Here is a 115343-nt window from a genome sequence, read left to right as displayed (position 1 = left end):
TGAACCGCTTCGTCAATCCGACTTGAACAAGCAATTAGCCCGAGCAATGCATAGACCCTTATTTTTACCGGCTGTTCCTGCTTTTGTTTTACGATTAGTGTTGGGAGAAATGGCGCTTTTAGTAACAGGCGGAAATTTAGTTTCTTCGAATCGCATACAGAAAGAAGCCGGTTTTTCGTTTAGATTTGTACGATTTTCAGAAGCCCTAAAGGATTTAATACCTTAATATGTCAAAAAAAATATTGATTTACTGTGGTTCATCAAAGGGGAATAACCCGGTATATGAACAAGAAGTTAAACGTTTAGCTCAAGAATTGAAGAAGCATGATTGCTCCATCATTTTCGGTGCAGGAAGTGTTGGTTTAATGGGTGTCATGGCCGACGAATACCTGCGCTTAGGAGGAGAAGTCATCGGCGTTATTCCTTCATTTATGGAGCCTTGGGAAGTGAAACACTTGGGTATTCAGACCTGCCATGTGACCGAATCCATGCACGAAAGAAAGCAGTTGATGGCCGAGCTGGCTGACGGGGTTATTGCCATGCCAGGAGGTTTTGGGACTTTTGACGAATTATTTGAAATGTTGACTTGGAAGCAGTTGGACTTGCACCAAATGCCTATAGCTATTTTTAATACAGCCGGTTATTATGATTTATTGTTGCAGCAATTACAACATATGATTCAGGAAGGCTTTTTGAAAGAGCGTAATTTGACGGCTTTGCATGTGGAATCTGATGCAACTAAATTGGCAGATTGGATGATGGATTATGTGCCAGAGAAGATGGAAAAGAAATGGATTTACCGCGCTTAATGTCCATATAAGAATGATGAAATATGTGATTTTTTTCTTGTTGTTCCTTGGTCTGCTAGACATCCAAGCCCAAAAATTACCTGAAAATTTGGGTTCTGCGATTAATTCCGATTATTCGGAATTGAATCCAGTGATGGCACCAGATGGCAAGACCTTGTACTTTGGAAGAAAAAATCACCCATCTAATAAATATGGAACTTCAGGGTCAGAAACAATAGCAGGTTCACAGGATATTTGGTATAGTGAACGCATTGGAGATGTGTGGAGTACCGCTAAAAGAATGCCTGATGTATTAAATCGGGATCAATACAATACGATTTTATCGATCTCTCCAGATGGGCAAACCATCTTATTGAAGGGAGCTTATGTGCAAGGAGTCTATGAAACTAGGGGTTTTTCCATATCGAAAAAGACGTTGAATTCCTGGTCCATTCCTGAAAAATTGGATATTCCCGATTACGAAAAATTGAGCCGAGGAAAGAATGAATATGCCTATTTAACCATGGATGGAAAGGCTCTATTGTTGGCTTTCTCAGAGAAAAAGAATTCGGATCGAGATGATTTATATGTCAGTTTTTTGAATGATGGGAAATGGACTGAGCCCAAGAATTTGGGAAGAAGCATTAATACGGATCACTCGGAAACAACCCCATTTTTAGCGGCTGATGGTAAGACACTTTACTTTTCTTCGGATAGACCAGGAGGTCAAGGAAGTCAAGATATTTATATGTCGAAGCGCTTGGATAATAGTTGGACCAATTGGCGAACACCCATCAATTTAGGTGGGCCAATCAATACGGAAGAATACGATGCCTATTATAGCTTATCTGCTAAAGGAGATTTTGCCTATTTTTTGTCTTCCAAAAGTTCTTTAGGGAAAAAAGACATCTTTCGGATTGCCATAGAAGCGGAATCAGAAGTACCTACACCTGTTAAGTCAGTAGAACCTAAAACGGAGGAAAAACCAGTATTAGCCCAGCAGGATGTCAAAGGAAGCCCTAGATCCGTTTCCAGCGAACAGTCGGAAGCCGTTGTTTTGGTTTCTGGCCGAGTGTTAGACCCACAAACAGGCAAGGTTCCCGATGAGACAAATATCAGTTACGAGGATTTAAAAACGGGTAAAACCATTGGTATAGCCAAGCCTGATCCTAAAACGGGTTTGTATAAGTTAGTATTACCTTACGGTGTTAACTATGGAATAACCGCCAAAGCCAAAGGATTTTTGCCAAGTTCAATCAACATTGACTTAAGTAAATTGAGAGGCCGTTATTTGGAATTGGATGAGCGTGATTTAGTGATGGCTCCTATAGCTAAAGGGTCAAGTATGACCATCAATAACTTATTTTTTGAAACGGGAAAAGCGACTTTGACAGCTGAATCAGATCCGGAATTGAAACGTATTGTTCAAGTGATGCAAGAAAATGCCACGCTGCAAATTGAAATATCTGGACATACAGACAATACAGGCTCAGATGAATTGAATAATAAGTTATCTCAAGATCGCGCTGACGCGGTTAAAAATTACTTAATCAACCTAGGAGTCAAGTCAGACCGAATAAGAACCAAGGGCTATGGTAAAACGAAGCCTAAGGCTGATAATTCAACCGAAGAAGGCCGACAAATGAATCGCCGAGTGGAATTTGCCATCTTGTAATTAAGGTTGCTGGCTTATTTCCGGGCTTTGCTCTTTCAAGAAAACGTTCAATTCATGTTGAAGTGCTTTCACAGATTGGATGTTTGTAGTATATCCAATAGCTGAAAATCTAATTTGGCAATTTTCTGTTGCGGATTTGATGGTAAAATCTCCATTGTTATCACTGAAGGTCTTGCAGTGATTCATATCAATCCTAACTCCAGCAAGTGGGTTTCCGCTCTGATCCTTGATATGCCCATGAATAGTTTGGGGCTCTGAGAAGGTAATGAAAAACAGGTAGAGAAAAACTAACATGTATGATTCTTTTAGCCTATTGCAGCACAAAGAACACACAGAAATATTACCTAATTGTTAGGGAATTGCTATCAAATGATTAAGGCAATAGCTTTTTAAATCTGAACCTTATCAATGAAGTTAATGACCTTTTGGAAAGGGAGGCTTAGGTACTTTCTAACGCGTAAAAATCGTTTCCTAGGTTTTGGAGCAGGAGCTTTGATGTAAAAACAAGGAAATTTCTTGTACATCTCATGTCCATTTTTAATCAAAATCTGCGCGTATTGGTCGAAAATTGTTGCCACATCGGGCTTTTCCTGAAAGGTATAGCGATTTTGGTATTTGGATATTTCCGTAGGGTTTTCTGGATGATAACCAGAGAAATGGAAAAAGATGAGGGGTACTGCATCATTGACAGAATATGGAATATTTTCTCCTGTCAAGGTTCTTTCGTGTAGATTCCAATAGGCCATGTTTAGACCCAGATGCCGACTAATGTACACATCATCAAAATAAACGGGAGCAAAATTCACCCACAATTGATCGACAAACATACCATTGGCTAAATCGATGTAGCATTGATCGCGGAGGCGTTCTTTCCACCAATGTAAAAAGGCTAGCGTATTAGGACTACGTTTCGTACCCAGGAATCCTAAGTTAAAAATACCGGTATTCAACAAATCCGTTTCTTGTGGACGAGAGGTGTCTGGATACGGACTTACAATGTGGGGAGTAAGAACAAGACTATGGTTTTTAAGGGGCGTTTCAATCTCTGTAAGCGCTTGAAAAACCAAAATATCTGGATCAAAATAATGTAAAATCTCTGCTTCAGGATAGGTATTGTACACATATTCCATGAAAAAAGGTTTCACAGCGGTGTTTAACTCCGTGATATTGTACTTCTCACAAAGCTCGTCTAGATCCTCGATTCCAATGCTATGTAATTCAATCAAAGGATAGGCAGGCAATTGGGATTTATCAATGCTGGATTGGTCCAAACGATCCACTAAACCAATTAAAAAGGTATAGTCCGGATTATGCTGTAGAAGAGAATCGCCCAATGATTTAGCTTGTGCTAAATAATTAATAGAGCAAATGGTAAGGACAATTTTTTGCATGATATAAATACAAGATTTGTCAAATTTTAAAATTTGACAAATCTAAGTTGACAAATCAAATCTACGGCGACAATTCGAGCTTGACAAATCTTAGCGCAGCAAACTGCTATAAATGATATTTTCAACCTTTCTGCTATAATCTCCATGCGAGTTAGGAGTATGCTGGGTCATGATGAGGCAAATCATGTTTTCTTTTGGATCAGCCCAATAGGTGGTCCCATAATAGCCTCCCCAGTTAAAAGAGCCTTTATTTCTACCATGTAAATGGCTGGATTTTTCGGAAGTAATGGAAAAGCCAAGTCCAAAATTATCAGCCCCATCTTTGATGAAATCCAACTGCGGACTGGTCATAAGCTCTACTGTTCTTCTTCCTAAAATCTGTTTTCCATTGTATTTACCCCCATTAAGCAGCATTTGTAAGAAAATGGCATAGTCAAAAGCCGTGGAGGAAAGTCCGGCCCCACCAGAGAAATACGATTTTTTATCCAAAGGATAGTTGGGGTTGATATTCCGAAATGTTGGCGCCCAAGCAATGACATTTTTCTGCGCGTCTTCGGTATATACGCTGGGAAGTCTACTCGCCTTTTCAGCTGGAACATTGAAATAGGTATCCTTCATTCCCAGAGGATCAAAGATGTTTTTCTGAAGGTATTCATCCAAACTTTGGCCACTGATGACCTCAATGAGGCATCCCAATAAATCGGTATTGAGGCCATAGGTAAATTTCTCCCCGGGTTGATGTTCCAAAGGTAGTTTGCCTAGAATTTTCATTTTTTCTAACAAATTGGCACGGAAAGTTCCAAGTCCCGAAGGAACCCCAGCTTTGGCATAAATTGCCTTCATGCGCTCAGAACCAATGTCAGCATATCCAATTCCAGAGCTATGTGTTAATAAGTCTCGAAAAGTAATTTCTCTTTTGGCGTTAATGAAGGTGAAACTGGTATCGGCAGGATTATAATCTTGGATGACTTTAGGCTTCTTGAATTCTGGGATAAAATCGCCAATGGATTGATCCAGATTAAATTTCCCTTTTTCATAGAGTTGCATGATGCCTACGCTGGTAATGCCTTTGGTTTGACTCATGATGCGGAAAATGGCATCGGCAGGCATGGGCTTTTTGGAGGCTAAGTCGGCATAGCCGTGCCCTTTATAGTGGACTACTTGATTGTCTTTTATCACGATGGTCACTGCGCCAGTCAACCAATTTTTATCTACATAGTGTTTCAAAACAGTATCTACATAGGCCAATCGTTGATTGTCTATACTTGGATGTGGCTTAATGATCGGAGAAAGAACTTGCCCGTAATGGGTCAAGCTGATGCTGATTAAGATGAGGGTAAATAAACTTTTTTTCATGGGTCAAATGGTTAATGAATTTAACCCAAGATAATGGGAATTCTGGAAGAAAAATAATGAGGTCTACTAAAGGGACTTTATTACCCTCTATACCAACAAAAAACCCCTCCAATTGCTTGGAAGGGTTATTGTCGATTATCGTACCTGGGATGGGAATCGAACCCATACGAGCGTTTCGGCTCACAGGATTTTAAGTCCTGCGTGTCTACCAGTTCCACCACCCAGGCGGCCCTGTAAAACTCAAAAGCACCGAGGGGTGCTTCCAAGTGGAGCGAAAGACGGGGTTCGAACCCGCGACCTCGACCTTGGCAAGGTCGCGCTCTACCAGCTGAGCTACTTTCGCATTTTCGTGGGGCAAAATTAAGAACCTTTGCTTATTTATGCAAGAGGAAACGTAAATTTCCCTTAAATATTCTATAATTTTGTTTTTTCTAACATTCCATGAACATCACAAAACTCGATCAAACCGATCACAAACTGCTGGAAATTTTGCAACAAAATGCCAAAATTACCAACGCCCAATTGTCGAAGGAAATAGGCCTTTCTCCAGCCCCTACTTTGGAACGTGTCAAGAAATTAGAGAGTCTTGGAATCATCCAAAGCTACCATGCCCAAGTGGACCGCGATAAAGTAGGTTTAGGTGTAACTACTTTTGTTACAGTGACTTTAACAGGCCACAAGAAGCAAGTGACGGAGTCATTTGTTCGACAAATCAACCAAATACCTGAGGTGATTGAATGCCATCACGTGACGGGTGCAGGGGATTTTATGTTGAAGATTATCTCCAAAGATATCTCCACTTATCAGAAATTAATGTTGGAAAAAATCAATGAAATCGAAGAGGTATCAGCTACTTCGACCATGGTGATTTTATCGACTTTTAAAGAATCAAAAGTTTTACCAATTCCTTGATTATAGACGTTGCATGAGCTGCGGAATCATGCGATTCTTCCAAGAAGTGAAACTTCCTTGAACAATTTCTTTGCGTGCTTCACCTACTAACCATAGGTAAAAGCGCAAATTGCATACGCTGGCAATCATGGCACCCAGCATTTCTTCACAACGAATCAAATGCCGAACATAGGCTTTGCTGTATTGGCCATGCAGGGTATCCGCAAAAGCTGGGTCTATGACAGAAAAGTCAGATTTCCACTTTTCGTTTTTGATGTTGATGATACCTTGTGTCGTGAAAATCATACCGTTTCTTGCATTGCGTGTAGGCATTACGCAGTCAAACATATCAATTCCCAAGGCGATTCCTTCTAAAATATTGGCCGGTGTTCCCACTCCCATTAAATAGCGAGGCTTGTCTTTTGGCAAGATATCTGTTACCTCATCTGCCATTTCATACATATCCTCGACGGGTTCTCCTACCGATAGGCCACCAATGGCATTGCCAAATGCGCCTTTCTCGGCAATGTATTCAGCAGAAATTTTACGAAGATCTTTGTATACGCTACCTTGAACGATAGGGAACAAAGCTTGGTTATGCCCATATTTGGGCTCTGTGGCTTCGAATCTATTGATGCAGCGATCTAACCAGCGGTGGGTCATTTCCATGGATTTACGGGCATATTCGTAGGTGCACGGATATGGCGTGCATTCATCAAAGGCCATCATGATGTCCGCACCAATGGTTCTTTGGATATCCATCACGGATTCGGGACTAAAAAAATGCGTACTACCGTCGATATGCGACTTAAATTTGACTCCTTCCTCTACGATTTTTCTACCTGTGTCTGCCAAAGAATATACTTGATATCCACCTGAATCGGTTAAGATAGGGCCATTCCAAGAATTGAATTTGTGTAGTCCACCAGCAGCTTCTATTACCTCTAAACCAGGTCTTAGGTACAGGTGGTAGGTATTGCCTAAAATAATTTGGGCTTTAATGGGATCCGTTAATTCGGAAATATGAACTCCTTTTACGGTACCCGCCGTGCCAACAGGCATAAAAATGGGGGTTTGAATAGTACCGTGGTCGGTGCTTAAGCTACCGGCTCTTGCCTTGGAATGGGCATCTGTGGATTGAATCTCAAATTTCATGCCACAAAGGTAGGGAAAAAATAAAGCGGTACATGAGTTCACATGTACCGCTTCTTAATAATTGATTTTGGATTATTCTACTTTCATTACTCCATTCATGATTCTCCAGTGACCCGGGAATGTACATAAATAAGGGTAATTGCCTTTGGTAGCAGGAGCTTTAAATACCAATTTAGCTCTTCCATCTGGATCCACTAAAGCAGTATAAGCAATCACCTCAGGTATATTGGGTATATAATTCTTTTGAGCTCCATCTGCTGCGGTAATCATCTTATCAGCCGCTAAACCAATTTTCTCTTGGCTTCCCATTTGACCTATCACCAAATTGTGCTGCATAGCGTCAATGTTTTCAAAGATGATTTCCACATTGGCTCCGGCTGGAACACTGAATTCACGAATGTCAAATTGCATCGCTTCTTTCACTGTTTTGATGACCTTTCTAACCACATTCGCTGAGCCAGCATTATTGGCAATTTCGATTTTCCAAGTTGCCGCTAAACGCTCATAATAATCAAAATCACTAGGACGAATAGACGAACCAATTTTTTTGAAATAGGCCAAATTGTCGGCAGATAATTTTGGATCTTTTCTTGCATTCCAAGTTGCGGAAGCACCTTTCAAAGCAGCTCCAAAAGCAGGAGACTCGATGATTTCAATACTTTTTAAGGCATTCACTAATTCATCTCCAGACCAAACAGATGCACCACCACGGAAGATTTTTTCCATCATGTAAACATTCAATGAGCTTGGTCCACTAACTTCCAGCGCTTTGCGGTATGTGTTGTTATTACGTACTGCTTCTGGCAATGCCCCTGTTTTGTCAATTTGAATCTCCATGTTGTAAGAACCCGCTACATCGGCACTCCAACCAAAATTACCCGTCCAAGGACCATTCGTATTTTTCGTTACAGAAACCGTTTCTCCTGGAGCTACACCATCCATAAAAGTGAATGACTCCATGTCGATCCGACGACCCATACCTTCAATCTTCAAGAATACAGGTAAAACTTTTCCTTTTTCTAAAGCCTGATCTCCTTTGTTTTTGATACGAATAACAAAGGAACTATTCTCTCTCAATTTGAATTGTCCCCCTTTGATTTGGACCTCAGTCACTACTAAATCTAGTCCTTTGCTGTTTCCATCCACACTTGGGTTATTCAATTCTTTTCCTACTTTTTCAGCGGTGGCAACAGGTTTTCTCTTTCCTTCAGTTACGATGAAATCCTTCATTCTTTGGCCACCTTTAGCCATGGTCCATGCTGAATAAGCTTCTGGTAACCAGCGATCACGGTTATTTTGCTCTTTCGCAATTTTCGCGTCCATAGCTTTGTTCAATTCGGCACTTTCGGGCATTTCAATGCTTGCTAAAACAGCATGTAAAGCTACCAAGGTATCTTTGTCGTTTAATACGTTTTTCTGTACCAAAACCTTAGCCCAGGCTTGTGTTCTAGGTAAAATTTGAACCGCATTTTTACGTACTGCAGCACTTGGATGGTTTAATGCAAGACTTAATGCTGCTTTTACACTTGGTAATTCCAATGCTTGTAATCCTTCTAATGTTCTTAAGGCATGAATAGCTCCTACATTTAATCCCAATTCATCTACTTTTTTGTTTGCAATTAATGTGAGTAAAGCGGGAACAATGTCTTTTTTGCCACGCTCCACCAACAATCTTTGCGCATGTAAACGCCAGAATAAATTGGAATTAGATAAGGCTTTAATGCAGGCAGCAGGATCATTGGCTGACAAGCTAATAGGCTGGTAAGCAGGAGCTTGATTCCATCCTACACGGTAGATTCGTCCATGAGTATAATCACGTAAGTCTGTTTCGTAAGCATTACCGGTTCCATTAGCAAATCCTCTTGGAACTGGATTATGTTGAATGATGAAACTATACCAATCTGCGATCCAAACGGCTCCGTCTGGGCCAACTTGAGCAAATACGGGTGAAACCCATTCATCGGCACCTGCCAATAAATTGAATGCTTCTACATCATTAAAATCACTTCCTGATTGTACTAGGTTATTTTGGTGCACTACGTGCCCTGTTGGCTCTGAAACGAAAGCGATTTTATTCCAATACTTTTTAGGGAAGGATCTTGCTGAATAGAAATTATGACCAGCTGCAGCCGTAAATCCACCAAATACGTCCACTTGACGTACTTTTTTGGTGATGGACTTCATGTCTTTGTGCGTATCTGTACTCTTGCTACCATTGAAAGAATACGGAGCTTGCCAGATATTTTTGTGAGGTATAGGAATATACCAACCATGTGAGTTATTGGCGGTAGATCCAAAAGCATCTCCAGCTTCGTTGAAATCAAATCCCCAGGTATTGTTAGAAGTATTGGTTACATGTTCCATTTTAGAACCATCTGGTTTAAAGCGGAAAAACGCATTTCCAAAATTCAGAGAATCGCTTCCTACTTTTCCTTTAAAGCCAGAGTATCCTACGGATCCCCAAATCCAGTTGTCGAAACCATAATGTAAGTTAGATGGCCCTGCATGGGTATCACCCGTTCCAAAACCTGTGATTAATTCTTGTTTCACATCAGCTTTATCATCTCCGTTGGTATCCTTTAAAAATAGGATATGTGGTGCTTGAGAAACAATTAATCCTCCATTAGCAAATACCATACCTGTTGGAATACTTAAACCTTCCGCAAATCGGGAAAATTTATCTGCTTTACCGTCGTTGTTGGTATCCTCACACATTAAAATATAGTCGCTACCCCCAGAGTTTTTACGTTCGTTGGGATAGTCTTTGGTGATCAAAACAAATAAGCGACCTTTCTCATCCCAAGCCATAGCAATCGGGTGCATGACATCAGGTTCTGCGGCAAAAACGGTTAGGTTAAAATCAACGGGGATTTGAATGTATTTAACGGATTCCTCTGGGCTCAAAGGCAATTGCTGCAACTGTGGTCCTTGTCTTTTTTCATAATTAGGCAAATTAGCTTCGCGATAAGACAAAGGAGCTAATTTTAAGTTTTCTAATAAAGTGGCTTTTTCTTTACCAACAGCATACAAAATTCCTTGTTCTACTAAGGTTTGGAAACCAGTCGTTTCCCAAGTTCTCTCGTCGTGTCCATAGGCAGTGTAGAAGACATTTCCTTTGCCATAAGTACGAACCCAAGTATAAGGCTCAGTGGCTTGACCCGGCTTGTCTTTGGCTTGTTCAGGCCCGATGATACGTGACTGAATCACGTTATTGTCGGCTTGTAATTGGCTGTGCAAATAGGTTTCATCCACGGTTTTGATACCAGGGAAACCTTTTAAAACAGGGTGTTGAGGCTGAACATTTTGAATTTGAATAGAATCCATTTTGTGACGCCAAAATTGACCGCCTACCATTTTCACATATTCTGGAGAGTTTCTAAAACAGAAAGAAGCGCAGTGAAGGGCTACGAGACCATGACCCGAACCGATGTAATCCAACAATGCTTTTTCTTGGGGTTTTGGAATGGAATCATGATTGGCAAAAATGATTAAACCATCAAACTTGTTTAGATAGTTTGGATTTAGGTCTTTCAAAGACTCGGTATAGGTTAAATTAATGCCTTTAACACCAAGTGCCGATTGCAATGATGGAAAGCGGTCAAGCGGTTTATGATGACCACGATCTCCTAAAAAAAGCATTTCTAGTCTTCTTGGCTTTTGGTTTTGTGCCAAAAGCTGAAAGGAAGCAGCCAATAATAAAAGGAAACAAGTAAATTTTTTCATGTGTTTTGCCTATTCGAAAGGATTAAAATTCAGGGATTTCAATGATTTTGCCACCTTGAAGAGCAGATTCATGTGCTAAAATGCCGACAGAAGTCCAGTTGGCCGACTGAGGTGCATTTGGGAATGGATCACGGTCTTGAGCTAGTGCTTGTAAAAATTCATTGACTAAATGCGGGTGAGATCCGCCATGGCCTCCTCCTTGGGTAAAGGAAAGGTGGGTATTTTCATTTTCGTCGTAAACCCCTTTGGTGGTAAATCGTTGAATTTCTTCTGGCAAATAATGCGCAAAATCAGGGGTTGCTACTTTTTCTGGAATTTCTGGTTCTGGTTTTTTGGCTGTATGTACGACTAATTCTTCTCCTTCAATCAAAGGCCATTCCACGCTTTTTTTAGAACCATAAACTTCAAAACTTTCTCGGTATTGTCGTGCCACATCAAAAAGTGAGCGGTAAACCACGGCACTCAGGTCTGAATTACGGAATTTGATATGGGCAGACTCTACTGCAAATGGCGAGTTATAATGTTGAATTAACTCTTCACGGATGGTCCCAGAACCAAAACAAGAGACATATTCTGCTTCTAAACGAAGTAAACCTGCTACAGGTCCTACGCAGTGAGTTGCATAATGCATAGGAGGTAAGCCAGGCCAATAATCTGGCCATCCATCCATGTCTTGTTGGTGGGAACCTTTCAAGAATTGAATCTTTCCTAGTTCTCCTTTTTCATATAATTCTTTGATGTAAAGAAACTCACGGGAGTAAACCACCGTTTCCATCATCATGTATTTTTTGCCCATTTTACGACTAGCCTCTACGATCGCTTTGCACTCTTCTACTGTGGTAGCCATAGGAACGGTACAAGCTACGTGCTTACCTGCTAATAAAGCTTGGAGAGTTTGTTGGGCATGTAAATGGATAGGAGAGTTGATATGTACTACATCGACATTGGGATCTTGAAGTAGTTTTTCAAAGTCGGTATACCGAGTTTCAATTCCATACGCGTCGCCAATTGAATTTAGTTTTTCCTCGTTTCTTTGGCAGATGGCATACATATTAGCCAAAGGGTGCTTTAAATAAATGGGGATAAATTCGGCTCCAAAACCTAGGCCGACAATGGCAACGTTAAATTTTTTCATAGTAGATAGTATAATGAATAATGTGAGTGATGCATTCAGCTTCACACGTTTTATTAAAAGGCAATATGCGAATTTTTTTACTCTTTTTTACCTGATTTTATCAAGAAGGGATGAATCATAACAGTCATGACCAAAAGTGCTGTTCCCCAATAAAATCCGGAATGCATAATTTCTTTGCTTCCAAAGATAAAAACAGCTAATAAGATACCATATACGGGCTCCAGAGTAATCACTAGGTTAATAGAGAAAACGGAGAATACGCGGTATAAGCGGATGGTTTCTGTGTAAGCATAAACTGTACAAACAATAGCCAATATACTGATCCAAAGCCAATCTAGGCCCAAAGGCATAAAGTGATTCATTTGGCTAGAAAATCCATATAGCCATACAATTCCTGTGATTATGCCAGCGGTAATCATTTCGTAAACTGTTATGAGACGAGGGTCATATTGGTGGGTATATTTTCCATTGATAACGGAAAAAAGTGCGCCAAAAAAACCAGAGGCGATGCCCATGAGGAGTCCCAATGCTTGAGCCTGTTCTACGGAAAAAATGATGATTAGAGCTATGATAACTAAGACCCCTAAAAAGACTTCTACCCGCTTGATTTTTTCTTTTTTGGTCCATGGTTCCAACAAGCTGGTCCAAAAAGTTTGGGTTGATAACCCAGCTAAACACATGGCTACGGTGGATACTTTGGCAGCGCCAAAAAATAAGAGCCAATGTAGCGCAATGAAAAGGCCGTTTAAAATCCATTGATACAGGATTTTCTTAGGTACTTGAAAACTGACTTGTTGAATACGCAGGATGGCCAGCAAAAAGATAGAACTAATAACACATCGAAAAAATACGATGCTGAGGGCATTTGCTTGGGTAGCATTACCAAGAATGGCGGTAAAGGCATATAAGACTACAATGAAGTGAATCTTCAGATAGTCAATAAATCGTGGGGCCTGTCTCATTATCTAGGAAGGGTATAATAGAGACCAATACCAATGCCACCAAAAATAATGTTGGGTAACCAAACGGCTAAAAGTGGAGGCATGCCCCCGCCTTCGGCAATACCTTTACTCATCATGAAGAAAAGGATATAGACGAAGGCCAATGAGAAACCTAAAGCAATTTGAAAACCGACGCCACCACGAGATTTTCGTGCAGAAACTAAAAAGCCAATGATGGTGAGGATGATGACTGAAAAGGGATTCGCAAAGCGTAAGTATTTTTCAATTAAGAAAATTTCGATACCATCGGCTCCTCGTGAACGAACAAGTTGAATATGTCTTTCCAATTCAGGAAGCGTAAAAGTCTCGTGCAAAAGGTGCTTATTCTGAAAGTCTTTGGGATATAGGTTGAGTGTAGTATCGATTTTTGAACCAAAAACAATACCTGGTTTTTTGCCTACCAAAGTTCGGATTCGATAATCGTGAATCGTCCATTTCTTGCGAACAGAATCCCAAGTAATGTGGTCAGACATTAATTTTTCTTTGATCTCATTATTGGAAATACGTTCTAAACTGAAACGATAGCCGGTATTGGTACTATTGTCGTAACTTTCAATGTAGGCATAAATCTCTGGAGCAATTTTGATGTGAACATCCCGCTTATCAAAGAAATAGGTATTGTTGATGTATCTATGCTCAAAAGGTACTCGAATTTTATTGGCATTGGGAACAATCCAACCAATCATGATGAAGGTTCCAATAGCCACAATACTTGACCCAATTAAATAGGGTCTCATAAGACGCGTGAAACTAACACCAGAACTTAGTATGGCAATGATTTCGGTTTTGGCCGCTAGGTTAGCGGTAAAGAAAACCGTAGCAATAAATACCATTAAGGGACTAATGTAGTTAGCCCAATAGGGGATAAAATTCAAGTAATAATCAAAAAGGATCTCATTCAAGGGAGCTTGCTTACGGATAAAATCATCGATTTTTTCTGTGTAGTCAATCACCATGACAATCAATACAATTAAAAAAACAGCGAAAACATACGTTTTCAGAAATTTTTTCAGAATGTAGAGATCCAGTATTTTCATTATTTAGTAGATGCTGTACCAGCAGCGTCACTTTTATATTTTACCATAGAAAACAGGTGTATGAAAAGGACACGCGCCATTCGGAAGTTGAATGGGACCATGAGTAAAGAAACTAAGGTAATTGGAATGATATAACCCTCAGCGGAAGGATCACCAAAGAAATTGTAGATGATGATGCCTCCAACGATCATGATGCCTACGGTAAAGGCATAAGAAATGTACATAGCACCAAAGAAGAATCCGGGTTCAACCTCATAGCGTAATCCACAAGATGGACAATGCTCGTGCATTTCGCTAAACTTCAGTAAATTCCACCACTTATGAGTAAAAATTCTGCCTTCATGGCATTGAGGGCAGCGCGCCTTAACAACGGCGGCTAATTTGGATGGATCTGACATATATTCTGTTTTAAAGGGACAAAGGTAAAGAAAATTCAAGGATTAATTTGAAAGCGGTCGGGCATCTTAAGGGAATTTGTATCTTTGTAAATAACTAAAACTACCACATTATGTATGCTATTTTATTGAATGTACACTCGTATTTACGTTGGCTTGTTCTGATACTTGGAATTTTAGCCATTTACCGAGGTTTTAAAGGGGCACAATCAGGATCTCCATTTACAGAATCCGACAGAAAATCAGGCTTATTTTTCTTGATTTCTGTGCATACTCAGCTATTGATTGGCTTGTTATTGTATTTTGTTTTTAGTCCAGTGACACAAGCTGCTTTTGCTGATTTTGGTGCTGCGATGAAAGATCCAGCGGTTAGATTGATTGCTGTGGAGCATATCACCGTGAATATCATAGCTGCTATTTTGGTAACAGTGGCTTATTCAAAAAACAAGAAAGCGATTGCTGATGCACAAAAGCACAAGAATGCTTGGTTGTTATTTGGTATTGCTTTGCTTTTGATTTTAAGTCGTATTCCTTGGAGTCGTTTAGCGTAATATGAGTCATAAATGTGTTTTTTTGGATCGGGATGGCGTGCTGAATGTAGACCGTGTTGATTACGTATACCATCTTGGTCATTTTATTATTCCGGAGGGGGTTGTGGAGGCTTTGAGAGCATTGAAAGAAGCGGGCTATTTGTTGATCGTTATTACGAATCAAAGTGGTATTGCCAAAGGTATTTACGAGAGGAAAGATGTGCAGATTATTCATGATGCGATACAGGAGGCATGTGGAGGCGCATTGGATGATTTGTATTATTGTCCTTACCATGAATTGCATGATAGTGCTTCCTTGACAAGGAAGCCTGGTTCTTTATTAATTGAGAAAGCTGCGGCTAAGTATGAGGTGGACATATCCCAATCATTTATGGTAGGAGATCATGAACGGGATATATTAGCAGGCACTAGGGCAGGACTTCGGACTATTCGAATTGCGGAAGAAGGAACGCCAACGCAAGCAACATTTTTAGTGAAAGATTTATTAGCAGCATCTAACATTATATTATCGTAGAAATATGGAAAAGATTTATTTGAGTGACGCCGGCCCAAAAGTATCTCCAGCTATTTATGGTTTTTGGAGATGGGAAAAGGAAAGTGCCAACAGTTTAAAAGACATGGACCAAATTGTTCATTTGTGTTTGGAGCTTGGCATTAACACTTTTGACCATGCAGATCGTTATGGAAACTATAGCTGCGAAAGTCTTTTTGGAAAGGTGCTTGCCAATAAATCGTTTAAACGCAGTGATGTGGTGTTGTTTTCCAAATGCGGAGTTAATATACCAGATCCATCTAAGCCAGAGATTCGAGTGAGACATGTGGATAGTTCGGCTCAGCACATCACGACGAGCGTAGAAAACTCGTTGAGAAATTTGCAGACGGATTATTTGGATGTTTTTTTATTAGATCAATTAGACCCACTTTCGGATTTAGAAAGTACGGTTTTAGCTTTGGAGAAGTTAAAAAGCTCAGGCAAGGTGAAGAATATCGGTGTTTCAAATTTCTCGGTGTATCAGCACCAATTATTGGAGTCGTTTTTATCTATTCCTGTGGTTTCAAACCACATTGATTTAAACTTATTGAATACTTCTGCGCTGGACAATGGTGCATTGGATTATGTGAAGCAAAAATACATGCGTCCATTGGCGGTGTCTCCATTAGCTGGGGGGCGCATAGAACATGGAACAGACGAGTTAGCCTTGAAGGTGCGTAAGAAGTTGGTAGAAATGGCAGAGAAGTATGAAAGCAATATTGAATCCATTGCGGTAGCCTGGATTGTCAAATTGGGGGCTTTGCCTTTGATTGGTACTTTGGAAGAGAAGCGTATTCGCAATATTGTGAATTCCTTTAGCGTCAAATTGGATCACCAAGATTGGTATGAATTATACCATACTACGCGTCCTTCGCCAGTGGTACATGATTAAATTATCAATTTGTTGGAAGCTTTTTCATTCATTTTCTGCTTAGCTTAGTAAGCAGCTTGTTGAAAGATGTATTCAATTAGAGTCAATTAGATTTGTCAATTAGATTTGTCAACTTTTTAAAAGTTGACAAATCTTACCTACCCACCTACCTACTTACTTACCTACCTTCTTTTTCGACCAATATTATTTCTGCGATCTTTGCCTCTTGGAATCACGTTGGCGGGTCTACCTTCTCTGCGTCGAATACGGTTATTCCCAAAACGGTCACCGCCCGATTTCATGCCAATTAACTCTAGGTCAATCGTTCTTTTAGCCAAATTCGTATCCCGAACTTTCACTTTTACTGCATCTCCAAAAGAGAAAACGCGACCATTGGATTTACCTATAATGCGGTAATTCTCTTTGTCTAAATCGTAATAGTCGTCGTTTAAGTCGACCATTCTCACTAAACCTTCGCAAGAGGTTTCACCAATTTCCACAAAGATTCCGAATTCAGTGACACCTGTAATGATTCCGTCAAAAATTTGCGGTTCATGCAAGGACATGTACTCTACTTGCTTGTACTTCACAGAAGCTCTTTCAGCATCGGCAGCTAATTTTTCTCTATCCGAACAATGCTTACATTGAATTTCCAAAGGAGCCCTTTCAGGGGAAGCGCCTTTGTCCAAGTAAAGTTGCAATAATCGATGTGTCATGACATCAGGATAGCGACGAATCGGACTAGTAAAGTGTGAGTAAAAAGGGAATGCTAAGCCAAAGTGTCCGACTGCATCTGTACTGTAACGAGCTTTTGACATGGTTCTTACCGCTAAACTTTGTAATACATGTTCTTCTGCTTTGCCCTCTACATTTTCCATTAGGGCATTGAATGACTGAGAAACTTGCTTAGGCTCGGTTGATACTTGATACCCAAATTTCTTAGCAAAAGCTGAAAAAACACGTAATTTTTCTGGGTCTGGAGCTTCGTGAACTCGGTAAACCATCGTATTGCGTGGTTCCGTTTTTTTCAATTCATGCACGTATTCAGCCACTTTTTTATTGGCCATCAACATGAATTCCTCGATTAACTTATGGGCATCCTTTCGCTCTCTTGGAAATACTGCCAGAGGAGTGCCATTTTCATCTAGTTCAAATTTTACTTCAACTGTTTCAAAATTGACCGAACCATGCTTGAATCTGAAATCACGCAGTTTTTTGGCGATACGATTCAAATCTTTGATGACAGGTTCATAAGCATCGATTTCCTCCCCATCATTTTCAATTAATACTTGTGCTTCTTCGTAAGCAAATCTACGATCAGAATGAATGACTGTTCTACCGAACCACTCTTTCACGATTATGCCATTGGGGTCAAACTCCAAAAGGGTGGAGAACGTTAATTTGTCTTCGTTGGGCCTCAAAGAGCATAAACCATTGGATAGTTTTTCAGGCAGCATAGGTACTACTCGGTCTACCAAATAAACAGAGGTTGCTCTTCGAAATGCTTCTTGATCCAAAATACTTCCCGGTTTTACATAGTGGGAAACATCAGCAATGTGAACACCGATTTCTGTATTACCATTAGCCAATTTTTGATAACTAATTGCATCATCAAAGTCTTTGGCATCTTTGGGGTCAATGGTAAAACTTAGGATCTTACGAAGATCCTTTCTTTTTTTGATTTCCTCTTTCGTAATTTCTGTAGAAATAGCTTCTGCGGCCAATTCAACCATTTCTGGGAACTCATAAGGCAAGCCAAATTCCGCCAAAATGGAGTGCATTTCAGTCTCATTTTCTCCCGCTTTACCTAATATTTTGATAACTCTTCCCTCCGCTTTTTTGCCAGGGGTTCCCCATCTAGTAACCTCTACGATCACTTTGTCTAAGTGATTGGCTTGTAATGTCTCTGTTTTTGGAATGTATATATCCTCATAGATTTTTTTGGAATCTGGAATGAGGAATGAATAGTGTGGAGTTACTTGGATGACTCCTACGATTTCGTATGATTTTCTTTCTAGAATCTCGACAACCTCACCTTCTGGGCGGTCGTTTTTCTTTTTCTCTGAAGGTCTTCTAGCTTGAACGCGAACACGATCTCCATCTTTTGCATTCATCAAATCTGCCGTAGCCACCCACACATCTTTACTTCCATCATCAGGAATAACAAAAGCGAAACGGGCATTGACATGATCAACGCGGCCTTCAATTTGAAATGATTCATTATCGAAACGGTAATTACCATCCGATTGACGGATCAAACGATTTTCTATAACAAGCTTTTGTACCAAATCAGCATATAGCTCTTTGGTTTTACGGTCACGAATGGCAAAAGCCTTATGAATTTGGTTAATCGAATAAGAACGATAGTCGTTCAATTCAAAAAACTCTAGGATGTCTTTTTGTAAACTAGCCAAAAAACGTTGTTCCTTAGGGGAAGTTGGCATATAAATGATATTTAAAACTTACCCGAAGGTACGGGTTTTTACCTATAGAATGATTATCAGCTGTTTATTTCCTTGGTAGCGCTTGAATCTATGTTAGTATTTCAAATGTGATGTGTTGATAGATGTCAATCTAGTAAAATGTCGTAGGATGGGATTAATTCCCTAGCATCATTCTCTAATCCTAATTCTATTTAGTACTTTTGAGCTTGTTTTTTCCTATTATTCATGAATCGATCTAGGATTGCTCTATTATTGTTGCTAGTCTTTGTTCTAACAGGCTTAGTTTATTGGTTTCAATCTTCAAATCAAGTAAGTGAAGAGAATACGTCAACACCTACTTTGGTTGAAACGCCTACTTTTAACGCAGACTCCGCCTATGCCTATGTCAAGCAGCAAGTAGATTTTGGGCCTAGGGTGCCTGGAACAAATGCACATCAAAAATGCCAAGAATGGATGATAGCGAAACTAAAATCCTATGGTTTACAAGTGAGTACTCAGCCATTTACCGCCACAAATTACGCAGGAAAAGTACTAAAGGGAACCAATATCATGGCCCAGTTTCAACCAGAAATTGGGAAACGAATTTTATTGGCGGCCCATTGGGATTCTAGAGCGGTAGCAGATAAGGACTCCATTCGAAAAAATGAGCCAATAGACGCAGCCAATGATGGAGGAAGTGGTGTTGGTGTGATGATAGAATTGGCACGGCAACTATCTTCTAGTTCAAAAAAACCATCCGTTGGAGTAGATTTTCTATTTTTTGATTTAGAAGATACAGGCGAACCACATGGAGTAGATACTAATATTCAAAATACTTGGGCTTTGGGTTCTCAGTATTGGGCTGCTCATATTTTCCCACAAAATTACCGTCCTTTTTATGGAATTTTATTGGATATGGTAGGAGCTAAAGGGGCTGTATTTCCTCAGGAATATGGTTCCATGCAATATGCACCTACAGTGGTTCGATCCATTTGGTCAGCTGCAGCTGATTTAGGATTTGGGCATTTATTTCTTCAAGAAGAGGGTCCAGGAATAACCGACGACCATACAGCGGTGAATGAAGTAGCAAAAATTCAAATGATTGATATTATTGATTTGCGGCCACAAGCACCCGGAAGTATGGGAGATATTTTTGGCCCCTATCATCATACCCATGGAGATAATTTATCCATTATAGATCCTAAAACCTTACAAGCAGTAGGGCAAACTTTATTACAAGTTTTATATCGAGAATAATATGTCAGAACAATTACAACACGTTCATCTGAACGATACCCACGTAGCATTAGGAGCAAAAATGGTGCCTTTTGCAGGATTTAATATGCCTGTTTTATATACCAATTTGATTGAGGAACATATTTGTGTTCGTCAACAGGTGGGTGTTTTTGACGTGAGCCACATGGGAGAGTTTTATTTGAAAGGGGAAAGGGCATTGGATTTGATTCAATATGTTTGTTCCAATGATGCTTCTAAATTGGTGGATGGTAAAGTTCAATACAGCTGCTTACCAAATGACCAGGGTGGAATTGTCGATGATTTATTGGTTTACCGAGTAAAGGAAAATGAATATATGTTGGTGGTGAATGCTTCCAATATTGAAAAGGATTGGAATTGGATTTCTTCGCATAATAGCTTTGGTGTAGAGATGACAAACCAAAGTGATGAGTATAGTTTGTTCGCGGTTCAAGGGCCTAAAGCAATTTTAGCATTACAAAAATTGACAGGAGTAGATTTATTATCAATGCCTTATTATTCCTTTAAAATAGGTCAAATGGCTGGAATAGATGAGGTAATTATTTCTAATACAGGATATACTGGTGCAGGAGGATTTGAGATTTATGTCAAAAACGAGCAAGCACTAGCTATGTGGAATGCGATTTTTGAAGCAGGTTCCGAGTTTGGAATTAAGCCGATTGGATTAGGCGCTCGAGATACTTTACGCACTGAAATGGGTTATTGTTTGTATGGACATGATATTGATGATACTACTTCACCCATTGAGGCAGGATTGAGTTGGATAACTTCATTTAATAAGAACTTTATAGCCTCGGATATCCATGCCAAAATAAAGGCGGAAGGGGCTAAGAAAAAATTAGTTGGATTTGAGATGATTGACCGCGGAATTCCTCGTCAACATTATCCAATCGTGAATGAAGCAGGAGAATACATTGGAGAAGTTACCTCAGGAACCCAATCGCCTAATTTATCAAAAGGTATAGGCATGGGTTATGTGAAGACAGAATATGCCAAAGTGGGGACGGAAATTTATGTACAGATTCGAGATAAATCATTGAAGGCTGTAGTTGTTAAAATGCCATTTATTTAAGGAGTATTATGAGAAAAATCGACGTTTGTTTGTCGCCAGAACTCATTCATTTGTATGATGTTCCTTCTTTAGCGGTAGTGGTTGTGGATATTTTTAGAGCAACCTCTTGCATGGTGACAGCTTTTGCTCATGGAGCTAAGGAGATCATTCCTGTGGAGAAAATGGACCTTTGTAGTGCTTATGGAGCGAAAGGTTATTTGACTTCAGCTGAAAGAAATGGAGTCACTCCAGAGGGTTTTGATTTTGATAACTCCCCCTTTAGTTATCAAGTAGACAAGGTGAAGGGAGCTAAGATTTGTGTAACAACGACCAATGGAACTGTTGCAATTAGAAAGTCCAGAAAATCACCGGCACTTTTTGTGGGGGCATTTTTAAATATTTCACGTGTTGCGGAGGCATTGAAAAAATGGGAAGGCGATGCTTTAATTGTTTGTGCAGGCTGGAAGGGGAAGCCCAATTTGGAGGATACCCTATTTGCGGGAGCGCTGATTGATTTATTACAAGGTTCTTATCATGTGGCCGATGACGCTGCTATGATGGCTTTGGGTACATATCGGGAGGCATCGGCTAATTTATTGCAAGCCGTGAAGGGTTCTTCTCACGTAAATCGATTGTTGGGATTGGGTATAGAAAAGGATATTAGTTTCTGTTTAGAGAGGGATGTGTACCCAATTTTGCCAGGTTTAAAAGGCAATAAATTGGTATTGAAATAAGTAAAATGATGAAGTAGGTGTAAGGCCTAATTAATAATAAGGTGATGAAGTTATATAGTACACAACATCAGAGTCCAGACGTGTCTTTAGAGGAAGCCATATTTCGTGGATTGCCACCTGATAATGGTTTGTATATGCCATTGTCTATTGAAAAGATGGATCCTTCATTTTTTGAAACTATTCAGGAGAAAAGTTTTCAAGAAATAGCGGAGGCGGTATGCCAACATTTATTAGGGGCTGATCTAAGCAAGGAAGAAATTCATGGAATTATTAGTCAATCGATGACGTTTGAAGCCCCTTTATTTGACTTAGAAAAGGATGTAGAGGTCTTGGAATTGTTTCATGGCCCATCCATGGCTTTTAAAGATTTTGGAGCTCGCTTCATGGCGGCAATCATGTCGCATTATTTGTTGAAGTCGAAAAGAGAAATACGCATTTTAGTAGCTACATCTGGAGATACAGGTGGAGCCGTGGCTCAAGGTTTTTTTAATACCCCTGGGATTTCCGTGACGATACTTTATCCCAAAGGAAAGGTTTCGGATATTCAGGAAAAGCAATTAACGACCTTGGGGGGTAATGTCCACGCTTTAGAAATAAATGGCACTTTTGATGATTGCCAAAGCCTAGTTAAGCAAGCTTTTTTGGATGAAGAATTGAGAGCTAAGTTTAATTTGGCATCAGCCAATTCTATCAATATTTCCCGATTAATCCCACAATCTTTCTATTATTTTGCTGCTTATGCTGAAGCTAAAAGAAAGGGATTAAAAATGCCCATAGTATTCAGTGTTCCAAGCGGTAATTTTGGCAATTTAAGTGCAGGATTAATGGCTTATCGCATGGGATTACCAGTAAAGGCATTTGTGGCGGCTTGTAATGAAAACAAGGTAGTTCCTGAATATTTAAAAACTGGGGAATATCAACCCAAAACTAGCGTGGAGACATTATCCAATGCGATGGATGTAGGGAATCCATCCAATTTCATACGTATGAAATTGTTGGCTGGCGAAAATTGGGGATCTGTAAAGGAATTGGTAAAAGGATACTTTACGAATGATGAGCAAACCAAGGTAAGAATGAAAGAAGTGTATGATAGGACAGGGTATGTTATGTGTCCACATACAGCTGTGGCTTATGATGGTTTGCAACAATATAAAGAAGTGGTTAATGAAGAATTTACAGGAATATTATTGTCGACGGCACATTATGCTAAATTTTTACCAACAGTTGAATCAACTTTGGAAAGTGAGGTACCGATTCCTGAGCGTTTATCTGCTCTTTTAAGTTTAGAAAAAGTAGCTACTTCATTGGGAACTGATTATGCTGGTTTTAAACAGTATTTATTAGGGAATTAGGAGTTTTTAAAACAACGCTGTCAAGGTTCCAAACCTTGACAGCGTTGTTCGAACGAATTTAAAATTAGGTTTATTGTCCAATTAGTTGGATACGTAAACCATTTGAAAAATGGCTACAGCAATGCCTTAAACTTATCAAATTCTTGGTAAGCGATAATTCCAATTAAGATAATTAATAGAGGCCCAGCACCTAATCCACCTAGAACGAATAATTCTAAGAGAAAGATATTTAGGGCAATTGGACTGAGAATTAATAATGAAAGGGCTCTTTTAGAAGGAATTAGTAATAATACAGCACCAACGATTTCTAATATTTTAACGATTCTCATAAATCCAGTTGGAACCATCAGATTAAAAAAGACGGCTTGATTTCCTGACATTGGAGGGGTTGGCACAAATTCAAAGAAAAAATTAATGCCCCCAAATAAAAATAAAAAGGCCAATAAAATGGTTGGAATTAGTTTCACGTACTTCATGAGTTAGGGTTTTAGGGTAAGTAAAAAGTTGGGATTTTGGCAACGCTGTCAAGGTTTTAAACCTTGACAGCGTTAAGGGAAAATTAGGTATTTTTTTGGAATTGCCCAATCAATGTATTGATAAAACTAGTAGAATATCAATTACTTAGTACTAGGGATATATTCCCCTTTATCGAGCATTTGGACCATCATGAGATGGAGTTCATATTTTTTCACATTTTCCTTACTGAAACCTAAGCCTTGTTTATCATGAATGAACGTTTGATAATCGTTTAGGAGGAATTCTTTTCGGTTTTTTATAGCTGGGTAATAGGTAATAATTGAACTAAGCCAAAACAAAACAGCTACAGGAAGAACCAATTTCATAGTGAAATTTGAGGAAACAAGATGGCTAGCCAAGACATAAGTCAGTAACATGGCCAATGTGGCAATAATTTTATAATTCCCAATTAGGAAGACAAAGGGCCCAGATTTAGATCGTAGTAGGGCCAGTAATACCCCATTCAAAATACAAAATGTAAGGCATCCTGCTAAAAAAAGTTGATGTTTATTGGCTAACTCTCCCGATGTCCACCGCTGCCAAAAACTTGCATATTTTTTTTCTGCTTTGACAAATACCCAGCGCTGAAATCCCCCAATGATGATGATGAATAATAATAAACCCATGGCGAAACTAAAGACCAAACGGACTTTTGAATCTTGTTCATTAAAATAGTCTGCTGAGCCTCCCAAAAACACAAAAAAGCCTTGAATACTTTGCCATGGATGCCCCGCCAAATAGATTAGGCCGTTTTGATTTGATCCCATACTTGGGTAATTCCAGAAGAATAAAATCAAAAAAGTGATGAATACGCCAATCCAAATACCTAGTTTTTTTACGTCAAATTTGGTTAAAAGTATCATTCCTCCTGCAGCAATGAAAAGTAATCCATCAGAATTAGATAAGCAGGCTAACATGGTACAACATATTCCCGTTATGAATAATTTTAAGCTGCCTTTACTCAAACAATACATGGCTAAAAAGCCAAAACCTATAACTAAGTTTCTTTGTATCGAAACAATGAACCAAAAAGTATTTAAGTGGTATTGAAAGTTTAAATAGAGAAATGGAATTGGCAAAAAGTACCACCAGCGATTTTTTACCGGTAAATTATGCCAAAACAATACGAAGATGATGATGATATATATATGAGAAGTAAGCAATAAAGCTTTCAAATCCAAGGTGTGAAATACAAAGTAATGAACCATCACCCACAATCTTAGTGTCACAATCCGATGTTCATTGTTCGGAAACCAAATCATTTTTACTCGATCAAACCAATCTGGTTGGGCAAACCAAGCTCGAATGGTCATGGGCGCCTCAAAATCATCAAGCCATGGAATATTGATGGAGAAGGTAAATAATGACCACGTGAAAAATACAAAAGGTATTAATCCAAGTAAAAAAGAAATAAGTTTTATGCGTGGAAAGGAAGGCATTTATTGATGGAGTGGTCCTTAATTAGTAATAGTTAGGGATGATAAATATTGGTAATTAGTATTTTGATTATTTGGTAAATTTAATAAAAATACTTGAAAGTGGGATATCGGCAAAGTATTGAAAATCAATAAATTACTGTGCTTGACACGATCAAGATAGTCATTTGACAAGGATGTGATGAAATATTTTTTTCTAGGCACATCTTCTTGTCTTATTACCACAAACCTTCGTTCTGTTATATCTATTTTTTCAGGAAGCTGATTCCACGACAAAGATAATCGACCATCCTGAATTCGAATTGAGCTGGGCTTGATTTCAGGTATATTTTGAATCTCAAACAAGGGTAATTGCTTTGGAATATTTTCTCCATCAAATTTGAAAATTGGGGCTTTTAATAATTGCATAGTTTGTGGAGGACATTCGTAAGCCGATGAAGTTTGAAAATAATAAGCTCCGAGCAGGTCTGCTGTCCAGCGCTGATTCATTTCCTGCATGGGTCTTCTTGCCATAAAAAATGAAGCTAGCAACCATGTTCCCGATAGTAATAAAGCCCAAGGGAGTCGGAGTAACTGTTGCTTAGGCAAAATCAACGAACAATACATGGCCATCAATAGGGTATTTCCATATAATAAAAAGCGATCAGAAATGGCAATGAGCTCTAAATTACCCATGCCCGCTCTTCCATAGCTAATTAAAAAGCCAGTAGCGGCGATTTGAAGAAATATCAAAGATGGAAATGTGATGTTGATTCGAAAAGAACCCACTATTTTCCAAATAAAATAAAGTACTATTGGAACCCCCGCCAACAAATTCAACCAAGTTCTAAATGAATCTGAAACAGGGAGAGCCCAGTTTCCCATAAAAATAAAAAGTCCTTTGACGAAGTTCCAAGATAGCTTTCCAGATGAGCTGCCGTCTCCTACATAATCGTGAAAATAGAAAACGATTACTGCTACAGATAAAACGGTGAATGGGATTTTTAGAGCAGATTTTTTGGACCAAAGTACATAGCCTACCATGGGTAAAAAAGCAATTCCTTCTGTCGATACAAATGGATACAATAAGGCTAAAATGATGACCCATACTGCATTTTCCGAGTAAAATAATCCGTAGGCAATCCATACTAAAAAAAGGATGGAACTAGTATGTTGTAAAACCCCGACTAAATTATAGTTATCTAAATTCCCAAATGGGGCAAACAATAAAGCGGATATACCTAGTAAATGCCATGCTGAGCGTTTGATTTTTTTCAAGAACCAATGGAAAGGAATGATAATGAATAGCATCTGGACATTGGCCAGAATGATCGCCGTTTTAAAATTCAAATTCCCCAATAAGGTATATTGCACAAGAATCCATGTCCTTGAATAGGCTATTCGATGTATGTTATTATGGAAATGAAAAATGTAGTCGATGTTCTCTCTCCAGGAATGCTTTTGAACGTAGTCCAATAATTCCAAAAAAGCATAATCATCTCCCCAATTGGGGAAATTTAGGGTATACTGTTGTAATCGATAAAAATGGAAAAATAGTATTCCTCCCATGGCCAAAAACCAAGCAATTTTTTCATGTAAGCGCATGGTTGATGGAAGTATTGGAAGCATTTATTTTTTCAAATAATCGTTTCGAGAAAGGTATTTTTCAATCAAAATATAGAGTAAGATGAACAAGTATCGACTTCCCATTTCTTTGATTTTCAAATTGGATTGTCCAGCTTTTCTGTTGCGCCAAGAGTTGGGCAAAACCTCATACGAATATCCCCGAATGATGGCTTTTAAAGGTAATTCAATGGTCAAGTTAAAATGTGCCGAAAGAAAGGGTTTAAGTCCTTCAATGGTATTTTTTCGGTACATTTTGAAGGCATTGGTAGAATCATTGTATGGAATTCCCACCAAAAATCGAATCAAGGTATTTGCAAAGCGATTAATGATGTATTTATGCTTGGGATAATCATAGGTTGTCCCGCCCTTGATGAATCGAGAACCAAAAACACAATCTAGGTTTTTTTCTACCATTAAACGGTAAAAAGCAATGAGATCTTGTGGGTCATCTGAAAGGTCTGCCATCATTACGGCTACGATATCTCCTTTGAAACGCTCTAATCCATACCGTATCGCATAACCAAAACCATTAGGCCCAGGGTTGGTATAAATGGTTAAACTGGGTATGCTCTTTTGTAAATTCTCTAAAATTACCAGCGTTTGATCCTTGGAATTGTCGTTTACTACCACAATCTCATGGTCTATTTTTGCTTCTTGTAGAGCTGCATACAAGGATTCCAATGTTTCAACAATGGAACCTTCTTCATTATAAGCGGGTATGACTATACTCAGTTGGGACATACCTCTAGGATAAAATGGGTTGTAGAAATGCTTGATCCTGAATAAACCAATCATGAACCTCTTCCAATAAAGTAGGGACACTTATTTCAGGTTTCCACTGGCTGAAATCGGTAATTCGACTATTATCCGTGATATAAATTGGTAGATCTCCCGGTCGGTTTTCTGCAGAAGAACTAATCGGAATCTTATTTCCTGTAATTTGAACGCAAAGTTCAGTTAATTCAGCTAAGGAAACACTGTTCTCTAGCCCTCCCCCCACATTGAATATTTGACCATGGTGTAAATCTAGGTGCTGAATTTGCCATAGGACCAATCGGAACAAATCTTTGACGTGCAGTACATCTCGAATTTGTTGGCCATTTCCCCCAAAACCAATGTAGGAAAGTGATTTATTCCAAAAGTGTTTAGCCATCCAGAGTACAATAACCCCTTGGTCAATTTTGCCCATTTGGTATGGACCACTTAAAACGCCACAACGATTAATGACCGTTGGGATTACAAAATTATGCGCAAATTCTTGAATGATGTATTCTGAAGAAAGCTTAGTAGCGCCATATAATGACCTCAATCCCGCTAATGGAAAATTTTCTGCTACTCCTTTTTCACTGAGCCCTTCATAGGCTTGTTGATGGGATAAAACAAAACGCTTTTCCTCTTTTTGGTATTGAATGTCGGATAAACTGTTGTAAGGATATACCCGACTAGTCGAAAGAAAGATAAATGCTGCTTGATGTTTTTTGGCAAAATACAGTGTATTGATGGTCCCGTTTAAATTGGTATCAATTAAATATTCCAATTCACCAGCCTGACTGCCTGCTAGTACAGAAGGTTCTGCCGCCGCATCAATGACCACATCTACTTTTGGAATTCGATCAAAATCCGTTTTGATTCGGACATCACCGTGAACAAATTTTACTCCTAGCGGAAGGATTTTATTGAGGTTTAATTCTGAACCTCTTCTCGACAAATTATCTAGGCAATAAACTTCACAATCAACAAGATGTTGTTTGAAAAGAGCCGCTAAATTTGAGCCGACAAAACCACAACCCCCAGTGATGAGTATCTTCATTATGCTTTGGCTTCCATGTAACGGTTGTAAATATCTTGGAACACGTCTTCCAAAGATTTAGTTATGTCCCAATTTGGATAATGAGACTTCATTTTACGCAAGTCAGAGTAGTAGCAAATATGATCACCTATGCGATTGGTTTCATCGTATTTATATTTCATGGGAATACCGCTAATCTTAGAAATAATATCAAAAGCTTCTAAAATAGAAACCGAATTAGCTTTTCCTCCTCCGATGTTATAAACTTCAGCTACACGAGGGGCTTGGATAAATTCCTCAATGAATCTGGCTACATCATAAGAGTGTATATTATCTCGTACCTGTTTCCCTTTATATCCAAAAACGGTGTATTCTTTTTGTTCTAAATTGCATTTAATCAAATAGCTAAGAAAGCCATGTAATTCCACTCCCGCATGGTTAGGTCCGGTTAAACAACCACCACGCAAACAGGCAGTTGGCATGTTAAAATAACGTCCATATTCTTGAACTGAAATATCAGCTGATACTTTGGATGCACCAAAAAGCGAGTGTTTGGATTGGTCAATGCTAAAGCTTTCCGCAATACCATGTTCATAGGTATCATCATCATAGTCAAAGCGTGTTTCCAATTCTTTCATTGGGATGAAATTGGGAGCATCGCCGTACACTTTATTGGTAGATAAATGAACAAATGGTACCGAAGTACTGTATCTGCGCAAGGATTCTAATAAATTAAATGTACCAACGGCATTGGTATCGAAGTCTTCAAATGGAATAGAAGCTGCTCGGTCATGACTAGGTTGTGCAGCAGTGTGCACAATGGCATCAGGACTTATTTTCGGGATTAAATCTAGGACAGCTTGACGGTCGCGAATGTCGATTGTATGATGCTGATAGGAATTTCCAAACTTGGCTAATCGATCTTGGTTCGTCGAATTGTCACCTTGTGAACCAAAAAATACGGCTCTTTGATTGTTGTCTATTCCGTGCACTTCCCAGCCCTTTTCTAAGAAATATTCGCTCACTTCTGAACCAATTAATCCCAGAGAACCGGTAACCATTAATTTTTTTGACATGTAGCTTAAATAATTGGATTAAATCAAAGACAAAATTATCGTTTTATTTTTAAATATAGAATTTGATGGGGCATTTTGCCTTTTAATTACAATCTTCTATAATCACACAAGAAATCATAGTTAGGAATTCGTTGGACTGGAAGTAGTTGCGTACCATTTTTAGTAGCCAAAGTTGCCTTACCTATTGAAAAATTTCATCAACTCAGTAGAAATCAATGCGTGCCCTTTTTCATTGGGGTGATTTACTTGCGACATCAAGTCTGAAATAGGAGTAGAAGCCTTCACTTGATTCCGAAAAAGTGTATATGTATCCACAAAACCTACCTGATGAGTTTTAGCTAATTCTTGGACTTGCTGACCATGCTGGTCTAAAATGGAATTTGTATCTAAAATATCTACCCTTTGGTCCGGTGAGGCACTTAATAATATGACCTTGATTCCCTTTGATTGAGCCATTTGAATCATTTTTACCCATGCATTTTTAGCTCTTTCTAAACCAATCCCTCGATCATTGAGGACATAATCTATAAAAATGACGTCTGGACGATGGCTCAAAACATCTTGTTCAAACCTAGCGGCCCCTTTTTCCGCGTTTTCCCCACCTATGGATGTATTGATGATGTTAATGGCTGCAAAAGGGTATTGCTCCTTGAGCGACTTTAATACTTGGTAGGGATAAGCTCCTAAGGTATTTACTACAGGGGTTTTGAAATATCCCGCTGGAACAGAATGCCCGTGGAATACTAAATTGATTATGCGATTTTTTGGCCATTCTTTGACCAACTCTTGTTTGATTTCTTGTAAGTAATCAGTTTGTGAAGCTTGACTCAAAGCCTGAATACTAAAGCCAAGAAAGCAGGCCATCAGGCCTATCCAACGTGTTATTTTCATGGTATAGGTTTAAAAAAAGAGCCCCTAAAGGCTCTTTTAAGGAGATTTATTATACGTCTTGCGCATCAAAAACCACGACTTTTTTCCATAAATGGCTGTAGTTTTTAACAAAATCTTGGTGAATGAGGTGGTCTTGATATATTTTTTGATCTTTTTCATTTTCAAAAAACATCAATTCTGATACGTCCCATGAAGTATCCACTACATCTCTTTTTTCAGTGGAAGCCAATACCCCAATGTGTATTTTTTGGATGGCATCAATGCCTTTAAGGGTGTTTAATCCTTCAATGAGCTTGTTTCGGTCCTCCGTAGACTCAGGGTTATTTAACCAAAAGAATACGTGATGTAATAAATATTTAGTTTCCATATGTTTAAAAAGATTCGTCTATTCGATGAATCTAAACTACATCAAAATGCTTAGAATGGCTGTAGGGTCGACTAAATATTTACCGAATGGCTTTTATTTTCGGCCCAATAATTGTTTGATTTCTTGTTTTTCTTGCCCAGTAATTTCGGTCCAAACTTTACCTTGTAAGGCCATTTCAATTCCATAGAAGATGTTTAAATTAGGTTGAATACCTTTTTCTACTAGTTTTTCGGAGATGCTCAGATAATCGGTCGATAATAAATCTTGTTCGGTATAAATACCAATTTGGTTGAGAATACCTGTGGTATATGGGCCAAAATTGCGAATATCTTCGAGGCGTCTATTGCTCATGGTTTTTGAACTTACTTTTTCCTATCCATCCTAAATGTGTGTGCTCGAAACTTTCTAATTTTAAGCCATATCCTAGCACCCTATCGATGGTGCTATGCGCCATAAAAATGAGGCTTATTTGTAGAAGAAGTGGTATGTGTCCAATACCACCAAGCAGAATCCCCAAAGCGATTATTCCTTGGTGATGAAATAGATTATAGGCTTGTAGTCCTAATTTTTTTGAAAGGACAACAGCTAAAAATGAAAGGTCAGGAGCTAAAATCAGCCAAGCAAATGTGCCCCATTGATTTGGGAAAAACTCCATGTATGCCCAAATACTCAAGGCAAATAAGCCTAAAGATTCTAGTTTTAACAGATATTTCATGATAAGCCTTTTGACCAAAATAAGATTAAATATTTCAAAATGAGGCATGAATTATGACAAATGGTCTCTGGTTAGAAAATGAATGAGATTTCATATCATGAATGACTAGAGAATCCGGTCAATAGCAGGCAAAATTAGGTTGATTTGTTCTTCCATGAATATTTGGACATATTTGAATCTCTAAGCCTTTAAAACATGAATCCAATGCGCAATTTGGGGACCATTATTTATCTATTTTTTTCTTTATCTCTTTTTGCTCAAAAGGGAAGTCTGTGGAAAGAAGTTCAGCCAGGTGTTTGGAAAACGCAAATAGGGAATCCCCGCCATATCAGTTTACTCCAAGCAGCGGGCGCTAATGCCCTTCATGAAGCATTAGGCAAGTTGCCCAATGAAAAATTCCCTTTGTCGAAAGAGGACATCAAAATTCAGCTAATTGATAAAAAAATATACCTTCGTTTTCCTTTGAGTCAAGAGGAGCAGGTTTTTGGTTTGGGATTGAATTTTCAAACGGTCAATCAACGAGGACGGATTTTAAACTTGCATGTAGACCATTATGGGGGAAAAGATAATGGACGCACCCATGCACCAGTTCCTTTTTATGTTTCATCCAAAGGTTATGGTGTTTTAATCGACGCTGCGTCTTATATGACAGTTTATGCGGGATCTAATGTCCGTGCTGACGCCAAGCGTCCAGCTCCCATACAAGATCGAAATTCGGATAAAAATTGGGATTCACAACCCCCTTCAGATGTGTTGGAAGTCTTGATTCCTGCCGATGGAGCTAGTATATATGTTTTTGCTGGACCAAGTCCTATGCAGGTAGTTCAGCGGTATAATTTATTCAATGGTGGAGGTTATTTGCCACCTAAATGGGGATTAGGTTTTACCCAACGAGTTCCGACTTTGTTTAGTCAAGATGACATCATCAAGGAGGCAAAGAGCTTTGAAACACATCAATTTCCTTTGGATTTTATTGGTGTAGAACCAGGCTGGCATTCTGCGTCTTATCCTTGTACTTTTGAATGGGATCCGGGTCGTTTTCCTCGTCCCAAAGCCTTTTTAGATACCTTAGCCCGCATGGGCTTATCGGCCAATCTCTGGTTGAATCCTTATATTTCGCCGAAGTCTTCCTTGTATGCAGGAATGAAAAAATACACGGGTTCCCACCTAGTTTGGAATGGAATAGTTCCAGATTTTACTTTGCCCCAGGCAAGAAAATTAGTCAAGGATCATTTTGTAAAAAACCATTTGGATATTGGCGTGGGAGGCTATAAAATCGATGAGGTTGATGGATACGACAATTGGATTTGGCCAGATGTGGCCACGTTTCCATCTGGAACGAGTGCCGAACAGATGCGACAAATATATGGTTTGATGGTACAAGAAATGACTAGTTCTTGGTACAAGGAGAAAAACAAAAGAACCTATGGTTTGATCCGTGCTTCCAATGCGGGTTCAAGTTCTTTGCCCTATGTGATTTACAATGATTATTATAGCCACAAAGATTTTATAACGGCATTAGTTAATTCTAGTTTTATTGGAGTGCTTTGGACACCAGAAGTTAGAGCATCTAAATCGGCAGAGGAATGGGTTAGAAGGATGCAATCAGTTTGTTTTTCGCCCATGGCCATGTTGAATGCTTGGTCGGATGGGACAAAACCATGGTCTTTTCCTGAAGTAGAAAAAGCAGTTAGTGATGTGGCGAATTTACGGATGCAACTACTTCCATATCTCTACACGACCTTTGCCCAGTATCGTTTTGAAGGGAAGCCTCCTTTTAGAGCGATGAATCTAGTAGATGGATTTGGCTACAAACCTCAGGGGGCCAAGGGGAAGGTGGATGCAACGGAAAATCCTTATGGAATGAGTGTTAAAAACGATATCAAGGATCAGTACATGATGGGCGATTTTATCTTAGTGGCACCTATGTTTGCGGGAGAGAAAACGCGCGAAGTTTATTTACCTGAAGGGAAATGGTATGACTTTTATACTGGGAAATTAGCTGGTGAAAATCAAAAAATACAGATTAGCCCAAGTTTAGATAAGATTCCTCTTTTTGTCAAAGATGGGGCATTGATTCCCATGGTGCCAGTACACCGACAAGCCCCCAAAGACGGACAAGCATTTGCTTTAGAAATTCGACATTATGGTCAGAAAGCAGGTACTTGGAAATTATACGATGATGACGGCCGGACTTTCAATTTTGAAAAGGGCGCTCATAGTTGGACTGAATTTGGGGTGAAACAAGGAAGCAATGGGCAATTAGAAGCTTATCCAAAACAAGTAGCTCCTCATTCGAACTTTGGGTATTTGCCTGAAATTACTTGGACATTTATGACAAAATAAACTGAATAACAGATGAAAAAAGGAATTCTTTTAACCGTTTTAATGGCCTGTGTAGTCACTTGGAACATTAGTGCGCAAGATCGCCCATTGCAAATTATCATGATAGGTGCGCATCCGGATGATTGCGATATCAAGAGCGGAGGAACGGCGGCCTTGTTTGTGGCTATGGGCCATCATGTTAAATTTGTATCAGTTACCAATGGAGATGCAGGACATCAAACAGAAGGTGGAGGGATGTTGGCAAAAAGAAGAATTGCAGAAACCAAAGAGGTGGCTCGCAGATTAGGTGTTTCCTATGATGTATTGGATAATCATGATGGGGAGCTTTTACCTAGTTTAGAAATTCGTTTGCAAATCATCCGAAAAATACGAGAATGGAAAGCAGATGTGGTGATTGCTCCACGCTCAAATGACTACCATCCTGATCACCGATATACGGGCGTTTTGGTTCAAGATGCAGCCTTTATGGTAGGTGTGCCCAATGTGGCACCTGATGTAGAACCCTTGAGAAAGAACCCAGTATTCTTGTATTTTCAAGATAATTTCAAAAAGCCTAATCCTTTTCAAGCAGATATTGCTGTCGATATAACACCAGTTCTGGACAAAAAATTAGCTGGCTTAGATGCTCATCAATCTCAATTTTATGAGTGGTTGCCTTGGATAGGAAACTACGAAAATGAGGTGCCAAAAGATCCGGCCAAACACAAGGAGTATTTATTGGCTAAACGAGTTCAAGCACCCAATCCTGAGGTAAGAAAAACCTTAGAAAAATGGTACGGTAAATCCCGTGCTGATCAAGCTAAATATGCCGAAGCATTTGAAATTTGTGAATACGGAACGCAACCAACGGAACAAGATATTCGTCGATTATTTCCTATGCTAGGGAAATAAGGTATGGGGTCTATTTAAACAGAAAGACCCCATATTTTTTATAGTCGTGGAATGTACCTGGCAATGGAGACCAGGACCATTTCGCCATTTTTCCTGAATCATAATCTAGCCTACAAAAATTGCCTTTCCATATGGATCCTGGTTTTGCTGGAACATTTTCTAAGGGAGTGAGCAAAGTGAAAGGGATAAATAGTTCAGCTGACCAAGCACCTGTGCCACCTGGAATGTGTTTGAAAGAAACCTTCTTTTGAACTTTTCTTTCTCCTTCATAATGCCAGGGTAACCAACCGTAAAATTTGCCATTCGAATTTGGTACCATTAAGACGAGTTCTTTTTCCAAAGGATTGATTTCATATTCAAAATAAAGAGGCACAGAAGGATTTGGATGGAAAAACACTTCGAATACATCTGCTTGGTATAAATCTTCAAAATCGTTCTGAAAAGTTGTGCTTATTTTTCGGTCTTTACCCTCCAAATACACATACATACCTTTGTCGGAATACAGGATTTTAAATCTAGTTTCCAGTTCCTTAGCTAATTCATTCCTAGCGGGTAAAGGATACCATTTGCTTTGTTGCCAAGCCATATGGGTCGCTTGACCATCGATGGTGAAGTCGGTAACATGCTGAACTAGCAGAGTATCTTGAGCAAATAGAGAAATTGGGGAAAGAATCAATAAGTATAGCCAATGTTTCATATTGCGGGTGTGAGTGATATTTTTTTATGTCTGAAAAACAAGAAAAGAGGGAATGCAAAAGCGTAGCCTATCAGAAAAGTTGCCAAGATATACAACCCTTTATTTTTCATTTGCAATCGATAGCCTTCCACCAGCATGAAAAAAGTCCCTGCTGTGGTTCCTGTCCAGAAATCGAAAGTTAAACTTTTGGCATAATAACTGGTCCATGTACTTTGAACAAATTGCATGACGTCAAAATTTCCGTTTTGTTCTTGCATACCTAGCCAAACAAAATAAAAAGTGATTGAACCTCCAACAATAGAAAGGAAGAGATAAAAATAGGCAATGCTGAATGGGAGAGGTTTCATGGCTTGATGATTGAGTTGGTTAAAAGCTAAAGTTGCTTTGTACAATTTACTCAAATATTCGAATCGGAACTTTTTATATGCGAAATTCGGTTTTGGAACATTAAACTAGCCAAGATGAAAATAGAAATTTGGAGTGATATCATGTGTCCCTTTTGTTACATCGGAAAACGACATTTAGAAAAGGCGTTGGAACAATTTGATTCTAACACAGCGATTGAAATTGAATGGAAAAGTTATCAACTGGATCCTAGCATTCCGATGCATTTCGAGGAGCCAGTGAATATTTATGAATACTTAGCGGATCGTAAGGGAATCAGTGTGGAGAAATCGAAGGAGATGCACCAAAATGTAGCTGATATGGCTGCTCATGTAGGATTGAATTACCAGTTTGATCGTTTGGTGGTTGCCAATTCCATGAAAGCACATCAGTTAATTCAGTTGGCCAAAGAGCAAAAAAAGGATAATGAAATCGAGGAAAAGCTTTTTGAAGCCTATTTTGTGGAGGGGAAAAACTTGGCCTTAGAAACGGATTTGGTGGCTATTGGGGAATCGGTAGGATTAGAAAAAGAGGCCATTTTAGCAGCTTTGGTGAATGATGAATTGGCTTATCGAGTAAGACAGGATACGCAGGAAGGGATTAGCTTGGGCTTGAAAGGTGTACCATTTTTCGTGTTCAATCGTCGATATGGAATCCCAGGAGCGCAGCCTTTGCAGGTATTCTTGGATACGCTTCGCCAAGCTGCGGAACATGATTAATATCAGTTTTTTATCAAGTAATTGGTACTTTTCTCAGGAATCAAACCAGCCAATCTGAGTAGTTTTGTCCACATTGGCATGTCAACTTAGATTTGTCAACTTTTCAAAAGTTGACAAATCTCCCAGATTTACAGATTTAAATGAAGCTGACAGATCACCCAGAAAAAGCTAAAAATGAGTCCAATTGATACCACTTTACTGAATAAATACAATGTCCCAATTCCGCGATACACAAGTTATCCAACGGTGCCATATTGGGATAATCAAATAGATGCTAATCAGTGGAAATCAGCTTTTTCTTTGCGATTTGAGGAATGCAATGTTTCCCAAGGAATCAGCCTCTATATTCACCTTCCTTTTTGTGAAAGTATGTGTACCTTTTGTGGTTGTAATAAACGCATTACCACCAACCACAAAGTAGAAGACGAATATATCGAGGTGGTGTTGAAAGAATGGCAATTATACCGCCAACAAATGTCTTCCACTCCTTTAATTAGGGAGTTTCATTTAGGTGGAGGCACACCTACATTTTTTTCACCAGAAAATTTACAACGCTTAATTCAAACCATCCTTTCGGATTCTCAGGTTGCTGATGAGCATGAATTTAGCTTTGAAGGCCACCCCAATAATACCACTTATGCTCATTTAAAGACCTTATTTGATCTCGGTTTTAATCGGGTGAGTTTTGGAATGCAAGACAGTAATCCTGAAGTTCAACAAGTGATAAACCGTATTCAACCTCAGGAAAATGTCCAACAAGTGGTTCAGTGGGCTAGGGAAATTGGTTATGAATCAGTCAATATTGATTTGGTTTATGGCCTTCCTCTCCAAACCATCGATCGTATCGAAAAGACGATTCAAGATGCCATTTCTTTACGTCCTGATAGAATAGCGTTTTACAGTTATGCACACGTGCCATGGACAAGTCGAGGGCAGCGCTTATTCGACGAAAATGATTTACCATCAGCTCCCGAAAAATTAGCTTTGTACCAATTGGGTCGAAGTCTTTTTCTAGCCCAAGGATATCAAGATATTGGGATGGACCATTTTGCTTTGCCTGATGATTTGATGTATAAAATCAAAGAACAGGGGACATTGCACCGTAATTTTATGGGATATACTGTCCAACAAACTGGCATGGTTTTGGGTTTAGGTGTTTCTAGTATCAGTGATGTTTTTTATGGCTTTGCACAAAATAAAAAAACAATTCATGATTACTATGAGGAAGTCAAACAAGGAAAATTAGCTGTATTTAAAGGGTATTTTTTGACTGATACAGATCAAGCCATGCGACAATATATTTTGGATGTTGCTTGTAATGGTAAGACCCAATTTAGATCCGAAGATATTCCAACCTTAGAATTATATAGTTTTCCCTATTTAGCAGAATTAGAAGAAGACGGATTAATTCAATGGGATTATCAAGGTTTAACTCTGACTACCACAGGAGCCAACTTTGTTCGAAATGTTTGTAAGGCATTTGACTTAAAACTATTATCCGACGAGCATGCTACCCTGAAGTTTAGTCAAGCCGTTTAAACAAAAACATCTTAGCTTCATCAACTTACAACCCTACGAGATTTTTTATTTTCTTTACAGAAATTATTTGGGGCTTTTAGCCCCATCCTTTTATCTATGGTGGTCAAGCTATTAAAAAGTCAACGATTATATGTTAAAGATCTAGGTCTTAATGATGCCTCATTTTTACTGGAATTATTGAATACTCCTGGATTTATTCAGTTTATAGGAGATAGAGGTGTAAGAACCTTACTCGAAGCCGAGGATTTTTGTACCAAATTGCGCGATAATCCTGGGATTCATTATCGAGTGGTATTTCTTCAATCTGCCGATATTCCTCTTGGAATTATTTCCCTGGTTCAAAGAGATTATTTACCTCAACCGGATATCGGTTTTGCTTTTTTACCGTCTCATTTTGGGAAGGGCTATGCTTATGAAGCCGCTAGTTTAGTATTGGAGGATTATTTTGCCAATCAAAAAGCACCTATATTCGCTACTACCTTAGAGGATAATGTGCGCTCCATACGCTTATTACTACACCTAAGTTTGACATTTGAAAGGAGCATAGTACGAGATCATCAACAATTACTTGTGTATAAAAAAGACCCATGGAATCATTAGAAAGGCAAGTTCAACAGTTGGAAGAAAACATGTCTCATATGCATGTGACTAATCCCCATATTTCTGAGGGCTCAGTTGGCTGGCATATTGAACATTGTCTGTTGGTGATGATCAGTATCATAAGTGCCCTAAAAAAATCCGATATCAATAGTTACCGCTGGGTATTTAATTGGAGAAGAGCATGGATATTTTTTACTCAAAAAATTCCAAGGGGTCGTGTGAAAGCCCCGAAGTATGTTGATCCTTTACACATTGATCCGTTACATGTAACGGATTTACATGTAACGGATCAATGTGTAAAGGATTCGCTGGCCAAGGTGCATCAATTATTGGAAGAGATGAAGACCCTACCAACTAAAACCTATTTTCACCATTTTATTTTTGGAGATTTGGATCTAAAGGACACCCATTATTTTTTGAGAATCCATACTCACCATCACTTAAAAATAATGGCGGAATTAATCAATGATGATGCCAAAGCTCGTCAATAAACCTGCTAGACTTGATTTAGAAAATTTGGCTTTTTTGATTCGATTAATTTGAGGATTTATCTCAAAATGATACGATGTTCTGAAGTCGGCCTTTTCTAAATTAGTTTGGTCAAATTGCGCATGCAACAAATCACATTCTTCAAAAATAGCCTCGCTCAAATTGGCATTTCCGAAATCGACTTCATGCAATGAGCAATGTTTAAATTTTGCCTTTTTCATTTGTCGCTGATAAAATGATGATAGATTTAAAAAGCAATGGTCAAAGTGTACCTCAAATAAAAAAGGGTTGGCGTATTCAAAATGCAAACCTTGCAAGCGGCAATTCTCAAAGGTCACATGTTGCCATTTGGTATTTCCCATCTTGACAAGGCTAAGGTTGCAATCTTGGAACTGACAATTGATGAACGAATATTCCGATAAATCCAATTGAGCGAAATCACAATGCTTAAATATACAAGCTTCATATTCTCCTTTCGGGAACCCCTCCACAGTGTAATATTTCTTCTCAAATGTTTCTTGAAATCGGTTTTCCATAAGGGGTAGATTTAAACAGCTAATTTACAAGAAATTTAAGGAGAAATTCCACCTTCAATACTCTTTCCTAAGGCTAGGGGATTCAGAAAAAGATTGTAAATTAGGCCAGATTTAAAACCTATTTTCCCATGATGAAACAGCTAGCACGAATCTTTTTGGTATGTGCCTTATTGGTGTATCCATGTTTTATTCAAGCACAAAAATTCATTGAAGGTTCTTGGTCCAATACGCAAGGAGATGTAACTAGTTGGCTTTTAGTTACAGATCAACTGCTTAGTTTTACCCAATTTGAAACAAATAGCCATAAGCTGATTGCAACTTACGGCGGAACGTATCGAATGAAAGGGAAGGAATTGGAAATTCAACAAGAGTGGAATTCGCAGGATTCTTTACAAGTGGGTCAATTGAAAAAGATTACTTTTCAAAAGAAAAAGAGACAAATTCAACTAGAACAACTTGTTTATACCCCGATGGACAAAGGGGAGTCTGGGAAAATGAAAGGTGCATGGATTATTGTGGGGAATTTTTCGGGCGATATTATGTCGCGAAGACCGAATCCTTTTTTCCCAAGGAGAACCATGAAAATGCATACTGGGAATGCTTTCCAATGGATTGCTTACAATGTTCAAACAAAACAATTTTTTGGTACAGGCGGAGGCTTTTATAGTACTCAAGCAAATAACTATACAGAAGAGATTGTATTTTTTACCAAAGCCAGTTCGAGTATTGGCAAAAAATTGATATTTGATTTTCAAATTCAGGATGGAATTTGGCGACATAAAGGCCAAAAATCTACAGGAGGCGCCATGGATGAGGCTTGGTCCAGAAGGGAATTATTGGATCATAAATAATTTTCCTCAATGATTGATTTGTTAGGCCATTTTCATCCCTTTTTAGTACACTTTCCCATTGGGATATTGGTTTTAGCTTGTGTCATGATTTGGTTGCAGGCTATTCGGAAGACTGAAACCCAATCCTCCATTTCTATCCTACTTTTGTTGGGGACTATCGCAGCTATATTGGCCGCTATTTCTGGCTTTCTTTTATCCAATTCAGGTGAGTATGAAAAAGGAGATGGTTTAGCCCATCAATGGTGGGGAATAGGAACAAGCATTTGTGCCATCATTCTTTATTTTTTTCAAGCTTATCAAAAAATCATTAGCCTTGTTTTACTCATTGCTATAGCTATCACGGGTCATTTAGGTGGTGAGCTTACCTATGGATCTAACTATTTATTTGCCAGTAAAAAGACAAATTCTCCTGTGAAGAAATTGAGCCTTTCCACCATAGATACAATTCAACAGAAAGTCGAACTGGATACCGCAATTGAAGTGGTTCGCATGAAAGGAAATAATCCATTTGAGCAAGAAGTTTTACCCATTTTAAAAAGCCATTGCTTTCAATGTCATTCGAGTAAAAAACAGAAAGGAAAACTACGTTTGGATACCAAGACTTTTATCAAAAAAGGCGGAAAGGAAGGCCTAATCTTACATGCAGGAAATCCGCTAAAAAGTCATTTATATAGTTATTTGATTTTGCCAGAAGACGATGATTTACACATGCCTCCAGAAGGTAAAAAACAACTGAACTCAAGGCAGATTGACATCATTAAAAGATGGATTGAAATGGGTGCTCCTTTTGGTGAGTCAGAGGCAGAGTCATTGCATGCGACTGTAAAGTCATTGCATGCAATGCCTCTGCCTCTGCCTATAAAACCCGCATCCGATGAAGCCCTGCTAGAAGCAAAAAAACAAGGCATTAGTATTAGCCCCTATCCATCCTCGAACGGCGGTTTGAGCTTAAATTTTGTCAATATTAAGCGTCTGGATCCAAAAGTTTGGCAAGCGACAAGTGCTTTACAAAAACAAGTTTTACAAATTAAATTATCTAAAAGACAAGACATCCAAGTGGAAGATCTTTTGAATTTTAAGAACCTTCAGCAACTGAATCTAGAACAAAGTAATGTTCAAGATGCTGATTTAGAACATTTGGGGCAATTACCTCATCTAAGTCAGTTAAATCTCTATGGTACAGGGATTTCTGACCAGGGGATAAAAGCCATTGTTGCGATGAAGGCATTAAAAGTTCTTTATATTTGGCAGAGTAAGCTTAGTCAAGAAGGTTTACAACGATTGAAAACAGCCCGCCCCGACGTATCTATTGTGGAAGGCAAATTTCAATTTAGTCCGCCAGATACAAATCGTTTGAAAGCAATAAAATAGCGTATGAAAAGGTATGGGTTTTTGATATTTCCACTTTGTTTTTTGATGGCCGCTAAGCCACCTAAAAGCTTGCCTATGCCAGCCGATGTGGCTATGGAATATCGTCAACTTCCCACCGCTCTGGACTTCAATATTCATATTAAACCGATATTGTCCGACAAATGCTTTGCTTGTCATGGCCCTGATAAAGCGAAACAAAAAGCGGGCTTGCGACTTGATTTGCCAGAGAATGCCTATGCCAAATTGCCAGAAAGTCCAGGTAAAGTGGCTATCACACCGGGTAATCTACAAAAGAGCGAATTGGCACATCGTATTCTTTCCAAAGACCCGAGTTATGTCATGCCTGAGCCAAAATCTCACTTGAGTTTATCCGCCAAGGAAAAAGCCATTCTCCTAAAATGGATTCAAGACGGAGCCGTTTACAAACCACATTGGGCTTTTGTTAAACCGGTGAAACATATTATCCCGGAATCTAAAAAGGGGATGAATGTGATTGATTACTGGGTGCAAACAAAACTAGAAAAGGAGTCAATAAAAATAAGTGCCAAAGCCTCCAAAGCATTACTGCTTCGTCGGCTATCTTTTGATTTAACGGGTCTTGCTCCCAGTATCTCTGAACTAGATAATTTTCTTGCAGACAATACCCCGAATGCGTATGAAAAGCAGGTAGATCGACTGCTTGCTTCTCCTCATTTTGGCGAAAAAATGGCCGTTGATTGGTTGGATTTAGCGCGTTTTGCAGATTCTCATGGCTATACCGTGGACCGTATACGTGATATGTCGCCCTACCGCGATTGGGTCATTAAGGCTTTTAATAACAATATGCCTTATGATACCTTCATACATCAGCAATTGGCCGGAGATTTAATGCCCAATCCCAGCAAGGACATGTTGATTGCCACTGGATTTAATCGAAATCATCCCCAAAATACGGAGGGAGGCATTGTAGAGGAAGAGTTTCAAGCAGAATATGTGATTGACAGAACCAATACTTTTGGAGAGGCATTTATGGCAATTTCCACAGGTTGTGCTCGTTGCCATGATCATAAATACGACCCTATTTCTCAGAAAAACTATTACGAGCTATTCAGCTTTTTTAATAATGTTCGTGAAGCGGGACAAATTTCCTATTCCGATGATTTGCCTACGCCTACTTTGATGTTACCTACCAAAGAAAAAGATGAGGTGTTGAAGTTCATTCAAACCAAGATTCTTACGATGGAGGAAAAAATGAATCAAATTCCTGCATCCAATGCCCCTTTTCAAAATTGGATAAAGAGCAAAGGCCATGAAAAATTGGCAGTAGATATCATACCTCAACTTGGCTTGGTGGCTTATTTTGATTTGGATGCGGCATTGAAAAATAGACTGAACGATAAGCATGTCGCTGTGATCAAGCGAGAATCAGGCAAGACGGGCGATCAACCCGTTTTTGTGAAAGGAAAGCAGGGGCAAGGTTTGGCTTTTGATGGGGATATTTATGCAGATTTAAGCCCTGCTGGAGTGTTTAGAAAGTCGGAACCATTTACCATAGCCATGTGGGTAAATATTCCCAAAGACATGAAAGAAGGCGTAATTTTTCATAAAAGTAATGCGGAGCGACTGTATAATTTCAAGGGTTTTCATGTCTATTTAAAAAACAATCGACTGGAAATCAACATGGCACATACCGCTCCATCGAATGCCATCAATAAGGTGATGAAATCAGATATCCCACGAGACCAATGGATACACCTAACCCTGACTTATGATGGTTCTTCGAAAGCTGCTGGATTTAATTTGTTCGTCGATGGCGAAAAGTCGGACATGGAAACGGTCATTGATCAGCTGTATAAAGACATTATTTATTTCTCCAAAAATGAATTGGGTTTGCAAATTGGGGGATGGTGGCGAGGCCTTGGCTTTAAAGGTGGCAAAGCCGATGAAGTAGCCATTTATAATCGGGAACTTATTCCTTATGAAATACAAATTTTAGCTCAAAGAGCCTCTTGGAAAGAGTTAGTCTACAAATCGCAAGACCAATGGACTAACCCCCAAGGCGAAGCTTTTCGGGCGTATTTCAAACAGAATTTGGATAGTAACCAATTGGCTTTATCTAAAGAAATCAAACATTGGCGCACAGCTTTGGCTGATTCCTCAGAGAAAATAGAGGAGGTAATGATCATGCAAGAAATGCCGCAGCCCAAAAAATCATTTTTGCTTCAACGTGGTCAATACGATGCCAGAGGAGAAGAAGTATTTCCGAATACCCCTCAAAAGATTTTACCATTTCCAGCCAACTTACCGAAGAATAGACTCGGCTTAGCACAATGGTTAACTCATGAAAATAATCCCTTGACTGCTCGTGTGGCCGTAAATCGCTTTTGGCAAAACTTTTTTGGGACTGGTATCGTCAAAACGTCCGAAGACTTTGGAAACCAGGGAGAAATGCCTTCCCACCCCGAATTATTAGACGCATTGGCTATCCAATTCCGAGAATCTGGTTGGAATATCAAACAAATGATGAAGCAAATGGTGATGTCGGAAACCTACCAACAAGATTCAAAAGCTACAACCGAACAAAGGGAAAAAGACCCAGAAAATCGTTTATTAGCGAGAGGCCCCTCCGTCCGATTAAGTGCAGAAATGATTCGAGATAATGCCCTTCAAGCCAGTGGTTTATTGGTACAAAAAATTGGTGGAAAAAGTGTCTATCCTTATCAACCCGATGGTTTATGGGAAATCAATAGCTCCCATTACAAACAAGATACCACTTCAGCAGTATATCGTAGAAGTTTGTATGTAGTCGTGAAGCGATCCGTTCCGAACCCTACATTAGCTACATTTGATGCCCCGGCAAGAAGTTCTTGTTTGGTCCGTCGACAAAAAACCAATACACCATTACAGGCGCTAGTAGGTTTGAATGATCCTACCTTTTTGGAAGCAGCCAAGATATTGGGCGAACAAATGGCCGCAGAGAAAGATGTTAACAAAGCCATACAAATGACCTTTAAAAAACTGACTAGTCGGGAAGCATCGGAAAAGGAATTGGCTTTGCTGGTCGACTTGCAAAGAAAAAGTTTGGTTCGTTTTCAGCAAGATGCAAGAAAAGCTAAAGGCTGGCTGCAAGCAGGAATGAAGCGAGTACAAGGAAATATGGATGGCAACCTAGTAGCAGCCAATGCAGTGGTAGCCAGTGCCATCATGAATTCAGATGCTAGCCTTACTAAACGATAAAATTATGGGACATCAACATACCGATCCATTTCGTTTATCGCATCCCGATTTGGAAAAGCTTAATTGGGGACTAGACCGACGGGATTTTTTGAAGAAGACAGCCATGGGTTTTGGAGCCATAGCCTTGAATGGTTTGTTGGCTTCCCATCAGGCACAAGGCCAATCTTTGGAACAACAAATAATGTCTGCCTTACCTAGAATAGCGCCCAAGGCGAAACGAGTGGTGTATTTATTCATGAGCGGAGGCCCGTCCCAGTTTGAAACCTGGGATTATAAACCTGAATTGACTAAACGGATGGGTCAGGATTTGCCCGATTCTATTCGCAAAGGTCAGCGCTTAACGGGGATGAGTGCTAATCAGGCTATTTTGCCTGTGGCAGCTTCTGCCTATGGGTTCAGGCAGTATGGTCAAAGTCAAACTTGGGTGAGTGATTTATTGCCATATACAGCTCAGGTGGTGGATGAATTGTGCGTAATCAAATCCATGTTTACCGAACAAATCAACCATGACCCAGCGATTACCTTTTTTCAGACTGGACATCAATTACCCGGTCGACCATCCATCGGTTCTTGGTTAAGTTATGGTTTAGGTTCAGAGAATCAAAACTTGCCTGCATTCATTGTCATGGTATCTAAGGATGCGTCTAAAGATCAGCCATTATATGCCCGACTTTGGGGAAATGGATTTTTGCCTTCGGAGCATCAAGGTGTTCAATTTAGATCGAGTAAAGACCCTGTTTTATTCCTATCAAATCCCGAAGGATACGATGGCAAGGATCGTCAAGAAATGTTGGAGTATTTGAAGCAATTGAACCAATTGCAAAATGAATCTTGGGGTGATCCAGAAGTAGATGCGCGCATAGCCCAATATGAAATGGCTTTCAAAATGCAAACCTCGGTTCCCGAAGTGATGGATGTTTCGGATGAGCCACAGGAAGTGTTTGATTTGTATGGACCCAACAGTCGAGATAAAGGAAGCTTTGCCGCCAATTGCTTGTTAGCTAGAAAGCTATTGGAAAAAGATGTGCGTTTTGTTCAGCTCTATCATCAAGGCTGGGATCATCACGATAGTTTGCCTAAAAACATCGTTAATCAGTGCAAGCAAACCGATCAAGCTACTGCAGCTTTAATCATGGATTTAAAGCGTAGAGGTATGCTGGAAGATACCTTGGTGATTTGGGGTGGGGAGTTTGGTAGAACGGTTTATTCTCAAGGGAAATTATCGCCAACAGGTTATGGACGAGATCATCATCCTAAGTGCTTTAGCATGTGGATGGCAGGAGCTGGAGTGAAGGCGGGAACGACTTTTGGCCAGACGGATGATTTCAGTTATAATATCGTCAAAGACCCCGTGCACGTGCATGATTTTCAGGCTACTTTGTTGCATTTGATGGGCATTGACCATGAGCAATTAGTGTATAAATACCAGGGTCGTAGGTTCCGATTAACCGACGTGCATGGCAAATTGGTCAAAGGGATTCTGGCCTAGTTTTTTCATCTTATGTTGACAAATTATGAAAGTTTATAAGGTTCTAATTGTAGTATTTCTTACTTGTCTTTTTCTACCTACTTGGGCACAAAAAAGCACCTATTCTGCCGATGTAATTGTATATGGTGGAAATGCTTCGGCCATCATTGCAGCGGTACAAGTGAAAAAAATGGGGCATAGTGTTATCGTCGTATCGCCCGACAAACATTTGGGTGGATTAACTTCTGGCGGTTTGGGCTTTTCAGATACTGGAAACAAAGAGGTGATTGGAGGTTTATCAAGAGAATTTTATCAACGTATTTATCAGCATTATCAAAAGGAAGAAAACTGGCTTTGGGAAAAGAAATCGCAGTTTGGCAATAAGGGCCAAGGAACTGTGGCGATGGATGGCGCCAATAAAACCATGTGGATTTTTGAGCCACATGCCGCGGAGCAGGTGATGGAAGATTTGGTTAAAGAATACCAAATTCAGGTTTTGCGAGAGGAATTTTTGGACAGGAGTCGGCAAGGCATTCGTTTAAAAGATGCCAAAATTCAGGAGATAACAACCCTGTCCAAGAAACGATTTATCGGTAAAATGTTCATTGATGCTACATATGAGGGCGACTTGATGGCCTTAGCAGGGGTTAAGTATCATGTCGGTAGAGAGGCGAATTCGGTGTATGGAGAAAAGTGGAATGGGGTGCAGGTTGGAGTATTTCAGCATGGACATTATTTCAAATCGAAGATTAGTCCGTTTAAGGTTGCCAATGACCCAAGCAGCGGTTTATTGCCCGAAGTATCCACGGAAAAACCAGGACCGAATGGTTCGGGAGATCATAAAATCCAAGCTTACTGTTTTCGGATGTGTTTGAGCAATCACCCCGACAACCGGATTGCTTTTCCTAAGCCTGAAGGATATAATCCAGATCGATATACACTGTATGCCCGGGTTTTTGAAAGCGGTTGGCGAGAGACCTTTGATAAGTTTGATGCCATACCTAACCGAAAGACAGATACCAATAATCATGGACCGTTTAGTACCGATTTCATAGGTAAAAACTACGATTATCCAGAGGCTACTTATGCACGTAGAAAAGCGATCATTAAGGAACATGAATTATACCAAAAGGGATTGATGTATTTCTTGCAAAATGACCCAAGAGTGCCTTCAGAAGTTCAGGAACGCATGAAAACCTGGGGTTTAGCCAAAGATGAATTTAAAGATAATGGGGGCTGGCCGCATCAATTATATGTGAGAGAGGCAAGAAGAATGCTGGGCAAATACGTTATGAAAGAGGCGGATGCATTGGGAAAAACGAAGATCGAAGAACCGATTGGCATGGGCTCCTATTCCTTGGACGCACATAATGCCCAGCGATTTGTGACGGCGGATGGTTATGTTCAAAATGAAGGAGATATTGGGGTGCATCCAGATAAACCTTATTCCATTAGTTATGGCTCCATTGTTCCTAAAGAGCAGGAATGTCAAAATTTATTGGTGCCTGTTTGTCTTTCCAGCTCGCACATCGCTTATGGATCGATCCGCATGGAACCTGTCTTTATGATATTAGGTCAATCCGCTGCCACCGCAGCCGTATTAGCCATCCAGCAAAAAACTAGCACCCAGCAAGTGCCTTATTCGCTATTGAAAGAACGACTTTTAAAAGATGGGCAGGTGGTTTCTTATTAGTTATTAGGGTTTAGTTATTAGGTATTAAATGCAATGCAGAAAGAGGAATTTTAAGGAGAGCCTTATCATTGCTTAATAACAAAGTCACCACAAATTAAACATTCTAAACACTAAACCCTAATAACTAATACCTATTAAAGCAAATCCTTAAACTGATACCCTTCCGTAATGCGTTCCTTGCTTAATTTACGGTATTCGGCTAATCCCCAAAGGACTAGTTCTTTCATGAAATAGCGATCTTCTTTTTTTACTTTTGGGATGTATTTTTTTAGTAAATCACCCAAAGGTTTAATGGAGTCTAAGCTACTTTGGTATTCGGCATCCGAGCAATCATCCGTAATCACCACGCCGCCTTCGGTAAAGATGTATTCCAATAGAGGGTCATAAGGACTTACCAAATCTTTTTTGTGCAGCTTCTCTATTTTAGGGAAATAGTTCGGGAAAAAATGGTGCACCGCCTGACTGATTAATTGTTGGGCTACTTCTGCCGCACCTTCTTGTTCGCCTTCATAGACTAACTCCACTTTTCCGGTGATGGAAGGGACTATGCCCATAAAATCCGACAATCGTAAAGAAGTATGATCATCTCCCGCACGTAATGAACGTCTTTCAGCAGCGCTCATCAGGTTTTCTAAAGCTGTAATGCTCATACGCGCACTAACACCACTTTTGGCATCTACAAACTCACTATCTCTAGCCACAAAACTGATTTGCTCCAAAATATCCATGGCCAATTCAGGCACATAGACACGGTCTTTTTGCTCTTTCTCCAGCTTAGCTTCTTGGGCCGTAATGGTTTTAGCAATTTCGATACTCTCTGGATAATGCGTTAAGATTTGAGATCCAATACGGTCTTTCAATGGGGTCACGATACTTCCACGGTTGGTATAATCTTCCGGATTCGCTGTGAAAATGAATTGCAAATCCAAAGGCATACGCAATTTGAAGCCGCGGATTTGAATATCCCCTTCTTGTAGAATATTGAACAAGGCCACTTGGATACGGGCTTGTAAATCGGGTAATTCATTGATGACGAAAATACAGCGATTGGCACAAGGAATCATTCCAAAATGTATCACTCGGTCATCGGCATAGGACAACTTCAAATTAGCTGCTTTGATGGGGTCAACGTCTCCAATTAGGTCTGCCACAGTCACATCTGGCGTGGCTAGTTTTTCGAAGAAACGTTCATCGCGGTGCAACCAAGAAATGGGGGTAGCGTCTCCTTTTTCGGCTATCAAATCTTTGGCATATCGGGAGATAGGCTGGAAGGGATCATCATTGATTTCAGAACCACTGACAAAGGGAATATACTCATCCAATAGGCTGACCATCAAGCGAGCCAAGCGAGTTTTTGCTTGTCCACGAAGACCCAGTAGGTTAATGTTATGTCTGGACAAAATAGCTCTTTCTAATTCAGGAATAACGGTATGTTCAAAACCATGCACCCCTTCAAATGGCGTTATGCCCGCTTTGATTTTAGCGATCAAATTTTGTCTTAATTCATCCTTGATGCCTCTGCTGGTATATCCTGATTTTTTTAGTTCTCCTAAAGTGGCAATTGTGTTCATTGACATGTGGCTTTATTTAATGCGTTTTTTTCGATTCGTTTCGTAGTCTTCAAAGATCATTTCCCCCAAACCTTTTAATCCGGTATAAAATGCTTTTCCTTGGTTGGCTTGGGTAAATTCATTCACGAAGCGCTGCAGGTATTGATCCCGCGCAATCATGAAAGTGGTGATGGGAATATGCAATTTTCGGGCTTGTTGGGCCTGGGTATAGCATTTATCCACAATGTATTCGTCGAGGCCATTGCTATTCATATAATATTCTCCATTCGGTAATTTCACGCAGCTAGGCTTACCGTCAGTAATCATGAAGATCTGTTTGTTGGTATTTCTTTTTCTTCTCAAAATATCCATGGACAACTGTAAACCAGCCACCGTATTGGTATGGTAAGGACCTACTTTGAGATAGGGCAAATCTTTGATAGAAATACTCCAGGCATCATTACCAAATACTAAAATATCCAAAGTGTCTTTGGGATAACGAGTGGTAATGAGCTCCGCCAAGGCCATGGCTACCTTTTTGGCAGGGGTAATGCGGTCTTCTCCATACAAAATCATGCTATGACTGATGTCTATCATGAGCACGGTACTCATTTGGGATTTATGCAAGGATTCCTCCACCACTAAGTCCTCTTCACTTAATTGGAATTGGTCCATGCCGTGATTGATTTGGGCATTTCTCAAACTCTCTGTCAAGGATATTTTCTCTAAACTATCCCCAAAACGATATTCTCTGAACTCGCCCGTATGTTCGTCTCCGGAACCGGGATGCTTACTTTTATGATTCCCCGAACCACTGCGTTTTAGGTCGCCAAAAATGGTATCCAGTGCTTGCTGGCGGATGGCTCTTTCTGTTTTGGCTGTAATGCCTAAACCCGGACTTCCGTCTTCTTTGGTTTCATCGAGGATATAACCTCTTTTTTTCAGGTCTTCGATAAAATCGTCGATGGTATAGGCCTCATCGGTCAGTTGATATTCCTTGTCTAATTCCCGAAGCCAGTCGATCGCTTCATCTAAATCACCGGAAGTATGAACAATCAATTCTTTGAAAATCGCAAAGAGCTTATCGAAAGGGCTCTGATTTTCAGGCTCATAGAGTTTAAAATAGAAAGCCCTTTTATTTTCTTGACTCATGTGATGGGATAAGGAAGCATATTGGTAACGCTAATCTAGGCTTTTCTGTTTCATAAATTTTAAAATTTGAAGAATGAGTTTGAATTCACTCCATCAAAGTTTTTTAAGCCACCTGAATTCCATATTTTTACTAGGCAAAATTAGACCGATGACCTTAGAAAAATTTCTTCAAATTTTATTTAGTATTGGGAGTAGATACTATTTGGTAGCCGGCATCTATTTCTTGATTTTCTATGTTCTTTTCAGAAAGGGTTTTTCCAGTAAAAAAATTCAAGCAGCTTATCCCAAATTGAATGATTACTTTCGTGAAATAGGGTATTCTTTAGGGACTATCATCCTTTTTGCTGCGGTACCCATTTTCATTGTTCAAAATCCTGCTGTTCGCCCTTATACCACTTTATATGATCGGATGGATGGCATGGGTTGGGGCTATTATTGGTTTGCCTATTTGTTGATGTTTTTAATGCACGATACCTATTTCTATTGGGCGCATCGTATCATGCATCATCCTAGTATTTTTAAATGGGTGCACAAAGTGCATCATTTGTCGACCAATCCATCTCCTTGGGCAGCCTATGCTTTTCACCCCTTAGAATCCATCGTGGAGACAGGTGTTTTTGTGCTTTTTGTCTTTACAATTCCCATACATCAAAGTCATTTATTTTTGTTTTTCTTTTTTTCCATTATTTACAATGCCTATGGCCATTTGGGTTGGGAATTATACCCCGCTGGATTTTCAAAATCTTGGATTGGAAAATGGATTAATACCTCGGTAAGTCATAATCAGCACCATAAATATTTCAAAGGGAATTATGGTTTATATCTTCTATTTTGGGACCGAGTAATGGGTACTTTGAGGGAAGACTATGATTCCGCTTTTGAAAAAGTAAAACAGAAACAATAAACCTATCTTATGAAATTTTTATACACCTTCCTTTTCAGCCTTCTATTGGGGATTAGCAGCTTTGCCCAAAGCAAAAAATTTGATTTCATTGCCTTTGGAGATATGCCTTATAAGCTGCCTGAAGATTATGGGAGATTTGAGGGAGTAATTAAAAAAATCAACCAAGAAAAGCCTGTTTTTAGTGTACATGTTGGGGATATCAAATCAGGCTCAACCCCCTGCTCTACCGAGTACTTTTATAAAATCCATCAATATTTTGAGACATTTGACCAGCCGTTGGTTTATACACCAGGGGATAATGAATGGACGGATTGTAATCGCAAAGCAGCAGGAGAATTTGATCCGAATGAGCGGTTGAAGGAGTTGAGAAAAGTGTTTTTTGCTAAGAAAGAAAGCTTTGGAAAGAAGAAAATTAAATTAGTTTCTCAATCAGAAAATCCATCCTTTGCCAATTATGTTGAAAATAATGCGTGGGAATATGGCGGGATACAGTTTGCCACGATACACTTAGTGGGTTCCAACAATAATTTGAAAGGAGCCAATGCCGATAACACCGAATTTAATGAGCGGGAAAAAGCGAATGAAGCGTGGTTGGAAGAAGTTTTTGCAAAGGCTAACTCTAAAATGGGCCTAGTTTTTTTCACCCAAGCAGATATGTTTTACCATGGTGCTGTTCCTACTGGTTTTACCCAAATCGTGGAGAAGCTTACAGCCTTAACCAGGGCTTATGGAAAACCAGTTTTATGGATTAATGGAGACTCACATCGTTTATTGATTGAGAAGCCATTATTGATGCCAGACAAGAAATCGACGATTTTGAATTTTACCCGTTTGCAGGTTTTTGGTGAGGCTGATATGGAAGCAGTAAGGATAAAAGTGGACCCCAAATCCTCACAATTATTTTTGTTTGAGCAGCTGATGGTCGACTAAGGAGCAAGCAAGGCTTCTATCTGTTTGTCTATCTCCAAAGATAAAGTAAGGGCTTCCATCAAAGGAAGTCCTTTTTTCATTTCTGGCCGAAGATGTCCTGTGGAACTAAGCCAGGCATCTTTCATCAGATTATGTCGTTTGACTATTAATTGAAAGAAGGTATTAGGGTCTTTGATGGGTGATAATGCATCGCTAACCGATGGGAATTGAAGTATGTTTTTTTGACCTAAATAGGATAAAATTTGTTGGGCCATAATCCAATGGCCTAGTTCTCCAGGGTGTACTCCATCTTTGGCTAAGGCAAAATTAGGATCCGATTTTTGTTGAGTGCTTTGGTAATTTTTCATGGGAAAATGTACATCAATCACCTCCCAAGATTTGTGTTGCATGAGCCATTCCGAATAGCGATCCAAGACTTGGGCATAGCTTGGCTTCTTACCCTTATTTTCATCATAGGGTGCAGGTGTTAAGTGAATGATTTTAGACCCTCGGGCTTCAATTTGAGCATGTAGCCAGGTGATGCCATCTTTGAATCTTTGAAATCGAATCGAGTCTAGAGGAAGGTAAATGCCATCATTCATGCCATAAGAAGCAAAAACGATATCGGGTTGAGTTTGAAGAAGCACTCGATCTAATCGTTCATGCAGATCGGGTCTTGGAAAGCGGCCATCCGCATGACCTTCTTCCGATAAGCCTGAGACGGTTTCACTAGGTAAACCTACATTGATGAATTCGATTTTTTGTTGAGGGAAATGGGCTTTATGGTAGGCTTCTATGGATTGCACATAGCCTGCGGCATAGGTAATACTGTTTCCTAGAAAAAGGACGCGCTTAACAGAGGCATCAAATAAGGGAGTTTGAGCCTGTAATATGGAGCTAAGTAGAAGTAGACAGAAAATGAATCCCTGGGTTTTTATCTGCCTCATTTATTTTTGGATTTGGGAACAGGTAAAATCTGAATTTCGATATTTCTAAAATCGATTTCTTGACCTTCACTTTGAAGCGCAATAAATCCTTCTTTCAATAATTTCCCATCAATTTTAATGGCAGGATTATAGCCATTGGCCACACCTCCACCGATCTGGGGTTGAGCATATTCCAATACCTTTTCGCCATTGATGAAATGACTTACTAAGGAGTCACCTAAAACCACTAATTCAGCTTTTACCCATTGATCTCCTTCGTAGGTTTTGGAGCTGGAGTTAATGCAATGGCGCGGGTCAATTCGCCCATTGTAGAACACATCGGTTCCTGGAGAGCACATGTTTCCTGTTGGTCTGGGTTTACCATCACCCAGTCCAGCGAGGAACTGCATTTCCACCGAGATGGGCCAGTCTTGTTCTTTCAGGATGGTTTTAGGGTCTTGGGCATGGAACATGACCCCAGAGTTTTTCAAGGTATAATCAGGGGCATCCTTTCTCCAAATACCTGTAAATCGGTATTCCAAACGCAGTTTATAATAGGAAAAAGGTTTTTTGTAATACAAATGCCCGTATCGATTATTGAATTGATCGTATTGGTCATATCGCACTTTAATGATCCCATCTTCCACTCGAAAAGTTTGCCCATAATTATCTCCCACTTCATGATGGAAGATTTTTACCGTCCAATCTTTGATATCTTTTCCATTAAATAAGGAAATCCATTTTTCCTTTTTAGGCTTGAAAGAAAAGGCAGAAAATGCCAGAAAAACGGCTAAGAAAACAAGAGTAATTTTGGACTTCATTATCAGTAAATAGGTTATTTGAGAGAAAGTCCAAATATATCAGATTCTTGAATAAAAAATTCGGTTATTTTGTTTTTGTAGCAGGGTTGACAGCGTTCCAAACGCTGGCAACCCTAGCCAAATTCAGCTTTAAATCCCTTTGATAAACGCCACTAAATCAGCCATATCTTGCAATTTGATATTGGCATCTAAGCCATTTGGCATGGCAGAAACTTTGGAAGAAACCCTCGATTTTATTCGGTATTTCTCAATAACTTGAACGGAACCACCCATTTGTTTAAGGCTGAGAGAATTTTCGTTTTCAGAAGTAATGATTCCGGAGAGTCTGCTTCCATCCGACATTTGTAAATCCCAATTGCCATATTTATCTGCAATGGAATTGTTTGGATTGATAATTTCCGTAATGATAGACAGCGCATTTCTACTTTTTAGGGTAGATAAATCCGGACCAAATGAAACCCCAGCGACTCCCTTGATTTGATGACAAACCGTACAGTTTGCCTTAAATATTTCTTTACCTTTCTCCGCATTTCCCGCCATATCTGCAGCAGGTAAATAGTTTTGTAATACCGCTTTTCTATCCTCACTTATGGCCAATACTTCACGAGCTAATTTACGAATATTGGCATCGTAAGAATTCATTAATTCCACAAATTGCGGCCATTCTAAATCTGATTTAGGGATATTTTTATTGGCAATTTCCTTTAACAAGGGAATCATGTATTTTTCGTTTACAATCTGATAGCGTATCCAAGCCTTTCTAGAAGGCATTTTCATCTGTTGGTATACTTGATTAATCTGAGCTATCTCTTTAGAAGAAATCTGATTCGGTAAAGCTTTGAGACTAGCTAATTGGATCGATTCACTTGTTGAATTTGTGATGAATGAAACTAGTTTAGTCGTGAAAGTGGGATCTTTTGGTAAACTTAACATGGCCAAAGCATCCTCTTGAAATGTGGCATCATGGCTGGAAGAGAACTTAGCAAAAACCTCTTTGGTGAACGTTTTATCTACAGGCAAGCCAACAGCCTTGAAAACTCCTGTGATGGCATGGCGCATGTTCTTATTGGGAGAAATCAAAAATGATTTAGCTAAAGCATTTTTTTGATTTTCATCCAAGGCAATTTTCTTCTCTGCATAATTAGCATAATTGGCCACGCCTTTTAATAAAGCAGCTTGCCACCAATCATTACTAACTTGATTATCACTTGTTAATGGCAAGAAACTCATGTCTTGTTTTTTCATGAGAGCCGCTGCAACATAGGCAAAGAAGTTTTCTTTCCCTTCAGAGGGTTTATTCCCAAAATGGCTAATCGCCCCTTTTAATAAATCTAGTTCTGAATTTTTAGAGGCAGCTATGGCCGCTACTCCCACCCAATGGTCATCAATATCTTGGTTCAAGATGCCACTGCGTAAGGCCACAGCTTCAGGAAAAGCAAAAAAAGCAGATGAACATAACCATTGGAATCGCACTCGCGCATCTGGATCTTTAGCTGTTTGAATAAGGGATTCTTTTAGTTCTTTATTGGATACAAAGGCAGGTAATGCCCATTGTTGGTCCGCAATTTTTAAAGCATTTTCTCGCACTCCTGCAGTTTTATTGGCTAAAGCATTAATGAGATCTTCAGGGGACAATTTGCCCCAGTCCGACAATAACCATAAAGCGGGAACACTTGCTTCGGCTTCTTTATTGGCAATGATTTCTTGTAGCGCAGGCACCACCTTTAGATCTTTCCGATGGAATAAAAGTCGCTGGGCTGTTTTTCTGAACCATCCATTGTCTGATTGCAATAGTTCAACTAGCTTTTCGGAAGATTCTTTCGATACATGAGTTTCATTCATCCAATTCATTCCAGCACTTCCTTTTTTCGTGATTCGATAGATTCGGCCTTTGGTCTTTCCATTGTACAAAGCCCCACTTTTATTTACTTCTTCAGACATCCATTCTGGATGTTCAATTAACTGTCGGTAATAATCAATCACATATAGAGCACCATCGGGTCCAACGTAGAAATTGACAGGCCTAAACCAAGGATCTTTGGAAGCCAAAAATTCTTTTTTCTCTAAAAGTCTTTTGCCAGAAAAGGTCGAGCCTTTAGCTTCAATGATATCTGCATGAACTAGATTATGCACCGGCTCTCCCACAAAGGTCACTTGACTGAAATCTTTCCCAAATGCACCACCGTCATACCAAGTGATGCCACAACTGGATGTTACGACACCCACGTCGGTCAATAATTGATGATTGGGATTTTCTGAAATTGGATAAACCTCACAAGCATCGCCATGATCTGGGATTTTTTCCATGGCTTCAGGAATAACAAGATTGGGGTTGGTACTGGTATAACGAGCATCCAACACTTCGTGGTAAAGATGATCAGCATTGTCGGTGTAAAAGCGGTGCCCCCAGGGGTCAAATGTATGTCCATACTGCGTTTCTCCTGACATGGATTCTAGCCCAAAACTATCAGGTTTAAAGCGCACATTTCGGCCATTCCCATTTTTAGGAAGGACGTTTGCTTTGGAATTTGATGGGTAGCGGATATCACTTCCTTTATCTCCAAAAAGGTATTCGTAAGCAAAGGAATTGATGGATCCAGAATGACCTAAATAAATCCAGTTGTCTAAACCGAATTTCGGCGAATTCATATTGTGCTGTGGATTGGATAAAGAGAAGCCTGTTAAAATAACCTCTCTTTTATCCGCATTATTATCTCCATTGGTATCTTCAAAGTATAGAATATTAGGAGCATCGGCAACGATGATACCTTTTTTCCATTTCATGATTCCCATGGGAAGAGTTAAGCTATCTACAAAAATTTCAGATTTATCAGGGTAACCATCTCCATTGGTATCCAGGAGTTTACGGACTTGTCCTGTTTTACTTAAATCCAATGGATAGCCCGGCATTTCTAGGACAAACCAGTTTCCATCTTCATCGATTTCCATGGCCACAGGATCGGCAACAAGAGGCTCAGCCGCCACCATTTCAATCTCAAAACCATCCATGAGTTGAAAATCATCGAGAGCTTTTTGATGCTCTTTGGAAAGTTTAGGTTGGTTTTTTTTCTCTGTTGAGCAAGCGAAAATGCTGAGGCAAAGGAATACTAATATAAAATTACGCATGTTGTTTGATAGGTTTAGTTCACGCAAGTTAATGTATTTATTAAGTATTGAGGAATCTGTAAATCATTCAAAAAAGAGATTTTTATCAATATGCTAGATTTTATTAACAACATGTATAAATAGTTGTCCTGTAGGAGACTTAGCCTTCATTTGAGATGGGATTTTCGACAATTCACCTAGGCGATTCTCCGTTTATCCCAAAGTTGATGCAGGCATTTATCCTTTTGCTTTACTTGGAGAACAATTTATACCCTAAACTCATGAGCAAAAAATCTACTTCAAAATCAGGTGGTACCGTTGGAATTGTTTTCCTGTTAGTTGGTATCGTGTTTTTAATTCGTCAAGCTGACTGGCTTCAATTGCCTGATTGGTTATTTACTTGGCCAGTTTTATTGATTGTTGTAGGATTAGTTTCTGGCATCAGTAGTTCGTTTCAAAGAACCAGCTGGATTTGGCCTGTATTGATAGGTGGAGCATTTCTGATAGACCGCGAATTTATGGATATTGATATTTTTGAATACACCTTACCTATCGTATTCATTATCGTTGGTATTTCCATGATTCAAAAGTCAAATCGAAAAAATGGCCAATCCTCTTGGGGGTCACCAATGGGTAATTGGGGAGATACTACTCAGGAAGCTAATCCCAATTTTTCTTCCAATGGCGAGCCATTTATTGCCATTTCCAATGTACTCAATTCAAGTACCATTCGGGCCACAAACAAAGAATTCAAAGGAGCGAATTTGAGCAATATCATAGCAGGTCTGGAAATGGATTTTAGTCAAGTAGATTTTGAGGGAGAATCCATCCGTATTGATCTTACTCAAATCATGGGTGGGGCAACATTCTACGTTCCTGCCAACTGGGAAATTAGACAACATTACACAACTTTATTGGCAGGTTTTGAAGACAAAAGAAAGAGTTTAGGTAATAATGTGGAGGGGGAAAAGAAGATTTTATACCTGAATGGCTTTCAAGTTTTGTCTGGTATTCAAATCAAAGATATCCTTTAAGTATACGTTTAGTGTCAATTTGGGGCAATATAGGGAAGGGAAAATGAATTTTTGAAGACTCTTTTTTTTCAAAACTTTGGGCAAAAAGGATGATTTTCTCATAAATAGTGTAATTTCGCTTTCCATTGAACCTATTTAACTATGAAAATTTTGTATATACTAGCGCTACTGGTGCTAGGTCAAGGAGCTTTCGCGCAGATTACAAGCTCAGAATTTATTTACGACAAGGCACCGTTTCCATCATGCCATGCCTCTACTATTGAAGAAACTCCTACTGGTTTAGTAACAGCTTGGTTTGGAGGGACAGAAGAGCGCCATCCAGACGTGGGTATTTGGGTAAGCAGAATGGTGAACGGTAAATGGACGGCTCCTATTGAAGTAGCCAACGGTGTGCAAAACAGTACCATTCGTTATCCCCTGTGGAATCCCGTTTTATTTCAAATGCCGGCATCTAAAGGCGGTGAGTTATTATTGTTTTACAAAGAAGGACCTACACCGAAAGATTGGTGGGGAATGATCAAGCGTTCCAAAGATGGAGGAAAAACTTGGTCTAATACCGAAAGATTACCTTTAGGGATTTTAGGTCCCATCAAAAATAAGCCAGTCATGTTGAAAGATGGCACGTTGCTATGTCCTACTAGCTCAGAAGACAATGGTTGGAGAGTGCATTTTGAAATGACTAAAGATGGAGGCCGCACTTGGACTCGCACCGAAGCCATCAATGATGGAAAAGAGTTCTCAGCTATTCAGCCAAGTGTTTTATTTTTAAAAGACGGTCGACTGCAAATTCTTTGCAGAAGTAAGAACGGATATATCTTAGAAGCTTATTCGTCTGACCAAGGAAAGACGTGGTCTGCTTTAAAAGCGATTTCTTTACCTAATCCGAATTCAGGAACGGATGCCGTTACTCTAAAGGATGGCCGCCAAGTTTTAATTTACAATCACGTAACCAAGGAATCTCAAGAATGGGGAGGAAAGCGTTCTCCTCTCAATGTGGCCATTTCTTCTGACAGTAAAACGTGGAAAGAATTGGCGGTCTTAGAAAATGAGCCCAAAGCAGAGTTTTCATATCCTGCTGTGATTCAAACCAAGGACGGTAAAATTCACATTACCTATACCTGGAAAAGAGAGAAGATTAAGCACGTTGTGATCACCTTATAATATGACTCTACCCGTTCTTGATCTGAGCATCATCGTTGTTTATTTACTCTGCATGGTGGCTATAGGTATTTATTTTTCTAGGAAAAATAATAGTTCCGAACAATTTACTACGGCTTCTGGCCAAATTCCTGGCTGGGCATTAGGACTAAGTTTTTATGCTACTTTTTTAAGTGCCATTACTTTTTTAGGAGATCCAGGGAAGTCATTTGGCTCCAATTGGAACCCTTTTGTTTTTAGTTTATCTATACCTTTTGCCGCCTGGGTATCAACCAAATACTTTGTTCCTTTTTATCGAAATAGTGGAGAAGTAAGTGCTTATACCCATTTAGAAAAGCGATTTGGCGCATGGGCTAGAACTTATGCCATGGTTTGTTTTATCATGACCCAGTTGGCTAGGATGGGGACCATTTTTTATGGAATTGCTTTAACTATCAATGCCTTAACGGGGGTTGATATGCGATTGATAATCATTGTTTCAGGTTTATGTATCATTTTTTATACCGTGTTAGGCGGTATGGAGGCGGTTATCTGGACAGAGGTTATTCAGGCAATTTTAAAAACAATGGGAGCTTTGATGATTGTAGGAATCATCATTTACCAAACAGGCTTTTCTAAAGTGATTGAGGTGGGTATTCGAGATGATAAGTTTAGCTTAGGAAGCTTTGATCCAGATTTTAGTACCAGCTCCGTTTGGGTGGTTTTGATGTATGGCTTTTTTATTAATTTGACCAATTTTGGGATTGACCAAAATTACATTCAACGCTACCATACGGCCAAAGATGCCAAAGAAGCTGCCAAGAGTATATGGCTGTGCGTATTTTACTTCGTACCTGTTTCCTGCTTATTCTTTTTTATTGGTACTGCTTTATATACCTTTTACATGGAAAATCCAGCTTTGATATTAGAATTAAAGCAACAGGTTTCCGCTGAAAAAAGTATTGCTTTGGAAGCTTTAAAACCCTCGGATTATGGTGATCGAGTGTTACCATTTTTCATGAAGACGCAAATACCCAAGGGCTTATTGGGATTGCTGATGGCAGCTCTTTTGTCTGCAGCCATGAGTACCATGAGTAGCGGGATGAATAGCTCGGCGACAGTCTTTTTAAAGGATATTTACTTGCGCTATGTTCAAAAAGATTTGCCGGCAGCCAAGCAGTTAAAAGTATTGCACATCGCTACCGTTATCATGGGGTTATTGGGGATCACTTTTGGTATCAGCATGATAGGAGTTAAAAGTCTCTTAGATGTCTGGTGGAAACTATCTGGAATTTTCGCTGGCGGTATGTTGGGCATATTTTTACTGGGTTTCTTATCCAAGAATGTGGAAAATTTGGCCGCTAAAGTGGGGGCATTAGCCGGAGTGGCTATCATTGCCTGGATATCTTTCAAAGATAGTTTTCCTGAGGCTTATCAGAGCCCATTTGATTCCAAAATGACTGTCGTTTTAGGCACCATTTCCATCGTATTGATTGGTCGCCTTGTTCAAAAATTGATTCGTAAATAGTACACATGATGCAACAGAAATTACCAAAGGGTTTCGTACCCGTGATGATAAGTACCTTCAAAGAAGACCATTCTTTGGATTTAGAAGGAATTGCCCGTTTGACGGAAATGTATATTCAAACAGGTTCAGTGGGCTTGTTTGCTAATTGTTTGTCGAGTGAAATGTATGAATTATCTCGAGCGGAACGATTGAGTTTGATAGAAACGGTAGTGAAAACTGCCGCTGGCAGAGTGCCTGTCGTAGCAACAGGTACACTTGGAGATACGATTGAAGAAATGGCAGATTTCTCTAAGGCGATTTATGCTTTAGGAGTAGATGCCGTGATTGTTCTGAATAACCTGATGGTAAAAGAAGATGAATCAGATACCATTTTTTTACAGCACATGCATCATTTCATGGATTTGACTCCGGGAATTCCATTTGGAATTTATGAATGTCCTGTTCCATACAAACGTTTGATTAGTCAAGAGGTTTTAGAAGATTTATTGCCTTCCGGTCGCCTAGTTTATCACAAAGACACTTCCTTGGATGTCGCCAAAGTGGCTTTACGTATTCGCACAGCCCAAGGCTATAATTTTGGATTGTATGATGCCTATATGGGGCATGCCGTATCTGCCTTGAAAGCTGGCGCCATGGGTCTTTCTTGCATTCAAGGGAATTATTTCCCCGAATTAATTGCTTGGTTGTGTGCTAATTATAATGCCCCAGGGAAAGAAGATCAAGTTGCCTTAGTGCAGAAATTTTATCTGGATAATATGGATGTAATGCACACGGTATATCCGACTAGTGCTAAATATGTTTTACAAAAAAGAGGCTTCCCTATTCGTTTGACTACCCGCCGTGAAGTGGGTCATTTGACGCCTAAAGAAACCTCTGCTTTGGACCAACTAATCCAAGATTATTTAAAACTACCCATGGTAAAAGGGCTTGAATTTGCTCCCTTAACTTAACGTGATTGAATGTATTTGGCTATGGTTCCCATGGGAGCTATCCAAATACCATGTGCTGGATCATTAGCATATTCGAGGAGTTTTTTAAGCATACTGAGTCGGGTGGTTTGACTACCTGACTCATTCATTTCATGTCCAGCCAGTACCAGCCATTTACCTGAATTTCGAGCTTCTTCTATCAAAGGTAAGATTTGTTCAAAATCCTGTCCATCCATTTCTATGCCTGTCAATTGGGCAAAATTATGGTAGTTAGGATCGTTAGGAGCTTCACTTTTCCAGAGGCGACCCAATAAAAAGTGCTTGGCAATTAATGGTACGTAGCTTTGAGTTTGAGCTCCATTGCCAATAAAAGTTTGTCCACAAGGATAGGCAAAAACTTCAGCTTTGACGCCTAGGTTCTTTTCAATGGATGCATTACAATCCAAAATATCCTTTTCCATTTTTTCCAGACTATAATTTTCCAAGGCATTCGCTCTTGACCAAGTAAATATTCCAGTACATGGATGGGAAGTACTGTGGTTTCCAATTTCATGGCCATCAGCTACCGCTTTTTTCCAACCCGATAGGTTTTTCTCCATAGCCCCTGGATTAAGGAAGAAAGTAGCTTTTACTCCATGCTGATTTAGTAGTGAGGTTCCGTGGGTCACTTGGCTACCTCTCGCATCATCAAAGCTTAGGCTCAGCGCCATTTTTTTGCCTTGAGGCCAAGTGAAATTTTGAGAAAAAGTTGGAATAGCCCCTAATAGAGCTATTCCAACCATTAAGCATTGTAATTTTTTCATCTTATGGTTTGGGGGTTTCTAAGGGAATTTCTTCACCAAATCTTTTGTGTGAACCTTTAATTTCATCGTGTGAACTTGCAGCAATATAGGCCAATACAGCGATGAAGGCCAAGACTATCCCGAAGTTTTTGGCATAGGTGTTCCAAGACAAGCTTTGGTTCTCGAATACTACTTCTTCTGCCCGACTAAGTAAATAAATAATGATGGCGAAGTTGAGGATGTATAAATATTGCTCAATCCGGTAGGTACTTAAAAATGCACCTGTAATGAGAATACTTAATAACATATACAGTCCAAAATGTCCAATGAAGAACTTTTTGATATCAGAATAGTCCAAACTTTTAGATTTGGCATGAACATTGAGCCAATAGATTCCAGCAAAAAGAATGAGTAGAAGGGAATCCCAGCGGACCGACAACTCTATGGCTTGGTCGGAAGCTGTAAGCAGTGGAGTGATGGTTTTCTCCAATCGATCCATGCGGAAATTTTGTTGCCACATGGTAATGGGAATGATGAGGACCAGCATGAGCATAGGAAACCATTGTTTGGAATATTGAGTCTCAGTACTGTCTTCCCAATGTGAAGTAAAAGTTCCATAGGCCATACCTATGCCTCCAAAGAAACCTAAGGAGTATTCCATCACATTCCAGAAATTGAATTTGATTTCGGAAACATGTCCTAAAACCTGTAAGAAATTCCCAAAAGCAAATCCAAAGCCTCCACCTAGTCCTGCGAACAATGCTACGCGTAGAGCGGAATATTGTTTGGTCCGAAACATGAACCATGCCAATGCCGCCGCCATACCTAATACGCCCGCCCAAGATTCATCTCTTGGAGGGGTCATGAGCCATTCGTATTGTTGAATGATGAAAAAATAAAATAAAATAGCACCCACCACCATTTCTACCAAAAGTCGTGGCCAGGATACCGGGTTTTTGCTGGAGTTTGATAGACTTAGTCCAAACAATCCTCCACCAATGAATCCATAAAGTCCACCGATAACAAAAAGTGAAATTAAACCGTAATATACATTGACAAATTCCGTGTCTCGGCCGTATCCCACCACCATACCATAGCTCATAACGCCACCGATTCCCCAGCCCATGGCACCTGAAATAATGATTTGAAAAGCTTTGGCAAACCAATCTTTTCGATTGGCAATCAACAGGATAGCTATGGAACCAATGGACCCTGCCCATGCGGCCCCGTGTTCATGTCCGAACTGTCCACGTATAGCCCATGCCGTTCCTAAAGTCATCCCCACCGTGAGTAGAGATAATAATAATTTTTTGTTGTTCATTGTTTGATAGGTTTAGAAAATGGTAATCATAATTTATTGAGTGTTAATTGAATTCCTTGGCATATTGAAAAGGAGTCTTACCAGTGGTTTTTTTAAATGCTTTATTGAAATTGGTAAAATTGTTAAAGCCTGATTCATAGCATATTTGGGTGACTAAAAATTGGTTTTCCTTGATCAATTTACAAGCATACTCCACCCGAATTTCATTCAAGAAACTAGCATAGTTTTTTCTGGTTTTGGTTTTAAAATACCGACAAAATGATAGCGGACTTAAATGCGCAATCCCTGCAATTTCATCGATGCTTATTTTCCTTTTGAAGTGTTTTACTGAATAATTGTAGATCAAGTTTAATCGCTCTGTTTCTTTCTCGCTAGTAGAATTTTCCAGGATTCCCATGGATAGAATTTCCCTTTCTTTACTCATAGAAAGCAAATCCAGTATTTGATATAAGTGTAAAACCAAGTTATCATTTTCATTATCTAGGATGGTATTCATCCGACAAATGATCTGTTTTTTGGTTTCTCCTTGGATTCGAATTCCCTTTCGAGCCTCCTCTAATAATTGCAAAACAAATCGATTTTCGTGCAGTTTGAAAAAAGAATTTCCAAATAAATCAGGGTTAAAATGAATCACCAAAGCACTGGCTTTTAGGTCTTCATCACCTTGAAAATACACGTTATCACTACGTAAATAGTGCGGACAATTGGAGCCAATTAAGAGTAAATCACCGTCTTGAAAACGCTGAATACTGTCCCCCACAAACTGTGTTCCCGTTCCTTTTTCAATTAGTAACAATTCGATTTCCGGATGGTAATGATACTTGTTAAAAAAGTAATTAACTATGTCCCGACGAACACTAAATGAACGGAGTGGTTGGTTCGAAACTTTAAGTAAATGAGCCTTCATTGAATTATTAAAGTTGTCAATTTAGATGAAATGCAGCTATTATGCTAGAATAGTTGTGCTATTTGACAAATTTATTTAATTATTCAACCATAATTATGCATTTTTTTGTTAAAATTTTTAACCCTGAATATCGAGTAAAGTCTTTTTTAACCAAATCTATTTAACTATGAGATTAAATTTTACAGTAAAAATGTTTCGGCATTTTCTATTTGTAGCAGTCATGATAGCCGGGTGCTATTCAGCTGCTTTCGCTCAGTCCCGACTGATCACGGGAAAGGTAACTTCCAGTCAGGATGGTACCGAAGTTCCAGGAGTGAATATTTCACTGAAAGGAACGACCAAAGGGACAACCACTAATTCGTCGGGAGCTTATTCCATTGAAGTCAATGGATCGAATCCCGTATTAGTATTTTCGTTTGTTGGTTTTGATACGCAAGAAATTCGTATCGGAAGTCGCAGTGTATTAGACGTTTCTTTATCTTCTAGCACGGCTCTATTAAATGAAGTAGTTGTTACCGCATTAGGTATCAAACGTGAAGAGAAATCACTTGGATACTCCGTAGGTAAAGTAGCTGGAAAAGATATTAGTCGTGTTGTTAATGAAAACGTCTTGAACTCTCTTTCTGGTAAAGTTGCTGGTGTAAGCATCAACGCTACTGGTGGTACAGGTTCATCTGTTAGTATGATCATTCGTGGAGCTAAGTCCTTGAGTAATGACAATCAGCCCTTATTTGTGATTGATGGTGTGCCAGTTATTAACTCCTTGAATAACGTAGGTCAAATCGGTAATGATAACCGTGTGGATTATGGTAATGCCATTTCCGACTTAAATCCAGAGAATGTTGAAAGTGTATCGGTTTTGAAAGGACCAAGTGCTGCGGCTCTTTACGGTTCACGCGCGGGTAATGGAGTTGTGTTAATCACAACTAAAAATGGTTCAAAGGCGAAGAAAATGTCGGTTAATATTACTTCGAATACGGTATTTGATAATCCTTACAAGTTTTTGAAAATGCACTCGAAGTTTGCTACGGGTGTACTTCCATTTACGCCAGACAATAACCCATATCCAGGTGGAATTTTGAGTATTGAAGAAGGTTCAGCGGGAGGAATTGGACCAGAATTGGATAAAGGTTACAAAGCCATTCAATGGAATAGCCCTAAAGGTGCAGATGGAAAACCTATTCCAACAGAATTGAAGTCCTATGCAGACAATGTGAAAAACTTTGTTCAAACGGGTATTACAACTACAAACGGTGTTTCTATCACGAATGGAAATGATGTTGCGAATTATCGTTTGACATATTCCAACATGACTAGCCGTGGAATTATTCCAGGCTCAGATTTATTCAAAAACTCCTTATCTGCTGCATCTTCTTTCAAATTGTCGAACAAGTTGAAATTGAGTGCAAATATTGATTTGAGTAGAAATAATTCAAACAATCGTCCAGCGAGTGAGAGAGGGTCTAACCCATTACAATGGGCTTATGCTGTATCTCCACACATCAACATCATGGACTTGAAAGATTACTGGGTTCCTGGTCAAGAAGGTTTACAACAAAAATCTCAGTCTATCGGAAACTTCAATAACCCTTGGTTCTTGGCATATGAAGTGAAAAACGGATTTGAGCGTAACCGTGCCTTTGGTAACTTGAAAATGGATTATCAAATTACTCCTGAGTTAAGTTTGATGGCTCGTTATGCTTTAGATACCTATGGTGAAACTCGTGAAACTAAAATTGCGAAGTCATACACAGGTGAGAAAAATGGTGCTTATGGTATCATCAACTTAGATCGTTATGAGCGTAACGTGGATTTCTTAGCTACTTGGACTAAGCCAGTAGAGGATTTCCATTTATCATTCTCTGTCGGAGGTAATGCAAGAAGCTCAAGAACCTCGGATGTAAGTACAGCATCTAAAGGTGGTACAGGATTAATTATTCCTGGTTTGTTTACTTTGCAAAATATTGCCAATACTAACATTAACTATTCTAGCTTCCAAACGAAGAAAGTGGTGTATAGTGCCTATGGAATGGCCAACGTATCTTACAAGGATATGGTGTATTTGGATTTAACTGCTCGTAACGACTGGTCAAGTACTTTGCCTATAGAAAATAGATCTTACTTCTACCCTTCTGCTTCCTTAAGTGTATTATTGAATGAGGCATTTGCGATTCCAAATGATAAAATAGATTTATTGAAAGTACGTGCTGGAGTAGCGCAAGTTGGTAATGATACCAATCCTTATGCATTGATCAATACATTGCAAAATGCTGAAGCTTGGGGTTCATTGACTCGTTTAGGAAAATCGGGTTCTATCTTATTACCTGATTTGAAGCCTGAAATTTCTACTTCCTACGATTTAGGTCTTGATTTGACGATGTATAAAAATCGTTTAAGATTCTCAGGTACGTATTACACGGTAGAAAATCGTAACCAAATTATCCCAACTACCCTACCTTCTTCTTCTGGTTTTACTTCGAAGAACATCAATGCTGGTTTGTTAGTATCTAAGGGTATTGAATTAACTGCTGGTGGTACACCGATTGACAAGAATGGTTGGAGATTGGATTTGACAGCTAACTTCTATAAGAACGAAACGACCATCAAAGAACTTTCAGAAGGTTTGAATTTCTACACCCTTTGGACTGATGCAAAAGGTGGTGCTTGGACTTATGTAGGAGATAAAATTGGAGATATCTATGATGCAGAAATCGTAACGGTTAAAGATCAATCATCTAAGTATTTCGGATATCCAATTTTGGATTCGGATGGTTCATGGCAATCGGTTAATGCGAGCAATACTCGTACGAAGATTGGTAACTTCAACCCAGACTTCATTTTAGGCTTACAGACTTCTTTATCTTATAAGAACTTTAGTTTAAACATGACATTTGACTGGAGAAGTGGTGGTGACTTTGTTTCTCAAACCTACCGTTATAGTGAGTCGGATTTGAAATCTCAACGATTCTTAGACAATTTGATCAATCCAAATGGTTTGACAGGAGATGCACTACGTAATTATTTAGTTGCAAACCAAGACAAATACATCCGTATTAATCAAAACGGTTATTTCCCTATCGTGGGTGGCCCAACTGCTGAGTACGGTGGTTATCCATTTGAATATGGTGGAAAAACGTATCCTAATGGAGTATTTAACCCAGGTGTTATTGCTATTTATGATGGTAAAGGAAACATCACTGGTTACGAAGAAAACTTAGGTGGACCTAATACCCGTATCCTTCCTTACGGAGATAACTATCCTTGGAGCTTTACACGTGCCGCTACGTTCGATGCTTCTTTCGTGAAGTTGAGAGAGATCTCTTTAGGATATGAGCTTCCAAGTAATTTTGTTAAGAGCTTAGGTTTGCAAAGTGCTAACTTCTCTGTTTACAGTCGTAACATCATTTTATGGACGGCTTCTAAAATTGGAATTGACCCTGAAACAGCTTTCCAACCACAGGCTGGAGCACAAGCAGGAACCCAATTTAAGCAAGGAATTGAGCGCTATAATGTTACTCCTTGGGTTATCCCAGTTGGATTTAAACTTGGTTTGACATTTTAATCAAAGCACCTTAAAACATTAAAATCATGAAAATAAGATTAATAAAAGCTGTCGCCTTCACCCTATTAACTGGAGTATTTTTCTCTTGTGAAGACTTGACAAAAGTGAATATAAATCCAAATGGAGTTCAACCAGAGGTTGTGAATCCAAACTTGGTAATGCCTACTGTATTAACAGAAATGTCCAAGGCCTATGTAAACTTGGGATATCAAGATATAGCGGGTGTAGTTCAGCACACACAAAAAGATGCTTGGTCATCAGGACATAATGATTACGACTGGGGTGGAAACCAAAGTTGGTCTGGTTATTATGATATTTTACGTAATAACGACTTGCTTTATAGTCGTTCGGTAGCTTTAAACTGGGAATTCCAACAAGGAGTTGCCTTAGTCAACAAAGCTTTCATGTTTGGTTTGATTACGGATCTTTGGGGTGATGCTCCTTATACCAATGCCTTGAAAGGGGAGACAGGTGGTACAGATAATATCTTACCTGCTTATGATTCTCAAGAGGTAATTTATACAGGTATTTTAGCAGATTTAGAAAAAGCGAATACCTTGTTATCTAAGCAAAAAAGTGAGTACTCCAACATTGTAGATAACGTGGATGTGATTTATTCCGGTGACCCTACAAAATGGCGTAAATTGGCAAACTCATTGGCTTTACGTTATTACATGCGTATTTCTGCAAAGAAACCAGATGTAGCTAAAGCAGGTATTGAGAAAATTGCTAAGAATCCAGCGAACTATCCTGTGATTTTAGCTAACTCTGATGATGCTACGATGGGATTCCCAGGTACTTCAGATGGTACATCTTGGCCAGCTAATGCCGTATATGATGTGAGTGGTAGTAATTACCGTCGTATCAAAATGGCGAATACTTTTGTAGAATACCTACAAGGAGTGAAAGATCCTCGTTTAGGTATTTGGGCAGCTAAAGTAGAAATTCCATTGGTGGTAGATGCTACTTTACCAGCTAAAACAGATAAGATCATTGATGGTAAGCGTTATTTATCACCTGATGTGGTAGGTAATTCAAAAGTTGATACAGATCAAGAATATGTAGGTTTACCTACTTCATTCTCTCAGTTGCCTTCTGCTTACAACATGAACCCAACACCTGGTCAGACTTCATTTAACCCTCACGTTTCTTTCCTTGCTCCAATGTATAAAAATGCTTCTGGAGCTTTGTTAAGAGCTCGTTTGGTATCTGCTGCTGAAGTGAACTTCATCTTAGCGGAGGCTGCGTTGAAAGGTTATGCAGTGGGAGATGCAAAAACGTTTTATGAGAATGGTGTGAAAGCTTCCTTGACTACTTGGGGAGTAGGTTCTACTTCATCTACGTATTTGGCTAATTCTGGTGTTGCTTTTGCTGGTACAGTAAAACAAGTGATTGAGCAAAAATGGATTGCTAGCTGGACTGCAGCTACTGAGGCTTGGTTCGACTTCCGTCGTACAGGTTTCCCTGAGTTAAAAGCGGGTCCAGTGGCAAAACGCCAAGCTATTCCTGTTCGTTTCTATTACATGCAGGATGAGTTACGTATCAATGCTAAAAATACAGCTGCAGCTTTGGATAAATTAGAAGTAACTAATTACTCACAAGCGGATGGCAAAAACAGTGCTTGGTCTAAGCCTTGGATTATTCAAGGTACAGGAAAGCCATATTAAGATTTTTAAGGGGTCTCCTTCGGGAGGCCCTTCAAAAAATTAGATTCTCTAATTCTGTTAACCAATGAAATTAAATACACCTCTAAACCTTTTCATACTTTTATTCTTGTGTTTGTTTACTCAAGCGACTGCTCAAACCCTCCGGGTTGGGGCAGCCGTACGAGTTATTACACCAGAACCCTTACTTCCTGTTTCGGGAGGTATAGGAACACCTAAACCTAGTGTAGAAAAGAAAGGGGAATTGTATGCTCGTGCCATGGTATTTGAGCAAGGAAATACTCGTTTTGCTATTGTTAATGTGGATAACCTTGGTTGGACTTCTGTTCTAGGAAATAAGTCTAGAGCACTAATAAAAGGAATCGCCCCTGAAAATATTTTAATTGGAGCTACGCATACACACTCCGCCCCCGATGCCTATGGTTTTCCAGATGTTACGGGAAAAAATTATGCAGATTTGAAATACCTAGATCGTTGTGTTCAGCAAATTGCTGATGCAGTCAACGAAGCCATGACGAAATTAGAACCTGCCGCTTTGAAAATTAATGTAGAAGAAGCCAAAGGTAAAATTGCTTATAATTATTATGCCCCTGCTTTATATGATCCACGTTGTGGAGTCATTCAAGCTATTGCTACCACGGGTGCTCGACAAGGGAAAGCCATTGCTACCTTGGTGAATTATGCGATCCATCCAGAAGTTATCGGAAGCGGAAGAGGGATTCTTAGCCCTGATTTATGTGGGCCATTGTATGATAGAATTGAAGCTCAAGCAGGCGGTGTTGCTTTATTCATGAATGGAGCTCAAGGAGGAATGGTCACAGCAGATACCCGTTTGGAATATGGAAAAGAAGGACAAAGTAGCCAAAAGGAAGCCAATACCTGGGAAGAATGCATTCGAATAGGAGAGCTTTTAGCGGATGAAGCTTTGCGAATAATTAATAAAGCTCCAGTGTTAGATTCTCCATCAATTTATTGTACGTCAAAGATGATAGACTTACCTGTTGATTCAGAAATCATGCGGTATATTTTAACCAATTCACCTTTAAAATACGAATACAAAAAACCGAATACGGTTAGCACTCAATTAAACTTGTTGAACATTGGGCCTGCTCAAATTCTTACGGTTCCTGGTGAAGCCTTACCCAATGTCGGCTATTATGTCAAACGCCACATGGCAACCAAATTGCCCTTTTTGTTTGGCCTTACCAATGATGCCTTTGGTTATATGTTAGCTAAAGTGGATTACAATAGCTTTAAGCGCTATGACTATGTCACCCGAACCAGTTTGGGGGAAATGACGGCAGAGATTTACATGGACCAAGCCTTGCAGTTGATACAGGCTAGCCCTAAACCGATGCTGAAATAACTTATTATCACATCATTGAATTATCTTAGGCAAATTTAAGGTCATTCAACCATCCACTCATCGAAATGTGTTTTGTAATATGAAAAAACTAGGACTACTTTTATGGGCATGCATTGCTTGTAGCATCTTGACTAATAATGCCGTGTCTCAGCAATTAGAACCCACTTATGCTGAAAAATTAGGCTACCCGAAGGGGAAGAAAGTGGTTATTTTTCATGTGGATGATTGTGGTATGTCTTACTCTTCTAATCAAGGGGCTTATAAATCCATTGAACAAGGAGTAGCAACTTCATGTAGTATCATGATGCCATGTCCATGGGCAGCTAGTTTTATACATTACATCCAAAAAAACCATCCCAATTTAGATGCGGGTTTGCACCTGACTTTGACTTCAGAATGGAAGGATTACCGTTGGCCAGCTTTATCAGGTTTTCAGCAGGTACCTACTTTAAGTGATGGTGATGGATGCCTTTGGCATAGTGTAGAACAAGTTATTAAAAACGGAAGTCCAGATGAAGTAGAAAAAGAAATCCGAGCTCAAATAGAACGTGCGACACGTTTGGGATGGAAACCCACCCACCTAGATTCGCATATGGGAACCTTATTTGCTTATCCTCCATTTTTAGAGCGTTATTTGAAAGTGGGAATGGAATTAGGTATTCCTGTAATGTTTCCTGGAGGAAACAATAAAATGCTGATTGAATCGGTCAATAAGCCATATATCAAAAAAATGAAAGCAGAAGGTAAGTGGAAAGAAGGCATGCCTTTACCCATGGCTAAATTTGGTTTGACAGATTTGGTAACGGAATCTAAGAAGATTGGCGAAATGCTATGGAAAGCAGGTTTACCAGTATTGGATGATTTGCACTCGGATAGTGGAGATTGGAAACCAGAGGGAAATGCTACTCCTGCTGAGTGGGGAAAATACAAGGCGGACCAATGGATTTATCAATTGCAACACATGAAGCCAGGTGTGGCTATGTTGATCGTTCATAGTAGTGATATCACCGAAGAATTTAAGTTTATCAGTGGTTCAGGAGGCTCTCGTTTAGCTGATATGAATTCCATGATGCATCCAGATTTGAAGGCTTATATTGAGAAAGAAGGTATTATCTTAAGTACTTTCAGAGAATTGATGGAGCGACGTAAAAAAGTAAAATAATCACATGAAGTTTTTAAAAATCGTATTTGCCCTGCTAGTGATGTCTACTCCATCGCTAGCTCAAAGTACAGCTATTGTCAAATCGATGCTTATTTTTCCTGGACAAGACAAACACGTCCATGGAAGTAGCTTGGTCCGTTTGCCGAATGGAGATTACCTGTCGGTTTGGTTTTATGGTAGCGGAGAAAGAACAGCTGATGATGTTAAATTGATGGGAGCCCGTTTAAAAAAGGGGGATTCTCGATGGAGTGAGCCATTTTTAATGGCTGACACACCTCATATCCCAGATTGTAATCCGGTGCTCTTTCTGAACAAGGAAAATAAATTATTTTTAGTCTGGATTGCTGTTCAAGCAAATCAATGGGAACAGTCTGTGTTGCGTGTGCGGACATCCACAAATTATTCCAAAGAGGGGGCTCCTGTTTGGGAATGGCAAGATAATATTTTGCTAAAGCCAGGAAATGACTTTGCTACTGAGGTGAGTAAAAAATTAAAGCAATTGCCTGAGCACCATATTGGTTGGGCAGGATATGCGCCGAAATACGATGAAATGATAGCCAAAGCTAGCGCTGATCCTGTGAAAAGAAGCTTTGGTTGGATGACGCGAATCAAACCACTTATTTTGGAAAGTGGACGCATTATTTTGCCTCTTTATTCTGATGGATATAATTTCTCAATGATGGCCATTTCTGATGATCAAGGAGCTAGTTGGCGACCAAGCCTACCTTTGGTAGGTCGTGGACCCATTCAACCTGCCGTAGTAAAAAAGAAGAATGGTAACTTATTAGCTTATTTGCGTGATAGCGGGGATAATCCTCCTCGAGTACACATGAGTGAGTCTTCTGATCAAGGAGAAACCTGGTCTGCTTCTGTCAAAACAGATATACCCAATACAGCTAGTGTGGAACTTTTGGTTTTGGCAGATGGTAGATTGGCGTTTTTAGGAAATGACATAATTGATGGTCGCTATCGATTGGGATTATTTCTTTCTGATGATGAAGGAAAAACTTGGAAATGGAAAACATATCTGGAAAATGTGGCCCCTGGAAAAGGAAGTTTTTCCTATCCATCTTTGACCCAAAGTCCTGATGGATTTTTGCACATTAGCTATTCTTCTCACATAGAGAAAGACCAAAAATCAATTAAATATGTGGTAGTTGATCCTCAGAAAATCAAAGCCGAGTAGTGAATTTAAACCTAAACCTATACAATGAAAATCAGTAAATTACATGTACTAGTATGCATTTGCCTTTTGTTGGCGACGCATATGACTTGGGCACAAAATAAGTCCAAGCAACCTGTGTATCAGGATACCCCATTTTGGCAAGATTATAGTGTCAAATATTATTTAGCTAAAGATCAGGCTACAGATTTGAGTACTAGTTATGCAGACAGAAATGGTAATATTATTTTGTTTGGCTCTACGGGTACTTTACTGCCACATGATGGACAATTTCTTTACCCAGGAACGTTGATAAAGGATACCAAATATCGGACGAGTGCTCCCAAGAAAATGGCAGCCTTAACTTCGTATCAAAAGCAATTTGTATTGTTGGATGATAAGGCGATTTTGAGTCATGCTTTTGCTGGAAGTATTTATTCCAAACATGAATTAGCCAAAGCGAATCAAGTGGTTGGAGGAAAGGATTTTGCCTTTTTAATTTCAGACGGGATTAATATTCATTGGGTGAAAGATTCCAAAACCTTGTTCAAAGGTAATTTGTCGGGAGATCAGGTTCTTGATATGAAATACCAAGCGTCTAGTCAAACCTATTTTATTTTAGGGAAACAAGCACTTTACAGTTTCTCGGCAGCCCAAGCTGGTATTTCTAAAATAGCCAGTGGCTCTTTTACTGCATTTGATATAGCAGAAAATTCTACCAAAGTATATGTAGGAGGAAATGATGGGTATCAGATTTTCGATACTAGCACAAAACAAATCAGTGAAAAGCAACAAAAATTACCTTGGACCGAAATTACTGCCATTAAATCCATTGGGGATAAAGTTTGGTTTGGCACGAATAAGGGGGCCTTTGCTTTAAAGAAGGATGGTAAATATGATTATTATAATGGAGAAAGATGGTTACCAAGTAATGTCGTGAAGCACATTGCTGAAGGTCCTAAAAATTCAGTTTTAATCACCACAAGTGCCGGATTGGGACAAATCTGTTTTAAGAAAATGACCTTACATGAAAAGGCCGTTTTTTATGATGATCAAGTAAGAAAGCGCCATATAAGGAATGGATTTAATGCCTCATTGGATGGTATGCAAAAAGGAAATCTAAGTACAGGATATTTGGCTGATTCAGATAATGATGGCCTTTGGACATCCATGTATTTGGGAGGAGAAATTTTTCGTTATGCGGTAACCAAAGACCCAGAGGCATTGCAAAATTGTCGGGAGTCTTTAGATGCCATGGAGCGATTATATAAATTAACTCCAGTTCCAGGATTCCCAGCTCGTTCATTTGAGCGTCGTGGTTTTATTGCTAGTTTGTCGGATCCAGAGCGTTGGCAGCCTTCTCCTGATCCAGAGTGGGACTTTAAATCCACGACAAGTAGTGATGAGGTAATAGGACATATTTTTGCTTTTGGGGCTATGGCTGAGTTGGTGGACGATGCCGATTTAAGGAAGCGTTCCATTGTTTTAATTGATACTTTGATGTCGCATATCTTGAAAAATGATATGTATTTGATTGACTTTGATGGGAAGCCTACTTTGTGGGGAAAATGGAATCCAAAATACGTTAATTCTTTCCCTACGAATGTGGGAGATCGTAAATTGAATTCGTCTAATATTACTTCCATGCTTCAAACGGCGTATCATTTTACTAAAAAGGAGAAGTATAAGCAAAAGGCTTTTGAGCTATTGACTAAATATGGCTATTATGATAACTTGATGCGCCCTTTTAGTGTCTTAGGTCGAGCTGGAAAGGATGCAGATGCCCATGCACAAAACATGTCGGATGGCTGGAATCACTCAGATGATGAAATGTATTATGTGGGATATTGGGGATTGTACCGATATGCGTTTAATGACACTTTAAAAGCGAATTTCAAGAAATCCATCTTGGATCACTGGCAAATTGAGCGTCCAGAAAAAGAGGGAGCTTGGAATATATTTACGGCCTTAACAGGCACCAAACAATTTGATTTGAATGAGGCAGCGTGGTATTTACGTGAACATCCTATGGATATGATTGATTGGGCTATTCAAAATAGTCATCGTAAAGATATCGTGAAAGTCGCGGATAACTTCCGTCGTCAAACCACCCAAGAAGTATTACCTCCTGATGAAAAACCCATCATGCGCCATAATGCTAACCAGTTTAATATGGACCGCAATGGAGGCAATGGATTATCGGAACATAGTGCGGGAGACATTTGGCTTTTACCTTATTGGATGGGCCGTTATTTAGGGGTTATTTCTGAGCCTAAAAAGTAATTTTTTCTTAACGTTGTCAAGGTTTCAAACCTTGACAACGTTGAAATTTTCAAATTAGTTTCCAAGAAAATATCGATAAACTGATTTTACGTGATCCGTTTGAATTAGATCCACTCCCAGCTCTTTAGCTTTTTTATAATTATTAGATTGGTCCAATGGACCTAGTACATCGGTATATACTTTGATGTTTTTTTCATGAATGTCATGGACTAATTGAGCGTTCATTTTGAGCCAATTGACATCGAAAGCATAGGGGGCTAAGCGGTTTATTTTTGTCTCGATTTCATTTGCATTATTTAAGCTCGGCATTCTTTTGCTTTGAGCGTCTACTGTTTTTAGCCTTTCTAAAAACTCGTCATTCCCATAGTAAACTGACTCTTTATCTAAGTGATATTTCCGCATCAGTGATACCAAGGGTTGAGGTTCCACTTGTTTGCAGTCCACGTAGATATAGGTTTTCGTATTTTTTTGCTTGTTCCATTTTGCTACCAATTGTAAGGTTTCTTCCAAAGTTGGAATTTGTTCATTAGGGAATTGTGCCTCCCAACCTTTATTGGCTTTTAGTTGTTTAATTTCCGATAAAGACAAGTTGGCAATTGGGCCTGTTCCATTGGTGGTTCTGTTTAAAGTTCCATCATGTAAAATGACTAATTGATTGTCTTTGGAGGTTCGTACATCTATTTCAATAAAATCAACTCCCATCTCTAAGGTTTTTTGGAAAGTAGCCAAGGTGTTTTCTGGGGCTAATCCTGAGTTTCCTCGATGAGCAGAGATTCGTAGTTGATGTTGGGATTTGTAGGTCCAAGCCTCGATTTGACTGGGACTATTGGATCGCTGGCAAGATGAGATAATAGCTATGGATAACACCAATAGCCAATGGTATTTTTTCATTTTAAATAGGTTGTATTTGTAGTCAAAGGTATTCCTTTTTACTTATTCAAAATTACGGATCTACGGGCATTTTGTAATGCTTATTCATGCTATTTGATTAAATTTTTTAGGACTTTATTTTAACGAATTTATTCCTTGATTGAGGAAGTCAAATGGACTAATATTGATTATCAATTTATTGGACAATAACTATGAAAAATCAATCGTTTCAACAACGCTGTCAAGGTTTTGAACCTTGCCAGCGTTAGGAATTTTACTTAACTTCATTTCCTATTTACAAGCCCTCAAAACCTATGAAAGCATATTATTTACTGATCCTTGCTGGGATGATGGCTTGTCAACCTTCTAAGCCTTCAAACACCACCATGAACCCAGAAAATAGCTTTGGATACGATTATAATTTATTGAAAAATGATCCCACGACGGTATTATTAAAACAAGGAAACCAGCAGGTCTTGGTCCTTGGGAAATACCAAGCCAGGGTAATGACCAGTAGCTCCCAAGGAGATGCAGGTTTTAGCTACGGTTGGATCAATCATGAGCTCATTAAATCAGGTAAATTAGGGCCTCATATGAATGCTTTTGGTGGAGAAGAGCGCTTTTGGTTAGGTCCTGAAGGTGGGCAGTATTCTGTGTATTTTAAACAAGGAGACCCCTTTACTTTTGAGCATTGGCAAACCCCCGAAATCATTGATACCGAAACATATCCTTTGGTTAAATCAGATAGCCAAAAGGCCTTATTCCACAAAGATTTTGAAATTGAGAATTATTCTGGAACAAAATTTAAAGTCTCTTTAGACCGTGAAGTAGCCTTGTTAAATCAAGCGGAAGCAGAAAAGCAATTACAAGTTTCTTTGGAGGGAATTTCATGGGTGGGCTATCAAACGAATAACGTATTGAAAAATACAGGACAAGATTGGTCTAAATCAACGGGTGTTTTGTCGATCTGGTTATTAGGGATGATGAAGGCTTCAGACCAAAATACGATATTAATCCCTTACCAAAAAGGGCAAGAAGCGGCTATTAACTCTGCCTATTTTGGACAGATTCCTGCGGAACGTTTGATCAAAAAAGACGGTATGCTTTATTTTAAAGCAGACGCGAACTCGAGAGGTAAATTAGGCATCCCGCCGAAAGCCTTGATTCCTCTAGCGGCAAGTTATGATGCTGCCAATCACATATTGACTATCCTTCAATTTGATTATCAGGGGGAACAAGAATATGTCAATTCCATGTGGGAAATTCAGGAAAACCCCTACCAAGGAGATGCCTTAAATGCGTATAATGATGGCAAAAATGATACGGGGACCCAAATGGGGAAATTTTATGAATTGGAAAGTTCTTCTCCCGCCATTGCCTTAGCCCATGGTCAGTCGCTGCGTCATGTACAAAGAACATTTCACTTAGAAGGTTCAGAAGAACAATTAAATCAGGTTTGTCAAAAACTATTGGGAATTAAATTGCTGGATTTACCTTGGAAATAAAAAAGCTCTAGAAATTTCTAGAGCTTTTTGAAAGATATTGAATTCATTTCTACTCCTCATCCATCATACTTCTACGCTGTTTAGCTGCTTGTTTGGTTGTTTTGATTCTGTAGTTAAAAGTTAAATTGAATTGCGTCAAACGACCTTGAAACTCAGATTTGGTATAAAAGCCTGTTCCTCGAGTCTCCGAGCGCATGATTCTGGAACTGAAAACGTCCAAGATATTCAAGGTCAAGGTACCGTTGCCTTTCATGATGTCTTTACTGGCCGATAAATCCATCCAAGCAATATAACCTCTTGAACCTTGAGGTGTATTTTGCGGAGCTTCATAATTGGCTCTTAATTGGGCATCTACGCCTCCTCCTAATTTGAAACGAGAGGTATGGCGGGCAAACCAAGAATAAGTATCGCTCACATAGTTGGGATCAATGTTGCTGGCATCTGCTTTCGCTCGGAATATATTGATGCTCAAATCTGCTTTCCATGCCTTACTTACATTGGAAGATCCAGTAAATTCGGCACCCATGGAAACTTCGCTTTTAAAGTTTTGAGGTAAAGTAATTGAAAACCCATTGGCATCTACTTGACGAATACGATCTATTTTTCCTTCGGTATTTCGGTAGTAAATGGATGAACTGATACTTCCATTTTCATAGTATTTCACATGGCCCAAATCAAATGCATCTGTGAATTGTGGATTTAAATTAGGATTACCGGAGAAAAAATTTCGGTTATCAGAATAAGTTACAAATGGACTTAACTCATTGTAAGTAGGTCTACGTACCCGTCTAGAATAGCCTAGTTGGAATGAATTATCTGCCGACAAAGAATAGGTAAAATGAGCACTTGGAAACAAATTGGCATAGTTCCTTGGGTTTTTCTCTTTCGTTTGCAATAGCTCCGTCCGAATGTCTGTCATCTCGCCACGGATACCTACTTGATAGGAAAATTTCTTGATTTTAGTACCCCAAATGGCATAAGCTGCCGTGATATTTTCATTATAAACAAAATTGTTTTGTAATCCCGGTACTACAGTAAACTCTCCTGTTTCTTGTTTTTGAGTCACAATATAATCATTGGTCATATCCCGAAAACTTGTCCGTAAACCCGTTTCTATTTTTCCATCTTTCCCCACAGGATTTACATAGTCCGCTTGTAAAATCCACTGGTGTTCTGCTTCATCGTTGATGGATTTTTGTATTCTGGAATTCTCAGGAAAAGCACTACCATCGGGTCTTTTGCCCACTTGGGTAAATAATTGGTCTGAACTTTCCCAATAATCTAAATAGCGCAAATCAGCTGTAAATTCTTTGCCTTTTCTAGCATAAGACTTTTTGAATGTTAGAGCATATTCGGAATTGGGTTCTGCTTCTTTTTCATCTTGTTGACGATCAGTGATGCTATATAAATTGCTCAAGCTTTTTTGGTAGTCCAAATAATGAAAATCCGAAATACGACGAACATCGGTTCTACGGAAAATATATGAACCGGTTAAAACCGTTTTTTCATTGAAAAAATAATCAGCTCCACCCCGTATATTATTCACCATACCTCTCACATTATTTTGGGAGGTTTGTTGCAAATAATTAGTTTGTCCTGGGGTATAAACTTCCTGGTAAATATTTCCTCTCCCTGGAGTTCTACGGTAAAATAGACCGTAGTTCAAAAAGAAGTTTAACTTGTCTTTCCGGTAGTTAACAATAGCTGTAGCGCCGAAATTCTCAGGATAACCCGTAGTGGTTTCTATAGCCCCATTAAAGCCCTGATTTTGATTTTTCTTCAAAACAATATTGATGATTCCTGCCATACCTTCTGCTTCATACCGTGCCGAAGGATTCGTGATAACTTCCACCTTTTCAATTAAATTTCCTTGCAATGACTGCAGTCCGCCTGCACCACTGATACCTACCAAAGTAGACGGTTTACCATCAATTAAAATACGGACATTGTCGCTTCCACGAAGCTTAACCCCACCTTCGCCATCCACTTGAATAGAGGGCAGATTACCTAAAATTTCAGAGGCTGTCGCACCGCGATTGGCTAAATCGGTGCCAACATTAAATATTCGCTTGTCCAAAGCCAATTCCATAGAAGCTTTTTGACCCTTCACTGTTACTTCTTCCAATGTTTTAGACGAAGATTTGGCTTCTAAAACGCCTAGATTGATAGTATGATTTTCTTTATTGATGATGATGCCTTTTTGTTGGATTGTTTCAAAACCCACACTTTCAATCACGACATCGTAGGTTCCGTAAACTACATCAGTAGAAAATTGGCCTTTATCATCCCCAATTCCACCAGTGATTAATTTTTGAGCACCTGCTTGAAATATGCGAATGCTGGAAAACGGGACAGGAGCTTTGGATTCTTTTTCAATGATTTGACCTTTGATTTTACCTTTTGGCCCTACCTGGGCTATACTTTGAAAACTTAGGAAAGAAAGAAAAATGCTTAAGCGAACGAGGTGTTTCAATTTCATAGTAATTTTATTGACAACCCGAATATGGGTCTAAGAGGTATTTATTTTAGTAAAAATCGACAAAATGGAGATTAATTACAACGTAAATCCTGATAGCGACTTAATAATCAGGTCAGACCCGCGTTTAGGAAAAGGAATTATTTTTGCTTTGGGTAGACAAAAAAGAGTAGTTTATCTATAATTTGACCGGCTATCAAAGGAATAAATCTAAATTTCGACATCTAAAACCCTAATGAAATAGCTTATGTTAAGATCCCTTGGCCTTGCGGCCCTTTCGCTTACTTCACCTCAACTCCTTTCCACTCAATCTTCAGGTATTTATGTTTCTCAAATGGATCATTTGTTGGGAACATCTTTAGACCTTAAAATTGCCGCATCTCATTATGGCGCTGCCAAAAAGGCCGAAGCTAGTTTACTGTCAGAGGTAAAACGCTTAAGTCAAATTTTGGGTACTTATCATCCAAGTACTGAGTTTAATCAATGGATGACTAGTCAAGGAGAATTTAAGCCAGTATCTCAAGATTTATTCCAAGTTCTTCAGCAGTTTGATGCTTGGAAAGAAAAAACAGGTGGTTTGATTAATGCCTCAGCTGAAGAAATTGCTCAAGTATGGAAAGCAGCAAGTGTAGAAAATCAAATACCCAAAGATGAGGATATTCAAGCAGCGGTACAGCTAGCCCAGCAAAAGCATTGGGAAATTAATGAAGCAGAACAGAGCATAGCTAGAACCAGTCAGGCGGCCTTACGATTACATTCTTTTGCCAAATCCTATGTTATGCAAAAAGCTGCAGACATCGCTTTAGCTACCGAGGGGGTACATGGAATTGTATTAAATGTCGGAGGCGATATCTTGGTTAAAGGAAATGGACTAGATCAAATTTCGATTAAAGATCCACGTAACTTTGCAGAAAATGCAGCTCCTCATACTCAGATATTAGTTGAAAATAAGGCTGTAGCTACCTCAGGGGATTATCAAAGAGGTTTTGAAATCAATAAGCAATGGTTTTCTCATGTGATGAATCCTTTGACTGGTCAGCCTGCTACGGAAATCATAAGTGCAACTGTCGTACATCCTGATGCAGTAACAGCCGGGGCACTTTCTACGGCCTTTCAGGTAATGAGTCCAGCACAAAGTCAACAATTAGCAGCATCCATTCCCGATACCGATTATTTGATTTTGACAAAGTCGGGAGAAGAATATACAAGTCCCAATTGGAACAACCTTGTGGCCTCTAATGCGCCCAATTTCCGTCCTTCGAGTTTGAGTACGAATATTTTGATGGTTAATCAAAAGGAAAAAATGTGGACGGATAAGCAAGAGCTACAAATTAAATTTGAATTGGCTAGTTTTGAAGGTCGCTTCCGTCGTCCTTTTGTGGCTGTTTGGGTAGAAGATGAAAATCATAAACCCATTAGACGTATTGCTTTATGGTTTAATAAGCCAAGATGGTTGCCAGATTTGCGTTCTTGGTATGCCGCACAAAGAGAAAGTGCGATTGATATAGCTTCATTAGCTAGTGCTACCCGATCACCTGGTGAATACACCTTGGTGTGGGATGGAAAAGATGATGCAGGGCAATTTGTGAAACAAGGAAAATATACGGTATACATTGAGGCTGCTCGTGAGCATGGTACTTACCAATTGATGAAACAAGAAATGAATTTCAATGGTAAGGATCAAAAGCAAACGCTTTCTGGTAATGAGGAAGTGACAGGTGCTTCTTTAACTTATGTAGCCAAATAAATTAGATTCTATTTTTATTGAGAGCCCATGATACATTCATGGGCTTCTTTTAACCAAGCATATGAGTAAGCCTAATCCTACATTAAAACCCAAGCAAAGTAAATTTCGTCGCTCAACAGCCGAAATCTCTCGTTGGCTACACATTTATTTGTCCATGTTCAGCTTTGCAATTGTCTTATTCTTTTCCGTGACCGGATTAACCTTGAATCATCAAGAATGGCTTCCTGAAAAATCCGATGTTCAGGAGCAAAAAGCCAAAATGAATGTAGCTTGGGTGAATCAATCGGATACGGCCAAAATAGCTAAACTGGAAGTAGTGGAGCACCTCAGAAATACCCATGGAATTAAAGGACAATTGAATGATTTCAGGATAGATGATGCCGAAATTTCGGTTTCATTTCAAGGTCCCGGCTATACCGCTGATGTGTTCATTGACCGAGAAACGGGTGCCTATGATCTAACAGAAACCCGCATGGGCTGGATGGCTGTCATCAACGATTTACATAAAGGGAGAGACACAGGCAAATCTTGGGCCTGGGTGATTGATATCTCTGCCATTTTTATGATATTCATTTCGGCCACAGGTTTAATCCTATTGTTGTTTTTAAAGAAAAGAAAATCCACGGGTTTACTTTGGGCCCTAATTGGTCTATTACTTTCTTATGGAATCTACCATTTTTTAACCTAAAAAATCCCGCTGCTGAAAGGTGTGAGGTATTGGAAATGAGATGCTTTTTAACATTATTTGTCATTGATTTGAGCAAAACCTCAGCCTTATGTTAGAAAGCCTTGTTTCTTATTTTGATCACATTCCAAGTAGCCATCGTGCCCTGATTTTAGCGGGAGGTATCAGCTTTTTTTGGTTGTTGGAATATGTGATACCTTTGGTAACCTTTCGCTACAATAAATGGAAGCATGCCGGGATAAATCTATTATTTACCTTTACCACCATTGTGGTTAATTTCGGTTTTGCATTATGGATTGTGCAGCTGAGCGACTGGACCATCTCCCATCAAATAGGATTTTTGCAATGGTTTCCCATGGGGATTTGGGGGCAATTTATTGTAGGATTATTGCTTTTGGATTTAGTGGGGGCCTATTTTGTGCATTGGGTAGAACATAAAGTAAAAGTGATGTGGAAGTTTCACATGGTGCATCATGCCGATACCATGGTGGATACCACCACCGCCAATCGACATCATCCAGGCGAGAGTGTTATTAGGGCATTGTTCACCATGTTGGGCGTGCTAGTTTGTGGTGCTCCTATGTGGTTGGTCATGGTATACCAAAGTATCTCGGTTGTACTTTCTCAATTCAATCATGCCAATATCCGTCTACCATTGTGGCTAGATTCAATGATCAGTTTTGTGATTGTTTCTCCGAATATGCACAAGGTACACCATCACTTAAGTCGACCTCAAACTGATTCCAATTATGGAAATATATTCTCGATTTGGGATCGCATTTTTGGAACTTTCAACAGTACTTCTGTGAGCGACTTGCAATATGGTTTAGACGTTTTAGATAATCAACGAGATGGAGATTTAGGCTACCAAATAAAAGCGCCATTTGATTCTAGCATTAAAACCGATTATTAATAAAGTTCCACCACCATTTCTACTTCTACAGCTGCGTTATTGGGTAGGACATTGACTCCTACCGCCGAGCGGGCATGTTTTCCTTTATCTCCAAAAACCGCCACCATTAAATCAGAAAATCCATTCATGACCGCAGGTTGTTGTGTAAAACTCGGATCAGAGTTAACAAAACCCGTTACCTTCAAAATACGTTTAACTCTACGTAAATCACCCAATTGGCCTTTTAAAGTGGATATCAAGGCAATTCCAGCCAATTTGGCGGCAGCTTGACCCTCTTCTACACTGAGTTTATTACCTAGTTTCCCTAAAACAAACCCGCCTTCTGCCTTCTCAGGTAAATGACCTGATAAAAAAGCGATATTTCCTGTCCGCGTAAATTTGACATAATTCGCTAAAGGAGTGCTCGGTTTCAATAAAGTGATTCCTAAAGCTTGTAAACGTTCTTCTGGGCTATCAGGTTTCTTGATAAATAACAGACATACTGGAGCCGTCACAGCGATATCTTGTTTACTATCGGTCAATAAACCTGTTTGCTGATTGACAGAGAAAACTTGAATTCTGTTTTCGGTTTGACTTGCCACAAATAACCATTTTCCGCTGGGATCATAGCTGAAATTTCTTGGCATTTTGGCTACAGATTGGTAGCCCATGGACTTCAATGTTCCATCTGTTTGTATCGCAAAAAGAGCTAGGTTGTCACTAGTAATTCGATTGGAACTTATTAACCATTTTCCATTGGGAGAAATATGTATGTCGGCACTAGCTTTAACGGCTACTTTTGTACTTGTATCAGAAACAATGTTTTGGATTTTGTCCAATCCTTGAGGACTAATTTTAAAGACATCCACTGTTCCATTCAGTTCATTGATGACATAAGCTAAATTTCCATTGGGATGAAAAATCATATGGCGTGGACCGTTACCGGCGCTGACCGCAATGGATTGATAATTTTCTGCCAATGTCCCATCAGGCAAAATAGGATGCCAATGGATTTTGTCCGATCCTAAATCGGGAACGTACAAACTTTTTTGATCAGGTGCTATAGCTACCATATGGGCATGCGGGGAGTCTTGTCGGCCTGTTACCACACTGGATCCTTTGTAAAAAAATGATTGAGAAGCAGGGAGCAAGCGTCCATTTTCCTCGGTTTTAAATACATTGAGAGAGCCACTTCCGTAATTGGCCACGTAAACGGTTTTACTGGCTTCGTGGAATTTGACAAAACAGGGTCCATCGCCTACGGTTGGGCTTGAATTTAATTTGGTATAGGTGCCGTTGGCATTACGAGCATAGGCACTAATGGCAGATTTTCCACCCCCTTCTTCGGATACAGAATATAGTAAATTTCCATCGGCAGAAAGTGCTTGATAGGACGCATTCGGGTTTTCACGGATGTAGCTGGGCTTTGTTTTGGCTGTAGCTATGTCTAGGTCAAACACCTCGATCCCTGGGTTTTTGGCTTTGGTATAAGAACCTACGATTAATTGATATTGAGTAGAATCTGAAGGAGCGAAGGTGAATAAGGTACTTACAAATAGGAAGATGGAACTTAACATAGAAATAGGTTTTTATGCAACAAGATACGAATGTCCGCAAATTTTGGGTATTTTTCCTTGAACAATTTTCCTCGAACAAATCCCTTACCCAATGAAAAAGGTTTTGCTACTGCTCTTTTGGGCATTTCAATCATGGGCTCAAAATCCCCAAGCACCCCGACTGATTGTTCGTGGGGATGACATGGGTTATAGTCACTCTGGTAATTTGGCTTTGATGCAATCTTCTTTGAATGGTATCCAATCTTCTATTGAAGTAATTGTTCCTTCACCTTGGTTTCCAGAAGCAGTGCAAATGTTGCAAAACCATCCCAATATAGATGTGGGAATACATTTGGCAATAACTAGTGAGTGGGATAAGTTAAAATGGCGGCCCTTAACGGAAGCTAAAAGTTTACGTGATCCCGATGGCTATTTTTTCCCCATGGTGTATGCCAATAAGAATTATCCTGGATTGGCGATAATCGAAAATAAGTTTACCCTTGCCGATATTGAAGCTGAATTTAGGGCTCAAATAGAGTTGGCCATCAAAAAAATACCCAGAATTAGTCACCTTTCTTCACACATGGGATGCTCCCGAATCAATGAAGAGGTGATTGAAATGACCAAAAAATTGGCCAAGGAATATCATTTGATATACGATAATACAACATACCCTTTTGAACGGGCGAGTTATGCTGGACTGAATCAAACATCAGCTCAAAAAATAGCTAGTTTTATTCAAATGCTGCGTAAACTTCAAGCAGGCAAAACCTATTGTTTTGTTGATCATCCAGGTATGGACGATGCTGAATTACAAGCTGTTTCACATATTGGCTATGAAGGCGTGGCTATGGACCGACAAGGTGTTACGGATGTATTTACTAGTCAGCAGGTAAAAGATGCCATCCGCGAATTGGGTATACAGGTTATTAGCTACCGAGATTTAGGGCCTAGGCCTTAATATGTTTCTATTGACCACTTAATAATTAATTCATAAAAGCAGGAAAAGTCAGTTGACAAATTTTTGTACCTTTGAAATTGGAATCATTAAAATGTTCTTATTGTATCAAAATTGAAAAACCTACGTATGGAATTCTTTAAGAAAATTAATTTTACGACCGAACAAGAGACCATTGCTGAATTAACAGAAGCGGTTAAGCAATATAAAGTAATCCATTTGGCAGGCTATAATTTGCCCATTCCTTTGGAGCAATTTTACATCAATTTTGCAGATTCTATCGGTACTCCATTTAATGAGGATGAAGATTTGATTACAGGAGAAAGAAAAGATAACCGTTGGATTGACATCAGTTATGATCCAGCTATTCCAGATCGTTATAGAAGTAGTAATACTCGTCAACCATTGCATACAGATGATTCTTACGTGGAATTAGGGGATGAAAAATCCTTGCAGTTTTTCTACTGTACTTCTCGCGCTGCTCGTGGGGGAGCTACTACATTTTTTGATTTACCAGATTTGGTAGACTGCTTAAAAATTGACGGGCAAGACGCATTATTGGAGCGCTTGATGACTATTACTGTGAATTTTGATAAGGCAGGTCATAAGAAAGTTCGAAAGATTTTAGATCAGGATGAATTAGGTTGGTTGGCTAACTGGAATTATTTCTGTGTTGATAAAGACAATACCCCTGAGGCCCTGCAATTAGTAGAAGATTTCCATCAATTTTTAGAGACACGCGTGATCAATGCGGGTTTAGTTTTACCAGTTCAACTAGAACGCGGTGAGGCTGCATTTTTCCATGATGATCGTATTCTGCACGGTAGAAATGCCTATTTCGCTACGAAAAAAGGCGAACGCTGCTTGATCAAAGGTAAGATTATATTAGAGCCAGATTTCCAATTGTCTTAGGACATGTCGAAAGCCACTTCTCCTCGTTTTTCGAGTCGATTGTATCAAAAATTAGGGCTAGGCACTTGGCAATTGGGAGGACCCAATATGGTCCAAGGAAAGGCGATGGGTTGGGGAGAAATTAGCGAAGAAGAATCCTTAGCCATTTTGAGGGCTGCTTTAGAGGCAGGGATTCAATTCATCGATACCGCTGATTCTTATGGCAAAGGTTTATCTGAAGTAATTGTAGGTAAAGCCCTTCAGGCCACTACCTATCCTCAAGACATCATGGTTTGTACCAAATTTGGAAATGTGTATTTGCCAGATGGTACTTCAGGTCAAGATTTTTCCTCAGAACATCTTTATGCTAGTGTAAAAGCTAGTTTGCAACGCTTACAACGTGAGCACATCGACATCTTGTTGATGCATTCTCCTCCTGATAATTTTGATTGGGCAAATTATGATCGTTCTCCACTAGAGGATTTAATTAGTCAAGGACTAATTCGACAATATGGAGTAAGTTCCAAAAGTGTTTATGGAGCCAAACGAGTGATGGATGCTGGTTTTGGATCCGTGATTGAGGTAATTTATAATGCATTGGATAGAAGAGTGGATGAGATTTTGGGCCAACACCCAAATTTGTCAAAGTATGACATCATTGGTCGAGTTCCCTTGGGTTCTGGATTTTTAAGTGATCGATTATTAATAGAAGAGCCTAATTTTGGAGAGGACGATTACCGTTCAAATATGGCAGATCGTGATAAAAACTGGATGTTGGATAATGCAAGAAAATTAGCCTTTTTAGCAGCATTACCAGGAGGGCTTTCAGCCAATGCATTGCGATTTACGTTACAAAACCCAATTATTTCTGTTGTCATTCCTGGGGCTAGATCAGTGAATCAAGTTAAGTCCAATATTATGGCTTCCAACTTAGATGCACTTAGTCAGGAACTTATCCAACGCATAGAACAATCCGTTCCCTCCGTGCCCGATTGGTGGAAACCCAGTAGTTAGATTTTTCATGTTCATTTGATATTTTGAATCGTCGTTTCGTTTTGTCTATTTATTTGTCGTTTAGATTTGTCAACTTTTCAAAAGTTGACAAATCTAGGTGCCTCTGAAGCTGTAGCCAAAGCTAGGCATGAAATCTTATCGAACCCAAGCAGGATTTAATCAGCTTTCTGATAAATTTTTGCCAATGAAAGAGCTATTTCGCTTATTTTGATTTATTTCATGGTATCTAATAAATACCTATGGCAAAATTTGTACTCTGGATCAACTTGTTTTTACTGGTTACCTCGGGCTTTGCACAGTCATCTAAAATTCAAAAAAAAGATGTAGAAGGGGCAGCCAAGATATTTGACCTTAATTTTACCGGTAATGAAATCGATACTTTATTGTCGGATGTTCAAGACAATTTAACCGTTTACCAAGAGCAACACCGGGTTCATTTGCCTAATTCCGTTCCTTTAAGTTTATGGCAAACCGTTCTAATTCCGGGTGTTCATGTTAATAAACAACAAATCCCCATTCATTGGACCCAAGCAACTGGTACAGATTTACCCAATAAAAAATCATCTCTTGCCTTTTATTCCATTCCTCAATTAGCCGAATTGATCAAAACTAAAAAGATCAGTTCTGTTCAATTGACCCAATTTTATATCGACCGGATAAAGAAATACGGAGATACCTTACAATGTCTGATTTCTTTGACAGAATCCATAGCATTGGAGCAAGCCAAGCAAGCCGATGAAGAGATTGCACATGGGAAGTACCGTGGCCTATTGCATGGAATACCCTATGGCCTAAAAGATTTATTTGCTGTCAAAGGCACTAAAACCACCTGGGGAGCAGCCCCCTATAAAGAACAAGTGATTGAAGAAGACGCATTTGTCTACCAACAATTGCGACAAGCCGGAGCTGTATTAGTTGCCAAATTTACCCTTGGCGCCTTAGCTATGGGCGACTATTGGTACGGAGGAAGAACCAAAAATCCCTGGAACCTGGCCCTAGGTTCGTCAGGTTCATCAGCAGGCTCAGCATCGGCCACCGTGGCGGGTTTAGTTCCTTTTGCTATTGGTACCGAAACCTGGGGAAGTATTGTTTCTCCTTCTACCACCTGTGGTGCATTAGGTCTCCGTCCTACCTTCGGAAGAGTAAGTCGGTCAGGTGCCATGGCATTAAGTTATAGCCTAGATAAAATTGGACCGATATGTCGGAATGCCGAAGACGCAGCCATTGTTTTAGATGCCATCCGTGGCACCGATGGACTCGATTTATCAGCCACCGAAGCCGCATTCAATTATACCAATCAGGTGGATATCAAAAAGTTGAGAATTGGATATGCCAAAAATTACTTTGATAAATTAAAAGATTCTACCGCCAACGAATGGCAAGTGCTTCGGGTACTCCAACAAGCCGGAGCGAAAATCGTTCCTATGGATTTTTCAGAAAAGAAGTTTTACCCTTTTCAAATGATGGATATTATCATAGGAGCAGAATGTGCCGCCCAATTTGATGAGTTAACCCGATTTAATGTGGATGATGAATTGACCATGCAAAGAAAAGGAGATTGGCCCAATCAATTTAGAACAGCTAGATTCATCCCTGCCGTGGAATACATCAATGCCCAACGTCATCGCTATTTATTGATGCAACAGGTTAATTACCTTTTCAAAGATTTTGATGTTATCATTAGCCCAAGTCTATTTTCAGGGAACCAATTAGCCATTACTAACTTAACCGGCCATCCTGTAGTTTGCATCCCCAATGGATTTGACAAAAAAACGAATAAGCCAACGAGCATAAGTTTTCTAGGTAATCTGTTCGATGAGGCAACTATTTTGGCATTGGCCAAAATATACCAAGATGCTACACCTTGGGATGAAATGCATCCTGAGCTGTTTAAATAAAACAAAACGATTAAACTCGTATTTTCCCTTAAAATAAAATCCAAGTGTTTTCTAGTAATCAGGGTAGATAAAATAAGATTTTTTTAAGAAATACTTATATTAGCTTTATCTATTCTAAACTATGATTACTTCAATACAAAAAGAGGCATACCATCGAGACGGTTACTTGATTATACCTCAACTTTTCTCCAAAGAAGAGATCGACTTGCTATATGCTGTGGCTACTGATCAATCAGTCATCAATCAAGCCTTTGATCTAAATGACCAATCAGGTAAAAAGACCAAATTGACCTTATGGTTTACCGCCGGAGATGATTCTTTTGGTTTAATGTCGCGCAGTAAGCGGCTTGTAGAAGGTGTTCAAACCTTATTGGGTGAAGGCGAAGTTTGTCATTTTCATTCCAAAGTGATGCAAAAAGAACCTCGAGTGGGAGGTTCATGGGAATGGCACCAAGATTACGGTTATTGGTATAAAAACGGCTTTCTGTATCCAGAAGCCATGATTTCTGTCATGGTCGCATTAACAGATGCCACCATAGAGAATGGTTGTTTGCAAGTCCTCAAAGGTACTCACAAAATGCAGCGATTTGAGCATCTGTTTGCTGGCGAGCAACAGGGTGCTGATATGGATTTTGTCAACGAAGCCGCAAAAGTTTCCGAGCTGGTGTCTTGCGAACTTAAAGCAGGAGATGTTCTATTTTTTCATAGCAATATTTTGCATCGATCCGAGGCTAATTTATCCGAGTATGCACGTTGGTCTGTGATTTCGGCTTATAACCTGGCCTACAACATCCCTTTTAGAGAAAAGCATACTTCCTGTATTGAGCCAGTAAAAGTGGTAGCTGATGAAGCATTATTAGCTAGCGGTCAACGGGTTGTTAATCAGGCAGATTTTTTAAGTAAAGACAAAGAAATAACCTTACAAGATTTAAAATAAGATGGCACAAGTATGTATTCTAGGGGGTGGATTTATTGGACGTTTTTATGCGGATTCACTAACCGGCCGTAGAGGTAAAGATCAAGTTAGTGTGGTGTATGCCCGGAAGGAGGAAACGGCCATTCGATTTGCTAAAGATTATCATGTAGCTCATTATACCACGGATATGGAGGAGGCCATTGCCCATTCAGCTACCGAGTTCGTGGTGATTGCTTTACCCAATTTCCTGCACGAGGAGGCAGTGATGCTTTGTGTCAAACATAAAAAAGCCGTGTTATGTACCAAGCCTTTAGGAAGAACTGCCGAAGAGGCTTTACGAATGACCCAAGCTTGTGAAAATGCAGGCATATTTGCTGGATACTTAGAAGATCTTTGTTACACTCCTAAATTTTTAAAGTCCTTAAAATCGGTCCAATCAGGTGCTTTAGGAAGAATTTTATGGGCTAAATCCCGTGAAACACATCCTGGTCCTCATGCCGACTGGTTTTGGGATATTCAAAAAGCGGGAGGTGGAGCGGTGCTCGACTTAGGTTGTCATTGCATCGAAATAGCCCGTAATTTCATTGGAAAAGACGTTCGGCCAGTGGAAGTGATGTGCTGGGCTGATACCCAAGTGAAACCCATAGATGCCGAAGATCATGCCATTGGATTAGTGAAATATCAAAATGGAGCAATAGGGCAGTTTGAAGTTTCTTGGACCTTTCGTGGGGGTATGGATTTACGAGATGAGGTGATGGGGACCGAAGGGACCATTTGGATCAATTCCTTTTTGAGAACAGGTTTTGAAATGTTTACCTCTGGGGCAGGAAAGTCCTATGTGGCAGAAAAAGCTGAGAGTGATTCTGGCTGGCAGTTTCCAGTAGGAGATGAAGCCCATGAATTAGGCTATACCAATATGTTTACCGATATGTTTGATGCCTTTGAAAATGGTGAAAAACCTATGGAAACATTCTATGATGGCTATGTAGTGAACGCCATCATTGATGCAGCTTATCGCTCGGCTAAAACAAAATTGTGGGAACCCGTTCAGCTCCCTGAATGGCGTGGCCAAGAAGGTCTCAGTAAACCTTCGGTATACCAGGAGTATGATTCCGAACATTGGTTTATCAAAGAAGAAATTTTACCCAATGGCGACAAGAAAGTAATCTTGAAAGTAAAAGCCACAGGTGAAATCATAGAAAAAGAAACTTGGGTATAATCATGGCAAAAATCATCGTCATAGGCAGTTCCAATACCGATATGGTCATTCAGTCGGATAGGCTTCCTGCGCCTGGAGAAACCGTTTTAGGAGGAACTTTCTTTATGAATCCCGGAGGAAAAGGAGCTAATCAGGCCGTTGCCGCGGCTCGCTTGGGTGGCGACACCTATTTTATCGCTAAAGTAGGGAAAGATGTGTTTGGTGAAAGCGCTATCCAACAATTTGCCTTGGAAGGCATTCATGGACAATTCATCAGTCAAGACGAAAAACAGCCTTCTGGTGTGGCTTTAATCAATGTGGATACCCAGGGTGAAAATTGCATCACCGTGGCCTCTGGTGCCAATGCTCGATTGATGGCCCAAGATATTGAAGCGGCTACTTCTCTTTTTCAAAAAGGCAATTGGCTTTTATTGCAGCTAGAAATACACTTAGAAACCGTGATTTTTTCCGTGGAAAAAGCTCATCAAGCTGGTTTATCCGTGGTATTAAATCCCGCTCCTGCCTGTACCTTACCCGAGACTTTGTATGCTCATATAGATATCATCAGCCCGAATGAAACAGAAACGGAATTTTTGACGGGTATTCGACCCGTGGATGAAACAAGTTTATCACTGGCCTGCGATTATTTTCTTTCTCGAGGAGTGAAGCGCGTGGTGATTACCCGAGGCTCCAAAGGAGCATATTGGCAAACCCAAAGTGCTTTTGGTCATGTCCCTGCTCAGCATGTGCTTGCTGTGGACAGCACCGCAGCAGGAGATTGTTTCAACGGGGCTCTAGTAGTGGCCTTATCGGAAGGAATGAATTTTGAACAAGCAATTGCTTTTGCTTGCAAGGCTGCAGCTTTATCTGTTACTCAATTGGGGGCACAAACCTCCATGCCAACTCGTGAACAATTATGAAAAAACTCATCCTACTTTTCTTATGTATCCCCTTTTTTCTGACAGCCCAAAGCAAGAAACAAAAGGTCATTTTTGATTGCGATTTAGGAGATGATATCGATGATGCCTATGCTTTGGCTTATTTATTAACCCAACAAGATAAACTCGAAATCTTGGGGATTACCACTTGTTATGGTAGAACCGACGATAGAGCCCGTTTGGCTCTAAAGATGTTGCATGAAACAGGTCAAGGACACATCCCCGTTTTTATGGGGAGGAATACCTCACATATTGACAAAAGAGCGAATTGGTATGCCGACCAATTTTCTTGGGCCAAAGGATTTGACAAAATAAAACCTCAGTCAAAACCAGCTGCCGATTTCATCATCGAGCAAATCAAAAAATACCCCAATGAGGTTGTGATATTTTCCGTTGGGCCAGTCACTAATTTCTCGGACATTATTCAAAAAGACCCACAGATTTTAAAGAAAGCGAAACATATTTATGCCATGTTTGGCTCCTTTGAAGTAGGCTACAATCAAAAAAAGCCCATTGACGCAGAATGGAATGTCAAAGTGGATGTTCCTGCTTCACAAAAGTTTGTACAATCTGGAGCAAAGATTACTTATGCGGGCACGGATGTAACTTCACAAGTGAAACTTTCCGCCGAAAACCGTCGAATTTTAAAGGAGAAAAATACTCCTTTGACCAATGCCTTAACGGATTTATATAAACTTTGGGGGCAGGAAACGCCAACTCTTTTCGACCCTGTGGCTATAGCTATGCTCATTCATCCTGACTTATTTCAAACGGAAATGCGGCATATATCGGTAGACCAACAAGGTTTTACTCGAACTTCTGACGGAAAGCCTAACGCCATCATCGGTCTTACTATTCAAGAGACGAAAGTGTTGGAGATTTTGATGAACCATTATTTGAATCAAAAATTTGCTTTAAAACCCTAAATCCATGAAAAATTTCTACTTGGCATTACTTTTTTTGCCCTTCTTAGCATGGTCGCAGTCTAAGTCGATCGTCCTTTCTAAACAGACGCTACAAGATAAAATAAAAGGCGGATGGGCTGGTCAAACCATCGGTGTGACCTTTGGAGGCCCCATGGAATTTCGATACAATGGTACCATGATAGATGCCTACCAGCCTGTTCCTTGGTACGATGGCTATTTGAAAAAAACCATGTTGGAAAATGCAGGTCTCTACGACGACTTGTACATGGATTTAACTTTTGTCGAGGTATTTGAAAGAGAAGGTTTAGATGCACCTATAGCTTCCCATGCCAAAGCCTATGCGGAGGCAGGATACGCCCTTTGGCATGCCAACCAGGCTGGGAGGTATAATATTTTGCATGGTATAGGTGCCCCAGCATCTGGGCATTGGAAAAATAATCCTCATGCGGATTGCATCGACTACCAAATTGAATGTGATTTTGCCGGATTGATGTCGCCTGGGATGCCTAACGTAGCGTCCAAAATTTCGGATAAAATTGGCCACATTATGAATTATGGAGATGGCTATTATGGCGGTGTATTTTTGGGAGCATGTTATACTTTGGCCTTTGTTTCCAACAATATTCCCCATATCATTCAAGAAGCATTGAAAACTATTCCAAAGCAAAGTGCGTATTACCAATGTATTTCAGACGTAATACGTTGGCATAAGCAATACCCCAATGATTGGACCAAAACTTGGTTAGAAGTTCAGAAGAAATGGGCCCAGGATATTGGTTGTCCAGATGGAGTTTTTGCGCCATTTAATATTGATGCCACGGTAAACTCTGCCTATGTGGTGATTGGCTTATTGTATGGCCAAGGAGATTTTACTAAAACCATGGAAATCACTACCCGCTGTGGTCAAGATGCCGACTGCAACCCTTCTTCTGCTGGAGGAATTTTGGGGACTATGTTAGGTTATGATAAAATACCAAGCTATTGGAAACAAGGTTTAAAAGAGGCTGAAGGAATCGATTTCAAATATACGAGCACTTCATTAACTGATGTGTATAGCATTGGTTTCAAACATGCCTTGCAAAACATAGAAAGGAACGGGGGTAAAATTGTTGGAGACAATGTATATATCCCAATGGAAGCTCCTAAAGCGGTGGCATTTGAAAAGAGTTTTGATGGGGTTTATCCGACTCAGAAAATTGGAGTAGGCAAAGTATTAAAAGATGAATACCAATTTGAGTTTACAGGAAAAGGTTTTGTCGTGAGAGGCGAGACAGCCAAATGGGCTTCCACTTCGAATCACAATTTTGATATGGAAGTGTATGTGGATGGAAAATTGATGGAGAAAGCCCAATTGCCAACGGCCTTTACAACTCGCCGACATGAGTTGACTTGGAACTACGATTTAGCACCGGGTAAGCACCAAGTTCGCTTGAAACTTTTGAATCCCGTAGAAGGGCAAGAAGTGCGTATGATGGATGTGATAGTTTATGATGTTCCAGGAAAAAAATCCACGGATACCCAGTTTTATCGATTGGGAAATTTGCATTAAACCTCTAAATAGGATGCTATGTTCATTATCGAAAATTATTTGACAGCTGTTTTACTGTGCATCGTTACCATGTTGTGTTGGGGCTCTTGGGCTAACACCCAGAAGTTAACCAGTAGTCATTGGCGATTTGAATTGTTTTATTGGGATTATGCCATTGGGATCTTAATTTCAGCCATTTTATTTGCTCTGACCTTAGGGAGTGTGGGGGACGAAGGCCGAAGTTTTATCCCTGATTTGAATCAAGCAAGTCAAGAGAATCTCTTTTCTGCCTTTCTAGGCGGGGTGATTTTTAATGGAGCGAATATTTTATTGGTGGCTGCTATTTCCATAGCAGGTATGTCGGTAGCTTTTCCTGTAGGAATTGGAATTGCCTTAGTTTTGTGAGTATTGGTAAATTATCTGGCAACACCACAAGGAAGCCCCATCTTGATCTTTGGTGGAGTAGCCTTGATTTCATTGGCTATTATATTAAATGCCCGAGCCTATAAACAATTGAATGAAGGAGGTTCCGAAAAATTATCTAGCAAAGGATTATTCTTATCTGTTATTAGTGGTTGCTTGATGGGTTTGTTTTATAAATACGTGGCGGCCTCCATGGCGACTAATTTTATTAACCCTGAAGTTGGCAAATTAAGTCCTTATACCGCTTTGGTTTTATTTTCCGTAGGTGTTTTGTTGAGTTCATTTTTGTTTAATACCTGGCAAATGAAAAAGCCATTTTCGGGAAAAGCAGTAAGCTTTGGGGATTATTTTCAAGGAGCCTTCCAAGACCATGTGATGGGGATTTTGGGAGGAGGCATTTGGTTCATCGGAATGGCCTTGAGTATTTTGGCATCTGAAAAAGCTGGTCCAGCTGTTTCCTATGGTTTGGGCCAAGGGGCCACCGTGGTGGCAGCTGTTTGGGGTATATTTATTTGGAAGGAATTCGCCAAAGCCAAGAGCTCCACGAAAAGTATGCTCAATTGGATGTTGTTGCTATACATCGTTGGTTTGGCATTATTGATAGGGGCAAAGTAAAGTGAAAATGTTGTTTTGATTTAAAGGGAAAGCATACAATTTAATAGATTCATTCATCGTATTACATCTTGCACGTAATTTTAATCTCATGAAGAATCTAGTCTTACTAATATGTATATGCCTTGGAATCTTTTCTTGTAAAAATTCCACGCCAGACCCTTTGAATGAATCAAATTTCAAAATCAAAGCAGGTTATATATGTGGTTGGGGCTCTGGAATTGATACCTTAGAAATTGCGAATCAGACAGTTCGCTATGTATATTATGTGCCACGAAATTCGCTGAAACCTCAAATAATCAAGTCGAGGAAGTTAAGCGAGCAAGAATGGACTGAAATCAAACAGGTGGTGAACTGGTCGCAGTTTAATTTATTGAAATACAAAACGTGTAACGTCTGTTTTGATGGTTGTGATGAGTGGATTGCCATACAAAATGGGGATTTATCACACCAAATTACCTTTACTAAAGGCTTAAAAATAGATACGATAAGTCCTTTGCAAAGTAAACTAGCCCAATTAAAAACCGAGTTGAGTAATTAGACTTCAGCTCATCCCATGTGGGAAATGAAAATCTTCTTTGAACCAAATATCCAAGACATGAAAAAACAACTACTACTTTTCCTTTCATTGCTTGGATATTTTTCCCTGCATGCTCAATCTAAAAAGCCTAATATTCTCTACATATTAGTGGATCAATGGCGGGCGCAGTCCATCGGTTATGCGGGAGACCAAGTGGTGAAAACTCCTCATTTAGATCAATTGGAAAAGGAAAGCCTCAATTTGCGAAGAGCCATTTCCGGTATGCCGGTTTGTTCTCCTCATCGCGCTTCTTTAATTACGGGTCAATACCCCCTAACTCACGGGGTTTTTATGAATGATGTTTTGTTGGATTCCAATAGCACCACCATCGCTAAATCGTATAAGCAAGCGGGATATCAGACGGCTTATATAGGTAAATGGCATATGGATGGACATGGTAGGAGTTCGTATATTCCGGTAACGCGCCGACAAGGCTTTGACTATTGGAAGGCTTTGGAATGTACCCATGACTATAATCATTCGGAATATTATTCGGGAGATTCCCCTGTTAAAAAAACCTGGGAAAGTTACGATGCCATCGCCCAGTCGGAGGATGTTGTGAAGTACTTAAAGGCTCAGTCAAATTCTTCCCAGCCTTTCATGCTTTTTATCTCCATTGGTTCACCGCATGATCCTTATCAAACGGCTCCTGAGAAGTATAGAAAAATGTATGAAAATGTAACGATTAAGCTGCGAGATAATGTGCCCCCAGAAAACAGAGAAAAAGCAATCAAAGATGCGCGTGGTTATTATGCTCACATGACGGCCATTGATGATTGTGTGGGTCAAATGTGGCAAACCTTGAAAGATCAAGGATTGGATGAAAATACTATTCTTGTGTTCTCCTCTGACCACGGAGATTTATTAGGTTCACATGGCGCCTGGAACAAGCAACAGCCTTATGAAGAAAGCATTCGAGTGCCATTTTTATTGCATTACCCCAAGGCATTTGGTAAGAAAGGCAAAAAGGTAGATGTTCTGTTAAACACTCCTGATATCATGCCGACACTTTTGGGTTTAACTCACATGAAAGTGCCTAAAACGGTGGAGGGGCATGATTTTTCTTCTGTTTTAAAGGCTAAAAAAAGGGATAATGTAAACTATACTTTGATTTCTTGTGTACAACCTTTTGGCCAATGGCCTCGTGCCAAAGGAGGTAGGGAGTACCGAGGTTTGGTATCTGATCGTTACACGTATGTCAAAGATTTACAAGGCCCATGGCTTTTGTTTGATAATAAAAACGACCCTTTTCAAATGACCAATTTGGTTAATCAAGCTTCGGTTAAGGGGATTCAAAGCCAGATGGAAAAGGCTCTGCAAGCGGAGTTGAAAAAACGAAAAGATGAGTTTCATTCGGGACTTTATTATGTCAAACAATGGAATTATTTGATTGACGAAACTGAAACCGTTCCCTACCAAAAGGTCAATTATCAGGGAATTCCCATCAAAGATTTGTCCACGGGTTATCCTCAAAACATCAAATAAACATGAAAAAGGGAATCATTTTTGCCTTGTTTTTGCTGCCATTTTGGGGGATATCTCAAACGAAACAGCCAAATATCATATTTATTTTAACCGATGATCATCGATGGGATGCTTTGGGTTATGCGGGAAATAAAATCATCCAAACGCCCGTGATGGACGATTTGGCCAAGAAAGGAATCTATTTTAAAAATGCCTTTGTAACTACACCCATTTGTGCGGCTAGTCGGGCTAGTATCATCACAGGAATGTATGAAAGAACGCATCAATATACGTTTGGTCAAGGAAACATCAAGCAGGCCTATGTAGCTCAATCTTACCCAGCTTTGTTGAAACAAGCAGGTTATTACACCGGATTTTATGGCAAATTTGGGATTCAATATGCGGATTTCTCCACCTTATTTGATCAAGGGGAAAGTTATGATCGAGATGATAAATTGAAAGATTATCGGGGATATTTTTACAAGACTTTAGGTAAAGATTCGGTACACTTAAGTCGGTATACCGGCCAAAAAGCCATGGATTTTATTGCCCAAGCGCCCAAAGATAAGCCATTTTGTTTATCACTTAGTTTTTCGGCACCTCATGCCCATGACCCTTCTGAGCAACAGTATTTCTGGCAAAAGGAAGTAGACCATTTATATCAAAACGTGACAATAGAAGCACCCATTATGGCTACCGAGGCAGACTTTTTAGCACAGCCAGAATATGTTCGCACGGGAGAAAATAGAACACGTTGGCATTGGCGATTTGACACGCCAGAAAAATACCAAAGAAGCGTGAAGGGCTATTACCGCATGATTTCTGGAGTTGATTTGGAAATAGGCAAAATTCGAAAAGCATTGGAGGAAAAAGGGTTGGATAAGAATACCATCATTATTGTGATGGGAGATAATGGCTATTTTTTGGGAGAGCGACAATTGGCAGGGAAATGGTTGATGTATGATAATTCTTTACGCGTACCCTTGATTGTTTATGATCCTAGAAGACCTCTTCACCGCGATATACAAGATGAGGTATTAAACATTGATATAGCCCCAACTATTTTTGGCTTTGCTGGGATTAAGATTCCAAACACATGGCAAGGTCAAAGTTTAGCCTCTTATGTCCAAGGGAAAAGTCCTGCTAAAAGGAGAAAAGATTTTTTGGTGGAGCACCTTTGGAAGGTAAAAATCATAGCCTCCAGTGAAGGGATTCGGTCCAAACATTGGAAGTATTTTCGATACCGGGATCATTTGGACCGGGAAGAATTGTATGATTTGAAACAAGATCCTTTGGAGAAAAAGAACCTAGCTTCCGAAGCCAAATTTCAACTCATTTTGGTTCAAATGCGACAAAAATTGGAGCAAAAAGTGGCTACCCTAGAAAGGAGTCGATTGCCTTAAACAATACAATCGCTGCCCATTCTAATTCAAAACCTTGGCCCTATTGTCGAATGAAAAGTTGATGGGTAAAAGGCGTATAGCCTGTGATATAAACTGAAGGAGCCTGGGCAAAAGGTAATCCTCCTCGTAAATGTATGGCCTTATGTTCTGCTCTGCCAGGGCCAAAACGGATGGAATCTTCCCCCAAAGAATATTTCCCTTCTCCTTCTTTCAATAAATAAGCATTGTTTTCTTTTCCACTTGGAATGACTCCCTCAAATCGGCCATCACCTCGGAAGATAAGTTCTAAGCTGACAGGAACCCCGTCGGTTCCTTTCATGTCAATATCTACGAGTAACCCCCCTTTTGTTTCTTCCAATTTGATGATTGTCTCCAAGTATTGAATTTCACTTTGCTTTCGATTACCCCGTGGCATTTTTTCCCAATCTCCACTAGGATCAATTTGGTCTTTGGTATGAGGCTGGAAATAGGGGCCATCTAGTTTTTGTTGGAGTATCCAAGTATTCCCAACTTGTTTGATGTCATTGGATTGAAATTGCCCTTTGCCAAAAAAGGAAGCGGCTAGTCTTAGCCCTTGTAAAATGGCATTCCCATGATGAAAAGTTAGGAAATTGGGATTATTGACTAATAAAGTAGCATCCCAATTTTCTCGTCGGATTCGAACCAATCCAGAATAAGGAAAAGATTTTACATAATGGGTGGGAATATTATCCCCTGATGGCAATTCTTGCCATAGAAAAGGTTCATCCAAAAAGTTCTCGATATGCGTTCCAATCCTCGGGAAATAAGCTTTTTCAATGAGACGGCACATGGCTGCAAATCGAGGATTTTTATCTTTTAAAGCTAAATAACGGTAGCCATAATAGTAGTTTTCAAACATATTAACCCCACCTTTATCTTGTCGGTTGGAGGCATCGGTAACCACCTCCATATTCGGATGGACATAGAATAAGGTCATTTCCAAGTTTTTTCGCACTACATCTAGAAGAGTAGGCTTGTTGAAAGCTTGGTGGACGGCAATCAGCGCTTTGTTGATGATGGCAGAATAAATTCCAGCACTTTTCTCGGTATATTGGCCATCTGGATCTTGGTCCATATTTTCTTGTAGCCATTGCTCAGCTCGAGCTTTGTACCGCGGATCAGGCCAAATTTGATATAGTTTGGCTAAGGCACCTGAAACCACCCAACGGTGATTGGGGGTGTGAATTCCACCTACTACCAAAGATTCCCCACATCTTTTTAAGAAGGTTTCTAGTGGTTGCATCATTGAACTATAGCGCTCTCCTTGGTTGTTTTTTTGCAACAAAGCATAAGCCACACTTAATTTTTCCACACTAAAAGCCGTATCAGGGGGAGAGTGAAAATTAGTGCTTAATAAGTCAATTGTTCCATCAGCATGCTGCATTTTTAATAAGCAGTTGGTTGCTTGTATGCCTTTTTCGACAAGAGAGGTAGATTGGTAAAAACTGGACTCTGGACTTATAATAGCACAGGCTACTTTTAAAACATAATAGCCTGTGGTTTGTGGATTGGGAATGTCGTCCCCATCACGGAAGCCTCCAACATAAGGATGATTTTGATCTGTTATTCTTAGGGCTTCATAGCGAGGGAAATCCTGGTCATTTTGACGGATAATTTGATGTAACCAAGTAGGTTTTTCATCTTTGAATTTAGCTGTATAGGATGTGTTCCAATGGGCCAAGGTTCCTATTCCCATGGCACCCAGATGAACAAATTTTCTTCTCTTCATGTGGATTTTAGGATTTAGGTATTTTTTGATATTCCAAAGCAAACATGATAAATGATCCAATGCCAAAACCTTGTCCCTCTACAATGGGTCTTCCATAGTAATACTCTTTCATGCCGACGCAGGTTCCTCCTGATACTCTGCTAGGACATAAGTATGGGCCTTTGGGCTGTACCAGACTATATTTTTTCAATCCCTGATAGGCTAAGTGAATGGAAGGTAAATAGTCTTTTGAACTTAATAGACCTAATTCTATTCCTTTGGCCATGGAATACGCAAACATTGCCGTACACGAACTTTCCTCCCAGTTTTTGGCATCTTGAGGATATAATAATAGCTGGTACCAATGCCCGCTTTGTTTGTTTTGCAAAGAAGGCAAAGTTCGCATGATAGCTAGAAATTCCTTTTTTAGAGGCTCATAGTAATTGGATTTTGGGCTAATCGTGCTCAAAACATCTACTAGCGTCATGGTTACCCAGCCATTAGCTCGGCCCCAATATTCACTACTTTTTCTGGTCTTTTTGTCGGGCCATCCTAACACACTACAGCCATCATCAAAATCTAGATCATCATCGTCCCAAGCATGAACCCAAAGTCCTGTTTCTGGATTGGCTAGCGATTGACTATGTGCTCTAATTTGGGTGTATATGTGGGCCAAGTATTTTTCATCACCGCTTCCACGGTACATTTCCATCAAAAACATATTCAGCATGTAAACCGTATCATCCCAAAGCTCCACCGTTTCTGTTCGGTGAGAAATGCCACCGTTCTTGGACCTAGGGGCATTCAAGTAATCTTGGTATATGGCTTGCGCCTTTGTTTTGTATTTTTCTTCTTTGGTAATTCTCGCTAAAAATGCCATACCTATTCCAGAAGCAATCGCATTGGGATGTTTTCCATTGGCCACTTCATAGGTTTTATTCATGGCGGTGCGAATGTATTGCAGGTAGGGAGCTTTTTCGGAGTTTGGTTTTGTTTGATACAGATGAATCAAAGAATGTAGAAATGTGGCTTGGCCCCAATCCCATACGTATTTTTCAGCAGGCATGTACACCTCGCGACCATAACGGTCTAGGGAATCAATCCAATTTTGAGCATGAATGCTTGTCAGGGAGAAACATAAGAACAGGCTGAGGAAAATAGTTCTTCTCATCGCTTAATCATTGTTTAAAAGGTCTAGAGCAAAAAAAGGGAAAATGATGGTGCTGAAGCCATGCATTTTCCCTTCAATATAGAAATTTATATCCTTTATTCTGTGCTAAAATTCATATAAATAGTTATATGAGTGGACAGATTAAGATTGCTTTCTTTTTTTCATTACCAAGCTATCTGCTGGATAATGTGCTTTTAGGCTATCCATTTGAGCTTTAGCCCAAGTGATTAAAATTTCTCTTTGTTCTTGACTTAGGTTTGCTTCTTTATGGAGGCCCAAATAAGTGTAAGATTCCAGTGGCATTTCTTTTTCTTCTACCGTTTCGGCAATTTCTTCTAACTTATGGTTCTGTACTGCAATCGGTAATTTGGTGAACGTAGAAAGATTTAAATGCTTTTTACCATCATTGATGTGATGGGTTAAGAAAAATCCTACGGGTTGAATGTTATTGTACCAAGGATAAGTGCTTTTATTCGAGTGGCAGTCATTACAAGCCACTTGTAAAATATGGTTGACATTTTCAGGGACTAAGTATTTAGTGGAAATAGCATAAGTCTCATCATTGGATTCATTTTTTTCTTGGTGGATAAATTGAATACCAACCAAAAGGATGATGAGGGCGATTAAGATTTTCTTTTTCATGTGGTTTTGGGGATTAGTCTTTGGGTTCTTATTTCTCTAATTTAGAGAAAATTAGGAATATTTTTACTTATTTACTGGTAAAATAGTCCTATTTTCTGTTCACAAATTTTTGGAAAGGGATAGAATAAATGATCCAATTTACCGTTGTCAGACTGGATTAAATTGTTCCCAACGGCTTTTATTAGAGGATTTGAATCAATTAATTAGATATTTAGTGTATTGTCTAAATAATTCTAATGTCTTCTTTTTATCAGCAGTAAAATTTCCTATTTTTCCCAAAGATTAGTTGTCTGAAAGGCGTGAATGGAACAGTGATTGAATTTCAGCTGGTGCATAATTGGGGATGTTCCTTGGAAGATTAACTTGAAGAAATTAAAATTATATCGCCTATGCCAAATAAAAATACAAGTACCAAAAGTCGATATCAGTCATTATTAAAAGATGTAATACTGATTGTTTTAGGAATATTTTCTGCCTCCTTTGGCTTTAAAGGGTTTTTATTAACCAATCATTTTATTGATGGTGGGGCTACAGGAATATCCCTTTTATTGACCAATGTGACAAAATTGCCCTTAGCATTTTTGTTAATCATCATCAATATACCCTTCGTATTACTCGGTTTACGTGTCATGGGTAGGACTTTTGCCATAAAGACTGCCTTTGCTATTTCCGGCTTGGCAGCTGTAGTGGCCTTTGTTCCTTTCCCAGATGTGACCAGCGACAATTTATTGGTTGCTTTATTTGGGGGATTTTTTCTTGGAGCAGGAATTGGACTAACTATCCGTGGTGGCGCCGTGATCGATGGAACGGAGGTATTGGCCATTTTTTTAAGTAAGCGATTTGGGACCACTATAGGAGATATTATTATAGCATTAAATGCCTGTATTTTTTTAGCGGCTACCTATTTTCTTTCGGTTGAAATAGCCCTTTACTCTATGGTGACTTATTTATCGGCCTCAAAAACCTTGGATTTTTTCCTGGAGGGTTTTGAAGAATACATGGGTGTAACCATCATATCTACCGAGCATGAAGCCATTAAGGAGATGATTCAAAAGGAAATGGGAAGAGGGTTTACCGTATATTCTGGGAAAAAAGGATTTGGGAAAAAAGGAGAATCCGAAAACGTGGATATTGTCTATACGATTGTGACACGCTTGGAATTGAACCGACTAAATAATGCCATCGAGTTAATTGATAAAGAGGCTTTTGTCGTTATGTCTAGTGTTAAAGATACCAAAGGAGGGATGATTAAACAGCGGCCTTTGAAGCACTAATTAGATCTATTCCAACTAAGAAATGGGTGTTAATAAACCGTGAAATTTGTAGAGAAAAGATTAATCTTGACATAAAAAAAGGAATAAACTTTGCCGGCTGTACTAGAAAGTCAGATAGAAAGAAATTCCTTTTTCGTTTATTTATTAAGAACACGGAGCAACTAGCCTTTTAGATAGTTGTTTGTTCTTTAAAATTATATCATATGATTGGAATCACATCCAATTATTTTCAAAATTCATAGGTCCTCTTGACAATTGTCAATTTTATCCAATTTGAATTATTTGGGGAAAGCTGGATAATCTTGTGCTAGTCGACTCAGTGTTTCAGGCCTAATTCCTAGAAATTCTGCGATGTATTTATTGGGAATTCGGGAAATACATTCGCCATAACCTGAGGCTAAAAATGCGTCATATCGGTCTTTAGCGCTTGGAATCCGAGAAATATAAACTCTCTCTTCTGCCGAAACTAAATAGAATTCAAATAGTGTCCGATAGATGGTGGACATATCTGGGAATTGTTTTAAACAATACTGCAAATCATCAAAATGTAATGATTCCGTCTGCGTCGCCTCCAAGGCTTGAATATTTTCTTTACAAGGTGTCCGCATGAAAAATCCTCCAACGGAAGTAAACACATGGTTTTCCCAATCTACCCATTGAGTAATTTCCTTAGTGCCATGTTGGTAAAAACCCCTAACCAAGCCTTTTTTGATTAAGTGAAGATGACTAAATGGTTCTCCTGCCTTGCATATCAATTCCCCTTTCTTGAAACTATGACTTTTCATGTTGTTAGATAGATAGTCTTTTAAATCCTTAGAAATGGGTGTAATGGAATTAAAAAATATCAGGCTGTATAAGTTCTTAGGAGTAGGGGCAATCATAGTAGAATAGAAACAAGCGTATGATGAGCAAGGTAAAATGATGATGAAACCGCAAATTATCTTAAATGTAAGTGCTTAAACCTGTAAATAAAATAGGTAAGCATCACATTTTTTACGAGGGCAAAAAAAAACGAGGACTTTAAGCCCTCGTTTTTTAATTAATCTAGGAGTATGTTACCTATCCAGCGCAGTGCGATTGATAAATACGTAAGAAGAGATGTTTGGTTTTACTCCAAAGAAATCAACTACATAATAGTAAACACCATCTGGTAATTTTTTATCTATTGTTAACACATTGTTTGGAGAGCTTTCACCGCCCCAATCGTTTTTATAGTTTTCTGTTTCAAATACTAAATCACCCCAACGGTTATAGATGCTTAATCTATTACGGAAGTTTAGAATACCTGGAATCACTAATTTATCATTGAATCCGTCATTATTTGGAGATATACCTTGCGGTACAAAAGTATCACAAGTATCAGGGTCCAAACGGTTTGGAATACCATCTTTATCACAATCTGGCATAGCTCCATAATTCAAATCATCTTCTAATAAATCAGGGATTCTATCATTATCATCATCTGGATCTAGGTAATCATAAATACCATCTTTATCTGTATCCAATGGTGTATTTAAGTTAGATCCAGCACCAATGCTATCAGGAGTACCATCATTATCACTATCGGTATCGCGGAAATCAGGAATACCATCTCTATCGGTATCAACAGGGTTATTCGGGTCTTTACCAACTTCGATTTTATCAGGAATTCCGTCATTGTCACTATCTACATCGCGGTAATCTGGTAAGCCGTCTTTATCAGAGTCTACTGGTCTATTTGGATCAGAACCTGCTTCCACTTTATCCGATAAACCATCATTATCAGAATCAGTATCTCGGTAATCAAAGATGCCATCCTTATCCGTATCTATTGGAGCGGTAGCATTAGCGCCTACCTCTACCTTGTCTGGAATGGAATCATTATCAGAATCACTGTCTATGTAATCAGGTAGACCGTCTTTGTCGAAATCAGATGGAATCAATGCATCTGGACCAACCTCATAGCTGTCCAAGATGGTGTCATTATCCGAATCTGTATCACGGTAATTTGGTATTCCATCACCATCAGAGTCAACAGGTTTATTAGGGTCAGAGCCTACTTCTAGACGATCAGGAATACTATCATTATCAGAGTCTGTATCAATGTAATCAGCTTTTCCATCTTTATCAGTATCCATAGGGTTGTTTACATCTGGACCTACTTCTACTTTATCTGGCAAACCATCTCCATCTGAATCCGTATCTCTGAAGTCATAATTTCCATCTTGATCCGTATCTAAAGCGCTACTTGGACTTACTCCTGCTTCCACTTTATCAGGAATTGTATCGTTATCCGAGTCTAAATCACGGTAGTCTTCAATACCGTCATTATCACTATCTAAAGGTTTGAATCCAGCACCTCCACCTTCGATTTGATCAGGGATACCATCTCCATCGGAATCAGCATCTAAATAATCAGGTTTACCATCTTTATCAGAATCAACTGGTGTTTTTGGATTATTTCCTGCTTCGTAGATATCTAAAATACCGTCTCCATCCGAATCAGTATCTCGGTAGTCTGCTAAGCCATCTTTGTCAGAATCCATAGGAACAGTTGGAGTAGCTCCAGCTTCTAAGGTGTCTGGAATTCCGTCCCCATCCGAATCTAAATCTTCAAAGTCTTTGGTTCCATCTTTATCTGTATCAACTAGATTGTCGCAAACTACGCTTTCTACTTGATCAGGAATGCCATCTCCATCCGAATCCAAATCACGGAAATTAGCTAATTCGTCACCATCTCCATCTGCTCCTAATTCAATACGGTCAGGAATACAGTCATTATCAGAATCTAAATCAAAGAAGTCTGGTGAGCCGTCTTTATCGGTATCAATCAAGGCTTTGTATTGACCACGATCATCCCATCCGTCATCATTGTCATCATTTTTGTTATCACAGGTAGCACATTTATTCTTGCCTTCCCATGCATCTGGAATTGTATCTCCATCTGAATCAAGATCCAAATAATTTGGTATACCATCGCGATCATTATCTTGGTCACGCTCGTCAGTATCACCTAACCAGTCACCATCGGAGTCCTTATCGCGGTAATTCGGTTTACCATCTTTATCACTGTCACCAGTAGATTCTACTTTATCAGAAATAGCGTCTCCGTCTGAATCAAGATCCAAATAATCAGGAGTACCATCTTTGTCTGTATCTGGGATTGGAGCAGGATTAGATTCTAAGAAGTCTACTAAACCGTTACCGTTTGCATCTGGTGCAGCACCGTTGCTATCCACACGTCCGTCGTAGTTTGTATCAATTACCCCACGAGTACTGTTGGTCGCTTCCCATGCATCCATGATACCGTCACCATCTGAATCTGTATCTAAGTAATTTGGAATACTATCTCCGTCGGTATCGCCGGTTTTTTCCATGATATCTAAAATACCATCATTGTCAGAATCAAGGTCAAGGTAATTGGCATCTCCATCACCATCACTATCGATATTCTTTTCAACAATATCCAAAATACCGTCGTTATCAGAATCTGGATCTTGTGAGTTTGGAATACCATCACTATCAAAGTCTTGACAAACTGTTCCGCCGGTGTATCCACCATAACATTCCATATCATTGGTAATACCATCACCGTCGCAATCTCCTAAGAAATAACGTTGATATCCTAATGAACCTTTCACAGGTATATAACCAGGTATTCCACCGATACACGAGTTCAATGGTGCTGCGTCTGTTCCGTTGGTTGTACCATCACCGTCGCAGTCAGCAGATTTCCAAGCTAGGGTTGTTTTAGAGAAATCTTGACTTGCTAATAAATAAGAACAAGGGTCATTTTTATCAGTACCATCAGTTGCTTCTTTCTCATCAGATACACCGTCTCCATCTACGTCATCCGCCACGACCACAATGTTTTCAGCCTGAACACTTGCTCCTGTGGTAGGTGTAAAGGTAAAGCCTCCACTACCAGAACCACCTTGGTATTTAACTCCCAATAATGAGAAGTCGGCAACTCCATTAACAAAGTCGGTTGGACTAGTCAATTTAATGGTACCAGATAAGCCTGTTACCGTACCAGTTAAATTGTTCACTACTATCGTGATGTTGTTTTGCGAAGCATCGAAGTTTTTCACGACGTTTCCATATTGGTCAAGCGCCTTCAATGAACCTACTAGCGGTTGGCCAACTACTTGCTGAGGAGCTAAAGTAACTTCCAATTTGGCAAATGAAGAACTCACAACCTCTACTTGTAATTCACCTTCTTTAGGCGTGTTAACCACACCGTCTGTGGCAGAAATGGTTGCCGTTTCTGCTTTGTATAGAATAATGACTGCATTAGCAATACCATTGGTAAAGGTTAAGTTTACCGTACTACCAAATTCAGCTAAGGTACTTACCGTAGCATTTAAGCTGATGATATTGGAACCAGGGTTTTGAACTACCGTATTTCCTGCAGCTGTAGCATTGATATTAATGGTCGTAGACGTTGTAGTCTGCGTAGTCTTTTTCACCGTCTGGTTCAATGTTCCTGTACCTCCTCCAACGGAAGTTGGGGTAGTAGTAGGTGCACCAGCACTTGGCTTATAGATTTCAGATGCTGCACTAGCTCCTGTAAAGGTGATTGGTTTTAAACCTGCATATGAAGGAATAACGTTATCATATTGATCCAAAGCACGGATGGTAATGGTTTGAGTTGTTCCAGCTTCTTGTCTAGTTAATCCAGAAATGAAATATCTGTACAAAGGACCTGGGCTTACCGTGAAGGCATTAGAATCACCCACTTTTCCATTCACATTAGAACCGGCTCCCGTACCTGTAGCACGTAAAACAATACCCGTTTCTGCTTTATTGTAAACAACACCCGTAATAGTCACCGAACTAGAACCAGCCAAAATGATACCGGTATAAGTTCCAGTGATAGTGCCTGTTCCTGTTTTAACACTTAAGGTAATCGTACTATTAGCCGTGGCTAAAACCGTGTTGTCATTTTCATCCGTTAAGGTAGCTGTTATCGTTTGACTAGTACCTGCAACGTAATTGCTCAGTGGACTTAACTTGATTTTTGAACCTATTCCCGCACTTACTGCAAAGGCATTTGAATTACCGATTTTACCGTTCGTATTTCCTGCGCTTGTTGCTGTAGCTTTTAATTCTACGCCTGACTCAACTTTGTCATAAGTGATACCAGAAATAGTGACGCTAGAACTACCGCTAACTAGGGAACCTGTAAGTGTTCCACCTAAAGTACCTGTACCGGTTTTCACACTGACAGTTACCGTGGTGTTCACATCCGCATTGACTAGGTTGCCATTGGCATCTACTAAAGTGGCTGTCAATGAGAATGCATTTAATGCAATTTTATCTGTAATGGTGGAAATGATGAATCGATTCGCACCACCTGCTGAGACATTAAATGCATTAGAATCTCCCGATTTGCCAGCTACATTTCCTGCACCAGAACCTGTGGCCGTTAATACCACTCCCGATTCTAATTTGGTATAAGTAAGTCCCGAAATTGTAACAGCACTAGATCCTGCATTGATGGTTCCTGTTAGAGTTCCACCTAAAGTACCTGTACCTGTTTTTAAGCTGATCGTTACAGTTCCATTGGCCGTCGCATTGACTGGATTACCATTTGCATCGGTTAGCGTGATCGTTACAGGGAAGGCTGTTCCTGCTGATTGGCCAGAGATTGTACCTACTACCAATTTTGATGCAGCTCCTGACGTAGAACTAAATCCAGCCGAAGTACCCGTTAGGTTATTATTATCTGTTGCCGTAATGGTAGTTGAAGTACCAGCAACCGTATGTGTTGTATATGTAACAGTAGCTATGCCATTGGCATCGGTCGTGCTTGTAGCGGAAGAGAATGAACCATTCGCATCGCTTTTTGACCAAGTTACGGTTTTACCCGACGTAGTTACTGGATTGTTATTGGCGTCAACCAATTGAGCGGTAATCGTTACAGTACCACCTGCAGTAGGGGATGTATTGCTACTGGTAACGATGTATTTAGCACCAGCACCGGCAACCACACTGAAGGTATTGGAATCACCCGTTTTTCCTACAACATTACCCGAACCTGAGCCTGTTGCTGTTAGAGATACTCCAGCCTCTGCTTTAGTATAAGTTACTCCCGAAATGGTTACTGCACTTGTTCCAGATGTGATGGTTCCTGTTAGTGTTCCACCTAAGGTTCCGTTTCCTGATTTTAAAGTTAAAGTAACTGTTCCATTGGTAGAAGCGTTGACCGCATTTCCATTTCCATCCGTTAATGTGACAGTTACAGCAAAGGCTGTTCCAGCGGTTTGTCCTGAAATTGTTGAAACAACTAATTTTGTTGCCCCACCTGAACCAGAAGTTATGCTTGGAGTAGTTCCAGTTAAGCTGGTATTATCAGTTGCAGTTACCGTAGTACTTGTTCCGGCAACAGCATGAGTAGTGAATGTTACTGTGGCAGTTCCATTGGCATCTGTCGTACTAGTCGATGATGAGAATGAACCATTCACATCACTTTTTGACCAAGTTACGGTTTTACCAGAAGTACTAACTGAGTTGTTATAAGCATCTACTAATTGTGCCGTAATGGTTACTGTTCCACCAGCAGCTGGGGAAGTAGAACTACTTGTCACGATATACTTAGAAGCTGTGCCTGGAACGACAGTAAATGTATTAGAATCTCCAGTTTTCCCTGAAACGTTTCCTGAGCCAGAACCTGTGGCTGTCAAGGAAACACCAGTTTCTGCTTTGGTATAACTTACACCAGAAATAGTTACAGCACTTGATCCACTGGTTATAGTTCCAGTTAATGTACCACCCAATAGACTAGTTCCCGTTTTCAAGGTTAATGTAACAGTACCATTGGCCGTGGCATTCACTGGGTTGCCATTGGCATCTGTTAAAGTAACTGTTACGGCAAAATCAGTACCTGCGGTTTGTTGAGCGATGTTCGTTATCACTAATTTACTTGCGGTACCAGCCGTATACGTGATGGTGGATTGAGTTTGAGAACCCGTTCCACTTTTCACTTGTGCTGCACCTAAAGTGGCAACAAAAACTCCAGAACCAGCGGCAGTTGGAGCCGTTACGGTAGCAGAGTAAGTACCATTACCATTATCAGTTACAGAACCAATAGTTCCAGTTCCAGAAGATTTAGTGATGGTTACTGTTGCGCCTCCAGCAGTTAAGTTATTTCCATTGGCATCTTTTGCCGTAACAACTAAAACTTGAGTAGAACCATCAGCCACGATACTAGCTGAAGTAGGAGTTAAAGTAGAAACAGCTGCATCTGCTGCACCAACACTTACGTTGAATGAATTAGAATCACCTGTTTTTCCCGAAGCATTTCCAGAGCCAGAACCAGTAGCAGTTAATACTACGCCTGTTTCCGCTTTGGTATAAGTTACTCCACTTATTGTCACTACACTTGTTCCAGAAGTAATGGTTCCTGTAAGTGTTCCTCCTAAAGTGCCGGTACCTGTTTTACGTGTTAAAGTAATTGTAGCATCTGCTGTTGCATTGACTGCATTACCGTTATCATCGGTTAAGGTTACGGTTACAGCAAAGGCAGTTCCAGCCGTTTGTCCTGCAATATTCGTAACGACTAATTTGCTTGCATTACCCGATCCAGCTGTTATTGTGGCGGTAGTACCTGTTAAATTAGTATTATCTGTTGCAGTAATTGTTGTGGAAGTACCAGCCACAGTATGTGCTGTAAAGGTCACCGTTGCTGTACCACTTGCATCTGTCGTACTTGTTCCTGATGAGAATGAACCATTCGCATTGCTTTTCGACCAAGTGATGGTTTGTCCTGAAGTGCTAACAGGGTTGTTATTCGCATCTACCAATTGTGCCGTGATGGTTACTGTTCCTCCAGCAGCAGGGGTAGTAGAACTACTTGTCACGATGTACTTGGCAGCTGCACCAGCCACCACTGTAAAGGCATTGGAATCACCTGTTTTACCAGAAACATTACCAGCAACTGAACCTGTAGCAGTTAATACAACACCTGTTTCAGCTTTGGTATAGGTTACTCCCGAAATTGTTACAGCACTTGTTCCTGTTGTAATAGTCCCTGTAACTGTTCCACCTAAAGTACCTGTACCCGTTTTACGAGTTAAAGTTACAGTACCATCTAAAGTGGCATTTACTGGATTGTTATTTGCATCAGTTAACGTAACTGTTACAGAAAAACCAGTACCTGCGGTTTGTTGAGCGATGTTGGTTACCACTAATTTAGTTGCGGTACCAGCTGTATACGTGATGGTAGATTGAGTTTGAGAACCCGTTCCATTTTTAACTTGAGCTGCACCTAAAGTAGCAACGAAAACTCCAGAACCAGCGACATTTGGAGCCGTTACGGTAGCGGAGTAAGTACCATTACCATTATCGCTTACTGAACCAATGGTACCTGAACCCGAAGATTTAGTGATGGTTACTGTAGCGCCTCCAGCTGTTAAGTTATTTCCATTGGCATCTTTTGCGGTAACAACTAATACTTGCGTAGAGCCATCAGCCACGATACTAGCTGAAGTAGGAGTTAAAGTAGAAGCAGTTGCATCAGCCGCCCCAGCCACTACTGTAAATGCATTAGAATCACCTATTTTGCCATTGACATTACCGGCATCAGAACCCGTAGCTGTTAGTACTACGCCTGTTTCCGCTTTGGTATAAGTTACACCTGAGATAGTTACTGCACTTGTTCCCGAAGTAATGGTTCCGGTAACAGTACCACCTAAAGTACCAGTACCTGTTTTACGAGTTAAAGTTACTATACCATTAGCTGTGGCATTGACCACATTGCCATTATCATCAGTTAAAGTTACTGTTACAGCAAAACCAGTACCAGCTGTTTGCTGCGCGATGTTGGTAACGACTAATTTAGAAGCACCACTTGCATCGGATGTAATATTTGGAGTTGTACCTGTTAATGAAGTATTATCAGTTGCTGAAATGGTAGTGACAGTATTAGCAACGGTATGTGCAGTAAATGTCACTGTGGCTGTACCACTTGCATCTGTGTTACTTGTTCCAGATGAGAATGAACCATTGGCATCACTTTTTGACCAAGTTACGGTTTTACCTAAAGTACTAACTGGGTTATTATTTGCATCTACTAATTGAGCCGTGATAGTTACCGTTCCTCCAACTACTGGAGCATAATTACTACTTGTTACTATGTACTTAGTAGCTGCACCCGCCACCACCGTGAAGGCATTGGAGTCACCTGTTTTACCATTGACATTACCCGCCACAGAACCCGTAGCCGTTAAGACTACACCTGTTTCCGCTTTGGTATAAGTTACACCGGAGATAGTCACGGCACTTGTTCCAGCAGTCATAGTTCCTGTCACAGTACCACCTAAAGTACCTGTA

The 115343-nt window shown here is 39.6% G+C and carries 90 protein-coding genes, 2 tRNA genes and 1 pseudogene (1 of these 93 only partly in view); 52 read left to right on the top strand and 41 right to left on the bottom strand.

Translation table 11 applies throughout. The features are described from left to right. The 3 genes in view from G9H60_RS08410 to G9H60_RS08400 are tightly spaced (at most 1 nt apart) and all read left to right on the top strand, a layout consistent with a single transcriptional unit that may run on beyond the window. Positions 1–226: the final stretch of a TIGR01777 family oxidoreductase gene (locus G9H60_RS08410; protein WP_223143612.1), read on the top strand. 662 nt of this gene lie to the left of the window's left edge; 226 of the gene's 888 nt are visible here — the last part of the coding sequence; the start codon falls outside the window, past its left edge; the stop codon is at positions 224–226. Position 227: 1 nt separating this feature from the next. Continuing rightward, positions 228–809, top strand: coding sequence for an LOG family protein (locus tag G9H60_RS08405; protein ID WP_223143611.1), 582 nt, complete (start codon positions 228–230; stop codon positions 807–809). Then, the gene (locus tag G9H60_RS08400) at positions 766–2463 is read left to right on the top strand and encodes an OmpA family protein (protein ID WP_262899997.1); all 1698 of its coding nucleotides are present in this window, start codon (positions 766–768) and stop codon (positions 2461–2463) included. Before G9H60_RS08405 ends, G9H60_RS08400 begins: the two co-directional genes overlap by 44 nt. Here the strand turns inward: G9H60_RS08400 and G9H60_RS08395 are convergent, their stop codons facing one another. From G9H60_RS08395 to G9H60_RS08375, 5 genes are all read right to left on the bottom strand, one after another. Next, positions 2464–2757 carry a carboxypeptidase-like regulatory domain-containing protein gene (locus tag G9H60_RS08395; RefSeq protein WP_223143610.1) on the bottom strand — a complete coding sequence of 98 codons (294 nt, stop codon included), beginning with the start codon at positions 2755–2757 and terminating at the stop codon, positions 2464–2466. Between the two features lie 95 nt (positions 2758–2852). Continuing rightward, on the bottom strand, positions 2853–3854 hold the full coding sequence (locus G9H60_RS08390; RefSeq protein ID WP_223143609.1) for a glycosyl transferase: 1002 nt from the start codon (positions 3852–3854) through the stop codon (positions 2853–2855). A 90-nt stretch (positions 3855–3944) separates the two neighbouring features. Next, on the bottom strand, positions 3945–5210 hold the full coding sequence (locus tag G9H60_RS08385) for a serine hydrolase domain-containing protein (RefSeq protein WP_223143608.1): 1266 nt from the start codon (positions 5208–5210) through the stop codon (positions 3945–3947). Between the two features lie 141 nt (positions 5211–5351). Next, positions 5352–5437, bottom strand: a tRNA-Leu gene (locus G9H60_RS08380). A gap of 40 nt (positions 5438–5477) precedes the next feature. Beyond that, positions 5478–5553, bottom strand: a tRNA-Gly gene (locus tag G9H60_RS08375). A gap of 98 nt (positions 5554–5651) precedes the next feature. Between G9H60_RS08375 and G9H60_RS08370 the strand changes: the two genes are divergently transcribed. Further along, positions 5652–6122, top strand: a complete 471-nt coding sequence (locus G9H60_RS08370; protein ID WP_109321773.1) for an Lrp/AsnC family transcriptional regulator — start codon at positions 5652–5654, stop codon at positions 6120–6122. On the opposite strand, the gene tgt is transcribed toward G9H60_RS08370, so the two are convergent. From tgt to G9H60_RS08340, 6 genes are all read right to left on the bottom strand, one after another. Beyond that, entirely contained in the window at positions 6123–7256 is a 1134-nt protein-coding gene (gene tgt, locus G9H60_RS08365; protein WP_223143607.1) for a tRNA guanosine(34) transglycosylase Tgt, read from the bottom strand. It abuts the gene before it with no gap. A 72-nt stretch (positions 7257–7328) separates the two neighbouring features. After that, on the bottom strand, positions 7329–10979 hold the full coding sequence (locus tag G9H60_RS08360) for a PVC-type heme-binding CxxCH protein (protein WP_223143606.1): 3651 nt from the start codon (positions 10977–10979) through the stop codon (positions 7329–7331). Positions 10980–11001: 22 nt separating this feature from the next. Further along, positions 11002–12114 carry a Gfo/Idh/MocA family protein gene (locus tag G9H60_RS08355; protein WP_223143605.1) on the bottom strand — a complete coding sequence of 371 codons (1113 nt, stop codon included), beginning with the start codon at positions 12112–12114 and terminating at the stop codon, positions 11002–11004. A 77-nt stretch (positions 12115–12191) separates the two neighbouring features. Next, positions 12192–13076 (bottom strand): DMT family transporter, encoded by an 885-nt coding sequence (locus G9H60_RS08350; RefSeq protein WP_223143604.1) that lies wholly within the window; start codon positions 13074–13076, stop codon positions 12192–12194. After that, complete coding sequence (locus tag G9H60_RS08345) at positions 13076–14152, bottom strand: LptF/LptG family permease (protein ID WP_223143603.1); 1077 nt, start codon at positions 14150–14152, stop codon at positions 13076–13078. The genes G9H60_RS08350 and G9H60_RS08345 overlap by 1 nt, the downstream gene beginning before the upstream one ends. Next, the gene (locus tag G9H60_RS08340) at positions 14152–14550 is read right to left on the bottom strand and encodes a DUF983 domain-containing protein (RefSeq protein WP_262899996.1); all 399 of its coding nucleotides are present in this window, start codon (positions 14548–14550) and stop codon (positions 14152–14154) included. The genes G9H60_RS08345 and G9H60_RS08340 overlap by 1 nt, the downstream gene beginning before the upstream one ends. Positions 14551–14660: 110 nt before the next feature. Here G9H60_RS08340 and G9H60_RS08335 point away from each other — a divergent pair, with 110 nt between their 5' ends. From G9H60_RS08335 to G9H60_RS08325, 3 genes are read left to right on the top strand one after another with little or no spacing between them, the layout of a single operon-like run. After that, complete coding sequence (locus G9H60_RS08335; RefSeq protein ID WP_223143602.1) at positions 14661–15098, top strand: hypothetical protein; 438 nt, start codon at positions 14661–14663, stop codon at positions 15096–15098. Position 15099: 1 nt separating this feature from the next. Then, complete coding sequence (locus tag G9H60_RS08330; RefSeq protein WP_223143601.1) at positions 15100–15612, top strand: D-glycero-alpha-D-manno-heptose-1,7-bisphosphate 7-phosphatase; 513 nt, start codon at positions 15100–15102, stop codon at positions 15610–15612. 4 nt (positions 15613–15616) lie between these two features. Next, complete coding sequence (locus G9H60_RS08325) at positions 15617–16522, top strand: aldo/keto reductase (protein ID WP_223143600.1); 906 nt, start codon at positions 15617–15619, stop codon at positions 16520–16522. Positions 16523–16683: 161 nt separating this feature from the next. On the opposite strand, the gene rnr is transcribed toward G9H60_RS08325, so the two are convergent. Next, entirely contained in the window at positions 16684–18945 is a 2262-nt protein-coding gene (gene rnr / locus G9H60_RS08320; protein ID WP_223143599.1) for a ribonuclease R, read from the bottom strand. Between the two features lie 225 nt (positions 18946–19170). Between rnr and G9H60_RS08315 the strand changes: the two genes are divergently transcribed. From G9H60_RS08315 to thrC, 4 genes are read left to right on the top strand one after another with little or no spacing between them, the layout of a single operon-like run. Then, positions 19171–20181 (top strand): M28 family peptidase, encoded by a 1011-nt coding sequence (locus tag G9H60_RS08315; protein ID WP_223143598.1) that lies wholly within the window; start codon positions 19171–19173, stop codon positions 20179–20181. A 1-nt stretch (position 20182) separates the two neighbouring features. Beyond that, positions 20183–21271, top strand: a complete 1089-nt coding sequence (gene gcvT / locus G9H60_RS08310) for a glycine cleavage system aminomethyltransferase GcvT (RefSeq protein WP_223143597.1) — start codon at positions 20183–20185, stop codon at positions 21269–21271. 8 nt (positions 21272–21279) lie between these two features. Continuing rightward, on the top strand, positions 21280–21984 hold the full coding sequence (locus tag G9H60_RS08305; protein WP_223143596.1) for a 2-phosphosulfolactate phosphatase: 705 nt from the start codon (positions 21280–21282) through the stop codon (positions 21982–21984). Between the two features lie 44 nt (positions 21985–22028). Then, positions 22029–23336, top strand: coding sequence for a threonine synthase (gene thrC, locus G9H60_RS08300; RefSeq protein ID WP_223143595.1), 1308 nt, complete (start codon positions 22029–22031; stop codon positions 23334–23336). Between the two features lie 113 nt (positions 23337–23449). On the opposite strand, the gene G9H60_RS08295 is transcribed toward thrC, so the two are convergent. From G9H60_RS08295 to G9H60_RS08250, 10 genes are all read right to left on the bottom strand, one after another. Continuing rightward, complete coding sequence (locus G9H60_RS08295) at positions 23450–23812, bottom strand: hypothetical protein (protein WP_223143594.1); 363 nt, start codon at positions 23810–23812, stop codon at positions 23450–23452. Positions 23813–23953: 141 nt separating this feature from the next. After that, entirely contained in the window at positions 23954–25291 is a 1338-nt protein-coding gene (locus tag G9H60_RS08290; RefSeq protein ID WP_223143593.1) for a hypothetical protein, read from the bottom strand. A gap of 18 nt (positions 25292–25309) precedes the next feature. Further along, complete coding sequence (locus G9H60_RS08285; protein ID WP_223143592.1) at positions 25310–26872, bottom strand: hypothetical protein; 1563 nt, start codon at positions 26870–26872, stop codon at positions 25310–25312. A gap of 24 nt (positions 26873–26896) precedes the next feature. Further along, a complete protein-coding gene (locus G9H60_RS08280) occupies positions 26897–27634 on the bottom strand; it encodes a glycosyltransferase family 2 protein (RefSeq protein WP_223143591.1) in 738 nt (245 codons plus the stop codon). A gap of 4 nt (positions 27635–27638) precedes the next feature. Continuing rightward, entirely contained in the window at positions 27639–28703 is a 1065-nt protein-coding gene (locus G9H60_RS08275) for an NAD-dependent epimerase/dehydratase family protein (protein WP_223143590.1), read from the bottom strand. After that, complete coding sequence (locus G9H60_RS08270) at positions 28703–29758, bottom strand: NAD-dependent epimerase/dehydratase family protein (protein WP_223143589.1); 1056 nt, start codon at positions 29756–29758, stop codon at positions 28703–28705. Before G9H60_RS08270 ends, G9H60_RS08275 begins: the two co-directional genes overlap by 1 nt. A gap of 177 nt (positions 29759–29935) precedes the next feature. Continuing rightward, positions 29936–30649: an SGNH/GDSL hydrolase family protein gene (locus G9H60_RS08265; RefSeq protein WP_262899995.1), complete on the bottom strand. Its 714-nt coding sequence runs from the start codon at positions 30647–30649 to the stop codon at positions 29936–29938. 49 nt (positions 30650–30698) lie between these two features. Beyond that, complete coding sequence (locus G9H60_RS08260) at positions 30699–31016, bottom strand: Dabb family protein (RefSeq protein ID WP_223143588.1); 318 nt, start codon at positions 31014–31016, stop codon at positions 30699–30701. A 93-nt stretch (positions 31017–31109) separates the two neighbouring features. Then, positions 31110–31367 carry a TfoX/Sxy family DNA transformation protein gene (locus G9H60_RS08255; RefSeq protein WP_223143587.1) on the bottom strand — a complete coding sequence of 86 codons (258 nt, stop codon included), beginning with the start codon at positions 31365–31367 and terminating at the stop codon, positions 31110–31112. Beyond that, the gene (locus tag G9H60_RS08250; RefSeq protein ID WP_223143586.1) at positions 31357–31731 is read right to left on the bottom strand and encodes a DUF4260 family protein; all 375 of its coding nucleotides are present in this window, start codon (positions 31729–31731) and stop codon (positions 31357–31359) included. The genes G9H60_RS08255 and G9H60_RS08250 overlap by 11 nt, the downstream gene beginning before the upstream one ends. Positions 31732–31926: 195 nt before the next feature. Here G9H60_RS08250 and G9H60_RS08245 point away from each other — a divergent pair, with 195 nt between their 5' ends. Continuing rightward, a complete protein-coding gene (locus G9H60_RS08245) occupies positions 31927–34077 on the top strand; it encodes a TIM-barrel domain-containing protein (protein WP_262899994.1) in 2151 nt (716 codons plus the stop codon). 12 nt (positions 34078–34089) lie between these two features. Then, a complete protein-coding gene (locus G9H60_RS08240) occupies positions 34090–34968 on the top strand; it encodes a PIG-L deacetylase family protein (RefSeq protein ID WP_223143585.1) in 879 nt (292 codons plus the stop codon). Between the two features lie 10 nt (positions 34969–34978). Here the strand turns inward: G9H60_RS08240 and G9H60_RS08235 are convergent, their stop codons facing one another. Beyond that, positions 34979–35665, bottom strand: coding sequence for a carbohydrate-binding family 9-like protein (locus G9H60_RS08235; protein ID WP_223143584.1), 687 nt, complete (start codon positions 35663–35665; stop codon positions 34979–34981). Further along, positions 35662–36012 carry a DUF2834 domain-containing protein gene (locus G9H60_RS08230; protein WP_223143583.1) on the bottom strand — a complete coding sequence of 117 codons (351 nt, stop codon included), beginning with the start codon at positions 36010–36012 and terminating at the stop codon, positions 35662–35664. Before G9H60_RS08230 ends, G9H60_RS08235 begins: the two co-directional genes overlap by 4 nt. A 114-nt stretch (positions 36013–36126) precedes the next feature. On the opposite strand from G9H60_RS08230, the gene G9H60_RS08225 reads away from it, so the two are divergent. The 4 genes from G9H60_RS08225 (at position 36127) to G9H60_RS08210 (ending at position 39398) form a co-directional block, all read left to right on the top strand. Then, a complete protein-coding gene (locus G9H60_RS08225; RefSeq protein ID WP_223143582.1) occupies positions 36127–36768 on the top strand; it encodes a DsbA family oxidoreductase in 642 nt (213 codons plus the stop codon). 174 nt (positions 36769–36942) lie between these two features. Next, the gene (hemN, locus tag G9H60_RS08220) at positions 36943–38307 is read left to right on the top strand and encodes an oxygen-independent coproporphyrinogen III oxidase (RefSeq protein WP_262899993.1); all 1365 of its coding nucleotides are present in this window, start codon (positions 36943–36945) and stop codon (positions 38305–38307) included. A gap of 96 nt (positions 38308–38403) precedes the next feature. Further along, on the top strand, positions 38404–38907 hold the full coding sequence (locus G9H60_RS08215; RefSeq protein WP_223143581.1) for a GNAT family N-acetyltransferase: 504 nt from the start codon (positions 38404–38406) through the stop codon (positions 38905–38907). After that, positions 38895–39398, top strand: a complete 504-nt coding sequence (locus G9H60_RS08210; protein ID WP_223143580.1) for a hypothetical protein — start codon at positions 38895–38897, stop codon at positions 39396–39398. The genes G9H60_RS08215 and G9H60_RS08210 overlap by 13 nt, the downstream gene beginning before the upstream one ends. Here the strand turns inward: G9H60_RS08210 and G9H60_RS08205 are convergent. After that, positions 39366–39932 carry a pentapeptide repeat-containing protein gene (locus G9H60_RS08205; RefSeq protein WP_223143579.1) on the bottom strand — a complete coding sequence of 189 codons (567 nt, stop codon included), beginning with the start codon at positions 39930–39932 and terminating at the stop codon, positions 39366–39368. The genes G9H60_RS08210 and G9H60_RS08205 overlap by 33 nt on opposite strands. A gap of 128 nt (positions 39933–40060) precedes the next feature. Between G9H60_RS08205 and G9H60_RS08200 the strand changes: the two genes are divergently transcribed. The 5 genes from G9H60_RS08200 to G9H60_RS08180 are packed head-to-tail and all read left to right on the top strand — an operon-like array spanning position 40061 to position 48531. Then, positions 40061–40783: a hypothetical protein gene (locus G9H60_RS08200; protein WP_223143578.1), complete on the top strand. Its 723-nt coding sequence runs from the start codon at positions 40061–40063 to the stop codon at positions 40781–40783. 9 nt (positions 40784–40792) lie between these two features. Continuing rightward, positions 40793–42154 carry a c-type cytochrome domain-containing protein gene (locus G9H60_RS08195; protein WP_223143577.1) on the top strand — a complete coding sequence of 454 codons (1362 nt, stop codon included), beginning with the start codon at positions 40793–40795 and terminating at the stop codon, positions 42152–42154. A 45-nt stretch (positions 42155–42199) separates the two neighbouring features. Continuing rightward, a complete protein-coding gene (locus G9H60_RS08190) occupies positions 42200–45370 on the top strand; it encodes a DUF1553 domain-containing protein (protein WP_262899992.1) in 3171 nt (1056 codons plus the stop codon). Positions 45371–45374: 4 nt separating this feature from the next. After that, positions 45375–46859, top strand: a complete 1485-nt coding sequence (locus G9H60_RS08185; RefSeq protein WP_223143575.1) for a DUF1501 domain-containing protein — start codon at positions 45375–45377, stop codon at positions 46857–46859. A gap of 25 nt (positions 46860–46884) precedes the next feature. After that, positions 46885–48531, top strand: coding sequence for an FAD-dependent oxidoreductase (locus tag G9H60_RS08180; RefSeq protein ID WP_223143574.1), 1647 nt, complete (start codon positions 46885–46887; stop codon positions 48529–48531). 134 nt (positions 48532–48665) lie between these two features. Here the strand turns inward: G9H60_RS08180 and G9H60_RS08175 are convergent, their stop codons facing one another. Next, on the bottom strand, positions 48666–50108 hold the full coding sequence (locus G9H60_RS08175) for an AAA family ATPase (protein WP_223143573.1): 1443 nt from the start codon (positions 50106–50108) through the stop codon (positions 48666–48668). Between the two features lie 6 nt (positions 50109–50114). Next, complete coding sequence (locus G9H60_RS08170; RefSeq protein WP_223143572.1) at positions 50115–51233, bottom strand: vWA domain-containing protein; 1119 nt, start codon at positions 51231–51233, stop codon at positions 50115–50117. A gap of 148 nt (positions 51234–51381) precedes the next feature. On the opposite strand from G9H60_RS08170, the gene G9H60_RS08165 reads away from it, so the two are divergent. Both G9H60_RS08165 and G9H60_RS08160 read left to right on the top strand, forming a co-directional pair. Next, a complete protein-coding gene (locus G9H60_RS08165) occupies positions 51382–52137 on the top strand; it encodes a sterol desaturase family protein (RefSeq protein ID WP_223143571.1) in 756 nt (251 codons plus the stop codon). A gap of 9 nt (positions 52138–52146) precedes the next feature. Continuing rightward, on the top strand, positions 52147–53067 hold the full coding sequence (locus G9H60_RS08160) for a metallophosphoesterase (RefSeq protein WP_223143570.1): 921 nt from the start codon (positions 52147–52149) through the stop codon (positions 53065–53067). Here G9H60_RS08160 and G9H60_RS08155 read toward each other — a convergent pair. The 3 genes from G9H60_RS08155 to G9H60_RS08145 form a co-directional block, all read right to left on the bottom strand. Beyond that, positions 53064–53993, bottom strand: coding sequence for an SGNH/GDSL hydrolase family protein (locus G9H60_RS08155; RefSeq protein ID WP_223143569.1), 930 nt, complete (start codon positions 53991–53993; stop codon positions 53064–53066). The two genes, G9H60_RS08160 and G9H60_RS08155, sit on opposite strands and share 4 nt — an antisense overlap. Beyond that, positions 53990–54793 (bottom strand): 3-keto-disaccharide hydrolase, encoded by an 804-nt coding sequence (locus G9H60_RS08150; protein WP_223143568.1) that lies wholly within the window; start codon positions 54791–54793, stop codon positions 53990–53992. The genes G9H60_RS08155 and G9H60_RS08150 overlap by 4 nt, the downstream gene beginning before the upstream one ends. A gap of 129 nt (positions 54794–54922) precedes the next feature. After that, positions 54923–57919 carry a PVC-type heme-binding CxxCH protein gene (locus G9H60_RS08145; RefSeq protein WP_223143567.1) on the bottom strand — a complete coding sequence of 999 codons (2997 nt, stop codon included), beginning with the start codon at positions 57917–57919 and terminating at the stop codon, positions 54923–54925. Positions 57920–58179: 260 nt separating this feature from the next. Between G9H60_RS08145 and G9H60_RS08140 the strand changes: the two genes are divergently transcribed. The 4 genes from G9H60_RS08140 to G9H60_RS08125 all read left to right on the top strand — a co-directional run bounded on the left by G9H60_RS08140 (position 58180) and on the right by G9H60_RS08125 (position 62547). Next, the gene (locus G9H60_RS08140) at positions 58180–58932 is read left to right on the top strand and encodes a LiaF transmembrane domain-containing protein (protein WP_223143566.1); all 753 of its coding nucleotides are present in this window, start codon (positions 58180–58182) and stop codon (positions 58930–58932) included. A gap of 141 nt (positions 58933–59073) precedes the next feature. Continuing rightward, on the top strand, positions 59074–60093 hold the full coding sequence (locus G9H60_RS08135) for a sialidase family protein (protein WP_223143565.1): 1020 nt from the start codon (positions 59074–59076) through the stop codon (positions 60091–60093). Between the two features lies 1 nt (position 60094). Continuing rightward, positions 60095–61597: a sodium:solute symporter gene (locus tag G9H60_RS08130; protein WP_223143564.1), complete on the top strand. Its 1503-nt coding sequence runs from the start codon at positions 60095–60097 to the stop codon at positions 61595–61597. A gap of 5 nt (positions 61598–61602) precedes the next feature. Next, the gene (locus G9H60_RS08125) at positions 61603–62547 is read left to right on the top strand and encodes a dihydrodipicolinate synthase family protein (protein ID WP_317197229.1); all 945 of its coding nucleotides are present in this window, start codon (positions 61603–61605) and stop codon (positions 62545–62547) included. Here G9H60_RS08125 and G9H60_RS08120 read toward each other — a convergent pair. The 3 genes from G9H60_RS08120 to G9H60_RS08110 are packed head-to-tail and all read right to left on the bottom strand — an operon-like array spanning position 62544 to position 65536. Next, positions 62544–63329 (bottom strand): polysaccharide deacetylase family protein, encoded by a 786-nt coding sequence (locus G9H60_RS08120; protein WP_223143563.1) that lies wholly within the window; start codon positions 63327–63329, stop codon positions 62544–62546. The two genes, G9H60_RS08125 and G9H60_RS08120, sit on opposite strands and share 4 nt — an antisense overlap. A 1-nt stretch (position 63330) precedes the next feature. Beyond that, positions 63331–64629 (bottom strand): hypothetical protein, encoded by a 1299-nt coding sequence (locus tag G9H60_RS08115; protein ID WP_223143562.1) that lies wholly within the window; start codon positions 64627–64629, stop codon positions 63331–63333. Positions 64630–64672: 43 nt separating this feature from the next. Next, on the bottom strand, positions 64673–65536 hold the full coding sequence (locus tag G9H60_RS08110; RefSeq protein ID WP_223143561.1) for an AraC family transcriptional regulator: 864 nt from the start codon (positions 65534–65536) through the stop codon (positions 64673–64675). A 166-nt stretch (positions 65537–65702) separates the two neighbouring features. Between G9H60_RS08110 and G9H60_RS08105 the strand changes: the two genes are divergently transcribed. The 6 genes from G9H60_RS08105 to G9H60_RS08080 all read left to right on the top strand — a co-directional run bounded on the left by G9H60_RS08105 (position 65703) and on the right by G9H60_RS08080 (position 76735). Then, positions 65703–69098, top strand: a complete 3396-nt coding sequence (locus G9H60_RS08105; RefSeq protein ID WP_223143560.1) for a SusC/RagA family TonB-linked outer membrane protein — start codon at positions 65703–65705, stop codon at positions 69096–69098. A gap of 26 nt (positions 69099–69124) precedes the next feature. Beyond that, positions 69125–70765 (top strand): SusD/RagB family nutrient-binding outer membrane lipoprotein, encoded by a 1641-nt coding sequence (locus G9H60_RS08100; protein WP_223143559.1) that lies wholly within the window; start codon positions 69125–69127, stop codon positions 70763–70765. A gap of 64 nt (positions 70766–70829) precedes the next feature. Further along, positions 70830–72128, top strand: coding sequence for a hypothetical protein (locus G9H60_RS08095; protein ID WP_223143558.1), 1299 nt, complete (start codon positions 70830–70832; stop codon positions 72126–72128). Between the two features lie 79 nt (positions 72129–72207). Beyond that, on the top strand, positions 72208–73290 hold the full coding sequence (locus G9H60_RS08090; RefSeq protein WP_223143557.1) for a polysaccharide deacetylase family protein: 1083 nt from the start codon (positions 72208–72210) through the stop codon (positions 73288–73290). A gap of 4 nt (positions 73291–73294) precedes the next feature. After that, a complete protein-coding gene (locus tag G9H60_RS08085) occupies positions 73295–74476 on the top strand; it encodes a sialidase family protein (protein WP_223143556.1) in 1182 nt (393 codons plus the stop codon). 24 nt (positions 74477–74500) lie between these two features. Next, positions 74501–76735, top strand: coding sequence for a hypothetical protein (locus tag G9H60_RS08080; protein WP_223143555.1), 2235 nt, complete (start codon positions 74501–74503; stop codon positions 76733–76735). A 54-nt stretch (positions 76736–76789) separates the two neighbouring features. Here the strand turns inward: G9H60_RS08080 and G9H60_RS08075 are convergent, their stop codons facing one another. Beyond that, on the bottom strand, positions 76790–77626 hold the full coding sequence (locus G9H60_RS08075; protein WP_223143554.1) for a glycerophosphodiester phosphodiesterase: 837 nt from the start codon (positions 77624–77626) through the stop codon (positions 76790–76792). Between the two features lie 293 nt (positions 77627–77919). Here G9H60_RS08075 and G9H60_RS08070 point away from each other — a divergent pair, with 293 nt between their 5' ends. Beyond that, a complete protein-coding gene (locus G9H60_RS08070) occupies positions 77920–79110 on the top strand; it encodes a DUF6786 family protein (protein WP_223143553.1) in 1191 nt (396 codons plus the stop codon). A gap of 49 nt (positions 79111–79159) precedes the next feature. Here G9H60_RS08070 and G9H60_RS08065 read toward each other — a convergent pair whose 3' ends face one another. Next, on the bottom strand, positions 79160–81589 hold the full coding sequence (locus G9H60_RS08065; RefSeq protein ID WP_262899991.1) for an outer membrane beta-barrel family protein: 2430 nt from the start codon (positions 81587–81589) through the stop codon (positions 79160–79162). A gap of 244 nt (positions 81590–81833) precedes the next feature. On the opposite strand from G9H60_RS08065, the gene G9H60_RS08060 reads away from it, so the two are divergent. From G9H60_RS08060 to G9H60_RS08050, 3 genes are all read left to right on the top strand, one after another. After that, on the top strand, positions 81834–83333 hold the full coding sequence (locus G9H60_RS08060) for a DUF2271 domain-containing protein (RefSeq protein WP_223143552.1): 1500 nt from the start codon (positions 81834–81836) through the stop codon (positions 83331–83333). Positions 83334–83394: 61 nt separating this feature from the next. Beyond that, positions 83395–84021, top strand: a complete 627-nt coding sequence (locus G9H60_RS08055; RefSeq protein WP_223143551.1) for a PepSY-associated TM helix domain-containing protein — start codon at positions 83395–83397, stop codon at positions 84019–84021. 88 nt (positions 84022–84109) lie between these two features. Continuing rightward, positions 84110–84931, top strand: a complete 822-nt coding sequence (locus G9H60_RS08050; protein WP_223143550.1) for a sterol desaturase family protein — start codon at positions 84110–84112, stop codon at positions 84929–84931. On the opposite strand, the gene G9H60_RS08045 is transcribed toward G9H60_RS08050, so the two are convergent. Continuing rightward, complete coding sequence (locus tag G9H60_RS08045; protein WP_223143549.1) at positions 84928–86487, bottom strand: Atu1372/SO_1960 family protein; 1560 nt, start codon at positions 86485–86487, stop codon at positions 84928–84930. The genes G9H60_RS08050 and G9H60_RS08045 overlap by 4 nt on opposite strands. A gap of 91 nt (positions 86488–86578) precedes the next feature. Between G9H60_RS08045 and G9H60_RS08040 the strand changes: the two genes are divergently transcribed. From G9H60_RS08040 to G9H60_RS07980, 13 genes and pseudogenes are all read left to right on the top strand, one after another. Then, on the top strand, positions 86579–87427 hold the full coding sequence (locus tag G9H60_RS08040) for a polysaccharide deacetylase family protein (RefSeq protein ID WP_223143548.1): 849 nt from the start codon (positions 86579–86581) through the stop codon (positions 87425–87427). A 126-nt stretch (positions 87428–87553) separates the two neighbouring features. Continuing rightward, on the top strand, positions 87554–88336 hold the full coding sequence (locus G9H60_RS08035) for a TauD/TfdA family dioxygenase (RefSeq protein WP_223143547.1): 783 nt from the start codon (positions 87554–87556) through the stop codon (positions 88334–88336). 3 nt (positions 88337–88339) lie between these two features. Beyond that, complete coding sequence (locus tag G9H60_RS08030; RefSeq protein ID WP_223143546.1) at positions 88340–89329, top strand: aldo/keto reductase; 990 nt, start codon at positions 88340–88342, stop codon at positions 89327–89329. Positions 89330–89568: 239 nt separating this feature from the next. Then, positions 89569–91227 carry an amidase gene (locus G9H60_RS08025; protein WP_223143545.1) on the top strand — a complete coding sequence of 553 codons (1659 nt, stop codon included), beginning with the start codon at positions 89569–89571 and terminating at the stop codon, positions 91225–91227. A gap of 121 nt (positions 91228–91348) precedes the next feature. Beyond that, positions 91349–92164: a phytanoyl-CoA dioxygenase family protein gene (locus G9H60_RS08020; protein ID WP_223143544.1), complete on the top strand. Its 816-nt coding sequence runs from the start codon at positions 91349–91351 to the stop codon at positions 92162–92164. Between the two features lies 1 nt (position 92165). Further along, entirely contained in the window at positions 92166–93362 is a 1197-nt protein-coding gene (locus G9H60_RS08015; protein WP_223143543.1) for a Gfo/Idh/MocA family protein, read from the top strand. A 2-nt stretch (positions 93363–93364) separates the two neighbouring features. Then, positions 93365–94261 (top strand): ribokinase, encoded by an 897-nt coding sequence (gene rbsK / locus G9H60_RS08010; RefSeq protein WP_262899990.1) that lies wholly within the window; start codon positions 93365–93367, stop codon positions 94259–94261. Beyond that, positions 94258–95205 (top strand): nucleoside hydrolase, encoded by a 948-nt coding sequence (locus G9H60_RS08005; protein WP_223143542.1) that lies wholly within the window; start codon positions 94258–94260, stop codon positions 95203–95205. The genes rbsK and G9H60_RS08005 overlap by 4 nt, the downstream gene beginning before the upstream one ends. A gap of 4 nt (positions 95206–95209) precedes the next feature. After that, positions 95210–96754, top strand: a complete 1545-nt coding sequence (locus G9H60_RS08000) for an ADP-ribosylglycohydrolase family protein (protein WP_223143541.1) — start codon at positions 95210–95212, stop codon at positions 96752–96754. 18 nt (positions 96755–96772) lie between these two features. Continuing rightward, positions 96773–97771 (top strand): annotated as a pseudogene (locus G9H60_RS07995) (GRP family sugar transporter). 88 nt (positions 97772–97859) lie between these two features. Continuing rightward, positions 97860–98309, top strand: coding sequence for a hypothetical protein (locus tag G9H60_RS07990; RefSeq protein WP_223143540.1), 450 nt, complete (start codon positions 97860–97862; stop codon positions 98307–98309). 57 nt (positions 98310–98366) lie between these two features. Continuing rightward, positions 98367–99833 (top strand): sulfatase family protein, encoded by a 1467-nt coding sequence (locus G9H60_RS07985; RefSeq protein WP_262899989.1) that lies wholly within the window; start codon positions 98367–98369, stop codon positions 99831–99833. 2 nt (positions 99834–99835) lie between these two features. Next, positions 99836–101215, top strand: a complete 1380-nt coding sequence (locus tag G9H60_RS07980; RefSeq protein ID WP_223143538.1) for a sulfatase family protein — start codon at positions 99836–99838, stop codon at positions 101213–101215. 40 nt (positions 101216–101255) lie between these two features. Here G9H60_RS07980 and G9H60_RS07975 read toward each other — a convergent pair whose 3' ends face one another. From G9H60_RS07975 to G9H60_RS07965, 3 genes are all read right to left on the bottom strand, one after another. Beyond that, positions 101256–102965 carry a hypothetical protein gene (locus G9H60_RS07975; RefSeq protein ID WP_223143537.1) on the bottom strand — a complete coding sequence of 570 codons (1710 nt, stop codon included), beginning with the start codon at positions 102963–102965 and terminating at the stop codon, positions 101256–101258. A gap of 7 nt (positions 102966–102972) precedes the next feature. Beyond that, on the bottom strand, positions 102973–104115 hold the full coding sequence (locus G9H60_RS07970) for a glycoside hydrolase family 88/105 protein (protein WP_223143536.1): 1143 nt from the start codon (positions 104113–104115) through the stop codon (positions 102973–102975). Positions 104116–104256: 141 nt separating this feature from the next. Next, the gene (locus tag G9H60_RS07965) at positions 104257–104757 is read right to left on the bottom strand and encodes a heme-binding domain-containing protein (protein ID WP_223143535.1); all 501 of its coding nucleotides are present in this window, start codon (positions 104755–104757) and stop codon (positions 104257–104259) included. A gap of 389 nt (positions 104758–105146) precedes the next feature. On the opposite strand from G9H60_RS07965, the gene G9H60_RS07960 reads away from it, so the two are divergent. Further along, complete coding sequence (locus G9H60_RS07960; RefSeq protein ID WP_223143534.1) at positions 105147–106031, top strand: YitT family protein; 885 nt, start codon at positions 105147–105149, stop codon at positions 106029–106031. A gap of 278 nt (positions 106032–106309) precedes the next feature. On the opposite strand, the gene G9H60_RS07955 is transcribed toward G9H60_RS07960, so the two are convergent. Then, entirely contained in the window at positions 106310–106816 is a 507-nt protein-coding gene (locus G9H60_RS07955) for a Crp/Fnr family transcriptional regulator (protein WP_223143533.1), read from the bottom strand. Positions 106817–107086: 270 nt separating this feature from the next. Beyond that, the gene (locus tag G9H60_RS07950; protein WP_223143532.1) at positions 107087–115309 is read right to left on the bottom strand and encodes an invasin domain 3-containing protein; all 8223 of its coding nucleotides are present in this window, start codon (positions 115307–115309) and stop codon (positions 107087–107089) included. Between the last annotated feature and the right edge of the window lie 34 nt (positions 115310–115343).

The organism is Aquirufa aurantiipilula (genome assembly GCF_019923745.1).
Classification (GTDB): domain Bacteria; phylum Bacteroidota; class Bacteroidia; order Cytophagales; family Spirosomataceae; genus Aquirufa; species Aquirufa aurantiipilula.
This window is presented reverse-complemented; position numbering and strand designations above follow the sequence as displayed.

What these genes read in the sequence shown, in the direction of transcription:
- G9H60_RS08405 (WP_223143611.1), top strand. Translation starts at nt 228, where the DNA reads ATGTCAAAAAAAATATTGATTTACTGTGGTTCATCAAAGGGGAATAAC.
- G9H60_RS08400 (WP_262899997.1), top strand. Translation starts at nt 766, where the DNA reads ATGTGCCAGAGAAGATGGAAAAGAAATGGATTTACCGCGCTTAATGTC.
- G9H60_RS08395 (WP_223143610.1), bottom strand. Translation starts at nt 2,757, where the DNA reads ATGTTAGTTTTTCTCTACCTGTTTTTCATTACCTTCTCAGAGCCCCAA.
- G9H60_RS08390 (WP_223143609.1), bottom strand. Translation starts at nt 3,854, where the DNA reads ATGCAAAAAATTGTCCTTACCATTTGCTCTATTAATTATTTAGCACAA.
- G9H60_RS08385 (WP_223143608.1), bottom strand. Translation starts at nt 5,210, where the DNA reads ATGAAAAAAAGTTTATTTACCCTCATCTTAATCAGCATCAGCTTGACC.
- G9H60_RS08370 (WP_109321773.1), top strand. Translation starts at nt 5,652, where the DNA reads ATGAACATCACAAAACTCGATCAAACCGATCACAAACTGCTGGAAATT.
- tgt (WP_223143607.1), bottom strand. Translation starts at nt 7,256, where the DNA reads ATGAAATTTGAGATTCAATCCACAGATGCCCATTCCAAGGCAAGAGCC.
- G9H60_RS08360 (WP_223143606.1), bottom strand. Translation starts at nt 10,979, where the DNA reads ATGAAAAAATTTACTTGTTTCCTTTTATTATTGGCTGCTTCCTTTCAG.
- G9H60_RS08355 (WP_223143605.1), bottom strand. Translation starts at nt 12,114, where the DNA reads ATGAAAAAATTTAACGTTGCCATTGTCGGCCTAGGTTTTGGAGCCGAA.
- G9H60_RS08350 (WP_223143604.1), bottom strand. Translation starts at nt 13,076, where the DNA reads ATGAGACAGGCCCCACGATTTATTGACTATCTGAAGATTCACTTCATT.
- G9H60_RS08345 (WP_223143603.1), bottom strand. Translation starts at nt 14,152, where the DNA reads ATGAAAATACTGGATCTCTACATTCTGAAAAAATTTCTGAAAACGTAT.
- G9H60_RS08340 (WP_262899996.1), bottom strand. Translation starts at nt 14,550, where the DNA reads ATGTCAGATCCATCCAAATTAGCCGCCGTTGTTAAGGCGCGCTGCCCT.
- G9H60_RS08335 (WP_223143602.1), top strand. Translation starts at nt 14,661, where the DNA reads ATGTATGCTATTTTATTGAATGTACACTCGTATTTACGTTGGCTTGTT.
- G9H60_RS08330 (WP_223143601.1), top strand. Translation starts at nt 15,100, where the DNA reads ATGAGTCATAAATGTGTTTTTTTGGATCGGGATGGCGTGCTGAATGTA.
- G9H60_RS08325 (WP_223143600.1), top strand. Translation starts at nt 15,617, where the DNA reads ATGGAAAAGATTTATTTGAGTGACGCCGGCCCAAAAGTATCTCCAGCT.
- rnr (WP_223143599.1), bottom strand. Translation starts at nt 18,945, where the DNA reads ATGCCAACTTCCCCTAAGGAACAACGTTTTTTGGCTAGTTTACAAAAA.
- G9H60_RS08315 (WP_223143598.1), top strand. Translation starts at nt 19,171, where the DNA reads ATGAATCGATCTAGGATTGCTCTATTATTGTTGCTAGTCTTTGTTCTA.
- gcvT (WP_223143597.1), top strand. Translation starts at nt 20,183, where the DNA reads ATGTCAGAACAATTACAACACGTTCATCTGAACGATACCCACGTAGCA.
- G9H60_RS08305 (WP_223143596.1), top strand. Translation starts at nt 21,280, where the DNA reads ATGAGAAAAATCGACGTTTGTTTGTCGCCAGAACTCATTCATTTGTAT.
- thrC (WP_223143595.1), top strand. Translation starts at nt 22,029, where the DNA reads ATGAAGTTATATAGTACACAACATCAGAGTCCAGACGTGTCTTTAGAG.
- G9H60_RS08295 (WP_223143594.1), bottom strand. Translation starts at nt 23,812, where the DNA reads ATGAAGTACGTGAAACTAATTCCAACCATTTTATTGGCCTTTTTATTT.
- G9H60_RS08290 (WP_223143593.1), bottom strand. Translation starts at nt 25,291, where the DNA reads ATGCCTTCCTTTCCACGCATAAAACTTATTTCTTTTTTACTTGGATTA.
- G9H60_RS08285 (WP_223143592.1), bottom strand. Translation starts at nt 26,872, where the DNA reads ATGCGCTTACATGAAAAAATTGCTTGGTTTTTGGCCATGGGAGGAATA.
- G9H60_RS08280 (WP_223143591.1), bottom strand. Translation starts at nt 27,634, where the DNA reads ATGTCCCAACTGAGTATAGTCATACCCGCTTATAATGAAGAAGGTTCC.
- G9H60_RS08275 (WP_223143590.1), bottom strand. Translation starts at nt 28,703, where the DNA reads ATGAAGATACTCATCACTGGGGGTTGTGGTTTTGTCGGCTCAAATTTA.
- G9H60_RS08270 (WP_223143589.1), bottom strand. Translation starts at nt 29,758, where the DNA reads ATGTCAAAAAAATTAATGGTTACCGGTTCTCTGGGATTAATTGGTTCA.
- G9H60_RS08265 (WP_262899995.1), bottom strand. Translation starts at nt 30,649, where the DNA reads ATGAAAATAACACGTTGGATAGGCCTGATGGCCTGCTTTCTTGGCTTT.
- G9H60_RS08260 (WP_223143588.1), bottom strand. Translation starts at nt 31,016, where the DNA reads ATGGAAACTAAATATTTATTACATCACGTATTCTTTTGGTTAAATAAC.
- G9H60_RS08255 (WP_223143587.1), bottom strand. Translation starts at nt 31,367, where the DNA reads ATGAGCAATAGACGCCTCGAAGATATTCGCAATTTTGGCCCATATACC.
- G9H60_RS08250 (WP_223143586.1), bottom strand. Translation starts at nt 31,731, where the DNA reads ATGAAATATCTGTTAAAACTAGAATCTTTAGGCTTATTTGCCTTGAGT.
- G9H60_RS08245 (WP_262899994.1), top strand. Translation starts at nt 31,927, where the DNA reads ATGAATCCAATGCGCAATTTGGGGACCATTATTTATCTATTTTTTTCT.
- G9H60_RS08240 (WP_223143585.1), top strand. Translation starts at nt 34,090, where the DNA reads ATGAAAAAAGGAATTCTTTTAACCGTTTTAATGGCCTGTGTAGTCACT.
- G9H60_RS08235 (WP_223143584.1), bottom strand. Translation starts at nt 35,665, where the DNA reads ATGAAACATTGGCTATACTTATTGATTCTTTCCCCAATTTCTCTATTT.
- G9H60_RS08230 (WP_223143583.1), bottom strand. Translation starts at nt 36,012, where the DNA reads ATGAAACCTCTCCCATTCAGCATTGCCTATTTTTATCTCTTCCTTTCT.
- G9H60_RS08225 (WP_223143582.1), top strand. Translation starts at nt 36,127, where the DNA reads ATGAAAATAGAAATTTGGAGTGATATCATGTGTCCCTTTTGTTACATC.
- hemN (WP_262899993.1), top strand. Translation starts at nt 36,943, where the DNA reads ATGAGTCCAATTGATACCACTTTACTGAATAAATACAATGTCCCAATT.
- G9H60_RS08215 (WP_223143581.1), top strand. Translation starts at nt 38,404, where the DNA reads ATGGTGGTCAAGCTATTAAAAAGTCAACGATTATATGTTAAAGATCTA.
- G9H60_RS08210 (WP_223143580.1), top strand. Translation starts at nt 38,895, where the DNA reads ATGGAATCATTAGAAAGGCAAGTTCAACAGTTGGAAGAAAACATGTCT.
- G9H60_RS08205 (WP_223143579.1), bottom strand. Translation starts at nt 39,932, where the DNA reads ATGGAAAACCGATTTCAAGAAACATTTGAGAAGAAATATTACACTGTG.
- G9H60_RS08200 (WP_223143578.1), top strand. Translation starts at nt 40,061, where the DNA reads ATGATGAAACAGCTAGCACGAATCTTTTTGGTATGTGCCTTATTGGTG.
- G9H60_RS08195 (WP_223143577.1), top strand. Translation starts at nt 40,793, where the DNA reads ATGATTGATTTGTTAGGCCATTTTCATCCCTTTTTAGTACACTTTCCC.
- G9H60_RS08190 (WP_262899992.1), top strand. Translation starts at nt 42,200, where the DNA reads ATGGCCGCTAAGCCACCTAAAAGCTTGCCTATGCCAGCCGATGTGGCT.
- G9H60_RS08185 (WP_223143575.1), top strand. Translation starts at nt 45,375, where the DNA reads ATGGGACATCAACATACCGATCCATTTCGTTTATCGCATCCCGATTTG.
- G9H60_RS08180 (WP_223143574.1), top strand. Translation starts at nt 46,885, where the DNA reads ATGAAAGTTTATAAGGTTCTAATTGTAGTATTTCTTACTTGTCTTTTT.
- G9H60_RS08175 (WP_223143573.1), bottom strand. Translation starts at nt 50,108, where the DNA reads ATGTCAATGAACACAATTGCCACTTTAGGAGAACTAAAAAAATCAGGA.
- G9H60_RS08170 (WP_223143572.1), bottom strand. Translation starts at nt 51,233, where the DNA reads ATGAGTCAAGAAAATAAAAGGGCTTTCTATTTTAAACTCTATGAGCCT.
- G9H60_RS08165 (WP_223143571.1), top strand. Translation starts at nt 51,382, where the DNA reads ATGACCTTAGAAAAATTTCTTCAAATTTTATTTAGTATTGGGAGTAGA.
- G9H60_RS08160 (WP_223143570.1), top strand. Translation starts at nt 52,147, where the DNA reads ATGAAATTTTTATACACCTTCCTTTTCAGCCTTCTATTGGGGATTAGC.
- G9H60_RS08155 (WP_223143569.1), bottom strand. Translation starts at nt 53,993, where the DNA reads ATGAGGCAGATAAAAACCCAGGGATTCATTTTCTGTCTACTTCTACTT.
- G9H60_RS08150 (WP_223143568.1), bottom strand. Translation starts at nt 54,793, where the DNA reads ATGAAGTCCAAAATTACTCTTGTTTTCTTAGCCGTTTTTCTGGCATTT.
- G9H60_RS08145 (WP_223143567.1), bottom strand. Translation starts at nt 57,919, where the DNA reads ATGCGTAATTTTATATTAGTATTCCTTTGCCTCAGCATTTTCGCTTGC.
- G9H60_RS08140 (WP_223143566.1), top strand. Translation starts at nt 58,180, where the DNA reads ATGAGCAAAAAATCTACTTCAAAATCAGGTGGTACCGTTGGAATTGTT.
- G9H60_RS08135 (WP_223143565.1), top strand. Translation starts at nt 59,074, where the DNA reads ATGAAAATTTTGTATATACTAGCGCTACTGGTGCTAGGTCAAGGAGCT.
- G9H60_RS08130 (WP_223143564.1), top strand. Translation starts at nt 60,095, where the DNA reads ATGACTCTACCCGTTCTTGATCTGAGCATCATCGTTGTTTATTTACTC.
- G9H60_RS08125 (WP_317197229.1), top strand. Translation starts at nt 61,603, where the DNA reads ATGATGCAACAGAAATTACCAAAGGGTTTCGTACCCGTGATGATAAGT.
- G9H60_RS08120 (WP_223143563.1), bottom strand. Translation starts at nt 63,329, where the DNA reads ATGAAAAAATTACAATGCTTAATGGTTGGAATAGCTCTATTAGGGGCT.
- G9H60_RS08115 (WP_223143562.1), bottom strand. Translation starts at nt 64,629, where the DNA reads ATGAACAACAAAAAATTATTATTATCTCTACTCACGGTGGGGATGACT.
- G9H60_RS08110 (WP_223143561.1), bottom strand. Translation starts at nt 65,536, where the DNA reads ATGAAGGCTCATTTACTTAAAGTTTCGAACCAACCACTCCGTTCATTT.
- G9H60_RS08105 (WP_223143560.1), top strand. Translation starts at nt 65,703, where the DNA reads ATGAGATTAAATTTTACAGTAAAAATGTTTCGGCATTTTCTATTTGTA.
- G9H60_RS08100 (WP_223143559.1), top strand. Translation starts at nt 69,125, where the DNA reads ATGAAAATAAGATTAATAAAAGCTGTCGCCTTCACCCTATTAACTGGA.
- G9H60_RS08095 (WP_223143558.1), top strand. Translation starts at nt 70,830, where the DNA reads ATGAAATTAAATACACCTCTAAACCTTTTCATACTTTTATTCTTGTGT.
- G9H60_RS08090 (WP_223143557.1), top strand. Translation starts at nt 72,208, where the DNA reads ATGAAAAAACTAGGACTACTTTTATGGGCATGCATTGCTTGTAGCATC.
- G9H60_RS08085 (WP_223143556.1), top strand. Translation starts at nt 73,295, where the DNA reads ATGAAGTTTTTAAAAATCGTATTTGCCCTGCTAGTGATGTCTACTCCA.
- G9H60_RS08080 (WP_223143555.1), top strand. Translation starts at nt 74,501, where the DNA reads ATGAAAATCAGTAAATTACATGTACTAGTATGCATTTGCCTTTTGTTG.
- G9H60_RS08075 (WP_223143554.1), bottom strand. Translation starts at nt 77,626, where the DNA reads ATGAAAAAATACCATTGGCTATTGGTGTTATCCATAGCTATTATCTCA.
- G9H60_RS08070 (WP_223143553.1), top strand. Translation starts at nt 77,920, where the DNA reads ATGAAAGCATATTATTTACTGATCCTTGCTGGGATGATGGCTTGTCAA.
- G9H60_RS08065 (WP_262899991.1), bottom strand. Translation starts at nt 81,589, where the DNA reads ATGAAATTGAAACACCTCGTTCGCTTAAGCATTTTTCTTTCTTTCCTA.
- G9H60_RS08060 (WP_223143552.1), top strand. Translation starts at nt 81,834, where the DNA reads ATGTTAAGATCCCTTGGCCTTGCGGCCCTTTCGCTTACTTCACCTCAA.
- G9H60_RS08055 (WP_223143551.1), top strand. Translation starts at nt 83,395, where the DNA reads ATGAGTAAGCCTAATCCTACATTAAAACCCAAGCAAAGTAAATTTCGT.
- G9H60_RS08050 (WP_223143550.1), top strand. Translation starts at nt 84,110, where the DNA reads ATGTTAGAAAGCCTTGTTTCTTATTTTGATCACATTCCAAGTAGCCAT.
- G9H60_RS08045 (WP_223143549.1), bottom strand. Translation starts at nt 86,487, where the DNA reads ATGTTAAGTTCCATCTTCCTATTTGTAAGTACCTTATTCACCTTCGCT.
- G9H60_RS08040 (WP_223143548.1), top strand. Translation starts at nt 86,579, where the DNA reads ATGAAAAAGGTTTTGCTACTGCTCTTTTGGGCATTTCAATCATGGGCT.
- G9H60_RS08035 (WP_223143547.1), top strand. Translation starts at nt 87,554, where the DNA reads ATGGAATTCTTTAAGAAAATTAATTTTACGACCGAACAAGAGACCATT.
- G9H60_RS08030 (WP_223143546.1), top strand. Translation starts at nt 88,340, where the DNA reads ATGTCGAAAGCCACTTCTCCTCGTTTTTCGAGTCGATTGTATCAAAAA.
- G9H60_RS08025 (WP_223143545.1), top strand. Translation starts at nt 89,569, where the DNA reads ATGGCAAAATTTGTACTCTGGATCAACTTGTTTTTACTGGTTACCTCG.
- G9H60_RS08020 (WP_223143544.1), top strand. Translation starts at nt 91,349, where the DNA reads ATGATTACTTCAATACAAAAAGAGGCATACCATCGAGACGGTTACTTG.
- G9H60_RS08015 (WP_223143543.1), top strand. Translation starts at nt 92,166, where the DNA reads ATGGCACAAGTATGTATTCTAGGGGGTGGATTTATTGGACGTTTTTAT.
- rbsK (WP_262899990.1), top strand. Translation starts at nt 93,365, where the DNA reads ATGGCAAAAATCATCGTCATAGGCAGTTCCAATACCGATATGGTCATT.
- G9H60_RS08005 (WP_223143542.1), top strand. Translation starts at nt 94,258, where the DNA reads ATGAAAAAACTCATCCTACTTTTCTTATGTATCCCCTTTTTTCTGACA.
- G9H60_RS08000 (WP_223143541.1), top strand. Translation starts at nt 95,210, where the DNA reads ATGAAAAATTTCTACTTGGCATTACTTTTTTTGCCCTTCTTAGCATGG.
- G9H60_RS07990 (WP_223143540.1), top strand. Translation starts at nt 97,860, where the DNA reads ATGAAGAATCTAGTCTTACTAATATGTATATGCCTTGGAATCTTTTCT.
- G9H60_RS07985 (WP_262899989.1), top strand. Translation starts at nt 98,367, where the DNA reads ATGAAAAAACAACTACTACTTTTCCTTTCATTGCTTGGATATTTTTCC.
- G9H60_RS07980 (WP_223143538.1), top strand. Translation starts at nt 99,836, where the DNA reads ATGAAAAAGGGAATCATTTTTGCCTTGTTTTTGCTGCCATTTTGGGGG.
- G9H60_RS07975 (WP_223143537.1), bottom strand. Translation starts at nt 102,965, where the DNA reads ATGAAGAGAAGAAAATTTGTTCATCTGGGTGCCATGGGAATAGGAACC.
- G9H60_RS07970 (WP_223143536.1), bottom strand. Translation starts at nt 104,115, where the DNA reads ATGAGAAGAACTATTTTCCTCAGCCTGTTCTTATGTTTCTCCCTGACA.
- G9H60_RS07965 (WP_223143535.1), bottom strand. Translation starts at nt 104,757, where the DNA reads ATGAAAAAGAAAATCTTAATCGCCCTCATCATCCTTTTGGTTGGTATT.
- G9H60_RS07960 (WP_223143534.1), top strand. Translation starts at nt 105,147, where the DNA reads ATGCCAAATAAAAATACAAGTACCAAAAGTCGATATCAGTCATTATTA.
- G9H60_RS07955 (WP_223143533.1), bottom strand. Translation starts at nt 106,816, where the DNA reads ATGAAAAGTCATAGTTTCAAGAAAGGGGAATTGATATGCAAGGCAGGA.
- G9H60_RS07950 (WP_223143532.1), bottom strand. Translation starts at nt 115,309, where the DNA reads ATGACTGCTGGAACAAGTGCCGTGACTATCTCCGGTGTAACTTATACC.